88 protein-coding genes, 1 tRNA gene, 1 rRNA gene and 3 riboswitches are annotated in these 96,000 nt (G+C 40.6%); of the genes, 64 read left to right on the forward strand and 26 right to left on the reverse strand.

Features of this window, described 5'->3' with window-relative positions; genetic code table 11:
- Positions 1–248 precede the first annotated feature (248 nt).
- The 3 genes from GJU41_RS20285 (at position 249) to GJU41_RS20295 (ending at position 1,915) form a co-directional block, all read left to right on the forward strand.
- Positions 249–563 carry a hypothetical protein gene (locus tag GJU41_RS20285; protein WP_070875839.1) on the forward strand — a complete coding sequence of 105 codons (315 nt, stop codon included), beginning with the start codon at positions 249–251 and terminating at the stop codon, positions 561–563.
- A gap of 254 nt (positions 564–817) precedes the next feature.
- Complete coding sequence (locus GJU41_RS20290; protein ID WP_139149083.1) at positions 818–1,267, forward strand: DUF6376 family protein; 450 nt, start codon at positions 818–820, stop codon at positions 1,265–1,267.
- A 33-nt stretch (positions 1,268–1,300) separates the two neighbouring features.
- The gene (locus GJU41_RS20295) at positions 1,301–1,915 is read left to right on the forward strand and encodes a serine/threonine protein kinase (RefSeq protein ID WP_070875838.1); all 615 of its coding nucleotides are present in this window, start codon (positions 1,301–1,303) and stop codon (positions 1,913–1,915) included.
- 252 nt (positions 1,916–2,167) lie between these two features.
- Here GJU41_RS20295 and GJU41_RS20300 read toward each other — a convergent pair whose 3' ends face one another.
- Entirely contained in the window at positions 2,168–3,019 is an 852-nt protein-coding gene (locus GJU41_RS20300) for a TetR/AcrR family transcriptional regulator (RefSeq protein WP_070875837.1), read from the reverse strand.
- A 219-nt stretch (positions 3,020–3,238) separates the two neighbouring features.
- On the opposite strand from GJU41_RS20300, the gene GJU41_RS20305 reads away from it, so the two are divergent.
- The 4 genes from GJU41_RS20305 to GJU41_RS20320 all read left to right on the forward strand — a co-directional run bounded on the left by GJU41_RS20305 (position 3,239) and on the right by GJU41_RS20320 (position 9,100).
- Positions 3,239–6,457: an efflux RND transporter permease subunit gene (locus GJU41_RS20305; protein ID WP_070875836.1), complete on the forward strand. Its 3,219-nt coding sequence runs from the start codon at positions 3,239–3,241 to the stop codon at positions 6,455–6,457.
- 431 nt (positions 6,458–6,888) lie between these two features.
- Entirely contained in the window at positions 6,889–7,575 is a 687-nt protein-coding gene (locus tag GJU41_RS20310) for an MgtC/SapB family protein (protein ID WP_133313060.1), read from the forward strand.
- A gap of 74 nt (positions 7,576–7,649) precedes the next feature.
- Positions 7,650–8,636, forward strand: coding sequence for a Gfo/Idh/MocA family protein (locus GJU41_RS20315; protein ID WP_154319410.1), 987 nt, complete (start codon positions 7,650–7,652; stop codon positions 8,634–8,636).
- Between the two features lie 98 nt (positions 8,637–8,734).
- The gene (locus GJU41_RS20320) at positions 8,735–9,100 is read left to right on the forward strand and encodes a winged helix-turn-helix transcriptional regulator (RefSeq protein WP_070875833.1); all 366 of its coding nucleotides are present in this window, start codon (positions 8,735–8,737) and stop codon (positions 9,098–9,100) included.
- Between the two features lie 480 nt (positions 9,101–9,580).
- Here the strand turns inward: GJU41_RS20320 and GJU41_RS20325 are convergent, their stop codons facing one another.
- From GJU41_RS20325 to GJU41_RS20335, 3 genes are all read right to left on the reverse strand, one after another.
- Complete coding sequence (locus tag GJU41_RS20325) at positions 9,581–11,014, reverse strand: amino acid permease (protein WP_154319411.1); 1,434 nt, start codon at positions 11,012–11,014, stop codon at positions 9,581–9,583.
- 321 nt (positions 11,015–11,335) lie between these two features.
- Positions 11,336–12,883 (reverse strand): multicopper oxidase family protein, encoded by a 1,548-nt coding sequence (locus GJU41_RS20330; RefSeq protein ID WP_154319412.1) that lies wholly within the window; start codon positions 12,881–12,883, stop codon positions 11,336–11,338.
- A 98-nt stretch (positions 12,884–12,981) separates the two neighbouring features.
- Positions 12,982–13,887 (reverse strand): exonuclease domain-containing protein, encoded by a 906-nt coding sequence (locus tag GJU41_RS20335; protein ID WP_154319413.1) that lies wholly within the window; start codon positions 13,885–13,887, stop codon positions 12,982–12,984.
- A 117-nt stretch (positions 13,888–14,004) separates the two neighbouring features.
- On the opposite strand from GJU41_RS20335, the gene GJU41_RS20340 reads away from it, so the two are divergent.
- The 3 genes from GJU41_RS20340 to GJU41_RS20350 are packed head-to-tail and all read left to right on the forward strand — an operon-like array spanning position 14,005 to position 15,721.
- Positions 14,005–14,418: a BlaI/MecI/CopY family transcriptional regulator gene (locus tag GJU41_RS20340; RefSeq protein ID WP_070875830.1), complete on the forward strand. Its 414-nt coding sequence runs from the start codon at positions 14,005–14,007 to the stop codon at positions 14,416–14,418.
- Between the two features lies 1 nt (position 14,419).
- Entirely contained in the window at positions 14,420–15,271 is an 852-nt protein-coding gene (locus GJU41_RS20345; RefSeq protein ID WP_070875829.1) for a M56 family metallopeptidase, read from the forward strand.
- 60 nt (positions 15,272–15,331) lie between these two features.
- The gene (locus GJU41_RS20350) at positions 15,332–15,721 is read left to right on the forward strand and encodes a DoxX family protein (protein WP_070875828.1); all 390 of its coding nucleotides are present in this window, start codon (positions 15,332–15,334) and stop codon (positions 15,719–15,721) included.
- Between the two features lie 179 nt (positions 15,722–15,900).
- Here GJU41_RS20350 and GJU41_RS20355 read toward each other — a convergent pair whose 3' ends face one another.
- Positions 15,901–16,731 carry an STAS domain-containing protein gene (locus tag GJU41_RS20355; protein WP_070875827.1) on the reverse strand — a complete coding sequence of 277 codons (831 nt, stop codon included), beginning with the start codon at positions 16,729–16,731 and terminating at the stop codon, positions 15,901–15,903.
- A 138-nt stretch (positions 16,732–16,869) separates the two neighbouring features.
- On the opposite strand from GJU41_RS20355, the gene GJU41_RS20360 reads away from it, so the two are divergent.
- Both GJU41_RS20360 and GJU41_RS20365 read left to right on the forward strand, forming a co-directional pair.
- Complete coding sequence (locus GJU41_RS20360) at positions 16,870–17,361, forward strand: CBO0543 family protein (protein ID WP_070875826.1); 492 nt, start codon at positions 16,870–16,872, stop codon at positions 17,359–17,361.
- A complete protein-coding gene (locus GJU41_RS20365; RefSeq protein ID WP_083328148.1) occupies positions 17,354–17,821 on the forward strand; it encodes a CBO0543 family protein in 468 nt (155 codons plus the stop codon). Before GJU41_RS20360 ends, GJU41_RS20365 begins: the two co-directional genes overlap by 8 nt.
- 43 nt (positions 17,822–17,864) lie before the next feature.
- On the opposite strand, the gene GJU41_RS20370 is transcribed toward GJU41_RS20365, so the two are convergent.
- The 6 genes from GJU41_RS20370 to GJU41_RS20395 form a co-directional block, all read right to left on the reverse strand.
- Entirely contained in the window at positions 17,865–19,187 is a 1,323-nt protein-coding gene (locus GJU41_RS20370) for a 6-phospho-beta-glucosidase (protein WP_154319414.1), read from the reverse strand.
- Positions 19,188–19,189: 2 nt separating this feature from the next.
- Complete coding sequence (locus GJU41_RS20375) at positions 19,190–19,510, reverse strand: PTS sugar transporter subunit IIA (protein ID WP_070875824.1); 321 nt, start codon at positions 19,508–19,510, stop codon at positions 19,190–19,192.
- A gap of 12 nt (positions 19,511–19,522) precedes the next feature.
- A complete protein-coding gene (celB, locus tag GJU41_RS20380) occupies positions 19,523–20,839 on the reverse strand; it encodes a PTS cellobiose transporter subunit IIC (protein WP_070875823.1) in 1,317 nt (438 codons plus the stop codon).
- Positions 20,840–20,844: 5 nt separating this feature from the next.
- The gene (locus GJU41_RS20385) at positions 20,845–21,159 is read right to left on the reverse strand and encodes a PTS sugar transporter subunit IIB (RefSeq protein WP_070875822.1); all 315 of its coding nucleotides are present in this window, start codon (positions 21,157–21,159) and stop codon (positions 20,845–20,847) included.
- Positions 21,160–21,502: 343 nt separating this feature from the next.
- Positions 21,503–21,931 (reverse strand): hypothetical protein, encoded by a 429-nt coding sequence (locus GJU41_RS20390; protein ID WP_224771477.1) that lies wholly within the window; start codon positions 21,929–21,931, stop codon positions 21,503–21,505.
- 38 nt (positions 21,932–21,969) lie between these two features.
- Entirely contained in the window at positions 21,970–23,301 is a 1,332-nt protein-coding gene (locus tag GJU41_RS20395) for a 5'-deoxyadenosine deaminase (protein ID WP_070875821.1), read from the reverse strand.
- Between the two features lie 212 nt (positions 23,302–23,513).
- Between GJU41_RS20395 and GJU41_RS20400 the strand changes: the two genes are divergently transcribed.
- The gene (locus tag GJU41_RS20400; RefSeq protein WP_070875820.1) at positions 23,514–23,732 is read left to right on the forward strand and encodes a Rok-like winged helix domain-containing protein; all 219 of its coding nucleotides are present in this window, start codon (positions 23,514–23,516) and stop codon (positions 23,730–23,732) included.
- A gap of 178 nt (positions 23,733–23,910) precedes the next feature.
- Here GJU41_RS20400 and GJU41_RS25305 read toward each other — a convergent pair whose 3' ends face one another.
- Positions 23,911–25,341 carry a TerD family protein gene (locus GJU41_RS25305; RefSeq protein ID WP_154319417.1) on the reverse strand — a complete coding sequence of 477 codons (1,431 nt, stop codon included), beginning with the start codon at positions 25,339–25,341 and terminating at the stop codon, positions 23,911–23,913.
- A gap of 215 nt (positions 25,342–25,556) precedes the next feature.
- On the opposite strand from GJU41_RS25305, the gene fabF reads away from it, so the two are divergent.
- Positions 25,557–26,792: a beta-ketoacyl-ACP synthase II gene (fabF, locus tag GJU41_RS20410; protein WP_070875818.1), complete on the forward strand. Its 1,236-nt coding sequence runs from the start codon at positions 25,557–25,559 to the stop codon at positions 26,790–26,792.
- Positions 26,793–26,855: 63 nt separating this feature from the next.
- On the opposite strand, the gene GJU41_RS20415 is transcribed toward fabF, so the two are convergent.
- On the reverse strand, positions 26,856–27,755 hold the full coding sequence (locus GJU41_RS20415) for an NAD(P)/FAD-dependent oxidoreductase (RefSeq protein WP_070875817.1): 900 nt from the start codon (positions 27,753–27,755) through the stop codon (positions 26,856–26,858).
- A 347-nt stretch (positions 27,756–28,102) separates the two neighbouring features.
- On the opposite strand from GJU41_RS20415, the gene GJU41_RS20420 reads away from it, so the two are divergent.
- Positions 28,103–29,221 carry an acyltransferase gene (locus GJU41_RS20420; RefSeq protein WP_070875816.1) on the forward strand — a complete coding sequence of 373 codons (1,119 nt, stop codon included), beginning with the start codon at positions 28,103–28,105 and terminating at the stop codon, positions 29,219–29,221.
- Positions 29,222–29,376: 155 nt separating this feature from the next.
- Positions 29,377–29,691, forward strand: coding sequence for a TM2 domain-containing protein (locus tag GJU41_RS20425; RefSeq protein ID WP_154319418.1), 315 nt, complete (start codon positions 29,377–29,379; stop codon positions 29,689–29,691).
- Positions 29,692–29,764: 73 nt separating this feature from the next.
- Here the strand turns inward: GJU41_RS20425 and GJU41_RS20430 are convergent, their stop codons facing one another.
- On the reverse strand, positions 29,765–30,796 hold the full coding sequence (locus GJU41_RS20430) for an FUSC family protein (protein WP_070875814.1): 1,032 nt from the start codon (positions 30,794–30,796) through the stop codon (positions 29,765–29,767).
- Between the two features lie 278 nt (positions 30,797–31,074).
- Here GJU41_RS20430 and GJU41_RS20435 point away from each other — a divergent pair, with 278 nt between their 5' ends.
- From GJU41_RS20435 to GJU41_RS20470, 8 genes are all read left to right on the forward strand, one after another.
- Positions 31,075–31,956 (forward strand): sulfite exporter TauE/SafE family protein, encoded by an 882-nt coding sequence (locus GJU41_RS20435; RefSeq protein ID WP_154319419.1) that lies wholly within the window; start codon positions 31,075–31,077, stop codon positions 31,954–31,956.
- Positions 31,957–32,525: 569 nt separating this feature from the next.
- A complete protein-coding gene (locus GJU41_RS20440) occupies positions 32,526–33,320 on the forward strand; it encodes a 3D domain-containing protein (protein WP_154319421.1) in 795 nt (264 codons plus the stop codon).
- A gap of 165 nt (positions 33,321–33,485) precedes the next feature.
- Positions 33,486–34,337 carry a MurR/RpiR family transcriptional regulator gene (locus GJU41_RS20445; protein ID WP_154319423.1) on the forward strand — a complete coding sequence of 284 codons (852 nt, stop codon included), beginning with the start codon at positions 33,486–33,488 and terminating at the stop codon, positions 34,335–34,337.
- 24 nt (positions 34,338–34,361) lie between these two features.
- Positions 34,362–35,741: a YjiH family protein gene (locus GJU41_RS20450; RefSeq protein WP_154319425.1), complete on the forward strand. Its 1,380-nt coding sequence runs from the start codon at positions 34,362–34,364 to the stop codon at positions 35,739–35,741.
- A 16-nt stretch (positions 35,742–35,757) separates the two neighbouring features.
- Positions 35,758–36,876: an amidohydrolase gene (locus GJU41_RS20455; RefSeq protein ID WP_154319426.1), complete on the forward strand. Its 1,119-nt coding sequence runs from the start codon at positions 35,758–35,760 to the stop codon at positions 36,874–36,876.
- An 18-nt stretch (positions 36,877–36,894) separates the two neighbouring features.
- Positions 36,895–37,704, forward strand: a complete 810-nt coding sequence (locus tag GJU41_RS20460) for a GNAT family N-acetyltransferase (protein WP_154319427.1) — start codon at positions 36,895–36,897, stop codon at positions 37,702–37,704.
- Position 37,705: 1 nt separating this feature from the next.
- A complete protein-coding gene (gene menC, locus GJU41_RS20465) occupies positions 37,706–38,815 on the forward strand; it encodes an o-succinylbenzoate synthase (RefSeq protein WP_070875808.1) in 1,110 nt (369 codons plus the stop codon).
- A 162-nt stretch (positions 38,816–38,977) separates the two neighbouring features.
- Entirely contained in the window at positions 38,978–40,423 is a 1,446-nt protein-coding gene (locus GJU41_RS20470; RefSeq protein ID WP_070875807.1) for a DEAD/DEAH box helicase, read from the forward strand.
- Positions 40,424–40,497: 74 nt separating this feature from the next.
- Here GJU41_RS20470 and GJU41_RS20475 read toward each other — a convergent pair whose 3' ends face one another.
- Positions 40,498–40,908, reverse strand: a complete 411-nt coding sequence (locus tag GJU41_RS20475; RefSeq protein ID WP_154319428.1) for a hypothetical protein — start codon at positions 40,906–40,908, stop codon at positions 40,498–40,500.
- Positions 40,909–41,064: 156 nt separating this feature from the next.
- Positions 41,065–41,274: a hypothetical protein gene (locus GJU41_RS20480; RefSeq protein ID WP_083328146.1), complete on the reverse strand. Its 210-nt coding sequence runs from the start codon at positions 41,272–41,274 to the stop codon at positions 41,065–41,067.
- 135 nt (positions 41,275–41,409) lie between these two features.
- Here GJU41_RS20480 and GJU41_RS20485 point away from each other — a divergent pair, with 135 nt between their 5' ends.
- From GJU41_RS20485 to GJU41_RS20500, 4 genes are all read left to right on the forward strand, one after another.
- Positions 41,410–42,363 carry a TRM11 family SAM-dependent methyltransferase gene (locus tag GJU41_RS20485; protein ID WP_070875805.1) on the forward strand — a complete coding sequence of 318 codons (954 nt, stop codon included), beginning with the start codon at positions 41,410–41,412 and terminating at the stop codon, positions 42,361–42,363.
- Between the two features lie 55 nt (positions 42,364–42,418).
- Positions 42,419–43,258, forward strand: a complete 840-nt coding sequence (locus tag GJU41_RS20490) for an MBL fold metallo-hydrolase (RefSeq protein ID WP_070875804.1) — start codon at positions 42,419–42,421, stop codon at positions 43,256–43,258.
- 113 nt (positions 43,259–43,371) lie between these two features.
- Entirely contained in the window at positions 43,372–43,617 is a 246-nt protein-coding gene (locus GJU41_RS20495) for a hypothetical protein (protein WP_070875803.1), read from the forward strand.
- A gap of 245 nt (positions 43,618–43,862) precedes the next feature.
- Positions 43,863–43,966, forward strand: a riboswitch (purine riboswitch).
- 242 nt (positions 43,967–44,208) lie between these two features.
- Positions 44,209–45,087: a 5'-methylthioadenosine/S-adenosylhomocysteine nucleosidase gene (locus GJU41_RS20500; protein ID WP_070875802.1), complete on the forward strand. Its 879-nt coding sequence runs from the start codon at positions 44,209–44,211 to the stop codon at positions 45,085–45,087.
- A gap of 69 nt (positions 45,088–45,156) precedes the next feature.
- Here the strand turns inward: GJU41_RS20500 and GJU41_RS20505 are convergent, their stop codons facing one another.
- On the reverse strand, positions 45,157–45,474 hold the full coding sequence (locus GJU41_RS20505; RefSeq protein WP_070875801.1) for a hypothetical protein: 318 nt from the start codon (positions 45,472–45,474) through the stop codon (positions 45,157–45,159).
- Between the two features lie 263 nt (positions 45,475–45,737).
- Here GJU41_RS20505 and GJU41_RS20510 point away from each other — a divergent pair, with 263 nt between their 5' ends.
- The 15 genes from GJU41_RS20510 (at position 45,738) to GJU41_RS20580 (ending at position 67,383) form a co-directional block, all read left to right on the forward strand.
- Positions 45,738–48,152 carry an immune inhibitor A domain-containing protein gene (locus tag GJU41_RS20510; RefSeq protein ID WP_070875800.1) on the forward strand — a complete coding sequence of 805 codons (2,415 nt, stop codon included), beginning with the start codon at positions 45,738–45,740 and terminating at the stop codon, positions 48,150–48,152.
- 593 nt (positions 48,153–48,745) lie between these two features.
- Positions 48,746–50,554 carry a cache domain-containing sensor histidine kinase gene (locus tag GJU41_RS20515; protein ID WP_154319429.1) on the forward strand — a complete coding sequence of 603 codons (1,809 nt, stop codon included), beginning with the start codon at positions 48,746–48,748 and terminating at the stop codon, positions 50,552–50,554.
- Complete coding sequence (locus GJU41_RS20520; RefSeq protein WP_224771476.1) at positions 50,526–52,133, forward strand: response regulator transcription factor; 1,608 nt, start codon at positions 50,526–50,528, stop codon at positions 52,131–52,133. The genes GJU41_RS20515 and GJU41_RS20520 overlap by 29 nt, the downstream gene beginning before the upstream one ends.
- Positions 52,130–53,473: an ABC transporter substrate-binding protein gene (locus GJU41_RS20525; RefSeq protein WP_224771475.1), complete on the forward strand. Its 1,344-nt coding sequence runs from the start codon at positions 52,130–52,132 to the stop codon at positions 53,471–53,473. The genes GJU41_RS20520 and GJU41_RS20525 overlap by 4 nt, the downstream gene beginning before the upstream one ends.
- 254 nt (positions 53,474–53,727) lie before the next feature.
- A complete protein-coding gene (locus GJU41_RS20530) occupies positions 53,728–54,222 on the forward strand; it encodes a DUF2798 domain-containing protein (protein WP_154319432.1) in 495 nt (164 codons plus the stop codon).
- A gap of 199 nt (positions 54,223–54,421) precedes the next feature.
- Positions 54,422–54,805 carry a VOC family protein gene (locus GJU41_RS20535; RefSeq protein WP_154319433.1) on the forward strand — a complete coding sequence of 128 codons (384 nt, stop codon included), beginning with the start codon at positions 54,422–54,424 and terminating at the stop codon, positions 54,803–54,805.
- A gap of 371 nt (positions 54,806–55,176) precedes the next feature.
- Positions 55,177–55,629: a MarR family winged helix-turn-helix transcriptional regulator gene (locus tag GJU41_RS20540; protein ID WP_070875795.1), complete on the forward strand. Its 453-nt coding sequence runs from the start codon at positions 55,177–55,179 to the stop codon at positions 55,627–55,629.
- A 23-nt stretch (positions 55,630–55,652) separates the two neighbouring features.
- Positions 55,653–56,171: a spermidine/spermine N(1)-acetyltransferase gene (gene paiA / locus GJU41_RS20545; RefSeq protein WP_154319434.1), complete on the forward strand. Its 519-nt coding sequence runs from the start codon at positions 55,653–55,655 to the stop codon at positions 56,169–56,171.
- A gap of 23 nt (positions 56,172–56,194) precedes the next feature.
- On the forward strand, positions 56,195–56,812 hold the full coding sequence (locus GJU41_RS20550) for an FMN-binding negative transcriptional regulator (protein WP_154319436.1): 618 nt from the start codon (positions 56,195–56,197) through the stop codon (positions 56,810–56,812).
- Between the two features lie 570 nt (positions 56,813–57,382).
- Positions 57,383–58,354 (forward strand): ABC transporter permease, encoded by a 972-nt coding sequence (locus tag GJU41_RS20555; protein WP_070875792.1) that lies wholly within the window; start codon positions 57,383–57,385, stop codon positions 58,352–58,354.
- A gap of 18 nt (positions 58,355–58,372) precedes the next feature.
- Positions 58,373–59,251 carry a carbohydrate ABC transporter permease gene (locus tag GJU41_RS20560; RefSeq protein ID WP_070875791.1) on the forward strand — a complete coding sequence of 293 codons (879 nt, stop codon included), beginning with the start codon at positions 58,373–58,375 and terminating at the stop codon, positions 59,249–59,251.
- Between the two features lie 248 nt (positions 59,252–59,499).
- Entirely contained in the window at positions 59,500–61,104 is a 1,605-nt protein-coding gene (locus GJU41_RS20565; RefSeq protein WP_070875790.1) for an ABC transporter substrate-binding protein, read from the forward strand.
- A 65-nt stretch (positions 61,105–61,169) separates the two neighbouring features.
- The gene (locus GJU41_RS25445) at positions 61,170–62,633 is read left to right on the forward strand and encodes a glycoside hydrolase family 32 protein (RefSeq protein ID WP_170292869.1); all 1,464 of its coding nucleotides are present in this window, start codon (positions 61,170–61,172) and stop codon (positions 62,631–62,633) included.
- Between the two features lie 7 nt (positions 62,634–62,640).
- Positions 62,641–63,609: a carbohydrate kinase family protein gene (locus GJU41_RS20575; protein WP_224771474.1), complete on the forward strand. Its 969-nt coding sequence runs from the start codon at positions 62,641–62,643 to the stop codon at positions 63,607–63,609.
- A 99-nt stretch (positions 63,610–63,708) separates the two neighbouring features.
- Positions 63,709–67,383 (forward strand): GH32 C-terminal domain-containing protein, encoded by a 3,675-nt coding sequence (locus GJU41_RS20580; protein ID WP_154319438.1) that lies wholly within the window; start codon positions 63,709–63,711, stop codon positions 67,381–67,383.
- A gap of 79 nt (positions 67,384–67,462) precedes the next feature.
- Here GJU41_RS20580 and GJU41_RS20585 read toward each other — a convergent pair whose 3' ends face one another.
- Positions 67,463–68,821 (reverse strand): glycosyltransferase family 2 protein, encoded by a 1,359-nt coding sequence (locus GJU41_RS20585; RefSeq protein ID WP_154319439.1) that lies wholly within the window; start codon positions 68,819–68,821, stop codon positions 67,463–67,465.
- 1,317 nt (positions 68,822–70,138) lie between these two features.
- Between GJU41_RS20585 and GJU41_RS20590 the strand changes: the two genes are divergently transcribed.
- From GJU41_RS20590 to GJU41_RS20645, 12 genes are all read left to right on the forward strand, one after another.
- Complete coding sequence (locus GJU41_RS20590; protein ID WP_224771473.1) at positions 70,139–71,251, forward strand: ROK family protein; 1,113 nt, start codon at positions 70,139–70,141, stop codon at positions 71,249–71,251.
- Between the two features lie 45 nt (positions 71,252–71,296).
- Positions 71,297–72,139: a sugar phosphate isomerase/epimerase family protein gene (locus GJU41_RS20595; RefSeq protein ID WP_154319441.1), complete on the forward strand. Its 843-nt coding sequence runs from the start codon at positions 71,297–71,299 to the stop codon at positions 72,137–72,139.
- Between the two features lie 14 nt (positions 72,140–72,153).
- Positions 72,154–73,149 carry a Gfo/Idh/MocA family protein gene (locus GJU41_RS20600; protein ID WP_154319442.1) on the forward strand — a complete coding sequence of 332 codons (996 nt, stop codon included), beginning with the start codon at positions 72,154–72,156 and terminating at the stop codon, positions 73,147–73,149.
- Positions 73,150–73,175: 26 nt separating this feature from the next.
- The gene (locus GJU41_RS20605) at positions 73,176–74,174 is read left to right on the forward strand and encodes a Gfo/Idh/MocA family protein (protein WP_154319443.1); all 999 of its coding nucleotides are present in this window, start codon (positions 73,176–73,178) and stop codon (positions 74,172–74,174) included.
- The gene (locus GJU41_RS20610) at positions 74,171–75,154 is read left to right on the forward strand and encodes a Gfo/Idh/MocA family protein (protein ID WP_154319444.1); all 984 of its coding nucleotides are present in this window, start codon (positions 74,171–74,173) and stop codon (positions 75,152–75,154) included. Before GJU41_RS20605 ends, GJU41_RS20610 begins: the two co-directional genes overlap by 4 nt.
- Positions 75,155–75,158: 4 nt before the next feature.
- Positions 75,159–76,421, forward strand: a complete 1,263-nt coding sequence (locus GJU41_RS20615) for an ABC transporter substrate-binding protein (protein ID WP_154319445.1) — start codon at positions 75,159–75,161, stop codon at positions 76,419–76,421.
- Positions 76,422–76,486: 65 nt separating this feature from the next.
- On the forward strand, positions 76,487–77,434 hold the full coding sequence (locus GJU41_RS20620) for a carbohydrate ABC transporter permease (protein WP_249042992.1): 948 nt from the start codon (positions 76,487–76,489) through the stop codon (positions 77,432–77,434).
- 18 nt (positions 77,435–77,452) lie between these two features.
- Entirely contained in the window at positions 77,453–78,268 is an 816-nt protein-coding gene (locus GJU41_RS20625) for a carbohydrate ABC transporter permease (RefSeq protein WP_154319446.1), read from the forward strand.
- Between the two features lie 18 nt (positions 78,269–78,286).
- Positions 78,287–79,165 (forward strand): sugar phosphate isomerase/epimerase family protein, encoded by an 879-nt coding sequence (locus GJU41_RS20630; RefSeq protein ID WP_070875779.1) that lies wholly within the window; start codon positions 78,287–78,289, stop codon positions 79,163–79,165.
- Between the two features lie 4 nt (positions 79,166–79,169).
- Positions 79,170–80,249 carry a Gfo/Idh/MocA family protein gene (locus GJU41_RS20635; RefSeq protein ID WP_154319447.1) on the forward strand — a complete coding sequence of 360 codons (1,080 nt, stop codon included), beginning with the start codon at positions 79,170–79,172 and terminating at the stop codon, positions 80,247–80,249.
- Between the two features lie 512 nt (positions 80,250–80,761).
- Positions 80,762–81,913 carry a glycoside hydrolase family 76 protein gene (locus GJU41_RS20640; protein ID WP_212031466.1) on the forward strand — a complete coding sequence of 384 codons (1,152 nt, stop codon included), beginning with the start codon at positions 80,762–80,764 and terminating at the stop codon, positions 81,911–81,913.
- A gap of 11 nt (positions 81,914–81,924) precedes the next feature.
- Positions 81,925–83,469, forward strand: a complete 1,545-nt coding sequence (locus GJU41_RS20645; protein ID WP_170292871.1) for a GxGYxYP domain-containing protein — start codon at positions 81,925–81,927, stop codon at positions 83,467–83,469.
- Positions 83,470–83,558: 89 nt separating this feature from the next.
- On the opposite strand, the gene GJU41_RS20650 is transcribed toward GJU41_RS20645, so the two are convergent.
- Both GJU41_RS20650 and GJU41_RS20655 read right to left on the reverse strand, forming a co-directional pair.
- A tRNA-Ala gene (locus tag GJU41_RS20650) sits at positions 83,559–83,631 on the reverse strand.
- A 133-nt stretch (positions 83,632–83,764) separates the two neighbouring features.
- Positions 83,765–84,289 carry a hypothetical protein gene (locus tag GJU41_RS20655; protein WP_154319449.1) on the reverse strand — a complete coding sequence of 175 codons (525 nt, stop codon included), beginning with the start codon at positions 84,287–84,289 and terminating at the stop codon, positions 83,765–83,767.
- Between the two features lie 229 nt (positions 84,290–84,518).
- On the opposite strand from GJU41_RS20655, the gene GJU41_RS20660 reads away from it, so the two are divergent.
- Complete coding sequence (locus GJU41_RS20660; RefSeq protein ID WP_070875774.1) at positions 84,519–84,866, forward strand: hypothetical protein; 348 nt, start codon at positions 84,519–84,521, stop codon at positions 84,864–84,866.
- A gap of 59 nt (positions 84,867–84,925) precedes the next feature.
- On the opposite strand, the gene GJU41_RS20665 is transcribed toward GJU41_RS20660, so the two are convergent.
- The 3 genes from GJU41_RS20665 to GJU41_RS20675 form a co-directional block, all read right to left on the reverse strand.
- Entirely contained in the window at positions 84,926–85,093 is a 168-nt protein-coding gene (locus GJU41_RS20665) for a DUF4083 family protein (RefSeq protein WP_139149081.1), read from the reverse strand.
- 70 nt (positions 85,094–85,163) lie between these two features.
- Entirely contained in the window at positions 85,164–85,652 is a 489-nt protein-coding gene (locus tag GJU41_RS20670; protein ID WP_070875773.1) for a DinB family protein, read from the reverse strand.
- A gap of 54 nt (positions 85,653–85,706) precedes the next feature.
- Entirely contained in the window at positions 85,707–87,383 is a 1,677-nt protein-coding gene (locus tag GJU41_RS20675) for an AMP-binding protein (RefSeq protein ID WP_224771275.1), read from the reverse strand.
- A gap of 116 nt (positions 87,384–87,499) precedes the next feature.
- Between GJU41_RS20675 and GJU41_RS20680 the strand changes: the two genes are divergently transcribed.
- Entirely contained in the window at positions 87,500–88,402 is a 903-nt protein-coding gene (locus GJU41_RS20680) for a DMT family transporter (protein ID WP_154319450.1), read from the forward strand.
- A 148-nt stretch (positions 88,403–88,550) separates the two neighbouring features.
- Here the strand turns inward: GJU41_RS20680 and GJU41_RS20685 are convergent, their stop codons facing one another.
- Entirely contained in the window at positions 88,551–89,630 is a 1,080-nt protein-coding gene (locus GJU41_RS20685) for a gluzincin family metallopeptidase (protein WP_154319451.1), read from the reverse strand.
- A 117-nt stretch (positions 89,631–89,747) separates the two neighbouring features.
- Between GJU41_RS20685 and GJU41_RS20690 the strand changes: the two genes are divergently transcribed.
- Complete coding sequence (locus GJU41_RS20690; RefSeq protein WP_154319452.1) at positions 89,748–90,287, forward strand: GNAT family N-acetyltransferase; 540 nt, start codon at positions 89,748–89,750, stop codon at positions 90,285–90,287.
- A complete protein-coding gene (locus GJU41_RS20695; protein WP_154319453.1) occupies positions 90,284–91,171 on the forward strand; it encodes an NAD-dependent epimerase/dehydratase family protein in 888 nt (295 codons plus the stop codon). Before GJU41_RS20690 ends, GJU41_RS20695 begins: the two co-directional genes overlap by 4 nt.
- Positions 91,172–91,188: 17 nt before the next feature.
- Here GJU41_RS20695 and GJU41_RS20700 read toward each other — a convergent pair whose 3' ends face one another.
- Positions 91,189–91,386 carry a hypothetical protein gene (locus GJU41_RS20700; protein ID WP_070875768.1) on the reverse strand — a complete coding sequence of 66 codons (198 nt, stop codon included), beginning with the start codon at positions 91,384–91,386 and terminating at the stop codon, positions 91,189–91,191.
- 103 nt (positions 91,387–91,489) lie between these two features.
- Positions 91,490–92,062 carry an energy-coupled thiamine transporter ThiT gene (thiT, locus tag GJU41_RS20705; protein WP_070875861.1) on the reverse strand — a complete coding sequence of 191 codons (573 nt, stop codon included), beginning with the start codon at positions 92,060–92,062 and terminating at the stop codon, positions 91,490–91,492.
- A 107-nt stretch (positions 92,063–92,169) separates the two neighbouring features.
- Positions 92,170–92,271: riboswitch (TPP riboswitch) on the reverse strand.
- A gap of 142 nt (positions 92,272–92,413) precedes the next feature.
- Positions 92,414–92,526: riboswitch (TPP riboswitch) on the forward strand.
- 278 nt (positions 92,527–92,804) lie between these two features.
- Between thiT and GJU41_RS20710 the strand changes: the two genes are divergently transcribed.
- The 5 genes from GJU41_RS20710 to GJU41_RS20730 all read left to right on the forward strand — a co-directional run.
- Positions 92,805–93,095 carry an MTH1187 family thiamine-binding protein gene (locus GJU41_RS20710; protein ID WP_070875767.1) on the forward strand — a complete coding sequence of 97 codons (291 nt, stop codon included), beginning with the start codon at positions 92,805–92,807 and terminating at the stop codon, positions 93,093–93,095.
- Positions 93,070–93,858, forward strand: a complete 789-nt coding sequence (locus GJU41_RS20715) for an ABC transporter permease (protein WP_154319454.1) — start codon at positions 93,070–93,072, stop codon at positions 93,856–93,858. The genes GJU41_RS20710 and GJU41_RS20715 overlap by 26 nt, the downstream gene beginning before the upstream one ends.
- Positions 93,859–93,874: 16 nt before the next feature.
- Entirely contained in the window at positions 93,875–94,867 is a 993-nt protein-coding gene (locus tag GJU41_RS20720) for an ABC transporter substrate-binding protein (protein WP_070875765.1), read from the forward strand.
- Position 94,868: 1 nt separating this feature from the next.
- A complete protein-coding gene (locus GJU41_RS20725; RefSeq protein ID WP_139149080.1) occupies positions 94,869–95,615 on the forward strand; it encodes an ABC transporter ATP-binding protein in 747 nt (248 codons plus the stop codon).
- Positions 95,616–95,936: 321 nt separating this feature from the next.
- Positions 95,937–96,000, forward strand: a 16S ribosomal RNA gene (locus GJU41_RS20730); the annotation flags it as partial.

Below are 96,000 nucleotides of genomic sequence, written 5' to 3' on the forward strand. Positions count from 1 at the left end.
ACGCTTCTCTTCTTAAAGATGTCCAAAAAAAGGTCTGCGGGAGGAGCCTTGACAGTTTCGTTCATATCAGGAGGCTCACACGCTCCCCGCGGAAAGCAAGTTCCTGGAGCTGCAAGGAACGAACAACATTTAAAATCGAAACAATAATTTTTTGCAGAAAAATATTTTCTGAACAGCCCCATTTTTACATAGAGACTTGATTTTTGATACAATAAAAATTATTTGCTTAATTGCTTGGAGGGAAAAACATGACAGACAACATTTATTATGATTTTTGGTATTTAAAATCAGAAGAAATCAACCTTGACGGCTCTGATACAGGAGCTGCAGCTTATGAAGTCGGCATTAATGTGTTTGCTGATGAAGAATTTAATCAGCTATTGGATGATGTCCGGATCTCAGGATTGGATAAAGAAGAGCTGCTGAGTTTTGACGTGTTAAATGCTGATCGCTTATTTTCAAAGCTTGAGGAAGAGGGGCTGCACAGTGTCGTCCATGATATCAAAACAGCCGGTTTTTATTTTGTGATGGGCGAAAAAATTTCTGTCAGCCAAGGAAAATAGGTAGCTCTAAAATTGACCTCGCTGCTTGCCTGAGTGTATAATAAGAGTAACTTAAATATTTCTTCCTTAAAGGGGAGTAGCTTTAACAGCAAAGTCGTCATTACGGGAATGTTCCCCGGCTTTGCTGGCAGCGATGCTGTTAGCGAGACCTTTGCCGATTATTTGGTGAAGTCTCTTTCGTAAAAAGACGTTATGACCAAGTAATTGGATCTGACGTCTTTTCTTTTTTATAAAAATGTACCTAAAGGAGCTGTATGATGATGAAAATGTTTAAAGTATTGGCTGTTTTGTCATTAGTGTTTCTAAGCGGGTGTTCTTTACTTGAAGGTGTGAATTCTTCCCTTCAGTATGCAAATGATACAAAGGATTATATTAATGAGGCAAGTGCATTTGCAGAAGAGCTGCCGGCACTTGCTGAAGAGGCTGTAAATAATGAGGAAGCAAGAGCTGAGCTTGCGCAGAGTTTAAATGATATGAAAGAAGAAATAAATACATTTAAAGAAACTGAAGCGCCGGAGATTGCTCTGGATGCCCATAATCAGCTTGTCAGTTACAGCGAAACCCTTGAAAGCGGAATTGATTCTGCTTTGGAGCAAATTAAAAACGGAGATTGGAACATTCAGCTTCTTGAGGACTCTGAAATCGTCAAAACAGTATCAGAAATGAAAGGGATCTTAGATCAAATTGAACAGCTTGGATCTTAATGAGCAAGGTAAAGAGGAAAGGAGGTTCTCAGGATGAAAGGATACAAGCAATTTGCAGATAGCGTCATAATAGGAGGAAAAGGGACCCGTGCCAAGCTGCATGGCTATGACTCTTCTTTAACCTTCATCGGAGCTGGCCGGAGCGCATTTGTTTTTAAGCTTCCGAATGAGAATAAAGCGTTAAAAGTGTTCTTTCCTTCTTTTACTCATATTGCAAAGGAAGAAGCAGAAATTTACAGAACTCTTCAGGGAATTGAGTATTACCCCAATCTTTACGAAGCGGGGGAAAACTTCTTAGTCATTGATTATATTGAAGGAAGCACCCTCTTTGATTGTGTCAGCACGGGAATATTCATCACAGATCAGCATATTGCGGAAATTGATAAAGCCCTTATGCACGCTAAAGAAAGAGGGCTGAATCCCTCTGATATTCACCTTCGCAATATATTCATTAATGATCGGGGCGAGATCAAAATGATTGATGTTGCCCGGTTCCGCCAAACAAAAAATTGCAGCCAATGGGACGATTTGAAAACAGCTTTTCATAAATATTATCGAAAGACCTACTTCCCTAAAAAAATACCTGCTGCCATGATGAATTTTATTGCAGCCCTGTACAAGAAAAAGCTGATTCCATTACCATCATAAAAAACGAGAGATTTCTGGTAAAAGAGATCTCTCGTTTTTTTTGTTGTTTAGGAAATTATAAAATGTTGTGGATAATTAAATAATGTTATCTGCGGCAAGCGGAAGCGACTAGATCCTCGGTCAGAACGAATCCGAGAGAAAAGTCGGGACCCGGACTTTTCTCTCAGGTACTTATCTGCCTGCCTGCGCGGGCCTTGGCGCTTGCGCTTTTGTTCTGAAATAAGAAAGTACGGGCGCATACGCTTTTCTTGCCTATAATAGTTTAATTTGATAATAAGCAGCAATGCTCTGCTGCAGCTCTGCTAAAGCAGAGTCCTGATTTAAGTTCGCAAGCATCCCCTTTATGACAGGGATACGCGGTGAATCTTCCTTCATTTCTGCTTCAATTACCTCAAGTGTGACTTGAAGATCTCCTGATAGCTGATGTTTGATGTGTTCAATTTTCGCTAATATTTCATCATGGCTTATTCCTGAACATATAGAGAAGATGTTTTTCTCGCCTTCACCTGAAAGGATTGGTTTTTCTTGCGAGCTTTTCAGTCCTGCAGCAATATCATCCACCCTGTTTAAAAGAAAAGCAGCAAGTTCATCAAAATCCAATTCCGCTTTTTCAAAGATAATGAATTTTAAATAAGAATGAATCATCCCCTGAAGGATCATGCTTACATCCCAGATATATTCTTTAATTGCATCGCCGTAAATAGATAGAAGCGCATTTTTAACAAAAAGATTGGAATCTGCATTCATTTTTTGAATGAAAGCTGCCATTGAAGGATTATTGGGTATGGCGTTTTCTCTCATTTGCATAATAATGAAATCTTTATGTTTATTAATCTCACTCAGCTGGCAGGAAAGCTGAGCGATTAAAAGGGCCCGAGGTTCCAGATCCTTCTCTTTCACAGCCTCCATTTTTGAATGGATCAGCTCAAAATGATATTTGAATGTTTCAAGCAGCAGAGCTTCCTTCGATTTAAAATAAAGGTAAAATGACCCTTTAGAAATTTCGCATTCGTTCGCAATATCCTGTATGGATGTCGAAGTAACCCCTTTTTTAGCGAAAAGGCTCATAGCCGCTTCGATGATCCGCTTTTCTTTTTCCTTCATCGTGTAATCTCCTTATTTAACAGTAAAGATTGAGTATAAACATACATGGGTTATAACTTGGGCGTAACGTTCTTAATTGAATGTTTCTGACTGAATGTTCACATTTACAAAGAATTCATGTTCAAATGGTTATTTATAATTGACTGTAAACGACTGGTCATTTATATTATTAATTATTATGACCAGTCAGTCAATAAATATAAATTACCGGAGGACAACATGAATCAAATCATTAATTTTGTTTTGAAAAACAAATTTGCAGTTTGGCTTCTTACTATTATTGTGACCGTTGCAGGACTTTACTCAGGTTTGAATATGAAGCTTGAGACCATTCCGAACATCACAACACCAATCGTAACAGTCACAACTGTCTATCCTGGTGCTACACCGGAAGAAGTAGCAGAAAAAGTTACAGAGCCGATTGAACAGGCAGTTCAAAATTTAAATGGAGTGAACGTTGTCAGCTCAACATCCTTCCAAAATGCCTCATCCATTCAGATTGAATATGAATTCGAAAAAGATATGGATAAAGCAGTGGAAGAAGTAAAAAGCACTGTTTCAGATCTCTCATTGCCAGATGGAGTAAATGATTCAGATATTTCAAGGCTCAGCATCAATGCTTTTCCAATTCTGGCTTTAAGTATATCAGATGATGAACAATCACTAAGTGATTTGACTGCGCTTGCCGAAGATGAAATTGTACCGGCAATAAAAGGACTGGAAGGTGTTTCTTCTGTTCAGGTTTCAGGCCAGCAAGTTGAAGAAGTGCAGTTTTCTTTTAAAGAAGAGAAGCTTGAGGAATACGGCTTAGATGAAGAAACCGTTCAAAATATGATTAAAGGCTCCGATGTTCGTTTTCCTCTTGGATTATATACGTTCGGGGATAAAGAACAATCTGTTATTGTAGATGGAAACATCCTGACAATGGAAGATTTAAAGAATATGGAGATTCCAATTACGCCGGCCGGAGGTGCTTCTGGACAAGGCCAAAGCGGTATGGCGGGACAGACTGCTCCGGAATCAGAGCAGAATCCAGCAGGATCAGCCGAGACTAAAGGACAGGCACCAGGATCAGCTCAAGCGCCAGCAGCCGGACAGACACCGCCTGCTGCGCAGGACATAGAGCTTCCGACTGTAAAGCTGTCAGAGCTTGCTGATATTAAAACAGTAGGTGAAGCAGAATCGATTTCCAGAACAAACGGTGAAGAAGCAATCGGCCTACAAATCGTTAAATCAGCAGATGCAAATACAGTTGATGTTGCAAATGCTGTAAAAGAAGAGCTTGATGGTTTTGAAAAAGAGTATGATAACCTTAAGATCCTCTCTACGCTCGATCAGGCTGAACCAATTGAAGAATCCGTCAGCACGATGCTGAGCAAAGCATTATTTGGCGCTGTTTTCGCGATTATCATTATTCTCTTATTCTTAAGAGATATCAAATCAACCTTGATTTCAGTAGTTTCCATTCCATTATCTTTATTAATAGCTGTTCTTTTATTAAAGCAAATGGACATTACGCTTAATATTATGACACTCGGTGCCATGACGGTTGCCATTGGCCGTGTGGTTGATGATTCAATCGTTGTCATTGAAAATATTTACCGGAGAATGTCGCTGCAGGGCGAGAAGTTAAAAGGAATGAGCTTAGTACGGGAAGCTACAAAGGAAATGTTTGTTCCGATTATGTCTTCAACAATTGTAACAATTGCTGTCTTCCTGCCGCTGGCTCTTGTTAATGGCGTTATCGGAGAATTATTCCTTCCATTCGCATTAACAATTGTTTTTGCCTTGCTTGCTTCATTAGTTGTTGCCGTTACAATTGTGCCAATGCTCGCACATAGCCTGTTCAAAAAAGGCCTATACGGCGAAACGGCTAAAAAGCATGAAGAACACAAACCAGGGAAAATGACTGGTGCATACAGAAGCATCTTAAATTGGTCACTGAACCATAAATGGATTACATCAGGCCTTGCAGTCCTGATGCTTGTCGGCAGCTTATTCCTTGTTCCGGTTATCGGCGTCAGCTTCTTGCCGTCAGAAGAACAGAAGCTTGTCTATGCAACTTACAAGCCTGCACCTGGTGAAACGAAAGATCAAGTTGAAGAAGTGGTTACAAAAGCAGAAAAACTGTTAATGGACCGTAAAGATGTATCGTTAGTGCAGTTCTCTTTAGGAAGCGAAAACCCTATGAGCCCAGGCGACTCAAACAGTGCCGTTTTCTTTATCGAGTATGAAGATGATACAGAGAATTTTGATAAGGAAAAAGAGAAAGTGATTGAAGATCTTCAAGCTGAGACCGCTCAGGGCGAATGGGCTGCACAGGACTTCACTCAGAGCGCTGGCAGCAACGAAGTTCAATTCTTTGTTTATGGAAATCAAATAGAAGATATTGAGCCGACTGTCGGAGAAATTGAAAAAATCATGAATGACAATGGAAGCTTTAAAAACGTAAGCTCAAGCCTTGCTGAGTCCTACGATGAATATACCCTTGTTGCGAATCAGGAAGAACTGAGCAAACTCGGTTTAACCGCAGGCCAAATCGGCATGGAGCTTAGTCCGCAAAGAGAGCGTCCAGTTCTCACTCAAGTTGAAAAAGACGGAGAAGAACTAAACGTCTATCTTCAAACAGAGAAAGAAACGTATGAAAATGTAGAAGATTTAACCGAAAAAACAATCACTTCACCGCTTGGCAAAGAAGTGAAAATCGGTGATGTCGTAACAGTTGAAGAAGGAAAAACTTCAGATACCGTAACACGTCGTGACGGCCGCATTTACGTACAGGTTTCCGGAGAATTGACAACCGATGATGTTGCGAAAGCATCTGCGGAAGTTCAAAAGAAAGTGGATAGTCTAGACTTACCGTCAGGTGTTGACATTGATACAGGCGGAGTAACAGAAGACATTCAGGAATCCTTTACACAGCTTGGCCTTGCTATGCTTGCTGCTATAGCCATTGTTTACCTTGTTCTAGTGATAACATTCGGCGGCGGACTTGCACCTTTTGCGATTTTGTTCTCTCTTCCGTTTACCGTGATCGGTGCATTGGTCGGATTATTGATTGCAGGTGAAACCATCAGTATTAACGCAATGATTGGTGCATTAATGCTGATCGGTATCGTTGTAACAAACGCGATTGTCCTGATTGACCGCGTTATTCACAAAGAGCGTGAAGGCCTGTCTACTAGAGACGCACTTCTTGAAGCAGGAACAACACGTCTTCGTCCAATCCTGATGACAGCAATCGCTACTATTGGAGCGCTCATCCCGCTTGCAATCGGAATCGAAGGCGGCAGCGGCATCATTTCAAAAGGACTTGGAGTCACAGTAATCGGCGGGTTAACGAGCTCGACGCTGCTGACACTTCTGATTGTTCCAATTGTTTATGAAATGATGAGCAAATTCAGACGGAAAAAAACGAGAGCAGTTGAGGAAGAATAAGGCTCATTGAAAAAGCACCCTGAGTGGTGCTTTTTCATTTGGCTTTTCAGATAAGAAATATAGCTGATGATGATTGACTTCGGCTAAAAAATGGAAAGTCCAGTTTTTCAATAAGATAAATGGCTAAATAAACATAAAAATAGATCCCGCTAATAAAACTTTCTCTGTGGCCGTCGAAGAAAAGCAGATTATCTGAAAGGACTCCGCTGATCAAAAATCATTATAAAGCTGATTTCTGGGTCTAATCTGGGGGCCAAAATTCTATAACCAACCCCAAATTGAATAATATGCAGGCTGTTAGAATAAACTCAGTTAATTCGGAGTAAGAGCTCGACAAAATACACATATAAACAGCGGTTGCCGAATGGTATAATGATTGAAATAAAATGAGCAGACTATAGACAAAGAAAAGGGTGAGGATCTTGGAGGATATTATTGTTCATCAGCATACAATTATCAAATTGTTTTTATCCCTGCTGGTTGGAATTATTATCGGACTTGAGCGGGAAATTAAGAAAAAGCCGCTCGGATTGAAAACCACGATTATCATTGCGGTAAGCTCCTGTCTGTTAACCGTGATTTCAATTGAAGCAGCTTATACATTTTCAAATGATTATAATCGTCCGATGGATCCGCTCAGACTTGCAGCGCAAATCGTTTCAGGCGTCGGATTTTTGGGAGCGGGAGCGATTCTCCGCAGAAGCAATGATGTCATAAGCGGGCTTACAACTGCTGCGATGATTTGGGGAGCTGCGGGACTTGGAATTGCTATTGGAGCCGGATTTTATCAGGAAGCACTCATAGCCCTTATTTTCATGATAGGATCAATTGAAATCATTGCTCCGTTAGTTAAAAAGCTTGGACCTAAGACGCTCAGACTTAAAGAATTGAAGGTAAAGCTCACTGTTCCTGTTAATGTGAATATATCGGATATCCTTCATGTGCTCCGCAAAAAAGATATGAAAATAAAATGGGTAAAGATTAAAGACATTACCGATCGTGAATTAAGAACGGTAGACTTGCTCCTGCTGATAAAAAATGACCGCTATACTTCAGACGTATATGAGGACATAAAAGAAGTACAAGGCATAGAGTCGGTTGAGGTTGAACTCATATAAGCAAGCGTCAGTGAAGACGTTTGCTTATACATATGGTATTGTAATAGCAAACAAGGTATATAGGAGGAACAAAATTGATACGCTTTGGAATTATCGGAACAAACTGGATCACAGACCGCTTATTAAATGCTGCCATGCAAATCGAGGATTTTTCGCTGAAAGCCGTTTATTCAAGGACCAGCGAAAAAGCTGAAGAATTTGCTGCGAAATATGGTGTAGAGACTGTATTTACAGATTTAGAAAGCATGGCAAAAAGCGATGAAATTGATGCCGTATACATAGCTAGCCCCAACTCCCTGCACGCAGAGCAGGCCATTTTATTCATGAATCACAAAAAGCACGTGCTGTGTGAAAAGCCGCTTGCGTCAAACGTTAAAGAGATTTCTGAAATGATACAGACTGCAAAAGAAAACCGCGTTCTGCTGATGGAAGCGATGAAATCAACGTTCTTGCCTAACTTCAGAAGCATTCAGGAAAACCTGCACAAAATTGGCACCGTAAGAAGATATATTGCCAGCTACTGCCAATACTCATCTCGTTATGATGCCTATCGCTCAGGAACTGTGCTGAATGCATTCGATCCGGCATTCTCAAACGGATCACTTATGGACATCGGAATCTATGCACTTTATCCTTCGATCGTTCTGTTCGGAAAACCTGATACCATCAAAGCGAGCGGCTTGCTTTTAAGCTCGGGTGTGGATGGAGAGGGAAGCATTCTTCTTCAATATAAAGACAAAGACGCTGTGATGATGTATTCCAAGATCACAGACTCAGCTCTTCCATCTGAAATTCAAGGTGAAGATGGCACGATCGTTATTGACCGGATCAGTACGATTGAAAAAGTAGAAATTCGCTACCGTGACGGAAGAACAGAAGATATTACAAAACCTCAAAAAGAAGACACGATGTATTATGAAATGAAGGAATTCATCGATTTAATCCAAAATGATCTTTATGAATCATCAATCAATACCTATGAAAATTCAATAAAGGTAATGGAAGTTATGGATGAAGCGAGAAAACAAATCGGCGTTGTATATCCGGCTGATCAAAAATAAACCAATCCTCAGGATTGGTTTTTCTATGCTTTGAGGAAATCCTTCATAAGTGGCTATAATAAAAAGAAATACCCCGTTAACTAAGGAGGAACATGACAATGGCAGAAACAAAGCGGTATAACATTCCGGTAGAAGCAGCTCTCGAAGTGATCGGCGGAAAGTGGAAATGTGTAATTCTTTGTCACTTAATGCGGGGGAAAAAACGCACGGGAGAGCTGAAAAAGCTGATGCCGAGCATCACCCAAAAAATGCTGACACAGCAGCTGAGGGAGCTAGAAGAAGATGGAATCATCAACCGCATAACCTATAATCAAGTTCCTCCAAAAGTGGAATATGAACTAAGCGAGTATGGATGGAGTGTCACAGCAATTCTTGAGTCCTTATCTGCCTGGGGACTTCAGCATATTGAAAAAGTATATGGAGATAAATCAGCTGTGCTTGAGGATAACATTTTGAATATCTAGCGGGGAATGTGCAAGGGAATCATTTTTCTTAAGGCTATTTTCTCATAGATTGTTGTTTTGGATTAAACATGTTGTCCGTTACTTTCCGCGGTTCGGCTGCGGGTTGTGAGGGCAAAAATCCAGAATGTAGGCTGTAAAATGGAATCAAATACGCTGTATGAGGACAAAAATCCAGAATGTAGGCTGTAAAATGGAATCAACCACGCTGTATGAGGACAAAAATACAAAATGGCGGCTGTAAAATGGAATCAACCACGCTGTATGAGGACAAAAATACAAAATGGCGGCTGTAAAATGGAATCAACCATTTCCCGCTGTTTCCCGCAGGGGGCTTTAACAGAGGAATCGAATGGATGCAAAGTACAATCCCATTGCATTCAAAAGACTCGTCATTCGACGAGTCTTTTTGTATTTCCCTTTGCTAATTGTGATGCTCCTAAACGAACGTACTTTATTATTGGTCCTTTTTCTTTTTAAATGCTATATGATTTTTTCTCTATCCGTTTCCATTAAGTCCTGATCTTGGACGAAGCCCTTCTTCATCATCTTGTCCTTCGCTGAAAAACGATAATATAAAGCACATCCGATCAGAAAAGGTATTCCGCAGTAAAGGGCCATTCTTTGGTCTGGAATAAAAGCAAGACTTACCATCACCAGTACATTGGCAGATAGCGCAGCCAGAGGAACAATTGGATAAAATGGCGTTCTGAACTTAAGATCACTGATTTTTCCGCCGTTATTCAAAAATTGTTTTCTGCCTAAGTAGTTGGAAAGAGCGATGGATGCCCATACAAACACTGCTCCAAAACCGGCGATAGACAGCAGCCACAAGTATACCGTGTCTTCGGCAAAAAAACCGCATAATAGGCACAAGCATCCTACGACCATGCTTGCAATAAGAGCGTTGATTGGTACTCCGCTTTTATTCAGCTTCCCGAATCTTTCATGAATCATCCCCTGTCTGGACATCGACCAGAGCATACGGGATGTAGCGTATAATCCAGAGTTTGCTACTGATAGTACAGCAGTGATAATAACAAAGTTCATAATGTCAGCCGCATATGGAATCCCAATGTTATCAAATACAACCACAAACGGGCTTTCCACAAGTCCTGCTTCTTTCCATGGAAACAATCCAGCCAATACAAAAACAGAGAGAACAAAGAAAATAAGAATGCGCCAAGCTGTATTGTTGATGGCTTTTGGAATTGTTTTTTCAGGATTCTCACTCTCTCCAGCTGCAACTCCAACGAGTTCCGTTCCCTGAAAAGAAAAATTCACGCCAATCATCGTAATTAGAATTGCCGCTATTCCGTGCGGAAACAATCCGCCGTGATCCGTATAATTGCTTAAAAATGGTGCAGGCTCCCCGCCGCCCATTTCAAGAAATCCAAACATGGCAGCTCCGCCTAAAAGAATAAAGGCTAACACAGTAATTACCTTGATGCTTGCAAACCAAAACTCAACTTCTGCAAAGCTTTTTGTAGACAAGGCATTGATGCAAAAAAGCAAAATGGCGAATACGATGCACCAAATCCACGGAGAAACGTCCGGAAACCAGCGCTTCATCAAAATACTGACTGTAAGCAGTTCAAGCCCAATTGTGACGGACCAATTCAGCCATGACATCCAGCCTACCACATAGCCAGCTCCCGGTGATATAAACTTCGTTGCGTAAGTTTGATAGGATCCTACGTGAGGGTTTGCAACGGCCAATTCACCGAGGCAAAGCATGGTCAAATACATGACAAATCCGCCAATCAGATAGGCGAGTATGGCTCCCCCGGGCCCCGCCTCGCCAATCGTATACCCAGTGCTCAGGAATAGTCCTGTACCAATTACACCGCCAAGTGCAATCATCAAAATATGCCTTTCTTTTAATTCCTTTTTCAATTCCTGATTCTGATTTAACATGAAGCCCTCCTATAAGTAAGCGTTTACAATATTATAAAATCTCCATTATTTTATCACTATTTAGTATTATATGAAAATTAATATTTTTTATAAAAAATACTGCTTTTTTAAAACAATGAGTCTTTAAGTCTATGAAATGGGGATTATTAGAAATCTATATTGTTATGGTATTAGTGTTTTTATAGGGAGAAGGCTATTTTAGAATAATTATACAAGAAGCAGTATAAATTGCAGGTGAATTCATAGGACAACTGCCATGCTTTGTAATGAAAGACTAAAAAAAGATCAACTCATCTATAAGTTGATCTTTCACACAAATATTTAGCGTATAACGATAAATGGCCTCATCATTTCATAATCTTCGTGCTCAAGCATATGACAATGCCAAACATAGAGTCCAGTGTAGGGTCCAAACTTCATAATGATTCTGGTTACTTGATCTGGATTTGCTCTGACGGTGTCTTTCCAGCCTCTTTCTTGAGGTTCTGGGGGAATACTAATACCTGTATAAGAAATGACTTTCTCCTGTTTAAACTTCTCTGCATCAAATGGCCTTCGATCAAGAATCTGGAAGTCGACGAGGTGAATATGAATGGGATGGGTATCATCAGTTAAATTGATCAGGTGCCAGATTTCAACTGTGCCAAGTTTAGGTTTTTCGCTTATAGGATCATCCCATGTTTTATTGTCCAATAACATCAGCTCGCGGCCATATTGATCATGCTTGTCATCCAGAGTTAAGAACCGCGTCGTCGAGATAGAGTTCTCCTTAAAGGCCGGATATGGTCCAAGGTAAGATGGAATGGCACTCGTATCGATTGCGGAGAGTGGAAGCGACACTCTGAATTCCATGACCGCGGCTGCATTCTGATCAGGTATATCGCCGCTTGGAAAAGGCGCTTTTGCGTGATTTTGCAAAATGATTTTCCTTCCCTCTAAATTCGTGAAATCAACGATGATGTCTGCCCGTTCAGCCGGAGCCAGCATGATTTCCTGAACACCAATTGGATATTCCATCAATCCTCTTTCCGTTCCGATTTGATAAAAAAGCTGGCCGGAATCAAGCTTCAATAAATAAAAACGGGAGTTTGCTGCATTAAGCAATCTGAACCTGTATTTTCGAGGCTCAACATTTAAATAAGGCCATACTTTACCATTCACTAAATTGACGTCTCCAAAAAATTCAGGTGCGATTGATACCTCAAGCTCCGGAACTGGATTTTCGGGCTGCTTAGGATAATAGAGGGAACCATCTTTATTAAATGATTTATCTTGTATCATCAGCGGTATTTCATATTTTCCGGAAGGCAGATTCAATGATCGTTCATGCTGATCGCGTATAAGATAAAATCCTGCGAGACCAGCATAAATATTTAATCTTGTAATACCGAGAGCATGATCATGATACCAAAGTGTACACGGACGCATGTCATTTTCATAATCGTACACTTTTTTTCTGAAGTAGGGACCTGTTTGCTTAAACCCTTTAGTAAACCACGCCTCAGGATACCCGTCGCTTTCCCATTCAACACTGGCGCCATGCACATGAACGACTGTTCTCACTTCAGGAACATCTTTATGAGCACCGTGAACAGTATAATCGACGGGCAAAAAATGGTTAGTCGGAAGCTTGTTCATCCATTTAATATAGGTTTTTTCTCCTCTTTCGACCTCAATTGTCGGACCTGGAAAAGAGTTTTCATAGCACCAGAGAGTAGAAGTATTTAATTCGCTGTGAAGGGTTAGCCTGCATTCGGTCATTCTCACTTTATAATACGTAAAGTTTTTCTCTTTTTGATGAGGTTTCAATAGCGGAATAATAGGCAAGGCATCTGTAAACTTAGTAAGCTCAGGAGATTTATGTGTCATCGGCAAACTTCTCCTTTCCATTATCACTATACATTCATTCTATTCAGAAACTCTGCGCTCATTTGCAAACAAAAAAAGAACAGCTGCACGCTGTTCTTTTAATGGTTAAACAAAGGCTCTTTTTTCTTCGCCTGTTTTTCAATCATAATCTCTACCCTGCAGCCGTGCTCTCCTTTTTCATTCACAAGCTTTTCGATAACTTTCGCTGTGAGCTGAAAAGATTCTTTTAAATAGCCAGTCAGCTTTTTGCTTTGGGCAGCACCGATGAAGCCAAGATAGTTGCGGTCCGTTGTATACACATGAAACCGATCTGTCTGCTCTTCTTTTTTGAGCAGCAGTGTTTCGTTTGGAGTAATATGGGGCAGATAGGTTTGCGGACTCGTTCCGTCTGCCCTTTTCTGTTTTACACCCGAAAGCGAACATTTAATGGACTTTGCCTTTGGTGCAGAAGCAGGTTCTGTTAAAGCGACCTGCAAATAAGATTTGCCTTCGTAATTCGAGCTTTTCAGCAGCAGGTGCAGCTGCTTCACATCATCGAGAGCACGGTGAGTCTGGACGGCAGCCAGTTTGTGACTATGTAATAGGCTGATTAACTTGGCACTTTGATATCCGTATTTTTTCCACGGTATATTTCTGGCAGAGCAGTACCATTTCTTTGAATGCAGCTCTGGGTACATTTTGGCGGTGAAGCTTCTGTCAAAAGAAGCATTATGAGCAATAATAAAATCAGCCCTCTGAATCGCTGACGTTACCTTTGTATCATCAAATGATCTGCCCTTAACATCTTCAAAAGGAATTGAATGGATTCGAAAGGCAAATTCATAATTTTTTCTGGCTGAAAGAGACAGAGGCTCTCTTAAGTACGAATGCTCTTCAAGCGTTTCTAAAAAAACATCTGTATCTGTATCATAACGGAACAGCAGGAAACCAATTTCAATCATTTCGTCCTGAATGGGCGACAGGCCTGTTGTTTCCACATCAAGAATCATTCCGGTAAGAATCATGCTCGTTTTCCCCCTTTCTACTAATCTACCATCTATTATTAGATTGAAACAACTTTAAGAATCATTTGACTCGGGAGTATTTGCACATTACAATGTGTAGTGTGAGGTGTTGTTATTGTGAAAATCCAGCATTTTAAATTCAATGAAAAAGGGTTAAATCGATTTTTTGGTCCATTAGAAGCTAAGATTATGAATATCCTTTGGTGTTCATCTGAGCTGTCGATCAAAGATGTTCAGCAGAGGCTTGAAAAAGAGAAAAAAATGAGCTTTAACACGGTGATGACTGTCATGAACCGGCTTGTCGATAAGGATGTTCTGATGAAACGCTCTGAGGGAAGAGGATCATTATACCGCCCGGTCCTGACAAAGGAAGAGTTTCTCGAGGCACAATCCAAAGAGCTTACAAACGGACTGATTGACGAGTTTGGACAAATTGTCGTGAGTCATATGATTGACAGCATAGAGGAAGCAGATGAAAACTTGATTGCAAAGCTTGAGCAAAAAATAAAAGAAATGAAAAAGGAAAAGTAGAATGTGGGAAAAAAGATCAAAACAAGTATTTTTAGCTTGTGTGTCCGTCTCAATGGTCCTGCTTATTCAAATGACGATTTATCTTTTTCGCAAATTGCTTGGCCTTCCGATTGAGTTTAACCTGATTCAATTGTGCAGCACAGCTCTTCAATCCCTAGGGTTTACGTCGCTTGAGTATTTACTGGAAGTGATTATTTATGCGACCGTCTCCATGACAGTCTACAAGATTGTGAAACAGCTGTATCTCTCATATACCATTCATAAAAAAATGGCTGAAAAGATGAACACAGCTTTAACGGCTCAATACAATCGGCAATTTTCATTGCCAAAAGAGACCATCCAGGTGATTGACGAGGATGCTGTCCTTTCTTTGACGATGGGGTTTTTTCGTCCGAAAATCATTCTTTCTGCCGGACTTTTGAATTTGCTTGATGAAGGAGAAAGACAGGCCGTTGTTTTTCATGAAATTTATCATCAAAAAAATAGGGATCCACTGAAGCTGTTTGTATTATCCGTATGCTCATCGGTGATGTGGTATATTCCGATTCTCAGCTGGTTTTACCAAAAATACAGAACCATCCGCGAATTGCTGGCAGATCATTATGCCATCTGCAGCCTGCAGTCTTCAGCAGATTTGGGAAGTGCGCTGCTCAAAATCTTGAAAACAAATCAAAAAAAGAAGCTATTATCATTCTCGTATGCCCCATTTGCTGATACGGCAATAAATCTCAGAATCCAAAAAATTCTTGATCCATTCGCAGAGACTCCATTAGAATTTCCGCTAAAAAAGGCCGCGGTCTCTATGCTGGTTTTCTTTATGCTGCTCTCGATGTTTTTGATTGAGCTGTCTTAAAAAATTTTAAGGGTTAACACTACGTCGTGTAGTATAAAATAATAAAGGAGTGTTTTACATATGAAAAAGAATGCAGAACTTGGCGGACTAATTGTCCGCATCGCTTTAGGATTTATTTTTTTCGTGCACGGCTTAGCGAAATTTCAGGGAGGAATAGAACAAACAGCAGGATTTTTTGACAGTATAGGAATTCCTGGTTTTCTAGCTTATCCTATAGCCGTAATAGAGGCTGCGGGAGGAATCCTCTTAATACTTGGTCTGGGCACTAGAATTATTGCTGCTCTTTTCGGGCTGATTATGCTCGGAGCCATCTTTACAGCTAAACTTGGCAGTGAATTTATCGGCGGATACGAATTGGATGCGGCCCTGCTTGCAATGTCAGCCTTTCTTGTTTTGAGCGGCAGTAAATTTCTTTCGATGGAGCAGCTCATGTTTAAAAATAAAGACTAAAAAAAGACGTGCTGCACGTCTTTTTTAAGAGATAAGAAAGTATAAAATTTTGCGCTTCGATGGCAAGCTGAATCGCTCAGGCTCATCGGCCAGAACGGATCCGCAAGTATTGGCAAAAAGCGCCTTTTCTGCCGGATCCTTATCTGTCTGCCTGCGCTAAACGGGGGCTTGCGCTTTTCTTAATTCTCTTTATATAAAAACTTTAATGCGTGTTTAAGCTGCCCGAAGGTACCAAGGTTTCCGAAGTCGATCCCGAGCTGGATTGAGGTTTGGGCGATTTCTGGGCGAATGCCTGTTATCGTGACCTCGATGCCAAGTAAATTCATCATTTGAATCATTTTAAATAGCTGGCCCGCAACCATTGTATCTATCAGTAAAACGCCGGACATATCAATCACAATATGGCTTAAGTTCAGCTGCTCGGCTTTTTTAATGGCGCTCTCTGAAATAAGCATGGCCCTGTGTGTATCAATATCGCCAACGATCGGCAGTACGCCTATTTCATCTGAAATGGGAATGATGGGGGTTGTTAATTTATAGATCATGGTTTTATGAGCTTCCATTCTTGCTTCTGACACCTGGTGATAGTAGCGGGTGAAGAGTTCGATTGCATGATCAAAAGCAGAGTGGATGTTTTTGCTCCAATGAAGAATATCCGCTGAAGTAATTTCATCCTTATGAATGGAGAAATAGGTTTCAACGGTATCCCAAAAGATCACCCTAAATCGTCTGAATTGCTGAATCGAACGGTAAAGAGGCGTTTCAGACATCGCCCGCTTTGTTGCTACCTCCTGAGCCCAGCTGCTGACGCGATCTGCTGATGGATCTTCCAGAAGATTGACGATCGTATCAATGAAATGCTGATTTTGCTCCCGAATTTCTTCTCTTATATCTTCTGGAGCATCTATCGAATAGACGGACACGGGTTCGTGTGTTCTGGATTCCAGCCAGCGGGCTGTCATCTTCTCTGATTGTTCCCTTAAGAAATCATGCAGCGCCTTTGTTTTCATGAACGTCTCTCCCATATAAAAGATATGACCTATGTACAATCACTTTATCATAAAAAAATCCAACATCCTATTCCTTCTCACATAATTTTCTATATTTGAACCGATAGTAATAAAAAAATGGAAATGGGAAAAGAGATTATGATCATAGAAAGATGGATTATAGCAGGTGCGATTGTGCTCTGTATTTTATTAATCTGGAAATTTGTCCCGAAAGAGAGGGCCAGAGAAGCCTGGGTGCCTTTTCTTTCAATGAGCTCAGTGACATGGGCAGCTGGTTTATTTGTCGTCGAGAGGGGATGGATTTATTATCCTGTTCAACTATTCGGCAAGGAGAATCAGGTAAATGAATCGAGCTTTACCTTTGAGTTTTTTTTGTTCCCGGTACTGGCAATTTTGTTTAGTCTTTATTATCCTTCATCCAAAAAAATTCATAGTAAGTGGCTCTATGCAATCGTCTTCTCTGGGGTTTTTACTATTGCTGAAGTCATACTTGAAAAGTACACAGATTCTGTGGAATATGATGAATGGAAATGGTACTGGACATTCTTCTCAGTCATGCTGATCCTGATGGTGAATCATCAATATGTCATGTGGTTTAAAAAAGGACTCAAGGGAGAAAATCATGCGTGAGATCCTTGTTCTAATTTCACTTTGGGGATTGGCCATTTTATTGCTAGTGTGGAAAATCCCAAAAAATAAACGAAGAGATGCTCAAATTGTTCTTTTATTTTCACAATCGGTTGGCTGGCTGTTTGTTTATATTCAAACACTGTCGGGAAGAATGAATTTTCCTTTCAGGGAATTTCCAGATGCTACAAAAATGAGCTTCACCCTGTACTATCTTTTTTATCCGGCCATCGGAGTCTTGTTTATTCTTGGTTATCCTAAGAAGGGTTTTCGGCGCAAATTCCTTTACTTTTCTTTATCCGCATTCGGCATTCAGTTATCAGCGTGGCTGCTTGCTGAATATACAGATTTGATGGAGTATACCAGGTACAGCTGGCTGTTGACTTTTCTAGTTAATTTTATGATTTTGGTCATTATCCGGATTTTTTACGTTTGGTTTCAAAAGGGATTTACATATGATTAGGATAATAAGAGAACCGGCCAATAGGTTGTTGGCCGGTTCTCTTTCATTTGAAAAATTGGGGAAGATGTTCCTTATGAGCTTCAAGCATCTCATCAAGTATTTTTTTTCCAGTAGCATCGGATGCTACTAGAGGATTAATCGTCATTGCGAGCAAAGCTGTGCTGTAATCTCCAGTAACAGCGGCCTCTGCTGCTACACGTTCAAACGATTTGATTTGCTGGACAAGACCGCGCACAGCAACAGGCAAATCACCGATGGCAAGCGGTTTAGGACCATCCTTTGTGATAACAGAGCTGATTTCAATCGCAGAATCATGGGGAAGACTGGCAATCGCTCCATTATTCATTGTATTTACGGGCTGTATGTCCCGTCTGTCTGTATAAATGGAGTGAATCAGCCTGACAGCAGCATCACTGTAATAGGCACCGCCGCGTTTTTCCAGCTGCGGGGGCTTGATTGAAAGCTCCTCATCTTGATAGAGTTCAAACAGCTCATCCTCAAGCTTTTTTACCACTTCTGCACGGGTGCCTGTGGTTTCGGCACTTTTCATCTCTTTTTCAACCATTTCCCTCGTTTTGTAATAATACTGATGGTAAGGACACGGGAATACGTTCAGAGCTTTTAGAAATTCAGGCTCCCATCCGAGCGCCACGATATTCTGCATGGTGACGGATTGCTCGGGATCTGTAATCAGATCAATCACTTTCTGCTTAACGCTGATGCCATCTAAATAGACATCAAGTCCGTATACCATATGATTTAAGCCTGCAAAATCAATCCGTACGCGGTGATGATCAACATTTAATAGCTTTGCCACACCCATTTCCATCCCAATCGGCACGTTGCAAAGACCTACAACCTTTCGGATATTGCTGTATCTAAGCACAGCCTCCGTTACCATTCCGGCTGGATTTGTAAAATTAATCAGCCAGGCATCGGGACAATGGGACTCCATTTCCCTGCAGATCTCCAGAATAACAGGAATGGTGCGGAGACCTTTAAACAATCCACCAGGACCATTTGTTTCCTGGCCAAGTACTCCGTATTTCAGGGGAATTCGTTCGTCCTTTGCCCGTGCCTCTAATAACCCGACCCGAAATTGGGTTGTAACAAAATCTGCGCTTTCCAATGCTTCCTTCCTATTAAGAGTCAGGTGAATAGAGATTGGCACATTTGCTTTTTCGACCATACGCTTTGCGAGGCTGCCGACAATCTCTAATTTCCTTTTTCCCTCTGGAACATCCGCAAGCCAAATCTCTGAAATGGGAAGTTCATCATAGCGTTTAATGAAACCCTCAATCAGTTCAGGCGTATAAGATGAACCTCCGCCAATCGTCGCGACTTTTAATCCTTTTTTATTCGTCAAGCTTACACCTTCTTTGTGTGCTGATAAATTTCAACGATTTCAGCAGCAAGATCTTTAACGGTCATTGCAGTCATTAAGTGATCCTGCGCATGGACAAGGATGATAGGGAGATCGTACTTTTCACCGCCCGCTTCTTTTTGAATCAGCTCTGTTTGAAACCGGTGAGCTTTGACGAACTCCTTATCCGCTTCCTCAAGTTTTTCAAAAGCAAGGTCAAAGTTTCCTTTTTTGCATGCCTGTATTGCTTCCATCGCAAGGCTTCTTGCATTGCCGCTATGGGCGATCAGATGGAAGGAAAGCTCGTAAAGCTGTTCTTTATTCATAGATTCCCTCCATTATGAAGCAGCTTGATTTTCTTCGCTGAATTTCTGCTTATCCCACATGCGGAAGAAAGGATAATAGATAAAGAAGGCGATCAGCATGTTAATCAGCTGCATAATGAGCCCCGATATCTTTCCTCCAGTAGCCAAGTATCCGCCAAAGAGCGGAGGCATTGTCCATGGAACACCGATTCCCGCTGGTTTAGCAACAAGTCCAGAACTCATGCAAATGTAGGTTGCGATTGTAATCGCAATTGGTGTTAAGATAAAAGGAATAATCAGCAGCGGATTCATGACAATCGGCATACCAAACGTGACCGGTTCATTAATGTTGAACACACCCGGACCTATGGACAGCCGTCCAAGCTGCTTCATCTGCTGGCTTTTTGCAAGGAAAAGCATACAGAAGACCAGTGAAAGCGTGGCACCGGATCCGCCGATATAGACGAAAAGGTCAAAGAACTGCTGCGTGAAGATATTCGGCAGGGCTTCCCCAGCTTGAAAAGCAACCCTGTTTTCATCCATAGAAGTGAGCCAAATCGGTCCCATGACTCCGCCGACGATGCTTGCTCCGTGAAGTCCTGTGGACCAGAGAAGCTGAATCAGGATAACGGCGACAAGACTGCCGATCAAACTTCCTCCAAGGACGCCAAGCGGTTTTCCGAGCAGGATGCTGACCACATTATGAAGACTTTCAAAAGAACTATTTTCAACGAGTAAACGCAAAAGCCACACAGTAGTAAGAATGAAAAATCCGGGGATAAGCGCAATAAACGATCGGCTTACTGCCGGCGGGACACCGTCAGGCATCTTAATCACAAGGTTTTTCTGAATGACGAATCGGAAGATTTCAGTTGATAGGATGGCAAGAAGCATCGCCACAAATAGTCCTTTGCTTCCCATTAAAGCGGAAGGAATGGCACCGCCGACCATAACAGCTTCTGATGCACCTTCTGCAAGAAATGGAACTTGATAAGGAGTTGCTAAAAGGAATGCTGCTACTGACACCGCACCAGCTGTAAGCGCATCAACTCCATACTTTTCAGCGAGACGGTAGGCAATCCCAAAAGAGGCAATCAGCGCCATAATGTCAAACGTAGCACCTACAGGATAAAGAAGCTTTGTCAGCCACTCGTCCCCAAATACACTGGCCATAAACTCTGGATATCCTTTAATCGGAAGAAATCCGAGAATTAAAAACACAGAACCGATAATAATGAGCGGCATAGTAAGAATAATTCCATCCCTTAAAGCCTGAAGATGCCGCTGTCCTGCAACCTTGGCTGCAGCCACCATAAATTTTTCCTCAAAGAAGCGATTGACCTTTCCCATTCTAGTCACCCCTTAGCTGAATTAATAAGCCCATACGCGAAATTCAGTACTTCCTTTCCATTGCATGTTCCATAATGGAGCATATTGATGGAATCTACCGGAATGCCGCGTTCCTGCCCCTTTGTCTTTAATTGCGGCAGCAAATAGCGGACTTGCGGTCCAACAAGCAGAACATCCGCCTGATCCAAATGCTTGTTTACTTCACTGGCGCCAACAGCCCATATCCTGCATTCGAGCCCTTGCTCCTTCGCGCTTGCCTCCATTTTGGAAACAAGCAGGCTTGTTGACATCCCGGCAGCACAGCATAATAAAATATTCACCTTAGCAGCCCCTCCTTCTGTAAGCGGTTTCATAAGTTGTTCAAAAAAATAAACGAGCTTAATAATAGGTATGGAGAATTTTTTGAAATATGTATAAGCTGGCGGCAGGAAAATAGAAAAATAAAGGTGGACAGGCTGTTTATGGACCAGCCCAAGTAAAACTGATCAGACGGTGAGTTACACTGATAGAATGCTGAGTTACACTGATAGGATCACGATTTACATTGATAGAAAACCTATTTTCACTGATAAAGCTTAAAAATAGACTGATCCCCATTTTACAGACGCGGACTACTCCTAATAGAACGGCACAAAAAAGAAAAGAGCTCCTCAGTGAGCTCTTTTACAGATCAACCTCATCATTTTTACCCCTCTTGAAAAGTCCTCTGACTATCAAGAATGCAAGAATGAGTCCTATATAAATCAAGAACATGGCAATGAAACCCCAAAGTCCTACAATAGCATCAATAAATTCCATATTTCCTCTATTAGTCAGGGCCTGCTGAATCTCAATTCCAAATACGAGAACAAACATAAATGTCAGAGTATATAAGAATGAAAGAGCAGTAATGCCGAAGGGCAGCTTTGACAGCCATTTGGATAAAAGGTAGATGAACATAAATACGCCCATTCCGATGATGCCCATAATCCAAAAATGCAAGTCTTTATCTGTCACGTTCAGTCCAAGCGTCTGGTAGGCAGCCGCGTTGATGATGTCGTGTATATTATTAACGATTTCTGCAATAAGCTTAATAAAATCTTTCAGAATCATTCACTCATTTCTATAAGGTGATGACTCTATTATACAACCTAAGTCAATGCTGCTCTTTTCAGCAGGCGATGAATGGAGTTATTGGCTTCTCGTAATATCATTTCCTTATCCAGTGTTTTCATGATGCGGTTTTCCATCACGATTTTTCCATTGATGATCGTTGTCTCAACATCTCCGCGTCCGGCAGAGTAGACAATTCGCGAGATAGGGTCAGAATCTTGTGAAGGATATGTATGGAACTGATTGAGATTCAGAATGACCATATCTGCCTTTTTTCCAACCTCAAGGCTGCCGATTTCTTTTTCTAATCCCACGGCCTTAGCTCCGCCGATCGTCGCCATCTGAAAAACAGTTTTCGCATCCATGGCTGCAGGACCATGAATCGGCTTTTGAAGGAGGGCAGCAAGCCTCATTTCATTAAACATATCAAGATTATTGTTGCAGGGAGCACCATCCGCTCCAAGGCTTAAGCTCACATTCATATCGAGGAGTCCCTTTGTATCTGCCACACCGGAAGCAAGTTTAAGGTTTGAACCGGGGCAATGGCTGACGTGGACGCCTCGCTCTTTAATAATCCGCTTTTCATTGTCATCAAGCCAGACGCAATGGGCAAGAATCAGGCGTTCATTCGCAAGTCCGAGATGATCTAAATAGACAATGTTTCTCATGCCTGTTTCTTCAAGAACGACCTTAATTTCTTCTTGATTTTCAGAAGCGTGTGTATGAACTTTCACATCGTGTTTGAACGATAGCTCCCTTACTTCCTTTAAAAGCTGTTCTGTGCAGGAAATAACAAATCTTGGAGAAAAAGCATAACGGATTCTGCCGTTATCGTGCAAATTCCATTTCTCCAGTAAATCTACACTTTCCTGAATAGAGGACTCCGTCTTCTCTTTAAGACCTGAAGGCACATCAAATCCTCTATCCATCATGACTTTGCCTGATAACGCGCGTATTCCGCTTGCGGCAATAGCCTGAAAAGCAAAATCGGTATGGTGAACGGTTTCCATGTCAACAATAGTTGTCGTGCCGCTTTGAATCAATTCCCCAATCCCAAGCATTGCCGAATAAAAGACAGATTCTCCGTCATGGGATGCTTCTAGAGGCCAAATTCTTTTTTTCAGCCAATCCAATAATTCTAAATCGTCTCCTCTGCCGCGGAAGAGGGTCTGGCATAAGTGAATATGTGTTTGAACAAACCCGGGAATAATGGTCCTGCTGGAAGCATCAATGATTTTTTCAGCAGGATTCTGCAGATTTAGTCCAATTGCTTCAATCAGGTCATCTTTAATAAAAATATCTCCTGTGAAAATGTCATTCTGTTCATTCATTGTAATGATTTGTGCATTTTTAATAAGAAGAGAGTCCATAGAAAACCTCCGCCCGAAAAAAGTGACATGCATCATTATATGCAAATTTCTGAATGGGAATTTTCATAAAAATAGAAGTCATAAAAAGTTAATATAGGAATATAGTAAATATACGAATCAACGCTTTAACGTTTTAAAACGTTGTAGATTTAAGGGGGATTTCCAAGTAAAATAGATAAAATAGGAATTTTATCAGAAAGGGATGGAGAACTGTGAGATATACAAAAAAAGAGTCAAATGAATTGATTGCAGCTGCTTTTCACCTTTTAAGGAACAGAAAAGTAGCTACTCCTAAACAAATTGCAGATGATCTGGAAGCTCAGACAGGCAAACGGGTATCGTCTCCTTCCGCATTTATGGTAAAGGTCATTGAACGCTATCCTTCTGTCGTAAAACCAAGAAGAGGGGTTTATATGATCAGGGAAGGATAAATTTTTTTCTGAATTTCTCTTATTCTACTATAGAAAAATCGTAAGTACTTCAAGTGTGTGAGAACATGTTACAGTCTTTTTTCGTGAAAAAGAACCCCTGATTGATTCAGGGGTTCCATTTTTATGAGATAAGCAAGTATAAAATTTTGCGTTTCAATGTCTGGAGCTTCCGCTTTTCTTATGAAAGAAATTCATTTGGGTTTAATCCAAGTTCATTGCAGATATCAGCTACCACCCTTTGTTCATTGTGATCGAAATGGCCGTCAGCATAGCCGATTGCGATGCAGTAGCGGGCTACAAGTCTTGCAATTTCAGGCTTTGATCTGACTCTGCCAAGAGCTTTAAATGCTTCAGCACGGCCAATCATAGGGTCCCTTTCGATTCGCTGTACATATAAATTGAATTGCTGTATGACTTTATTTGTATCAAAGACGCGCAATTCCTCGCTCTGATTCACAAATTCCATCATTTTTTGACGCTCTGCCGGATCTAATCTTCCATCTGCCATTCCTACTAGTGCGCATGCAGAAACAACGGCTTCGAGCACATCCTGGCTTTTATACTTCTGGAACAATTCCATTGCTTTTCTTTTCTGCTGATTGGCCCAATCTGCATAGTCTGTCTGATTTGGAGACCATGAATTTCCGCAGCTGTTGCATGTGAACTTCAGCTTGTTTTTTCCAATGAAGCCGCCAAGCAAGCCGACAGGACCGAGGATTAATCCCCCGACAGCCGCTTTTCCAAGACCAAATCCTTTTTCTCCAGTTCTGACATTCGTTGAGTGACAGCGGGTACAGCTGATGTTTTCGCCGCTGTATGTCTGTGATCCCTGGGAAGGAGGCCCTGAATAGGACTCGCTTGTTTGCCCAAATGCCGGCTGCCCATAAGATGGATTTTGCTGACTATAGGACGGACTTTGCTGCCCAAATGCCTGATTCTGCTGACTGTATGATGGAGCAGGCTGAGAATATGAAGGCTGCGCCTGGGTTTGCTGAAATCCTTGGGAATGAATGCCTGCCGCAGGTGCCGGCTCATCATCAACAGTTACTCCGAAATTACGGCACAGTGCCGCAAGTCCGCCCTGAAAGCCGCTTGCAATTGCATTGAATTTCCATTCGCCGTTATGTCGGTAAAGCTCTGCTGCCACAATCGCTGTTTCAACAGTGAAGTCTCTGCCAAGATTAAAGCGAAGAAGCTCTTCATTATTAAGAGGATTAAAAATTCGGACATACGCATTTTGAACTTGTCCAAAGTTTTGCTGCTTCATTTGTGCATCATGAATCGTAATGGTAAAGGCAATACGGTGGATGGACTGAGGGACAGCCGGTAAATTAATCTGAATTTGTTCATCATCCTGGTGACCTGCACCTGTGCGATTATCACCAGTGTATAGAATCGAGCCATTTCCGCCGGAAGGATTATTGTAAAAAACGAAGTCAAGATCACTGTTTACTTTGCCGGATTGTCCAAGCAAGAATGACGAGGCATCGAGATCGTAATTAGCACCATGCTGGCTCACATCCCATCCTAATCCTACAATGACATTCTGAAGACCGGGGTTGGATTTAGTTAAATCAACTTTTTGACCTTTGCTGAGCGTAACACCCATTCAATTGTTCACTCCTTAGGTAATTTTTCCGCAGAAAAAATATTTCTATAATATGTAAAATCAGTAAATTTTCTTACTAATTAAATACTAAGTCTTTTAAACTATTTTTTCAATGATAAGCTGGCATTTCTTTAAAGAGAGAAGATTGGTGGAAAGAGCCTGATGCTTGATGATAGAATATCTTTACAGAAACTTTTTCAGGGAGGCGATTAAGGTTGAAAAAAAGAGTTGTCGTAACAGGTCTTGGAGCTGTCACGCCGGTTGGCGGTACAGCTGAAGAAAGCTTTGATCGTATTAAAAAAGGAATAAGCGGAATTGGACCCTTATCACATATCGATTCTAGTATTTATAACGTGAAAGTTGCTGCAGAAGTAAAAGATTTTAAACCCGAAGAGTACATGGATATGAAAGAAGCACGCAGAATGGGCAGGTTTACACAGCTCGCTGTAGCTGCAAGCAAAATGGCCGCGCAGGATGCAGATCTGACAATTGATGAAAAGAATGCAGCCAGAGTCGGAGTCTGGATTGGTTCAGGCATCGGCGGTTTAGGCGAGTTTGAAGAGCAGCACATTAAATTTTTGGACAAGGGAGTAAGACGGGTCAGTCCCTTTATTATTCCAATGCTGATTCCTGATCTTGCAGCAGGGAGAGTTTCCATTGAGCTTGGTGCGAAAGGAATTAATTCTTGTACTGTTACGGCCTGTGCGAGCGGCGCGAATTCAATTGGCGATGCCTTTAAAGTGATCCAGCGCGGAGATGCTGATGTTATGATTACAGGGGGAACAGAAGCAGCCATTACTCCGATGACGGTTGCCGGATTTTCTAATATGACAGCTTTGTCTGCAAATCCTGATCCGCAAACAGCCTCGAGGCCTTTTGATAAAAACAGAAACGGATTTGTCATTGGAGAGGGAGCAGGAATTTTAATCCTTGAAGAGCTCGATCACGCACTGGCCAGGGGCGCCGAAATTTACGGTGAAATTGCAGGGTATGGCGCAACGGGTGATGCTTTTCATATTACTACACCTGCACCAGAAGGCGAAGGCGGTCAGCGTTCTATGCTGATGGCGATTGAGGATGCAAAACTGAAGCCTGAAGACGTTGATTACATTAATGCCCACGGCACAAGCACTCATTATAACGATCTTTACGAGACACAGGCCATCAAAGCGGTATTCGGCAGCCATGCTTATAATCTTCCAATTTCTTCAACAAAATCCATGACGGGTCACCTGCTCGGAGCAGCCGGAGCTATCGAAGCTATTTTTTCTGTAATGGCTATCAGAGATAAGGTGATTCCGCCTACAATCAATTATGAGACAGCTGATCCTGAGCTGGATTTGGACTATGTTCCGAACGAAGCAAGAAATCAAGAGCTGAACGTTGTCTTAAGCAATTCACTTGGATTTGGCGGACATAATGCGACGCTGATTTTTAAAAAATATAAATAAATAGAAGAAAGCCGGCTGATGAGCCGGCTTTTACTCTGCCTGATGTGAATTGGTGCGATCATCTTAAAGCAAACTCTTGTGAATCCATATCGCTGCCTGACAGCCATCCCCCATGGCGATTGTGACTTGTTCAGAATGAACACCGATATCCCCCGCAGCCCAGACATGCTGCACACTCGTCTCTTTAGTTCTAGGATTCACCACTACATGCTTGTTCTGGAGTCTTTCTGCTCCAAGCATTCCTGCTAATTCAGAGTGAACGGTATTACCTCCAAATGCAGTAAATGCCCGTTCACCGTAAATCTTTCTTCCGTCTGAAAGCTTGACTCCTATAAACTCAGAAGGGTCTTTCACTAAAACAGAAGCAATAGCTTCCTCCACGCAGACAATTCCTTTTTCATCCAATTTCGTTTTTATCTCCTCAGGCACATTTTCTTTTTCATGATTGATATAAATAAGATCGCTTGTCCAATATGTAAGAGTAAGAGCGAGATTTGCTCCAGCTGTTCCTGATCCAAGAATCAATGTCTTTTTTTCCTGCACCTCATAGCCGTCGCAGTCAGGGCAGACATAGATACTAATCCCAAGACAGGGCAGAAGATTTGGCAAATCAGGCAGGCGATCCGTCAATCCGGTTGCCAATAAAATTCTCATTGCCTCATGTTTCTCACCATTTGCTGTCTCGACATGAAAGATAGAACCAGCTTTCTTGACTCCTGTTACACGGCCATTTAAAAAATGAATGCCTGACCTCTCAGCCTGCTCTTTGCCAAGCTCCCGAAGCGTTTGACCGCTAACACCCTCAGGCCACCCTAAAATATTATGGTAACTTCTGCATAGGGTAGAACGGCCTGAACCGGAATCAATCACAAGAACCCTGCGAGTATAGCGTCCGAGCTGTATAGCAGCCTGCAGTCCTGCGATGCCTGCGCCAATGATGATGCATTCGTATGGATCTTTCATTTGAGTAACACGCCTTTGTCTGAAAAGATAGTTTTAGGTTATGTTAATTTCGAAATGTGATTCGTAAGATTCAGCAGCAATGAGAACATTTCTTTCTATTTCCATAAAAAAGAAATCTTTACCAAAGGTCAATGACTATTCAACTAACTTTTTCAGCAGTTGTTTCTATAGGTATAAAAACTGGCATAGTGCTACTAGTAGTTAAAGCGCTTACAATGTGCACTGATGAATCAAATGTCCCTTAGGTCAATTCGATACGAAAGAACGCTTTTTTACAAAAAGCACCACTTGTTTCGGGATTCAATCTAAACTAAGATGGGACCTAGAATAAAGGGAGGGGAAAATGAATGTCTGCTCAGTCTGCAGGTGCTACAAGTTCAAAAAGCAGAAATTACATTTTTGAGATCCATTTTTTAAGGGCCTTTGCCTGCATAGCAGTGGTCGGGGTACATGTAACTGCGACACATTATTATGCCAATGAGCAAACATGGCATTGGTTTACGTATTTTATTAATCAGTTAGGCAGGTTTGGTACAACAGCATTCGCTGTCATCAGCGGGTTTCTCCTCTTTTATCAAGTAAAGAGGAAAGGGTTTGAAATGGGAAGCTTTCTTAGGTCACGCTTTTCTAAGATTCTGATTCCTTTTCTGATCTGGAGTTTGGTTTATCGTTTTCTGGTTTATTTTTATGATCAGCAGGCCTTCGGTGATCTTGGTTCAGAATTAACCAAGATTCTGAGGGGAGAATCATTTTATCATCTTTATTTTGTTGCCATTGTGGTTCAGTTTTATTTTATTTTTCCATTTATCCAAAAGCTTTTTCGCACAAAGGCGCTAATGATTATCTTTGCATTTATTGGTCTCATCATCAGTTATAAATTATTTGGATTTAATCCGCAAATTGAAGGGGCTTTTGGTGAGTTTTTAGCAAGTAAAACGTTTATGCCAATCTGGATATTCTATTTTGCATTTGGCGGCGTTCTTGCGTATTTCTGGGATGAAATTGTCCGTTTTGCAACGAAGAGGCCGCGGCAAATGCTTGCTGTTGCCCTGATCGTTTCTGCAGGTGCAGTCGTTGAGTACAATGTGACTGGACAAGTATCCAACCGGAGGCTGACAAACTTAATTAATCTTCCGCTTCTGTGCATTGCTACAATCGGTATTTATCCGCTGCTGTCAAAGTGGAATGTAATCAATAAGCCATTGAAGCTGATTGGGCAATATTCAATGGGCATTTATCTGATTCACCCGATGATCCTGTATCTTTTTGCAAATCATATGCCAGATCATTATTGGACCGTATCTAATGTTCCTCTGATGTTTCTAGCCGTCATGCTGATTGCAGTCGCATTTATCCGAATTCTGCAGTATATACCGCATAGCGGTTATATCATACCCGTTCCGAAAATCAAAAAAATAAAGCGCACTTCTCAGGCGGAATCTGAGAAAAGAGTACTGTCTGCATAAGCTTGTTATGAAAAGTCCGGCGAAAAGCCGGACTTTTTTTGGTATTGTCCAAATTTCACATAATTCATATTGAACAGCTAGAAGTTATCATGTATGATATGAAAGAATTTATAAGTCTTATATCCTGATTATATTTTACTAGAATGGAGAAAAAAATGAGCCTTAATTTAACTCTTAAGCAAAACCTGTCACCGCATCAGCACGCGATTTTAGCATCTGAATTTGACAAAAGAAAGAAGTCTAAAGGTATTACCTTTTTATTATGGTTCTTTCTGAGCACATTCGGCGCCCACAGATTCTACCTGGGAAATACAGGTCTGGCAATTGCTATGCTATTGCTTGGCTGGGCTACTTTATTCATCTGGCCGCTTGTTGACGGCATCTATTGTTTAGTCAAAAAAGTGGACGAAATGAATGAGGAAATTGAACGAAAAATTATTTCTGAGATTTCCACGCTTGCTGTATCATAATGAAAAGCCCTGGATCAGGGCTTTTTTTTGATGGATTATTTTTAAATGGCCCAGTTTAGACCGGGTCAGCTTCTTAATGACTGACAGTTTTTTTCACAAATCTGTCCACAAGCTGATCAAGACGCTGCAGTTGGAAAGCATATTCATAAATAGCTGAAGCAACAACAGTTAAGCGCTGATTTTCAAGCTTTTCAGAATCAGATTCCATCATTTGAATAAGGAAAATCCTGCTTTCCCTGATTAACGTGTCATCTTCAAACTGATCATTTGCCTTGATTTTGCCCTCATATTTAAAGAGGAGATATTCATGCCATTTAATTAATTGTTCAATCTGGGAATCGAATAATTGATCATCAACCGTCGTACTGCGGCTTTGAAAGTAATGTTCTTCAATGACTTTTAAGACATCAGCTGCCTGCTGAATCGTTTTCAGCATTTGTTTAAAAACGACAAGCTCTCTGACGTTCACTGGATTTACCTTAGCCATTTTTTCCCGTTCTTCGTCAAAAATTTCGTATAAATCCTCAAGCTTCTGAAGCTCGCTTCTAAATTCCTTTTGCTTTTCCTGAAAATATTTCTCGGTTAATTCATCTGAGATGGCTGTCCTCATCAATAAGGACATGGTATCAAAAACCGATTGAACTTTTGTAAAGTAATTTTCTTTATACTTTGGCGGCAAAATCAGCAGATTAACAAAAAATGCAGAGGCTATGCCTATTAATATGATTAAGAATCGATTCCAGACAAATAAAAAGTCTTCATTGCCGGGAGCACTCATAATCGCCAGGACTGTTACTAAAGTCAGTGATATGGTCGCTTCCATTTTGAGCTTTAAGCTGATTAAAATGACTGAAATTACAACAACCCCAGTCACAATCGGATTACTGCCGAAAAAGAAAATAGCAAATAGAGCAAGCAAGGCTCCAAGTGTGTTCGCCTGGAGCTGATCAAGCACTTGCTTCCATGTCCGGTAAATGGATGGCTGAATAGTAAATATAGCTGCAACACCTGCAAAAACCGAAGGCTCAAGCTGAAAGACAGAGCAGATAAATAAGGCAAGTGTAACGGATAAACCGGTCTTTAAAACTCTGGGTCCTAGTATCAAAAGGGGGAGACACTCCGTTTCTTAAGAGATAAATCTTGTGTTTCATTTAGTTTATCAGATTTTTTAAATCGAAGAAAAAGATGGTGCTTTTTAATTTGGTGAATTAGATCAGCAAAATATCAATTCAAAAAACAGAAAATTAATCCTTGTAAACACATAGGAATTATGTATAATAAAATTACATTTGAATATTTCTAATAATCAGACTGATTGGATAACCAAAGGTCCTTAACATTTTGTTAGGGGCCTTTTTCGTTTCCAAAGGGGGAGGAATTGTTTTGAGAAAGTTAATTATTTTTGCTTTCATCGGTTTTTTGGCTCAGCTTATTGATGGCTCTTTGGGAATGGCATACGGAGTGACATCAACAACGATGCTGCTGACATTCGGCATTGCCCCGGCAGTCGCTTCTGCTTCTGTTCATTTGGCAGAAGTCGTTACGACTGCGGCATCAGGAGCATCTCATATTAAATTTGGGAATGTCGATAAGCAGGCAGTGTACAAATTAATTATTCCGGGATCGATTGGAGCATTTGCAGGGGCTTGTTTTCTCAGCAACTTGCCTGGTGATCTGGCTAAGCCATTTATAGCTATATTTCTTTTAGTATTAGGTCTGTATGTTCTGCTTCGTTTTTTGTTTCATCATGAAGCACAGCAGCAAAGTGAATCCATCCCTCTAACCCGGAAAAAATCCATCCCGCTTGGATTAATTGCAGGCTTTGCAGATGCAACTGGCGGAGGAGGCTGGGGACCGATTGCAACTCCGGTGCTTCTGTCTCAGAAAGGAACATCTGCACGAAAGGTTGTGGGCACTGTTGATACGAGTGAGTTTGCGATTGCTGTATCTGCGACACTTGGATTTTTCATTTCACTCGGATGGGAACAGGTAAACTGGTATTGGGTTGCGGCACTCATGATAGGAGGAATTGTGGCAGCTCCGATTGCAGCATGGCTCGTCAAAAAACTCCCGGCCTATCTGCTTGGTGTCCTTGTTGGAGGATTTATTGTTCTGACAAATTCAAGAACTCTGCTTACGACTTGGGCTGTTGACACTTCTGCAGTGCCATTTATATATGGCTTCATTTTAATTGGATGGGCACTTGCGGTTGGGTATGCTGTGAGGAGGAACCGGGTAAAGGCGGAGGAAGCGATCAGTGTTTAGAAAAATGAGAAACCCCTTGATCAAAAGTCAAGGGGTTTCTCATTTTATAGTCAACAAAAAACGCCTCCCCGCTTAAGGAAAACGTCTAAGAAAGGAATTGTACAAATGAAGCGACCAGCAAAGAGCCAGCAATTCCAAAAATAAGGTCTTGTTTCGTCATATCCATCTTCTTTAATAATTTACCCATGATTGATTACCCCTTTATGCCTTTTATACATAAGACGATTTTCATTTTTGAATTGTTTCAATGTAAATAATATAAATGAGGTGCGTTTCTTCTTCTATAAACTATAGAAAGACAGAAACGATACTTTTATATTCCCGCAGAAATAGAAAACCAAACTGGGCTAATCTATCGAAACCATTATAGTAGGAAGGTGAAAAATTAACTAGAATATAAGAAATTTTTAAAGGAAAACAAGGAATAAAGTGGGAATTTTCAGTTTTTTAGTAAGGTTATTGTTATAGCACTGTTACAATTGTAATAGATTTATTATCTCGCTGTTTTTTACAAGCCTTCTTTTTGTGATAACATGGGAACCATCGTAATTGCTGAAGGAGGAAAAAATATGAAAAAAACTATCTTTTCATTAGCGGCTGTAGCCGCACTAACAACTACAGCAGGATTTAGCGCACAGGCAGAAGAGGTCGTAGTAGATAAAGGAGACACTCTTTGGAGCCTATCTCAAGAACACAAGGTTTCAGTAGATGATATTAAAAACTGGAACAACTTAACATCAGACATAATTATTGCAGACAATACATTAAAAATATCAGATGAAGAAGTATATACAGTTGTTTCAGGCGATACGCTTTGGAGCATTGCAGAGAAATTTGACGCAAGTGTAGGGCATATTTCTGAGAAAAATGGGTTATCAGGAGATATTATTCATCCTGGTCAAGAGCTTGTGATCTACAGTGACGCTGACAATGCACCAGAACCAGCGCCTGCTCCGGCACCAGAACCAAAGCCGGAAGCTAAATCTGAGCCAAAACCAGAACCGAAGGATCAAAACCCTTCTGTGGATGAAGCTTCTGCAAGTGCAGTCTCAGAAAATGACGTAGAAGGTGTTGCGAAAGAAGTAACAGTTACTGCTACAGCTTACACTGCTTTTTGTGAAGGCTGCTCAGGAACAACTGCTACAGGTGTTGATTTAAGAGCAAACCCTGATAAGAAAGTAATCGCTGTAGATCCTAACGTGATTCCGCTTGGATCTAAGGTATATGTTGAAGGCTACGGCTATGCAACAGCAGAAGATACTGGCGGTGCTATTAAAGGAAACCGCATCGATGTCTTCATTCCAACACAAGATGCAGCAATAGCATTCGGTAAGAGAGAATTAAATGTGAAGGTTTTAAATTAATAGATTAGCAGATTAATAAAGTGCGGCAGATCTTCCAAAGGGAAATCTGCCGTATTTTTTATGGATTAATTTCAGAATAATAAAATAATGATTGAATATGAAGGATAAGATTTACTATAATAGAAAAAAGAAGTTTTTCCTTCATGCGAACAAAAAGGAGACAACATGAAATCAAAATCAATCTCACAAATCATTAAAGAAAACTATTCTTCTTTGTCGCAAGGACAGAAAAAAGCAGCTGAATTTCTTACTCTTCATAAGGATGAAGGGGCATTGCTTACTGCTTTTCAATTAGGGAAAAAAGCGGGTGTGAGTGAGACGACTGTCATTCGTCTGGCCTATGCATTAGGTTTTAAAGGCTATTCAAACATGCAGGAGGCCGTGCGCAGGGACTGGCTGGAAAAAAAACAGCCGGCAGAAGAAATTCCTTCACTATCACAAGAACAGCAGGAAAAGAACTTATTCAGCGGGATTATTGATAAAGAAGCATCTGTTTTAAAGCAATTATTAATGCAAATCGATGAGAATGAAATTTGGAAGGCGGTGGATCAATTAATCCAGTCAGACCGTATTTACATTGGCGGGTTTGGAAGTTCCTACGGAGCTGCCTGCTGGCTGCATTACACACTCAAGCAATATAGGGGAAATGTTGCGATTTCAAGTCCGGCAGGATTCTCCCTTGAAGAAATTCACGATCTGAATCAGCATTCTGCGGTGATCATTTTCTCTTTTCCAAGGTACCGAAAAGAAGCCCTTGAGCTTGCGAAATGCTCTCAAGCACAAGGGTCAAAGGTGATAGCCATTACAAATAGGCAGCTATCTCCTGTTGGCCAGCTTGCCGAAATCACGCTGACAACTGAGGAAAAGGCAGATTCGGGTCATCATTCCATAGCATCTGTCGTCAGTTTATTGGAAGTGATTATGGAAGGTGTTAAACATCGGGACCGCGACAGAATCAGCATTCGACAGCAAAAATTAGAACAGCTTTATACGGATCAGGGGTTATTTTTAGAGTGAAAACATACATTGGGGTGGGTCTAGATGAATGGAGTGCCGAAATTAAATGAAAAAGCAGAGTTCAAAACGTTTCCTGCAGGAGACATTTTAACATTCTTAATTCCTTCACTGATTGGAATCTTCTTATTTATATTGCCAATTATGACGGAAGACGGGATGACCATTCCGGTTGCTTTTTTAGCCGGACAGATTAACTCGTACATAGGTGATTTTATTCCAGCTATAACTGTTTTAATTATGGTTCTTTCCACAGCAGGATCACTTGCTGCTGCAGTTATGAAGCCGAAATTTATAACAGAAAGTTCTTATTTAAATACGCTGCTGAACGTCAGCCCATTTTGGCTGATGGCGAGAGTTCTCGGAACTGTTTTTGCGGTAATCACCTTCTATAAGATAGGATCTGAAATAATCTTTTCAGAGAATACAGGAGGTCTTTTAATCTATGATTTGATTCCGATTCTCTTTTCTACATTTTTATTAGCAGGACTGCTGCTGCCGCTTCTATTAAACTTTGGATTGCTGGAGTTTTTTGGAGCTCTGTTTTTAAAAATCATGAGACCTGTGTTTACGCTCCCTGGCCGAGCTTCACTTGACTGCCTGGCTTCATGGGTAGGGGATGCGACAATTGGGGTTTTATTAACAACAAAGCAATATGAGGAAGGGTATTATACGAAGCGTGAAGCCGTAGTTATTGCGACAACTTTTTCTGTTGTTTCCATCACGTTTACAATCGTTGTTATTAACTATTTGAAATTAGAACAGTATTTTCTGCATTATTATGGAACGATTGTTGTTGCGGGACTTGCTGCCGCTCTCATCATGCCGCGCATACCGCCGCTTTCAAGAAAAGCAGATACTGGCTATGAAAAAACGGATCTTAAAGAAGAAACTGAAATGCTTCCTGACATTTCCATCTTCAAATGGGGATTTCAGCAAGCTGTATCTAAAGCAAAAAAGAATGAAGGACCTCGTGCTGTATTAAAAGAGGGGGTTCAGAATGTCGCGGATATGTGGTTTGGGGTTTTGCCGATCGTCATGGCTATTGGTACGGTGGCGCTGGTTATTGCAGAATTCACTCCATTTTTTACTTATTTGGGAAAACCTTTTGAGCCGATTCTTACTTTAATGCAAGTGCCAGAAGCGGATAAAGCAGCTCAAACCATGGTGGTCGGATTTGCGGATATGTTTTTGCCGGCAGTAATCGGCAGCGGGATTGAAAGCGAAATGACACGATTTATTATTGCCTGTGTATCTGTTACACAGCTTATTTACATGTCTGAAGTAGGCGGTTTACTGCTTGGTTCAAAGCTTCCGGTCACTATTTTTGATCTGATTTTGATTTTCTTAATCCGAACGTTAATTACACTGCCTATTATAGTAGTATTCGCTCATATGATTTTTTGATAGGAGGCAAGACACGATGAACTTTGCAGACGAACATAAGGAAGAAATTCTAAAAACTTACAAGGAGCTGCATCAGCTTGCCGAGCCCAGCTGGGAGGAAGAAAAAACCTCCCAGTATATAAAAGAAAAACTAGTGAATGCAGGCTTAAATGTCCAAACCTATGAAGGGCATTTCGGTTTTACCGCAGATCTTGAGGGTGAGAAGTCGGATATTATCGCTCTCAGGGCAGATATGGATGCCCTGGTTCAGGAAGTGGACGGCGAGATTAAGCCTAACCACTCATGCGGCCACGATGCACACAGCACAATGGTTCTGTTTACTGCACTGGCTCTTTCAAAACATAAGCCGAAGCATACGGTCCGCTTTATCTTTCAGCCGGCAGAAGAAAAGGCGGCGGGCGCACTTAAAATGATAGAGGACAACGTACTTCAGAATGTAAAATTTCTTGGCGGCATCCATGTGCGCCCAGTGATGGAAATTCCGTATGGAAAAGCCGCACCCGTTATTCTGCATAATTCAACTGCAAGTATAAAAGGAGTTATAAAAGGGGTGCCTGCTCACGCCGCAAGACCAGAACTAGGAAATAATCCGCTTGAAGCCGCAGCCCTGTTAATCGGGGCGATACGCCAAATTCGCTTGAATGCAGCTGATCATTATTCGATTAAAATAACGGAACTGCATGGGGGAGAAGCCTCCAATTCCATCCCTGAGAACGCTCGCTTTACCCTTGATTTGAGAGCAGAATCGAATGACACCATGGAAATGCTTCTAAAGAAAGCGGAGCATACGATTTCAACGACCGGAGAGTTAACCGAAACAGAAATCACTTCAAAGGCAGAGGAATATTCACCGGCAGCGGTAAAGAATTCTTCTGCGATTGAGATTGCACGAAAAGCGATCACCTCCATTCTTGGCGAAGAGAATGCTGTAGAGGCATGTGTATCTCCCGGGGCAGAGGATTTTCATTTTTACACCGCAGTAAATCCGGGAATTGCAGCGACAATGATCGGACTCGGCTGCGGATTAAAGCCAGGTTTGCATCACCCAAAGATGCAGTTTAATCAAGAAGCTTTAATTTATGGCACAAAGATTTTAACACAAATGGTGCTGGAGGCAGATCAGCAGCCATGGTAAACATGGAGGAGAAGTTTTTTGAAAAAAGAAGTGCAGGAATCAATGATTATCCGCAATCTTCAATCGATTAATGAATTGGAAGAAGTCAAGCGCCTTGAAGCAATGATCTGGAGTATGGAGGATGCTGTGCCTGTGAATCAAAGTGTAGCTGCAGTGAAAAACGGCGGCTTTATTCTGGGGGCATTTTTTAAAACGGAGCTCATTGGCTTTCAATACAGCTTTCCGGGGTATGACGGGAAAAAAGTGTATCTCGTTTCCCACAGCTTAGGCATCCATCCGGATTACCGCAAATTTGGAATCGGAGAAAAACTGAAAATCGCTCAAAAAGAAACAGCACTGGAGATGGGATATGACCTGATCACCTGGACTTATGATCCGCTGGAAACCATCAACGGAAATCTAAACTTACATAAGCTTGGAGCTATTGCCACGGAATATATTCCTAATGTTTACGGGGAAATGGCAGATAATTTGAATGCCGGGATATCGACAGATCGTTTTTTGGTTGAATGGCATTTGAATGAGCCAACTAGTGAATACGCGAAACAAGCAAATATTCCATATGCTCTTTATACATGTGAGAAAAACGATTTTCCTTTTCCGGAGAAAACAGACCTGACACTGAATAGTCCGCATATTTTCGTCCCAGTGCCTGGACAATTTCAGGAAATCAAAAAGGCAGATTTCAAGATTGCTAAACAATGGAGAGAGAAAACAAGCGAAGTGTTTTCCCATTATTTGAGTCAGGGCTTTGCAGTCTCCGATTTAGTGAGAGACAATCAGCACATTGGGCAGTACCTATACCTCTTAGTGAAAGGGGAAAGATGAAATGGAGATTAAAAGCATTATCCTCAGACAAATTAAAATGGATCTGCTGCATCCCTTTACAACAAGTGTCGGAACTGAAGAAGATAAGGATATTATTTTAGTGGAAGTGAAATCGAAATCTGGCTTATCAGGCTTTGGAGAATCTGTTTCGATTACACAGCCAATTTATAATGAAGAAACAGTCAAAACAAACTGGCATATGATGAGCGATCATTTGATTCCCCTTCTTTATCAGGAGCCAGTCAGTCATCCTGATGAGGTGTCAGAGCGATATAAGAAAATTCGAGGAAACTATAACGCCAAAGCGGCGATTGAAATGGCTGTATGGGATCTCTATGCAAAAGAGAAAAACATGCCTTTAGCAAAGGTGCTCGGCGGTGTAAAAGATAAAATTGAGGTTGGAGTAAGTGTTGGTATTCAGCAATCTCAGGGGAAAATGCTAAAACAAATTGAAGGTTACTTAAAAGACGGCTATAAGCGGATTAAAGTGAAAATTATGCCGGGCTGGGATGTAGAAATCATCAAATTAATCCGTCAGGAATTTCCGCATATTCAGCTGATGGCCGATGCAAACTGCGCTTATACGCTGAACGATATAGACCATCTCAAAGCACTCGACGAATTCGGGTTAACGATGATCGAACAGCCGCTTGATCATAATGACATCGTTGACCATGCGAGACTTCAGGCCGAGCTCAAAACGCCTATTTGTCTGGATGAAAGCATACATAGTGCAGAAGATGCCAGAAAAGCGATTGAGCTTGGAAGCTGCAGGATTATCAATCTTAAAATAGGACGTGTCGGCGGACTCACAGAATCCCTGAAAATTCATGACTTATGTGAGAGTCACAACATTCCGATGTGGTGCGGCGGAATGCTGGAAGCGGGAATCGGAAGGGCTCATAATATTGCCATAACGTCCCTGAGCAATTTTATTCTGCCTGGAGATACAGCCCCTTCCTCACATTATTGGAAGAAGGATATTATCACACCGGAAGTGGAAATGAAAGATGGGTACATTTATGTTCCTGATAGTCCGGGTATCGGGTATGAACCGGACATGGAAAAAATCGAGAACATTACTTCATACAGCCGTTTTTATCATTATTAATTAAGGCATCACAAGATAAGCAAGAGAGGGAAGCCTTTCTTGTTTTTTATGTTTCTCAAAATCAAAAACCAATATTTATCCCGCTCATCTCTTCTTTTCAAGTATAATGATGATTCATGCGTTAAATACTTGAAAAAACATAAGAAAAAATGAGGTTGCTAAATGAGTCATAAAAGCTTTAATAACTATAAATTAAGTTCGGAAATTGTGAGCGCGCTGGATAGCTTGAATTATACGGAGCCTACAGAAGTTCAGGATAAAGTGATTCCTGTGGCTTTAGAAAAGAAGGATCTTGTCGTAAAATCACAAACAGGAAGCGGAAAGACGGCCTCGTTTGGCATCCCGCTCTGTGAGATGGCCGAGTGGGAGGAAAATAAGCCTCAAGCGTTAATTCTGACACCAACAAGGGAACTCGCTGCACAGGTAAAAGAGGATATCACGAACATCGGCAGGTTCAAACGGATAAAAGCGGCCGCCGTGTACGGTAAACAGCCATTTGACAGACAAAAACTAGAACTGAAGCAGAAAACTCATGTGGTTGTCGGAACACCTGGAAGAGTACTTGATCATATCGAAAAAGGAACCCTAGCTTTAGAAAAGCTGCAATATCTGATTATTGATGAAGCGGATGAAATGCTGAATATGGGGTTCATCGACCAGGTAGAAGCGATTATAGAAGAGCTGCCGACGGACAGAGTCACGATGCTCTTTTCAGCTACTCTGCCAAAGGATGTAGAAAATCTCTGTCATAAATATATGAAAAAACCAGTGGAAATTGAGATAAAAGCAGCTGGGCTGACGACTGCATCAATTGAGCATTCATTAGTTGTGGTAAGAGAAGAGGAGAAGTTTTCGCTTCTTAAAGCTGTTACAGTAGTAGAAAACCCTGACAGCTGCATCATCTTCTGCAGAACACAAGAGCAGGTTGATACTGTATTTAAGCAATTAGACCGCGCAAATTATCCTTGTGACAAAATTCATGGCGGTCTTTATCAGGAAGATCGTTTTGCTGTCATGAATGATTTCAAAAAAGGGAAATTCCGTTATTTAGTTGCGACCGATGTAGCTGCCAGAGGAATCGACATTGATAATATTACACATGTCATTAACTATGACCTGCCGCTTGAGAAAGAAAGCTATGTTCACAGGACTGGCAGAACAGGGCGGGCAGGAAAGACAGGAAAAGCGATAACTTTTGTTACACCTTACGAAGAAAAATTCCTGTCTGAAATAGAAGAATATATCGGTTTTGAAATTCCTAGAACACTGGCGCCAACAAGAGAGGATATTACTGAAGCAAAAGGTGCATTCGAAGCAAAAATAACTTCTCGTCCTGAAATTAAAAAAGATAAAAGTGCCCAGCTGAACAAAGGCATTATGAAGCTCTACTTCAACGGAGGCAAGAAAAAGAAAATACGCGCAGTCGATTTTGTCGGAACAATCGCCAAGATTCCCGGAATGACAGCAGGTGATATTGGAATCATCACCATACAGGATAACGTTTCATATGTAGAGATTTTGAATGGAAAAGGTCCAATCGTTTTGAAGGCAATGAGAAATACAACGATTAAAGGCAAGCTTCTGAAAGTTCACGAAGCGAATAAATAATAGCATAATAATAGCGAAAGTCCTGTTTTTAGAGGTCTTTCGCTTTTTTATATAGCTCATTAAATAAAAAAGCACTAATCTTTTTTATCGGCTATTTCACCTTCAAGAGAGGCTAATTCTTTCATCTTTGCTTCAATCTTTTTAGTTAATTCTGCAAGGTGCTCGTTCATTTCTGCCAATTTTTCCTTTGCAGTCATATATTGATTTTCAAACTTCTCTTTTTCGCTTATGATACCCATCAATTCATCATACTCTTTTTGCTTATCGCTGATTTTCTTTTGGATATCATCTAGTTCTGACTGGTTTTCAGCAATGACTATTTTTAGTTTGTCATAATTAAGTATTTCACCTGATAAATCAGCAGTTGCTGAATTTTTGCCGAATGAGAAAGAAAGAAATAATAACATAATGACAATACACGGAAAGAATAGCTTAACTGCGAATTTTTTCATCTTGTGAGTTGTTTTTGTGCCCGGAGATGACAATCGTTTCCCCTCCTATGAATAAAAATTGAATGAAATCTGTTTTTATAGAGGCGGTTATTTTGAAGTGCAGGATAAATTATCATATGCTGCTGTGGAAAAAACGCTTCAATAAAAACGGGTTTAAATGAGGTGATCATTTAAACCCGTGCTTATAATTTATTCATCATCACGAACCGTATCATCCACAATCGCAAACAGCTGGCGGTCAAACAAATCATCACTGCATAACAAATGGTCATCAGGAGTTTCTGTGATTTCTTTTAATTCTCCTTCATCACCTTTTGCATTAATGATCTCAAAAATCTGGTTCAGACCCTCTGAAGTTCGCTCGTCTTCTTGGTTTTCGATTCGTTCTCGCTTTTTCAAGACAATCAGCCTCCTTTTAAATGTATCATTCGCTCAAAAAGAAGAAATTACCCATCTGGACAATTGCATTTCTCTTTGAATACAGATATGGTTTGATAGGAAGAATATTTTAAAGCGCTAAAGGATGGGAATAGATTGGATAAACTTAGCCGAAAACCGGCATTTATATATACATTTGCATGTACAGAAGAGGAGCTGTCCCTTTGTCACTTGGAAATGCGTTCTTTTTTTGGCTTTCAGCCCGATGGATTCAGTCTGAAAAGTGAAGTTGGCATAGATCCAAGCAGAAGTCCTTTCATGAAAGAGAGACTCGAAGTCATCTATGAGGGAGACGAGCTTTCTGAGATTGTAAAGCAGGTTGAGCAGATTGATATCGGAACGGATACGTTTAAGATTATTTTTCTGAAAATCAATGATCTTGAAGATCACAAGCAAATCAGCTATCAGGAGCGCAGAAACATGGAGAGGCAGGTTGGCTGGCCATTCAAAGCAGAAGCAGATGTTAGGAATCCGGACCAGACGTTTGGCCTGACAACTCATGGCGGGCGCTGGTATTTCGGAAAGTACCGCAAAAGCGAACCGGTCTGGCTGCATCATTTAAAAAAACCGCGTGAATATTCCACTGCACTTAGCACTAGGGTTGCAAGAGCAGTTGCCAATATTGCTGTGCCAAATCCTGCTGGCATAAAAGCGATCGATCCGTGCTGCGGAATAGGAACCGTTTTAGTAGAAGCTTTATCCATGGGCATTAATATTGTGGGACGCGATATTAATCCTCTTGTGACAGACGGCTCCAGAGAAAATATCGCTCATTTTGGCTATGAATGTGACGTCAAAACAGCACCGATATCAGAAATCACAGGCAAGTATGATGTCGCCATTATTGATATGCCCTATAACCTATATACTCACGCTACACCTGATGAGCAGCTGTCTATCTTAATACATGCCCGCCGCATTGCGGATAAAACGGTGGTTGTGACAAGTGAAACGATGGATCACATGGTTGAAGAGGCAGGGTTTCGCATTGCAGACCGCTGTACAGTGAGAAAACAGATGTTCAGCAGACAGATTCTGGTTTGTGAATAAAGATATACAAATTGAGGATACTAACTCTTTGAACCATACATAGGAGGTATCAGCAATGAGTGACCAAATGGAGAGCTCCTTTGAGAACAAATGGATGCCGATGACATCTGTTGCAAGCGGACTGGAATTTGATGTCCTGCCGGGTGTCTACTGCTATACGAATCAAATCGTAAATGTTGTTTTCCTGAGAAGCGGAGACGACTGGTATTTAATTGATGCAGGAATGCCGCACTCGGCAGACACGATTAAATCAGCTTTTGAAGTGCATGCGGGGGTAGAAATGGCGCCTAAAGCAATCTTGCTGACACATGGGCACTTTGATCACGTCGGCGGCATCATTGAACTCGTTGAACAGTGGCAGGTGCCTGTCTACGCTCATGCACTGGAACTGCCGTATCTGACCGGTCAAAAAGATTATCCGGAACCGGATGGAAGTGTTGAAGGCGGATTGATTGCCAAGATGTCACGGCTTTTTCCGAATGATGCCATCAATTTAACTGATCATGTTCAAGCATTAGGAGAAAATGGACAGATTCCAGGACTGCCAGAATGGAAATGGATCCATACGCCTGGACACACGCCTGGCCATGTTTCTTTTTATCGTGAAGAAGACCGTACATTGATCGCAGGAGATGCCTTCGTCACAGTCAGACAGGATTCACTCTATAAAGTGTTCACTCAGAAGCAGGAACTTTCAGGTCCCCCAAGGTATTACACAACCGACTGGCATGCTGCCTGGAACTCAGTGAAAACATTGGAAGCTTTGAAGCCATCCACTGCCATTACTGGTCACGGACTGCCAATGTCAGGCGAAGAGCTGAGACACGGCCTTGCCGAATTAAGCAGGGATTTTGAAAAGCTTGCCATGCCTGATCATGGAAAATATCTTCAATAGGCAACAGCCGGCACACTATGCGCCGGCTGCTTTTTTATTTTTTAAAAGCAGGGTTATTTTACCTGAATATGGAATAGATACATAGTCTTACTTTGGATTAGGGAGAGAAGGATATGAAGAAAATAGTCATTGGCGGCTTGGGTGTCATATCAAGTGCTGTGCTGTTTGGATTAACACTTGTCGCAGCAGCAGTTTATTCACTCTATTTATCGGCTCCTGACATCGGAGGAGGATTTGACTCTCGTTTCGGTTTGTATAGTACAGCTCTAATAGAGATAGGCACAATCCCATTAATTATGAGCGCTTTGCTTTTTCTAGGGGCGGTATATTATGTAATTATTGGAATGCAGGAGCAGTGATTAATGAAAGGAAGGCGTTTCTTTTAAAAGAGGAAGCGCCTTTTCAAATCCATATTTTTGTTGAATTCATATAACAGGAAACGTTTTTTTAAATGATAAAATTCGGGATTAGTTATATTTAATCATCTTTAATTTTAACTAATGTCTATTATACCGTTGATAAAGCGAATGATATGAAATTTTTATTATTTAATATTCGTATTTTTATTGATTATCTATCATTATTTTGTTATGTTATCAAAGTAATTAATTTATATATTATTACTCGTATATCCTCAGTAATATGGTCTGAGTGTCTCTACCTGGTTCCCATTGAAAGAACTGGACTACGAGTTAAAGTATTAGGCTGTTCAGCTTTTTTAGCTTTGGCAAGAAGTGTCTATTTTGCTGGATTTTCCATACTTTAACTTAGAGGTCTAGAAGGTAGAAATCATTCTGCTTTTTCCAGACCTCTTTTTTTTGTCAGAACCACGAGCATTCAGATCATATTGAGACGGAAGCAGAAAAAGCGAGTTGGACTAAATAAGGAGGATTACATATTTAATTCTGCAGAAATACAATCAGATGAGCCACACTAAGGAGAGAGAATGAATGAAAATCAAACAGCTGAAAAAATATGCTTTAGCGATTATCACCATATATGTATTAACAGTTTTAGCTGGCTGCAGTTCTGCGTCCCAGTCTGAAGCTGCTAAAAAAGATGATCAAAGACCTATTCTTGTTCAAGGGCCAATGCCAATCGAAGCTGAAAATTTCGCAAAAAAGTTAGAAGATGTTAAAGAAGAAAAATCAGGGACATTTATATTTTACATAGGAAAACTGGACAAATATCCAGTTATCGTTGCAAAAACAGGCAAGGGTATGGAAAATACAGCAGCTGCTACGGCGGTGGCTATCGAAAGATACAATCCAATTGCAATAATTAATCAAGGGACTTCAGGCGGACATGATCCGAATTTAAACGTTTTTGATATTGTGCTTGGGAAAAGAACGGTAAACTTGGGCGCCTTAAAAACAGCAGATAAGGATGAAAATCAAGGAATTGATCCGACGATTTGGAAACCTATGGACTTAATGGCTTCTGAAGGAAGTGCAGGAGAAGATCCTAATGCTGAAAAGCCGCGTTTCTATGAGGGAGATAAAGATTTACTTACAGCTGCTAATGCTGTCAAAGATACATATACAAAAGGTAAAATTGTTGAAGGTACGATAGGCTCTGCAGACGTATGGAATAATGAAGTTGACCGCATAAAATGGTTTCATACTAAGTATGGTTCGTCTGTAGAAGAAATGGAAGGCGCATCTGCCGCACAAATTGCCAAAGCTTATGATGTAGCCTTCCTTGGTATCCGTGTACTATCTAATAATAAAGTAAACGGCGGTAAATATAACCCTGATACTGCTGCAGCAAATCAAGAGTATGTTTATGAAGTTGTTAAAAAGTATATATCTGATATCAAGAGTAAGTAAATTAGTTCAGACTTAAGTGAATATAGATCAAGAAAAGGACCATTCACTGGTCCTTTTCTTTGTAAATCGTTAATTCTCTTCAGACTCGCTGACCTTCTCAATCTTCTCTACAAACATCTGATAAACCCTGCGCTTTTCCTCCAGCTCTTTTATATAAAGCTTCAGCTCATTGAATTTTTCTTCGAATGGCTTTTGATAGGTTGTTTTGATATTGTTTATGATTTCATCATTTATAGTAGATTGAATCACTTGCTTTGTAATTCCGAATTTATAGGAATATAGCTGAAGCTCGCTTTTGACCTTGTCATATTCTGCGTCGATTTCATTCTTTTGTTTCAGCATGTCCTCTTTCCATTCATGCAGAGAATCTTTCACATATGATTCCATATTTCCCCTCCTCAGCAGCTTGATTGCCTATGTATCTCAATACACTATTTATCACCTATGACTATTTTGTGGGGGTAATTCGGGGATTATCGTCCTTCTTCCCTGCTTTTGCACCAGGCTTATAGGCTGAATAGAACAGGTTAGTCATATTCCTATTGATCTATTATTCCAGTAAAATTTTTCCGATTATAGGAGAAAAGGTCAATTCTATCTAATCCAGATTATGCTATCTTTAAATATGTAGAAAAAACAGAAAATTCTACATGTTCTTACAAATAGGAGGGGTAGTATTGGCAAAGTGGAGCAAGAAATTCGGAACATCACTTCTAGCAACGAGTCTGGTCGCAAGCTTATTCGCGCCAGCTGCATTTGCGAAAGAACCTGTACCAACAGACATTCAAACAGCGTTGTCAGCACCAATAGATCTAAACATTATCAATGAGGACCGCCTGGCAAATGCCTTGAAAAAACAAGGACTCATTCCACAAAAAGCAAGTGACAAGGAAGTCGCTTTCGCCGTGCAAAAATATATCGAGAAAAAGCAAGGCGAAAAACCGACAGTTGATCTCCATGAAGATAATCACGATGCAAAACTGGAAATCGACAAGAAATCAAAGGATTTCTTAACAAAGCAGAAAGAAAAGCTGACAAAGCAATTAAATAAAGGCCATGAAAAGCTTGCGAAAAGCAAAAAAGACGGCTTTGTGAATGTAAAACCAGCGCAGAAGGCTAAATACAATGGTGCTGTAAGAGAAGACAAGGTGCTTATTTTACTTGTTGAATTCGAAGACTTCAAACATAACAATATCGTTAAAGAAGAAGGCTACATGTATTCAAAAGATTTCAGCAAAGAGCATTATGAAAAAATGCTGTTCGGGGACAAGCCGTTTCAGCTGTTAGACGGGAAAAAAGTACCGACATTCAAGCAATATTATGAAGAGCAATCAGGCGGAAGCTATACAGTAGACGGCACTGTTTCGGAGTGGCTGACTGTTCCGGGCAAAGCAGCTGATTATGGAGACGACAATCCAGCAGGAGGCCATGACAACCTGGCGCCGCTTGGACCTCGTGATCTTGTAAAAGAAACGCTTAAAGCTGCAGCTGCATCTGGAATGGACTTAGCTGAATATGACGAGTTCGATTTATATGATTTAGATGGAGACGGCAATCAAAACGAGCCTGACGGACTTGTTGACCATCTTATGATTGTACATGCAGGAACTGGACAAGAAGCTGGCGGCGGCAAATTGGGCAATAATGCAATCTGGTCTCACCGCTGGACATTGGACGGGGTATATAAAGTTGAAGGTACAAAAGCAGAAGTACCTTACTGGGGCGGAGCAATGGCTGCTTATGACTATACAATCCAGCCTGAAGATGGTGCAGTCGGCGTATTCGCACATGAATTCGGACATGATTTAGGTCTTCCTGATGAATATGACACGCAGTACAGCGGAAACGGCGAGCCTGTTGCTTCATGGTCAATCATGAGCGGAGGCAGCTGGAATGGCCAAACAGCGGGAACAGAACCGACAAGCTTCTCCCCGCAAAACAAAGAATTTTTCCAAACAATTATGGGCGGAAACTGGGCCAACATCCAGGAAATTGATTATAAAGATGTGTCAGCTGAAGGAACAGCGACATTCCTCGATCAAAGTGTCACTAAATCAAACAATCCGGGAATCGTGAAAGTAAACCTTCCTGAAAAACAAGTGAAAAGTACAATTCAGCCTGAATTTGGCGAAAAATACTATCACAGTACAAAAGGCGATGACCTTCACACTGTGATGGAAACACCTGAATTTGATTTAACAGGAAAAACAAGTGCAGCATTCACTTACAAAGCAAACTATGACATTGAGTACGGCTGTGCATGTGACTACTTGACTGTAAGTGCAGAAACAGCGGAAGGCACTAAAGTTCTTGAAGTCTTAGGCGGCGATGTTTCTGACGGCGACGCAACTAAAGGAAAAACTAATGGAGCATGGATCGACAAATCCTATGACCTCAGCGAATTTGCCGGCAAAAAAGTAAAACTGGTATTTGAATACTCAACAGACGGCGGCCTTGCACCTGAAGGTTTTGCTTTAGACAATGCAGTTCTTACTGCTGATGGCGAACAAGTATTCAGCGACGATGCAGAAGGCACACCTAAATTTACATTAGACGGCTTCAAAGCATTTAACGGAACATTTTTTGCTAAACACCATTACTACCTGGAGTGGAGAAACTATGCTGGATCTGACAAAGCTTTAGCTTTCTCCCGCGGACCTAAATACAATACAGGCATGCTCGTCTGGTATGCAGATGACAGCTACTCAGACAACTGGGTTGGCGTGCATCCTGGTGAAGGGTTCCTTGGAGTCGTTGACTCTCATCCTCAGCCATTATACGGATTGCTTGACGGCAAACAGACTACAATACAATCAACACGCTATCAAATCGCGGATGCAGCATTCTCATATGACAAATCTGCCTCATGGTACGTAGACAGCCCGACACGCGGCGAATACAGCTACAACGGCTTAAAAGGAGTCACATTCTTCGATGACTCAAGATCATACATGAACGAAGTTATTCCAGACGCTGGACGCAATGTTCCTAACTACGGTCTGAAATTCCAGGTTGTAGGCGAAGCGAAGGATAACTCTGCAGGAGCCGTTTGGATCCGCAAATAAGAATAATGAGTGAAAGGCAGCGTTTTTCGAACGCTGCCTTTTTCATATATGCATAGATTTCTTTTTAATAGGAAAAAAGAAGGGAATGAATTGTCATATTAAGGTGTAATTTGTATTGAATATTCAGAAATTTAAACCTATACCTGCACGGCTGCTGGCGCAAACATGATTTTAATTGGAGCAGCGGGAGTGCTGATCCACCGCAGTAAAGCGGGTGCAAATTAACTTATCATTTATAGTATGTAGACTCTATTCATAAATTTTGTTGTTTTAAGACTACATGTTAAAAATCTTGAGTGGATTGCAGCGGAAGGAACTTGATTCCTGCGGGAATTAGAGGGAAGTTGGAGACCCCGCAGGCATGCCGAGGAGGCTCCAACCCTCCCCGCGGAAAGCAAGTTCCTGGAGCGGAAAGGAACGGACAACATTTATTGCGTAAACAGACTTTCTGGACAGCCTCATTTCTTATTTTTTTATTCTGACGTTTACCAAATTTATTATTAATAAAAAGACAAACCAGTAAACTCAAGTTTGTATTATACTGTAAGAAAATAGAACTAACAGAAACTTTTGAAAAGTTACCGGGAGGCTTCATGTTTTATTCTCTTAGAAATCGGCTGTTCATCATTTTTACGATTCTCCTGACCGTTCCATTCCTTGTTTTATCACTTCTCATACCGGCTTGGTTTACATCCGTAATTGAAGAGCAGACGAAGGATTCAACAGTCGAAATGATGGAGCAATACTCCATCTATATTAACTCGGTCACCTCGCAGGCAGAGGATTTAGGGAAGCAGGTCCTGGTCAATCAGGCAACTCAGGAATGGCTGCATGCAGAAAGTGATCCGGCTGTCCAATCTGCTGAACGGCTGCTGATTAAAAATCATCTGAAGATGCAGCTTTCTTCCATGATGATCAATAATTCAAATGGCATGGACATTTCTGTTTTTCTAAACGATGGTACAGGAACCTGGGGAGATAATCCGCTCCTTGCTGAAACGGATTGGTTCAAGAAATTTTCAAGGGGAGAAAAACGCTGGGTAAGCCATCACCGAGACCCGTATCAGCTGCATCAGCTGATGAGGGAAACAGAGGTTAACAGTTATTTAATCCCTCTCTTTGATATGCAGATGCTTGATTTATCCGGAATCATCAAAGTCAGTTTTCCTTCATCGCTGCTTGAAACGGCATTGGGCAAAATTAAACTCGGTGAAAACGGACGGGTATATTTGCTGGATGAATACGGAGAGAACGTTTTATTTGGCAGGATTGAGACCCCGGCTCCCGTTTTAAATAACAGTCTCGGAAAAATTCAGCGAATGAAGCAGTTTAATGGATTAATAGAAACAGCGTACAACGATGAAGACTATCTTGTTTTTTTTCAAAAGCTGAAGATAGGCAATTGGACGCTGGTGAGCGAAATTACGAAGTCTGAGCTGTTTGCGAAAATTGACAGGCTGCAGCAAAAATTATTGATTTTCAGCGGAGTGATCTTTCTGCTGACGATCCTTGCCTCTTATGTCCTTTCTTCAAATATTGTCCGGCCGCTTGGAAAGCTCACAAATGCGATGAAATTTGTTGAAAAAGGAGACCTTGAAGGAGCAAGGACATTTATGCCGACGATTAAATCCTATAATCATGAGGTCGGGTATGCGATCAAGGTTTTTGATCATACGATCAGAAAGCTGAATGAATTGATTAAAACAGAATATAAGGCGAATCTCCGAAGAAAAGATGCTGAATATAAAGCACTGCTTCTGCAGATCAATCCTCACTTTTTGAACAATACTCTTGAGGTGATCGGCAGTCTTGCGCTGCAGAATAAACAGAAGGAAGTTTTGGATGTAAGCATCTATCTTGGAAGAATGATGAGATACTCATTAAACACCAAAACAGACATTGTCAGGTTACGGGAAGAGCTTGCCTATATCCGGGATTTTATTGAAATAGTGAAGCTGAGGTACGATGGTGCTATTACGTTTAGAATTGAGGAGGAACCAGCATCTGCTTCCTTTCCTATCTGCAAATTTATTATCCAGCCGCTTGTTGAAAATGCGGTGAAATATAGTTTGGCGGAAAAAACATCTGCAGAGATTCTGATTCGGACAGAATGGAGAGAAAACAAGTTAACCATATTGATACAAGACGATGGCATAGGCATGTCCCAGAAGTTGATTTCACAGCTTTTGGCCGAAGAAAAAGAATATGAAACGATGGGTGTATTGGACAGCAGCGGAAGCAGTATTGGCCTAAGAAATGTGATTGGCAGGCTGAAGCTCTTTTACGGCAGCCGTTTTTCAATCGAAATCTATTCAGAAGAGGGAGCCGGGACAAGCATTGCATTATGTATAAAGGGAAATGAGGGGGATATACATGATGAAGGTCATTATAGCGGACGATGAAATTCAAGTCCGCAGAGGGCTGAAAATGAAAGCAGATTGGGAAGAAGAGGGATTCCAAATTGCAGGAGAAGCATCAAACGGAAAGGAAGCGCTCCAATTAGTGGAGGAAACAAGGGCAGACCTGGTGATAACGGACGTACGGATGCCTGTCATGGACGGGATTGAATTTGCGGGGAGGTGCCACAGGGAATATCCTCATGTAAAAGTCATTGTGTTATCGGGATACTCAGATTTTGACTATGTACGATCTTCTCTTATTGAAGGTGTGAAAGATTACTTGCTTAAGCCTGTTGCTCCAAATGAGCTGGCAGAGGCTTTGAGAAGAGTGAAGGATGAAATTATCCTTGAAAAAAAGAAGCAGGTGGAATCAGAAAAAGTGTCCAGGCTTGTTCACACACAGCTGGAAGAAATGAAAGAGCAATATGTGCTGCAGCTGGTAAAGGAAGAATGGTCTGAACCATTTGCGGCAGAAAGACTCCAGCACCTCAATCTGGGCTTTCTTGCGGAGGAAGAAAAACATGTTCAATTCTTCACTGTTGAACTTAGGGCGTCAGCTCAATATTCAGTAAAAGAGCTCTGGCTGCCGTTTAGGATGCTCTGCAAAGAAATGGCCGATCAGTATGAAGGAACTTGTACCTTTTATGATGCGGGCTATGCAAACATGCTTCATTTTCTTCACTGTAAAGATAAAAAGGAGCCTTTAGAAACGTCGAGTATGGTGAAAAAGGTGCAAACTTATGTTAGAAAGTATCTTCAAGCTGAGACAGTGATTGGAATGGGCAAACCGTTAAGTGTGACGGAGTTAAAAACAGGCTATATTTCTTCCTTGCTCGCGTGGAGTCAGAGTGATCCTTGCGCAAAATCACAAATAATTGATGGAACGCTTCATAAGGAGGTTTTCGAACTCTCGCCTGATCAGGAGAAAAAAGCAGCAAACATGATTGAAAACGGCAATTTACAGGAATGCAGCAAGCTGATATTCGATTTTTTGAATGAAGCAAAAATCAAGTCTATGCTGTCTTTCTCGTTTGCAGCCAATCGGCTTCTCTTGCTGCTTGAATCGCTTGCTGCGAAATATGATATGGACAGAACGGAAATTAATCAAACGATGTGGACATGCCAGCAGAGTATCGGGGAATTGACTGCCCATGAAAAAGTCATTGAACAAGTAACGGCATTTGCTCACAGAATCATCCTTCTTGTAAGCAAGTCTCGTTCTTCGCCCAATGGTTTAGCCATTGTTGAAAATGTCCGCCGCTACTTGGACCTGAATTTTGCAAATGAAGTGACGCTGACCTCTTTGGCTGAGCAATTTCATATTAACAGTGCCTACTTATCTGAACTTTTTAAGCTCCATATCGGTCAGAACTTCAGTGATTATTTAGTGGAAGTACGGATGAAGCATGCATGCGAATTGTTAAAAGACAGACAGCTGAAAGTGATTGATATTGCATACTTAACAGGCTTTTCCAATTCCGGCTACTTCAGCACCGTCTTTAAAAAACAGGTTGGACAAACACCAGCAGAATACCGGAAGTCTGCTTTGAACTTGGATGAAATGGCAGGCAGGGAAAGATGATGAAAAAAAGAGTAATCATTTTTATACTAATCCTTTTGCTGTTCCTTGCAGCAGGATATTATGCCTTTTCATCATTAAGCTTGTTTTCAGGTGAGGAAAAAAACAATCAGCTGCCCGCTGAGAAATCAGAGAACATTGAACTTACTTTCTGGAGAAATTATGGCACCAAGCTTGAAAATGAAGCTTATAAAGAACTGATTTCGGCCTTTGAATCCTCCCATCCAGGCATCAGCATTAACATGAATGCCATCCCTTATGGGGATTATGAATTAAGACTGAGAACGGAAATAGCGGCAGGAAGCCCGCCTGATATTATGTCCATCGACAGTCCTAACCTGGCACTCTATGCCAATTCCGGTGCGCTATTGTCAATTGACAAGGAAATGAAAGAAGAAGGGCAAATCGAGGATATTCCTTTTTCAACACTTGAAGGCATGAAATTTAAAGATGAAATCTATCTGTCTCCCATTGCAGAATCCGGTGTGGCCTTATTTTATAACATTGATCTGTTTAAAAAAGCGGGACTGCCGCTTCCGTCCCAGGACCCGGCTGATCCGATGACATGGGGCGAAGTGGTGGAACTTGCAAAGAAAATCAATGATCCCGGGAATGAAATCTACGGAATTGATCCTGGTCAGGGATTCAGCGACGGGGAATCTCCAGCATACTTTAAAACGCCATTATTATGGCAATTCGGTGCTGATGTTCTCAGTCCTGATGGAGCCACTGCCACGGGTTATCTTAATTCAAAACATGCGGTAGAAGCCCTGCAATTTTATCAGGATCTCTATCACCGCTACAAAGTGGCGACTGTAGAGATGCCTCCAGATCCATTTGTAACAGGACACCTGGGCATGTCTGTCCTGGGATCATGGATGCTTGAGGAAATCGAACGGAACTATCCAGATTTCAAACTTGGTGAGGACTTTGGAATAGCTCCTTTGCCGAAAGGAGACCATCAAGTTACTCCAAATGGCGGCTGGGCACTCGGCATCTCAGCAAAATCAAAGCATCCGGAAGAGGCGTGGGCGTTTATCAAGTATATGACGAGCTTTGAAGGTTCAAAAAAATATGTCGACATAACCGGCGACATGCCAGCGAGATTTTCCGTCTCAAAAGCATTTCCTGAGCTGACCGCCTATCCGAAAAATATCTTTGTGCAGCAGGCATTAAAGTACTCAAAAAACAGGCCCGTTTCACCGGCATACCCGGTCATAAGCGATGCTCTTAAGGAATTATTTGAAGACATCGGCATAGGGGGAAAAGATGTAAAAGCATCTGCTGATAAGGCTGTGGCTAAAATTAATGGCGGTTTAGAAGATATTGATGTAAAGGAATGAAGGGTGTTGCTGCACAAAACATTCTATTTTACACGGATGATGCATTTTTGAAGGAATTTAAAATGAATAACACATGGAATAACCAGCCTGCCAAATAAATGGGACTGGTTATTCGCCTATTGGATTCGTTATTCGTTAAGAGGATTTGTTTTTTCTTCTTAAGTTTAAGAGAATTATTCACAAAATTGTCACTTATGAAAGGATATCCCTTTTCGCTATAATGGCGAAGTACTTAAAAGAAGGGATGAAGTAATTTGCCAACAACGAAGAGAGAAAGTTTTTATTTTGGACTGATCATGTGCGCGGGGATGGTCATAGTCATGACGTTTTATAATTTAATGATTAATGGTTTGATAGGAATGGTACCCATTCAAGGTATCCTTCTTCAACTTATGCTGGGTTTTATTATTGCTTTCGTATTGGAGCTATTTATTGTCGGTCCAGCGGCTCAGAAACTTGCTTTTTCTTTGCCATATGACAAATCTAAAAAAATCTTATTCATTCTATCTATTTCATTTTTTATGATAGTTGGCATGGTTTCTTTTATGTCTCTTTATGGATTAGGGACTGCCTATTTTTACAGCAGCCTGGGTGAAAAATCATTAGTTGAAAGCTACTTATCCATCGTGTTTAAAAATTTCGTATTTGCTTTCCCACTGCAGCTCATCATCATGGGACCTTTAGTTCGTTATCTATTTGCTAAGTTTTATAAAGATCAAAGAATGGTGGAATCCAGAAGTATAAGTTAGGGCTCTGCAGCCAATAAGTGCATTTCTTCAAGAAGGAGAAATGCACTTTCTTTTTGAATTGGGGATTATAAATTACATTCTGTTTAGGAAAAACTGGTGTTATTTAAGGAAGGAAAAAGTCTATAGTTGTTGAATAAAAAATATTGAAGAAGATAAGCGGCCCATAATTCTGTTATAAAAATAAAAGGAGTGGATAGGGATGATTAAGAAACTTGGACAGGTCATGGTGTATGTAAAGAACCAGGATGAGGCAGTAAAATTTTGGACAGAAAATGCAGGATTCACAGTTATTTCTGAAGAGGAAAACGGTCAAGGAATGAGATGGATTGAAATAGCCCCTTCAAGTGAGGCTGAAACAAGTATTATTCTTCATGATAAAGAACTCATCTCTAAAATGCAGCCAGATCTAAATCTCGGGACACCTTCCTTAATGTTTTTCACAGACAATCTCGATCAATTACACAGCCGCCTGTTAAATAAAGAAGTCACCGTCGGAGAAATTGTAGAAATGCCTTCTGGGAGAGTTTTTAACTTTGCCGATAGTGAAAAGAACTATTTTGCAGTCATGGAGAAAAGTGAGTAAAAAACAACTCAATACGTTTGGTCGATTCCAATTGGGATCGGCTTTTTAATTTACCGTAGGGTTTTACTCACCAGGAATCTACCCTCTTCAACTAAAGTGTTAACACTAAGTTAAAGCTCTTCTTGCAGATAGAGATTGTGAAGTAATGAAAATAAAGTAACGGGCAGATTTGTTGAACAAGAAAAATATAAAGTATTCTATATTGAATACCAAGGGTTAATATTAAAATTCCTAATACATAAAAAACATATTTCACTTTATTCGACCTCTTTATCAATATTTTTTATTGCAAATGCAACAAATTTAGGTTAAATTTAATGTATGTCATTTTTATTGCATTTGCAACAAAAATATATACTAAGGAGTTAATTATGAAGGGAATTCTTCGTGAAATTGGAATGATCGCAAGGGCATTAGATTCTATAAGTAATATAGAATTTAAAGAATATGACCTTACTAAAGGACAGTATTTGTACCTTGTGCGAATATGTGAAAACGCAGGAATCATTCAAGAAAAGTTAGCTGAGATGATAAAAGTAGACCGAACAACAGCTGCTCGTGCTATAAAAAAACTTGAAATAAATGGATTTATTGAAAAGAAAGACGATCAACATAACAAAAAAATAAAAAAGCTCTTTCCAACAGAGAAAGGGAAAAATGTTTATCCTTTTATAAAAAGAGAAAATGATTATTCCAATATCGTTGCATTAGAGGGATTTTCCGAAAGAGAAGTAGAAACCATTTACAATCTTCTTCAAAGAGTAAGAAAAAATATAGAAAAAGACTGGGAATTTGTAAAAAAGGGAAACAAGAGAAATTATTGATAATATATAAAGGAGCAACATAAATGACTATAAATATAAAAAAGTGTACCCTTGAAGATTCACGCGAACTTCAAGAAATTAGTTATGAAACATTTAATGAGACATTTAAACATCAGAATTCCCCCGAAAATATGAATGCCTACTTGGAAAGGGCATTTAACTTAAAACAATTAGAAAAAGAATTATCCAATATTTCTTCGCAATTCTTTTTTATTTATTTTAATAATGAAATCGCTGGATATTTAAAAGTCAATACCAATGATGCTCAGTCTGAGGAAATGTGTGATGAATCACTTGAAATCGAGAGGATTTATATAAAGAACAAATTTCAAAAACATGGGCTTGGTAAATATCTGCTAAATAAAGCTGTGGAGATTGCGATGGAACGTAATAAAAGGAATATCTGGCTAGGCGTATGGGAAAAAAATGAAAATGCTAATGCTTTTTATAAGAAAATGGGGTTTGTTCAAACTGGAGCCCACGCTTTTTATATGGGTGATGAAGAACAAATGGACTTTATTATGACCAAAACACTCATATAACTTTTTTAAAAAGGTGGATTATTATGTATATACCTAAACATTTTAAAATTGATGATGAAGAAGTAATTTATGATTTTATTGAAAAATATGGTTTTGCAACCTTATTTTCTCAGCATAAAGGAGAACCCTATGCTTCTCATCTTCCACTGATGTTAAATAAATCTGAAAATGCTTTACATGGTCATTTTGCACGTCCGAACGAACAATGGAAGGATGCTGAAAACCAACAAGTCCTTGCAGTATTCCAAGGTCCCCACTGTTATATTTCACCTACTTGGTACGAAACAACTAAAGCAGTACCCACTTGGAATTATGTGTCTATCCATTTATATGGAAAGATGGAGATAGTCGAAGATAGAAAAGTAAAATTCGATTCTTTAAATGACTCGGTAAATAAATATGAAAGCCCTGATAGTCCATACAATTTAAATGATGTTGAACCTAGTTTTATTGAAGGAATGAGTAAAGGAATTGTAGCGTTCAGAATAAAAATCACAAAAATTGAAGCAAAAGCTAAATTAAGTCAAAATCATCCTGTGGAACGACAAGAATTAATTATTAAACATCTAGAAAACACTTCTCAACAAGATAATATACAAGTAGCATCTCTTATGAAGAAAAATCTAGAAAAATGCAAATAAAAGTCATTCATTATTGAACGAACGGGGGCATTAACTAAATAAGAACCAAGTGATTTTATGAGTGAGGTTAGATTTAGTTATTCCATTAAAGGGTGCAATTCACAAATAGTCGATCGTGTCCTTCCACAATCGGGGTCTATTGTTGAGTAACCATCTTTATTATTATTGGCTCGGAGTACAAACTCTCAGCCTTTTTTGTTTTCCAAGGGTGTGCATAAAGTTATTCCACCTCTACAAAACACCTTACATTTTGCACTGCTAAATATGTAGCAAAACACCTTTAAAGTCAGTTATAACAACAAAAAAACGGGTACAAATTGCTGTGCAATTGAATACCCATTCTCGACTGCATTTTGTTGGTTGCTCACTCAAAACGGAACCCGTTAGTCTCAGAACTCGGGTTTTTTCCATTTATAAAGAACCAAAAATATTAAACTCTTTCTTCCAAAGAAATCAAACTTTTTCAAAATGCCTGTCTGATAAAGTGGAATTACAGAGAACACAGATAGAATCTCTGAACGTAAATTATGAAAGCGCTTATAAGTGTTTTCTATCAAAGGGGGGAGTTGCATGCAGGAGGTAGTGAAGGCAAAAGATGAGAACGCTGTCATAATCAGGGCGGAAAAGAAGGCCAAAGCAAAGTACAAATGGGACTATATCAAAAAGAATTACTTTTTGTACCTGCTGATCGCACCTGCTGTTATTCTGACAATCGTTTTTAAATATGTTCCGATGTACGGAGCGATCATTGCCTTTAAGGATTTCAGCACAATCAAGGGGATATGGGGCAGCGAATGGGTCGGTCTCAAACATTTTGAAGAGTTTCTGACCTCGCCTAATTTCGAAACAATCTTCATGAGCACACTTAAGCTCAGTTTATACGGGCTTTTGCTTGGGTTTCCAATTCCAATCATTCTTGCTCTGATGCTGAACCAGGTCAGAAGAGCAGCCATTAAGAAAAATATCCAGCTGTTTTTATATGCGCCAAACTTCATTTCTGTCGTTGTCATTGTCGGGATGCTGTTTATCTTTTTAGCTCCGACTGGTCCAATTAATCATTTTCTTACATTTATAACCGGTAAACCGGTGATGTTTATGTCTGACCCCGAATACTTCAGATCCATTTATATTATCTCTGGCATCTGGCAGGCTGCAGGATGGGCGTCTATTGTCTATGTAGCCGCTTTGGCAAACGTGGATCCTGAATTGCACCAGGCAGCGACGATTGATGGAGCAAACATTCTGCAGCGGATGATTCATATCGATCTGCCGGCTTTAAAGCCGCTTATGGCCATTATCTTTATTTTAGGTGCGGGCGGCATCATGGCGATCGGCTTTGAAAAAGCGTTCCTGATGCAGACAGCCATGAACTTGCCGACATCGGAGATTCTTCCGACCTACGTATATAAAATTGGTTTGCAGGCAGGAGATTACGCTTATTCAACCGCTGTCGGCCTGTTCAATTCAGTTATCAATGTCATTTTGCTGATTGTCGTGAACTTTGTGGTCAAAAAGCTGAATGAAGGAGAGGGACTCTATTAATCTGAGAGGAGGATTTTCATGATTAAACATACAAAAGTAGACCGGATTATCCTGTCTCTGAATGCTGTATTTCTTTGTCTGGCGGTACTTGCCGTGCTTGTCCCGCTCGTTTATGTCGTCATTGCTTCATTCATGGATCCGACGGTTCTGCTGAATCAGGGGCTGTCGTTTAACATGAACGATTGGAGCCTGGAGGGATATAAACGGATTCTATCCGATGATTCAATGATTAGAGGATTTATTAATGCCATGCTTTACTCTGCAGGCTTTGCCATTATAACGGTAGTTGTCTCCATCTTTGCTGCTTTTCCTCTGGCAACTCAAGGGTTTGTAGGTAAAAACGCTTTTATGACATTCTTTCTTTTTACGATGTTTTTCAGCGGCGGACTCATTCCGACGTATCTGGTTGTCAAAGATCTCGGCATGTTAAATACGGTCTGGGCGATTTTGCTTCCAGGAGCAGTCAACGTGTGGAATATCATCCTTGCCAGAACTTACTTTAAGGGAATCCCGCATGAACTTCATGAAGCAGCAAAAGTGGATGGGGCTTCAGACTTGCTTATTTTCTTCAAAATTGTGATACCGCTTTCAAAGCCGATTATCTTTGTTCTCGCACTCTATGCGTTTGTCGGCCAATGGAATTCTTATTTTGATGCGATGATCTACCTTGAAGATCCAAAAATGCATCCATTACAGCTTGTTTTAAGATCCATTTTAATTCAGAACCAGGCTGAACCCGGCATGATCAGCGATCAATTGGCAATGGCTGAACTGGCCAAGGTTTCAGAGATGATTAAATATTCGGCGATCGTGATTTCAAGCCTTCCGCTGATCATTATGTATCCGTTCTTCCAGAAGTACTTTGAAAAAGGGGTTATGGTTGGTTCGTTGAAATAAAAGCTTTTTAGTAAGTCTTGTTGCTTTTAGACTAAATGTTTAAAACCATAGTGGATTGTAGCGGAAGGCACTTGACTCCTGCGGGAAAAAAGAGGGAAATGGGAGACCCCACAGGCAAAAAGCCGAGGAGGCTCCCACCCTCCCCGCGGAAAGCAAGTGACTGGAGCGGAAAGGAACGGACAACATTTATCATCAAAAACAACAATCTATGCGAAAACAGCAAAAATAAATCATAGGGGGAAATGTACATGAAACACGTTAAAAGAGCTGTAGGAACTGCTGCAATTGCTGCAGTGTTATTATCCGGTTGCACAAGCAAAAATGTCGCATCCTCAGAAGACTATGAACTAAAGGATGTATCGTTTCCGCTGAAGGAAGAAGTAACGCTGAAATTTATCACGCAAAGCTCTCCGCTTGCGCCTAAGGATCCAAATGAAAAACTGATTTATAAGAGACTTGAAGAAAAAACGGGTGTGCAAATCAAGTGGAAAAACTATACGAATGATGTGTTTGCAGAAAAAAGAAACCTTGCCATGGCAAGCGGTGATTTGCCGGATGCCATCATGGATGCCGGATACGGCGACTATGATTTGCTGAAGCTTGCTAAAGACGGAGCCATCGTTCCTGTTGAGGAGTTAATTGAAAAACACATGCCGAATCTGAAAAAAGTGCTCGATTCTTCGCCAGAATATAAATCGATGATGACAGCTCCAGACGGTCACATTTACGCATTCCCGTGGATTGAAGAGCTTGGTACAGGAAAAGAAAATATTCATTCTGTTGATGATTTCCCGTGGATCAATGTTGAATGGCTGAACAAACTTGGCTTAAAAAAGCCTACTACAACCGAAGAGCTGAAGAAGGTATTAGTTGCATTTAAAACACAGGATCCAAACGGAAACGGAAAAGCGGACGAAATCCCGATGTCCTTTATCATTAATCACGGCGGTGAAGATCCTGCCTTCTTATTCGGAGCATTCGGCCTTGGCGATAACTGGGATCATACCGTTGTAAACAATGAAGGCAAAGTCATCCTGACAGCAGCTGAGGAAGGATATAAAGATGCGATTATGTACTTCAGTGATCTTTATAAGGAAGGCTTAATTGATGTAGAAGCGTTTGAACACGACTGGAACACGTATCTTGCAAAAGGCAAGGATGAACGGTACGGCATGTACTTTACATGGGACAAAGCAAACATTACCGGCATGAATGACAAATATGACCTTATGAATCCAGTAGCTGGACCGGACGGAAATGTAAACGTTGCCAGAACAAACGGTATGGGCTTTGACAGAGGAAGAATGGTTATTACAAGTTCAAATAAAAACCTTGAGCTTACTGCGAAATGGATCGACCAGCTGTATGATCCGCTGCAGTCTGTTCAGAACAACTGGGGAACATACGGGGATAATAAGCAGCAGAACATCTTTGAATATGACGAAGCTGCAAATATGCTGAAGCATCTGCCGCTTGAAGGAGCTGCACCAGTAGAAGTGCGCCAGAAAACAAGTGTGAATGGGCCGCTTGCGATTTTAGATGAATACTATGGCACGGTTACAACGAAGCCGGATGATGCAGCTTGGAGACTGGACTTAATGAAAGAGGTCATGGTTCCTCATATGAAAGCTGAAAACACGTATCCAAAAGTGTTCTTCTCGCTAGAAGAGCTTGATAAGCTCTCATCCATTGAAGCCGATCTGTTTGCTTACATTAACAGAAAGCGGGCAGAATGGATGACAAATGGAAAAGCGGAAGCAGAATGGAAGGAATACTTAGCAGAACTTGACCGTTTAGGACTTCAGGAATGGCTTGAAATTAAACAGACAGGCTATGACCGCAATCAGCAATAAACGTTAAACTAAAGAGGCTGTTGTTCCTTCTGCAGCCTCTTAATCTATGAAAAAGGAGTTTTTTTGTGAAACCGATCCTAACAGAAAAATATCGTCCTCAGTTTCATTTTTCGCCACTCGAAAAATGGATGAATGATCCTAACGGGATGGTGTACTTTCAAGGCGAGTATCATTTGTTCTATCAATTTCACCCTTATAGTACAATTTGGGGCCCGATGCATTGGGGCCATGCGGTCAGCAAGGATTTGATCCATTGGGAGCAGCTTCCTGCCGCATTGCATCCGGATGAGCATGGCGCCATTTTTTCAGGCAGCGCTGTTGTCGATTGGGAAAATACAACCGGTTTCTTCGATGATCAGCCAGGCCTTGTCGCCATCTATACGAGTCACGATACATACCCTGGTTCGGACAGGCCGCGTCAGCGCCAATGCCTTGCTTACAGCAGTGATAACGGAAGAACATGGACAAAGTACAGCGGCAATCCGGTCCTTGCTGACGAAACGAAAACAGATTACCGTGATCCGAAAGTGTTCTGGCACTCCGAAACAAAGCACTGGATTCAGGTGCTTGCTACAGGGCAAAGCGCAACCATTTACAAATCTCCGAATTTAATTGACTGGCAGTTTGCGAGTGAATTTGCTGAAGGATCGCACGCCGGGTTCTGGGAGTGCCCCGATCTGTTTCCGCTTCCTCTCGATTCCGGGAAGGAAAAATGGGTGATGCTTGTCAGCCTTGGAGATACCGGCGAACATGCAGAAGGTTCCCGGACTCAGTATTTTATCGGGGATTTCGATGGAGAAACCTTTGTAAATGACCATGAGAAAGAGACTGTTTTATGGCTGGATTACGGAAGAGATAATTATGCAGGAGTGAGTTGGTCGGACCTTCCTGCCAGACGTATTTACATCGGATGGATGAGCAACTGGCGCTATGCCAATCAAGTGCCGACAAAAGAGTGGCGGGGTGTTATGACAATACCGAGGGAGTTATCCTTAATCTCAAATGCAGATGGAATCCGCCTCATCCAAAAACCTGTTTCAGAAGCACAGGTGCTGAGAATAGGATGCGAATCTTTTAAAGATAAGCTTGTCACAACGGAGCAGCCTGTATCGATTCCTCTTAAGAGTGCGCTGCTTGAACTGAATCTGGAAGTGGAGTTTGAGGGTCCTGCGCTTGCAGAAATTACGATCCAGCATTCTGAAGCAGAAAAAACGATCATTCGCTATGACTCAGAAACAGAAACCCTGTCAGCAGACCGAACGGCCTCAGGAGAAGCTGACTTTTCAGCATCATTCCCTGCCGTGCAGGAGGCACCACTGAAGATGAAGGATAACAGCATTCGTCTGCAGCTGTTTCTTGATGCGTCATCTATTGAACTTTTCGGCAATGACGGTGAATGCGCCATTACGAGCCTGGTGTTTCCAGAGTCAAAAGAGAGTGTTTTACACCTTGCCTCGCATGGAGGAGCCATAAAGATAAGATCAATGGAGCTGCATGAGCTGTCTTCCATATGGAACAAGGAAGGGTGAAAGCAAGGTGGGAACTTCGGTTATTTGCATCGGGGAATTGCTGATTGATTTTTTCTGCACCGAAACAGATATTGATTTAATAGAAGGTAAAAAATTTGAAAAGCAAGCGGGAGGAGCACCTGCCAATGTTTGTGCGGCTATCGGTAAATTAGGCGGCAAGGCTTCCTTCTGCGGTAAAGCCGGAAAGGACCCGTTTGGGGAGTTTCTGAAGATAACGCTCGAAGAAGCAGGCGCTGATACGAGCATGCTTGTGCTTGATCCTGACCATAAAACATCGCTTGCTTTCGTATCGCTTCAGGCGGACGGCGAGAGAGACTTCCTTTTTAACAGAGGGGCTGATGCTTTTTTAAAAGAACAGGATATTGATGAGGAAAAAATAAAGCAAGCGGGCATTCTTCATTTTGGTTCAGCAACAGCACTGCTGGAAAACCCGTTTAGAGCGGTTTATGTTGCCATGATGAAAAATGCAAAGAACGAAGGGAAATTCATTTCATTTGATCCGAACTTCAGACATGATCTATGGAAAACTAACACAGGAAAGTTTATCAGTCTGGCTAAAAAGGCAATGATGCTTGCTGACTTTATTAAAATGAGTGCGGACGAACTGGAACTGATTTCAGGAGTAAAGGGTGTCAGTGCAGGACTCGAAGTTCTTCATAAAACCTGCAATGGGCTGATTGCCGTCACGTTAGGAAGTGCCGGCACAATTGTTTCAAACGGCAAAGAGAGGATGGCTGTTCCAAGCATCAAAGTTCAGTCGATTGATTCTACTGGTGCCGGGGATGCCTTTGTTGGCGCCTTTCTCTATCAGATTGCAAACGAAGAGAATCCGAAAATCGCAGCAGCTGATATGGAATTGGTTAAAAAGATGATTTTCTTCAGCAATCGGGTCGGAGCGATCGTCTGCACTAAAATAGGTGCGATATCTGCCATGCCTTCTTTGAAAATCGTCAATCAAGAAGCTGTCAGCAGCTGACAAACTATTTTTAAAGGGATTGTTGAAAGTGACTCTTCAATCCCGTTTTTTTTAGAACTAAATGAAAGCGCTTTATTAAATCTGGAAGGGGATAGATACATGAAAAAAATGACCTTGCTGAAACTGGCGGCCGCTGCTGCCCTGCTTTTTTCGCTCTTCTCTTTGGAAGGATTCAGAGGAGCAGCTATTGAACGAAAAACGGCCATTTTCGGCTACTCCGCTTTGTCAGGAAATTGGACAAAGGAATCTGATGGTTCTTTAAAAGGAAGTGCGGCTAAAAATCAGCCTGCTCTTATTCTATCAGACTCAGAAACAGGGAGCTTTTTTGTTTATGAAGCTACAGTGAAACTGGCAAAGAACACCACCGGATCACTCGTGTTCAGGGCAAATCAGAGAGGCACAGAGGGCTACAAATTCAGTCTGGATGCCAAAAAAGACAGAGTCTCCCTCTCATCTTTGAATGGGGATCGTATGCTGAAAACTGTTCCGCTTAAAGTAAAGAATCATTCAAAAGTGAAAATAATTTCCGATGGTCCCTCCATTAATGTGTCTGTAGATGGAAAAAATGTAATGGATCTTCAGGATTTCAGCCATTCTAAAGGGTTTACAGGCTTCCACGCGGAAGGCGGCAAACTTGTCTTCAGCCAGGTTCAGCTAAAGGAATTGCGGACAAATCTGAGAGGCTTAAAAACAATCACCGGCAAATGGGAGGCTGCCTCTGAAGGGTTAGAGGCAGCACCTGATCAAGGAGAGAATCTCTATTCCATTTCCTCTACTTTGTCTGCTGATTTCATATTGGAATCGGATCTTCTCTTAAAAGATAAAGCTGCAGCAGGCTCCTTGCTGTTCCGATCAGATAAAACAGGACTGAAGGCATACCAAGTGAAGGCTGATGCAAAGAATGACATTTTGCAGCTGATGGATACCCGCCAGAAAAAAGTCCTGGCAGAAGCAAAGATGCCGATCGAACCGGGAATGCTTTACCGCGTGAAGGTCAAAGCAGAAGGTTCTTCCCTGCAGGTTTTCTGGCAGAATGGAGGAACTTCAGTATTGAAAGCAGAAGATGATTCTTACACAAAAGGATTTCTTGGGCTGCATGCCAGCGGAGATGCCGTCTTTCAAAACATTCAAGTGAGTGATCTGCAATCCAATTTAGAAGGCTGGCAATCAGTGAATGGAGAGTGGACACCGCATCTTGACGGAACGGCCGGAACGAGCCAGGCAGAAGAAAATACCTACCGAATGGCTCAAACAGCGGGAGCTGATTTTGTCCTGGAAGGTGATCTGAAGATAGATGCTGAAGCTCCATACGGTACGGCAGGACTTGTATTCAGGGGTAAGGCAGATGGCAGGGAAGGATATATGCTCACCCTGGATCCAAACCTGAACAGAATCCGTCTCCTGGATTTAAAAGGAGATCGTACCCTTGGAATCGCTGAGCGGGAATTAGAAACAGGAAAAATCTATCATGTTGAGATTCATGCTGCCGGAGATGATCTGAAGGTTTATTTTGATGGATATGCAGATCCGGCCATTTCCGTAAAAGACTCAGCCTATTCAAGCGGAAAATATGGATTAAATGTCTATAATGGTACAGCCTATTTTCAGCATGTTTACGCAACACCACATGACGATTATTATTCAGAGCTTTACCGGCCTCAGTATCATTTTACGCAGGCAAGAGGATATGCGAGCGACCCGAACGGCTTAGTTTATTATGAAGGGGAATATCATCTTTTCCATCAGGACGGCGGAAAATGGGCTCATGCGGTAAGCACGGATCTTGTCCATTGGAAGAGGCTGCCGATCGCCATTCCGTGGAATGAAATGGGACATGCATGGTCTGGTTCCGCAGTGGTCGATAAGACCAATGCTTCCGGTTTATTTGATGAAGAAGGATCGGGTCTGATTGCTTTCTACACCTCATTCAATCCTGAAAAACACAATGGCGATCAGAAAATTGGCGTTGCTTACAGCAAAGATAAAGGGCGCACGTGGGAATTTTATGACGGTAATCCAATCATACCGAATATCGGAGAATTTTACGGGGGAGAAGGCTGGGACTTCAGGGATCCGAAAGTCGTTTGGGATGAGGATCATAAGCAATGGGTGATGGTTGTATCCGGAGGAGACCACATTCGGTTCTTTACCTCTCAAAATCTCCTGGACTGGGAAATGATTGAATCGTTCGGATACGGAGATTATGTGAGAGGCGGAGTGTGGGAATGCCCTGACTTTTTCCAGCTGCCAGTAGACGGAGATCCATCCAAGAAAAAATGGGTTTTGTCCATCAGTACAGGTGCCAATCCTAAAACAGACGGATCGGATTCAGAATACTTTGTGGGGACATTTGACGGAAATCGTTTCGTCAGCGATCAACCAGCAGGCACTGTACTGAAAAATGAGTTTGGCAAAGAAATGTATGCGGCGATGTCATTCGCGGATATTCCAGCCGAAGACGGCCGCAGAATTTCACTGGGGTGGATGAGCAACTGGGATTACCCGTTCAGTTTTCCTACCTCACAATGGAAAGGGCAAATGTCTATACCGCGTGAGCTGACATTGAAGACAGTTCCAGGGGAAGGAATCAGACTGTTCCAGCAGCCGATTGAAGAGCTGGAGCAGCTCAGAGGGCAAGCTTCCTCATGGAGCAGCAAAACAGTAAAGCCTGGAGGTTCGAATCTGCTTGCAAACGTAAAAGGAACATCCTATGAACTAGTAGCAGAAATCGAATTGCCTGTAAACAGCAAAGCAGAATTCGGATTCGGGCTAAGGGAATCTGACTCTCAGAAAACCGTTGTTGGCTATAAGGCTGGAGAGTCCAGTATGTTCTTTGACCGGTCTGAATCTGGAGACATCAGCTTTTCTGACAAGTTTTCCACCTATCATGAAACGAACGTTACTCCTAAGAACAAACGAGTAAAGTTTAGTATTTTCGTAGACGAATCTTCCATTGAGGTATTCGGAAACGACGGTCAGGCCGTTTTCTCAAATGTCGTGTTTCCGGACGGAGCAAGTGATGGCATGAGCTTTTACACCAAGGGCGGAAGTGTGAAAATTGTTTCCCTTGATATATATCCATTAAAAGGAGTCTGGAAGGAAGAAAGCACGGATCCTGCTGCAATCGTCATGGATCATGAAACATTGTCTCTTCCCCTTGGAGGTGTGCACAAACTTTCTGCATCTGTCTCAGGCAAGCATCAAAAAATAAAATGGCATTCAAGCAATCCAGAAGCAGCAGAAATCAAGAAAGTGGATGAACGCAGTGCAGAAGTCAGATTGACAGGGCACGGAAGAAGCATCATCACTGCAGCTTCCAAAAATGGAAAGGTGCTCGGCAGAACAATTGTCGAGAGCAAGGCGACCTTTAAGATTGCTGAGAAGACAACCGGAAAAATCCTTACACCTGAAGGAAATTCAAATGGATCTAAAGCAAAACTTCAGCCAAGTGGAGAGCATTCATGGAAGATGGAAGGAGTTTCCCCTGGAGCTTATAAAGTTCACGCAGGTGACAGCAAGTTCGTACTGGATGCTTCGGGGGTCTCTGCGGGAGACGATGTGCAAATATGGGAGTACTTTGGCTACGGCAATCAGCAATGGAGAATCACCGACCTGTGGGATGGAACCTACCGTTTCAGCGCCGTCAACAGCGGCAAAGTACTGGGCGTTAAGAATAACAGGCCAGAGAATGGAACGATTGCGGAGATACAGAATGCAGGGGGAGGGGAATTTCAGGAGTGGAAGCTGATTGATGCTTCAGATACTCAAAAATAGACGTTTTTCAGACCCGTCATAAAAGACTGCGGAGTTTAAGTTAAAAAGAAGGTGCCGGTTCCGGCACCTTCTTTTATTATTAAGCCGCTGTTTCTGAATCCGTCTGATAATCCCTCCCTGTTCTCTCAACCTTATTCCAATTCTGATTGAAGAAATAGGCAATGCTGCCATACATAATGAAAATCATTGTGGCGAGGCGGTAGATCAGGATGTCAAAAAGAATCGCCAGCAGCAATTTTGGAATTTCTCTCTTTTTAAAAGAAATACCATAATGTCTGCTCATTCGAACAGCAGCCAGATCATATATCATTCCGAATATCAGTATGTAAATTGAAAGAAACAAAAAGTAATCCAAATAGGAAGATGGAGGATGAATGATTCCGTTAACAACAATTAAACCTGTCATGACATAAGCGGCAATGGTTCCCGCGAGGAAGGATTCAATCAAATAAAAGAAAGAAACAGGTTTCGTAAACAGGGTTCTTCCAAGGAATGCTCTGAAATGGATGACGCAATCGATAAAGGCTTTTTGCCAGCGGATCCGCTGCTTAAATAAATCCTTCCAATTTTCCGGAAGCTCTGTATAGCAGACTGCCTCAGGTATAAAAACGATTTTCTTTTTTTTATGAGTGGAAATATGTCTATGAATCCGCAGGGTAATATCAATATCTTCCCCAATTGTAGTTCGGAATCCCCCGACTTCAAGCAGCACTTGCTTTCTGAAAATGCCAAAAGCACCTGAAATGATCGCTAATGCATGGAATCTGGCAAGCGACATTTTAGTAATATAAAAGGCTTTAAGAAAGTCGAGCGCCTGCACGCTGACTAGAAGATTTGCCCGAAGCAGAGACAAAGATTTCAGAGGTTCAGCTGTTTTCGTCTGCAGCACATGAACCATTCCGCCAGCAGCTACAACGTTCTCATCCTCAAAAGCATCATTTACAACAGGAAGCGCCTTGTCTGTCAAAATGGTGTCTGCATCAAGAGTAATCACCAGCTCTTTTTGTGCATACTCAATTCCGGCGTTTAAAGAATCTGCCTTTCCGCCGTTCTCCTTATCAATGACATAAATATTAGGGTATAGCTTTGATTGAAAGAATCCCAGAATCTTTTTGTGGCCTATCTTTCTAAGCGGCTGCTTAGAGCTTGGCTGCAGCTGCAGGAATTGGTTCAGCAGAAGCATAGTGTCATCAGTTGACCCATCATTAATATAAATGACGTCATACGCTGAGTAGGACAGAGATTTCATACTATTAATAGAAGTATCAATAATTCCCTGTTCATTGTAGCAGGGAACTAAAATGCTGATGCCCTTATCTCCCTTTGCAGCAGACTTTAACCTCTCAGCCTGCCTTTTGAACCAAGGCAAACTATGAATCAGATGAATTACTGGAAATACGATACATAAAGAAAAGAGCAATAAACTGTAAATATCCAAAAAAACACTCCTTTGGTTTTAAAAAAAGATATCATATATTTTCTTGGAGAATGTTTTTTTGTGTGGGTAAGTATAAGAAGGTTAATAGATTTTGAGTAGCGATGGGGAAATTCAGTATAGAACTAATCAGATAGCTGTGATTAATGCCTTCTTGTAAGAGACAGCCCTCTAAAGCATATAGCTGTTCAGTTGTATAGATTGATTTAACTTTGAACTTAAACTATGTATTCAACATAATGAAATTCTCTAACAAAAGAAAGGTACCGAGACGGCACCTTTCTTCTAGTAAGTATTTTATTTATTTATTACTCTTGTAAAATTGACAGCTTTAATAGATAAGTAACCTTTAGTCAATTTGGATATACATTATTAGAATAATAACAGTATGTTTCATTTGAGATATCTCGTTTAGGATTCCAATGAGATTGTAATTATGTGTACAATTCTGAATCGATTTAAATAATTTTTAATAAATATTCTAAATTCTTTAATAATTATAAAGTGCTAGAAAATATCTATTTCGTTTTTCATTTTAGAAAATAGGTATTTAGACATTTATGTAATTTCATTTAATTCAGGAATAATGCGTTTGCAATTCTAATTGTTGTTTCGCTCGATAATTTATGTTAATTATTCATCAGAGTTACTAAAATAAGAAAAAAAGTGAGAGAGAAAACCGCAAACTAATGAATAGTTATTTATTTACAGATGTTGCACTTATAGAGGTAAAATATAATATTGAGCTTTTGTGAAATCAATTCCATATGTAACTAGAATATAGAGGTATCCATAAATTTATAAATTCCTACTTAAGGTTGAAAGGGGGATGAGAATTAGAGAAAGAATAAGAAGGAGATACATGGCTGATGAACTATAATTTTATATTTTTAGAAAATTAAGAAAATAGTTATATTTATCCATTTATAAGTAGATTTAATCTTGTATATAATTGAGGAGAAATTCCACTTAATAAATTCATTGGAAAAAGAAAGTGCTTTATATTCCATCTAGATTTACCACTATTGATTAATAATCCTTTCCGCATCATGATCATCCCTAAGTTTTTAATGAAAAAACATCACCCCAAGAATAAACTACACTCAAAACCAGAAAGATTTACTCCAAACATCATGAATGATAAATCCTGCTCACTCTATCTTAATAAAGCCAATGGAAAAAGTATGTATTGAAAAATGAATATGTTAGGGGTGTATACCTTAATGCGAAGAACTGGGGACTTAAAACTAATACAAGAAATAAACCGCTCTATTATCTTAGATATGATTCGAAAACAAGCCCCTATTTCTAGAAGCGAAATTGAAACGAATTAATATTAGTCCTACTACCGTTACTTCAGCTGTTAATGAACTGATGAATGAAGGTTTCGTCCGTGAAGATGGGATTGGCGTATCAAATGGGGGCAGGAAACCTGTTTTGCTTCGCTTTGATCCAAATAGTCATTTTATAATCGGGGTCTCCATTACTAATTCGTTTATAAAGATTTCGGAAATGAATTTAGAGGCTGAAATACGCCGAAAGGAAATCTATTCAACAAATCTACTTTTCGGACAATCAGTCATTAATCACGTTTTAGAGCTGATCCGTCAGTTTCTTGAAAAAACAGAATATAAGAATAGATGTGTCGGGATTTCTATTATTACTCCAGGAATTGTCGACGCTCAGAAAGGAATTATTTCTTATAATACAAAATTGGATCTGCGTGATGTGCCCTTAAAAAAATTAGTTGAACAGCAATTTGGTTTACCAACTTATTTGGATAATGACACGAATGCTTTTGTTTTAGCAGAGAAACATTTTGGTCCTTTTAGTCAATTTAAAGATTTGCTTTATATAACAGTTGGTGACGGAGTAGGCTCAGGACTTATGATTAACGGCTCGATTTACCGGGGGCATAAAGGCAGTTCTGGAGAATTTGGCCATACAACTGTTGACCGGGGGAGCGGTGTGAGATGTGAGTGTGGAAATGTAGGCTGCCTCGAGAGCTATGTACGCTGGCCATCTATTTATTCGAAGATAATATCTGCGATTATGACAAGGGGACAGAAAACGAAAATACAAGAACTTCTGCCGGAAGATATTAGTCAAATTACTCCAGAGATTTTTGTCAAAGCTATAAATTTGGGTGATGAGATTTCTCTGAAAATTTTAGATGAGGTCGTTTCCTATTTAGCTGCAGGAATTGTTAATTATATCCATTTATTCAATCCGGAAATCATCATTCTTGGCGGTGAGATTGTTCAAGATAATCCGATCTTTTTGGAAGCGATCAATCAGCATGTTTCAAAGCATGTCATTCCGGTTTTAAGAGATGACATCACTATTCGTACAACGTCTTTAGGTACAGAATTTGAAATGTTGGGTGCCGCTGCTGTTCTTTTACAAGAAAAATTTCAATCACCTGTAATCTAATACACCCTTAAACGGCTGAACATTTTAATAAAAGGTGGGGTTTTAATGCTCAAAGGAATTAATCAATGGTGTTATCCGGAGGGAACGCCGTTAGAGAAGGTTTTCGAATATAGTTCAAATGCTGGTTTTGATGCGGTGGAGCTAAATGTTTATGAAGAAGATGGGCTTGGGTTGACGTTAGATACAACCATTCAGGAAGCAGAATTGATTGCAAAGCAGGCGGAACAGCATGGTCTAAAACTTCTTAGCTTATCAACAGCGCTCTTATGGAAAGCACCGCTTTCATCATTGGATGTAACGGTTCGGGAGCACGGAAGGAAAATTGTGAAGAAGCAATTAGAACTTGCCAGTGTAATGGGAATAGATACTATTTTAGTCGTTCCAGGACTCGTGAATGCAGAAACATCCTATGAAGTTTGTTATGAACTCAGTCAAAATGAGATTCGGAAGCTGTCAGCTGATGCAGAAATAAAAGAGGTCAATATTGGTATTGAAAATGTTTGGAACCATTTTTTATTGTCACCACTTGAGATGGCACGTTATATCGATGAGATAAATTCAGATTATGTAGGTGCCTATTTCGATGTAGGGAATGTACTTCAATTCGGATATCCTGAACAATGGATTCGGATTCTTAAAGACCGTATACGTAAAGTCCACGTCAAAGATTTTTCAAAGAAAGTGGGGAATATTACAGGATTTGTACCGCTTTTATCTGGAGATGTGAATTGGACCTCGGTAATGGAAGCGCTTCATGAGATAGACTATCATGACGTGATCACAGCTGAACTAACTCCTTATCAAATTTCTGCAAATGAATTAGCGAACGATACGGCACGTCATATGGATATTATTTTTGCGAAAGGAACAGCGACACAAAAAGTGTAGGAGGAGAAAATAAGATGACAAACGTAAAAGTCGGGTTTATTGGAGTTGGTGGAATTGCTTCAGTCCACTTGAAAAATATCAGCAACATTGAACATGCAACAATTGCTGCGGTGTGTGATATTTCTGCCGAAAGGGTTAAGCAAGTAGGAGAGCAATATAAAGCAAATGGCTATACCGACATAGATGAGATGCTTGAAAACGAATCACTGGATGCTCTTTTTGTTTGTGTACCGCCTTTTGCACATGGAGATATTGAAGAAAAAGCTGCTGCACTGGGTATTCACATGATGGTCGAAAAACCTCTGGGACTTAATTTAGAAAATGTAACAGCAAAAGCCAAAATAATTGAGAAATCTGGGGTTATTTGTGCAACAGGTTATTGCTTACGCTATCTGGATACAGTTTCAAAAGCAAAAGAGTATTTACAGGGGAAAGATATTGCAATGGTTAGAGGTCATTATATTACATCATTTGTTCAAACACCTTGGTACCGTTCGATGGCTAAGTCGGGAGGTCAATTAGTGGAACAGTCTACACATACACTTGATTTAATTCGCTATTTAGCAGGTGATGTGAACACTGTATACGCAAATATGGCATTGCGGTTGATGGGAGATATTCCTGATATCGATATACCGGATGTGACATCTGTAAGCATAACCTTAGAATCAGGTGCAATAGGACATCTTACCAGTTCCTTTACCCAAGCAGATCATTATACAGGCATAGAACTATTAGGACGTAACTTTAGAGTTATGTTGGATAATACAACATTGCACATCATTGAAAAAGACAAAACAATTTCATATAAATCAAACCTTGATTTTTATGCAGCGCAGGATCGTGCTTTTATCGATGCAGTTCGCTTAAACGATAAAGAATTAGTGTTGGCTCCATACGGGGAAGCACTAAAAACGTTAGCTGTTACTTTGGCTGCGAATGCATCCAATAAAACAGGCGAGGCCATTCATTTATCAGAATTTATGTCTGCTTTGCCATGTGTTAACTAATAATAACGAGAAATGAGGTGTAAAAGATGAGGAGAGTGGCAGTTGTTGGTACGGGAACCATGGGGACTTTGCATTTGGAAGCTTGGAAAAAGGTTAGTAGGTGTGAAGTTGTTGCCGTTATTGGACGGACTGAACAAAATATAATTCAAATGACTGAGCATTTTGATGTCAAAGGTTTCAAAGAGTTACAAAGAGCGCTTGAGCAGATTCCTATAGATATCGTAGACGTTTGTGTTCCAACGCACCTTCATGAGAAAGTAATTGAGATTGCAGCGCAAGCTGGAAAAGCGATCATATGTGAAAAGCCATTAGCTGCTGATACAAAAACCGCAAAAAGAATTGTAGATTTATGTGTTAAATACGATGCACCTTTATACGTTGGACATGTCCTGCGATTCTCTCCTGAATACAAAGCAGCAAGACAACAAGTCTTAAATGGTGCAATTGGAAAGCACGGTGTAATGAGATTATCAAGAGTCGGCCCATATCCAAATGGCCGGGATGATTGGTATCGGGATGAATCAAAGAGCGGCGGTGTTTTATTAGATTTAGGTATTCATGATTTTGATTGGCTCCATTGGACATTCGGTGATGTGAAACGTGTAATGGCGAAAAGAATCAAACGAGAAAACCTAGAATATGCATTTGTCACTTTACGTTTTGTCTCAGGAGCAATTGCCCATCTGACATTATCCTGGGGTATTACTAAATTTTCTACTTCCTTTGAGCTGGCTGGAAGCGAAGGAATGATTACGTATAAAAGTTCTGAACATGAACCTGTTGAAGTAGAACTATTTAACGAGATTGATAGAAAGCAAGAAAGAGTTGCAGTTCCAAGCTATCTTGTTGAACGTACTCCTCTGGAAAATCAGCTTCAGCATTTCGCAGATTGTCTTGAAAATAAGAAAAGTGCCGTTGTAACTGCAGCAGATGCCGTAAAAGCGATTGAATTGGTTGAAGCTGTATTAGAATCAGTGAAAATTGGCCAGCCAATCGTGCTTAAGAAAGGGGGAGTTTTGAAATGAAAGTAGGTATCATCAGTTTTGCCCATATGCATGCCGTGAGTTATGCCGAACATTTAACTAAACATGCAGATGTCGAACTGACAGCCATTTGGGATGAAGATATTGAAAGGGGAAGCATGATGGCTGAACGTTTTAACTGCGAGTACTATTCCAATCTCACTAGCTTCCTCCAAACAGATCTTGCAGCAGTTGTCATTTGTTCAGAAAACGCTAACCATAAAAAACATGTAATTGAAGCAGCGAAGGCTAAAAAACATATTTTGTGTGAAAAACCAATTTCAACGAATGTTATGGATGCACAAGAAATGATTGACATTTGCAAAGATCATGGCGTGATCCTTCAAGTGGCCTTTCCCGTTCGGTTTGTTCCTGCTGTCCAAAAGGTAAGAGAAGTGATTCGCAGTGGAGTACTGGGAGAAATTGTAGCGGTTGATGCAACAAATCATGGCCAAATGCCAGGTGGATGGTTTGTTCAAAAGGATCTATCAGGTGGAGGAGCAGCTGTCGACCATATTGTTCATGTGATGGATCTTATCAGGTGGATGTTAGATGAAGAAGTGAAGAATGTATATGCCGAACTTGATACCCGTTTTTATGATATCGATGTTGAGGATTGCGGAATTGTTACATTAGAACTAGAGTCCGGTACGATTGTGACGATAGATCCAAGCTGGTCACGTCCAAAAACATTCCCGACATGGGGAGATGTGACGATGGAAATTGTCGGAGTGAAAGGGAAAATCTCACTCGATGCCTTTAAACAGCATCTTGTGTTATTTAATGACCAACAGAAAAAGGTACAGCATATTGGATGGGGAGACGACATGGATTTAGGACTTGTAAATGATTTCATTGATTGTATACAAGGGATGCGTATTCCATCGGTTACGGGAGAAGACGGTCTTCGTACAGTAGAGGTGGTACAGGCCGCTTACCAATCTGCAAAGGGAAAATCAACAATCACATTAATAAGAGAATAGGGGGATGTACGTGAAAAAGTCTTATGCGTTCTTATTGAGTATTTTATTGATATTTGGAGTAGTTTTAGCAGGCTGCAGCAGCAATGAAAAATCTTCAGGTGATGAAAAAGTAACCTTAAATATTGCTCTCTGGGACGAAAATGTGAGTGAAGTAGTGGATAAATCAGTAGCATTATTTGAGAAAGAACATCCAAATGTAAAAGTGAACATTACCTATACACCTTTTGCTGATTATTGGGCAAAGTTAAAAACGAGTGCAGCGGGCGGCAGCGGACCAGATATCTTTTGGATGAATGGACCAAATTTTCATCAATATGCTTCAAACGGTTTGATTAAAGATCTTCAGCCTCTTATTGAAAAAGACAAGATTGAAACAAGTGTCTATACACCGGCATTAGTAGACTTATATACGTATGAAGATCATTTATATGGAATGCCTTACTTTTTAGACTCAGTAGCTCTTTATTATAACAAAAAGTTGTTTGATGATGCAGGTCTTCCGTATCCGGATGAAACATGGACCTGGGAGACAATTGAAGAAGTAGGAGAGAAATTAACGGACAAAGATAAGAAAATCTATGGTTATATTGCTTCAAATCTTAGTCAGCAAGGTTACTACAACTTAATTCACCAGGCTGGCGGTTATGTGATTAACGAGGATAAAACAAAATCTGGATATAATCTTCCAGAAACAAAAGAAGCATTTGAATTCACGAAAAGGTTAATGGATAAAGGGATTTCACCTTCAGCAAAAACGCAGGTTGAAACAAAAGGTGATCAGATTTTTGGTTCAGGTAAAGCAGCCATGGCACCTGCTATTTCTGTTATCGCTCCAACCTATTATGAGATGCTGGGAGAAAATCTTGGTATAGCGCCTCTGCCTAAAGGCAAACAAAAAGCAACAATTGTTCATGGCCTAAGTTGGTCTATGAATGACAAGACCAAACATGAAGACTTAGCTTGGGAACTACTAAAAAAGCTTTCTGGTAAAGAAGCAGGTCAATACATGGGTGAATCTGGTTTTTCCATTCCAGCTTATCAGGAGGCAGAATCCCTATGGGTAGAATCGATCCCTTCAATCAACCTTAAGGTATTTACAGATTCCTTAGAATTTGGAGTTCCTTATCCAATTTCTAAGGATACAGAAAAATGGCAAAATGTTGAGGTTAAAGAATTTAAGGAAGCCTTTTTAGGAAAAAAATCAATTGATGAAGCAGCAGAAACTGTACAAAAAGAAATGGATGAAATTCTTAAAAACGAAAAGTAAAACATAGAAACGAAAGGTAATAGAATGGTGTATTCTATTACCTTTCCTTGAAAGGAGAGTTCAGCTTGAATAACTATCCTAAAGCATTAAAGATTGAAAGAAAAGAAGCAGTTGTTATCAAAGTGGAAAAAAAGAAGTTAAATAAGGAAGCGATTGGCGCATATCTGTTTATCGCTCCAGTTGTCCTTGGTCTTTTTATTTTTTATATGGTGCCAGCAGCTGCTTCATTTTATTTATCCTTTACAGAATGGGATGGGTTAACAGCACCAGTTTTCAATGGCTTTGAGAATATAATTAATTTAATGAAGGACGAAACGTTTATTCGTTCCATGAAAAACACGGTGATCTTTACCTTTCTTTCTGTTCCGCTCTCTATCATCTTAGCGATTCTTGTAGCTGTGCTGCTGAACCAAAAAATAAAAGGCATGGTTATTTACAGGACACTCTATTTCTTACCTGTTGTCACTATGCCTGTTGCCGTGGGTATGGTTTGGAAATGGCTGTATAACTCAGAATTCGGGTTAATAAATTATGTGCTGGGAATCTTTCATCTCCCGCAGCCTGAATGGCTGTTTGATGAAAAAATTGCATTAATCTCAATTATTTTAGTAAGTGTATGGATGAGCATCGGGAACAATATCGTGCTTTTACTTGCAGGGCTTCAAGGGATAGGCACCTCTTATTACGAAGCAGCCAAGCTGGATGGTGCATCAAGAATAAGTCAATTCTTTCATATAACGGTTCCTTTATTGACGCCAAGCATTTTTTTCGTCTTCGTCATGTCCATGATCAGCGCCCTGCAGATGTTTGATTTGATCTTCATTATGGTCGGGACTGAGACCTCTTTGCTTGACCCAATGAGAACAGTTGTTTATGGCGTGTGGGAATCAGGATTTAAATACTTTGAAATGGGATATGCATCAGCCAAAGCATTCATTTTGTTCATCATCATCTTAATTATTACAGTCATACAGATGCGTTTGCAAAATAAATGGGTACACTATGATTCCTAGTGGAAGGAGGGAAAAGAAATGAAAATACAAAAGTGGTATATTCATATTTTGTTAATTTTCGGAGCTTTTGTAATGGTGATCCCATTCTTGTGGATGTTATCAACATCACTAAAAACATTTACTGAATCGATGCAAGTACCGCCAACTATTTTCCCGAAAGAGTGGAAGTTCGAAAATTATCTGGAAGTTTTTATAGCAGTTGATTATTTGAAATATTACTCAAATACAATCATTGTTACAGTCGGCAGAACGGCTGCTCAATTATTATTATGTTCATTAGCCGCATTTGCCTTTGCACGTTTAAAGTTTCCTTTTAAAAATGTTATTTTTATTCTCCTTTTATCCGTTCTAATGGTACCTGCTCAAGTAGTCATGATTCCAAGCTTTGTGATCATGAGCAAGCTAGGATGGATTAACACATTTTATGCATTAATTGTTCCTGGAATGTTTAGTGCATTCGGTGTCTTTTTACTGCGGCAATTCTTTATGTCAATTCCAAAAGAACTGGATGAGGCAGCGAAAATTGACGGCTGCACACTATGGGGCATTTATTGGAGAATTATCCTGCCATTATCAAAACCGGCTCTTGTAGCGCTAGCTATCTTCACCATTCTTGCATCTTGGAATGATTTCCTGTGGCCATTAACGATGACGAACTCAGAGGATATGAGAGTTCTTTCAGTTGGAATTGCAACCTTCCAGGGACAGCATGCAACAGATTATCCGCTGCTTATGGCAGGAGCATTAATGGCAACTGTACCGATGATTCTTTTGTTTCTTTTCCTGCAAAAATATCTAATTGAGGGAATTACGCTAAGCGGTGTAAGAAAGTAATGAATAGGCGGTGAGAAAATGAAATTTGGACTGAGTTCCTATAGTTTACAAGCGGCGCTTCGATCAGGGGAAATGACCATTTTAGATGTGATACGCTGGGCTGCTGATCATGGAAGTGAACACATTGAAATTGTCCCTTTAGACTTTTCCTTAAATGGAAATGAGGCGCTCATCAAGCAAATTTGCAGGACATGTGACGAAACTGGAATCGAAATTTCTAACTATGCAATTGGGGCTAACTTTGTGAAAGAGTCGGAAGAGTCATATGAAGCTGAGATTGATAGAGTATTGAAGGAAGTAGATATAGCTAATCAGCTCGGTGTCAAACTCATGCGACACGATGTAGCATCACGCCCATTAAATGAAACATCGATTCAACATTTTGAACACGATTTGCCTGCACTTACTGCTGCTTGTCAAAGGATTGCAGATCATGCAAAAAAATATGGGATTACAACTAGTGTTGAAAATCATGGTTATTATATCCAAGCGAGTGACCGTGTGCTGAGGCTGGTGGATGAAGTAAACAGAGCTAACTTTAAAACGACACTTGACGTGGGGAATTTCCTTTGTGTTGAAGAAGATCCTGTGTCTGCTGTAAAGAAGACGATTCAATACGCCTCCATGATTCATATTAAAGATTTTTATTATCGTCCTGCTGTTCATAACCCCGGGGAAGGCTGGTTTAAAACTGCTTCAGCGAATTATTTGCGGGGTGCAATTGCTGGAAACGGAGACGTTGATATTCGTGAAATCATAAAGATTATCAAGAATTCTGCCTATGATGGCTTTATATCAGTAGAGTTTGAAGGAATGGAAGAATGCAAAAAAGGAGCAAGAATATCCTTGGAAAATGTGAAACGAATCTTTTCAGACGCAAAAGCGAAGGGAGCATAATAAGATGAGAAAAATAAAGATAGGAATAATCGGAACAGGATCTATTTCTGATGCACATTTACAATCTTATGAACAAAATGATCGGGCAGATCTTACCGCCGTCTGTGATTTAAATGAAGAACGGGCAAGATTAAAAGCAAAAAAGTATGGCGCTGCAAAAGTATATTCGGATTACAGAGAGCTTCTAAATGACGATGAAATTGATGCAGTCAGTATTTGCACATGGAATAACACACATGCAGAAATTGCGATAGCAGCACTTGAAAATGGGAAGCATGTATTAGTTGAAAAACCATTAAGTAAAACGCTGGATGAAGCGTTAAAGGTAAAAAAAGCTGTAGAAAACAGCGGTAAAGTATTGCAGGTAGGATTCGTTCGCCGCTATGACAATAACATTCATATCTTAAAGAAGTTCATCGACAATGGTGATTTAGGTGCCATTTATTATGCGAAGGCCTCTTCACTTCGCCGGCTAGGAAATCCAGGCGGCTGGTTCTCTGACAAGGACATATCTGGAGGAGGTCCGCTCCTTGACATAGGAGTCCATATCATTGATTTATGCTGGTATTTAATGGGGAGGCCAAAAGTAAAATCGATTAGCGGAAACACGTATTCTCAGCTAGGAAATCGTTCAAACATTCAAAATCTATCTTTTTATAAAGCCGCTGATTATAATCCAACCAAAAACACAATTGAAGATTTAGCGAATGCAATCATCCGTTTTGACAATGGTGCCTCTCTAGTTGTGGATGTAAGCTACACGCTCCATGCTCAAAAAGATGAAAGCATAATTAAACTGTATGGGGATAGGGGAGGAGCAGAAATCGATCCTGAGTTCAAAATAATAACGGAAAAATACAATACAATTTTGAACATCACCCCACAGGTCGACAGCGCAGGTTTCGATTTCACTTCAGGATTTCAAAATGAAATTGATGGTTTCATCTCGAGCTGCTTAGGTGAAGCGGAGCCATTAAGTTCAGTGGATGATGGTGTTGAAATGATGAAGATATTAACTGCAATTTATGAATCTAGTAAAAAAGGGTCTGAAATTCAGTTTGATATAGAGAAGGTTCAAATCTAAAAGACGGTCAGCCGGGTTTATTAATGAAAAAGAATAAAAACAAAAATTGGTCTTACGCATGTCATCAAGTAGACATGATAAAAAAACAAGCGCGTGGCCGATACATAATTGGTGGTGCGCTCTGTTTTAAAATCACTGGTAATTATATAAATTTAGTCTTGAGATGTGCCCAAGTATAGGGCATAAGTAGCCGATTTCCTCATAATCATACCCAGCTGTATTTATCACTTGAAATAAATAGGATAAATGTATTAGCTTTAATTAAAAACTGGATCTTTTATCCATGTTTTAAATTAGAGCTATTTCCCTTTTGACGAAATATTCAGATTATATATAATTAACATATAGATATATATTAATATGTTTTTAAACACATTTTATATAACAACATAACAATCGAGAAAGAAAACAGCAGAATGAAAATATTCTGCTGTTTTTTCTTCATAGAGAAACAACATTCAAATGAAAGGAGGCTTCAAGAAGCTAGGTTAATTATTTAAAAAAGGAGGATTATGATGAAATCAATTATTACCTTGCTAATTACAATGAGTGTTATTTTATCAATCTTTACTCCAATTAGGGCCCAGGGAATGCAGAATCAGAATTTAAATACTGAAAGAGCTGTTCAATCTTATGAAGCATTACAGCATTACTTTTATGAAGAAGACTCAAAATTATATTTAGAGGAATATCCATATCAAAGCGGAAATCCATATTCCTATGTTTGGCCTTTCTCTCAAGCGATGGCAGGAACCATTGATCTATCAGGTGTACCAAAGATTGGTTCAAATTATGAAGATGATGTTCAAGATCGTTTAAAAGCGCTTGAATTGTATAGGAACGAAGAAAAGCAGCCAAAAGGCTACGACTCCTATGTTTTGGCTCCATATGGTTACGGAGGAGATTTTTTTTATGATGACAATGAATGGATTGGACTTGAGTTTATTCAGCTTTATAAAATGACACATCAAAAGAAGTATTTAGAAAAGGCAAAAGAGATATTTGATCTTGTAGTCTATGGATGGGATGGTGATCCATCGCATCCAGCCGCTGGAGGAGTCTTTTGGACACAAGCTAATTGGAGCAGCGACAGGAATACAATTTCTAATGCCCCAGGTGCTGAGCTTGGATTCCATTTATATGAACTTACAGGAAAGGGTTATTATTTTCACTGGGCAAAGAAAATGTATGATTGGACAAATGAAAACATGCTCGCACCTAACGGACTATTTTGGGACCATATTGATTTAGCAGGCACAATTGAAAAAACTCAATGGAGCTATAATCAGGGCGTCATGATTGGTGCGAATGTTCTACTATACCGAATTACACATAAAAAAGAATATTTGAAGAGAGCAGAAGAGATAGCTGATGCTTCAATAGCCTACTATCAAGAAGGCGAGCGTTTATATAAACAGCCAGCTAGATTCAATGCGATTTTCTTTAAAAACCTTTTATTATTAGAAGCCGAAACGAAAAACAAGGAATATTACAGCCACATGCAAGCATATGCCGACAGAGTCTGGAAGGATTATCGAGATCCTGAAACAGGACTCTTTAGATTTGAAGGGGAACAGCCGATAACCCTTCTTGAACAATCAGCAATGGTACAAATCTATGCTTCACTTGCCTGGAAGAAAAAAGACTACCGCAAAAAAGCATAATGGAGGTTATTATGAAAAAGTGTAGAAGAGTTATTATGTTTATGGCATTACTACTTCTATTTATGATTGGCCATCCAATAAATACATTAGCCAAAGCACAGCTGCCCGAACATCTATATGTAATTAAAACGTCGGAAATGTCGGATGAAGAAGCCACAATGATTGCAACTCTTCAAGGCTTGTTGGCTCAGAAAAACTCAAAGCTTCAGCTCTATCTTGACCGGGAATATGGAGGATATCAAACATGGTTGAGGAACTTAAAAGCCAACTTTGGAATATCATACTCTTATTCTGAAGATCCATGGGAACTGGTAAAAAAATCAAAAATAAAAAGCTATATTTTATTCGAAAAAGGTGATGATTCAATCAATGCAGCAACAAGCTTATCTGGAGTGACTGGAGCTATAGCTATTGAAGAAAGTCTAGTAAAGAAAGCAGAGTTTTATGGGTTAAAAGAGCAAATGGATGTGAGAGGAAAAAATGAAAAATGGGTAAAGGATCATTTTTGGCCTCACTTTATGAAGGATAAAATAGTTGAACAGAAAGAAGATTTTGCCTTTCAATTAAGAGATTTTGCTGTGAAAGAAAAATCGATGATTTTTTATGACGGAAACTCATCATTAAGATCTGAATTAATGAAAGGGCTTAAAAAAGATTCTGCAGCATTTGGATGGGGCGACGCGTCATCAGGCGAGGATCAATTTATTTCCCCATCATCAAAAGCAGGTGTATTCACGATTCCATCTGACCATGCTTCTAATCTTTCTGTCCTATCAACTATCAAGACAGGACCTCTAAAACAAAAAACGGAAGATGCTAAGCCTAAGGCAAAAGAAAATACTCACTATGTTACATTTTTGATGACAGATGGAGATAATGTCCAGTGGCTGCTGGGGGATTTTCAATCGGACAACAGATGGTATTCAAGTCCTGATAGAGGTACTTTTAATATGGGATGGGGGATATCCCCGTTGCTTTCTGAACTTGCTCCTTCTGTAATGAACTGGTATTATGAAAGCGCTTCACGAGGAGAAAATTCTGATCAATTTGTAGTTGGGCCATCTGGTATAGGCTATATGTATCCAAGTCAATATCCAGAGAATGAATTAGATCAACATGTAAAAAAACTAAATCAATATATGGATCAATCAGACCTTCATATTGCTCAAATTATTGATTTCAACTCATTAAAAAATACTTCTCTATGGAATAAATATACCTCTCAGAAGAATATTGACGCCTTATTTTACCTTGAATATTCAAGGTACGATACGCATAAAGGCAAAATTGTCTGGTCAAATAATAAACCGATTATTTCTGCAAGAGAAATGCTTTGGGACGGTCTTGATGGAGCTGACGAACAAAGTGTTATAGATAAAATCAATTCCTCACAGCGAAATCCCAAAAGTGAACAAGGCTACACACTCGTTTTAGTTCATGCTTGGAGTAAGTCGCTTTCGGATGTAAAGACTGTAGTGGAACAGCTTGATTCAGATGTAGAGGTCGTTACACCAGAGAACTTTGTATCCCTTATTCAAGAGAATGTAATCCGCTAACAAAAGTTACCTTTAATCTGAAAAAGTAAGAGAAAACAAAAAAATGGGAAACTCCTTATAAATTAAGGAGTTTCCCATTTTATTTTCGATGGAGCATAACGGGATCGAACCGATGACCTCTACGCTGCCAGCGTAGCGCTCTCCCAGCTGAGCTAATGCCCCGTATAAAAGGAATCTGCAAAATATCATTTGCGATATTATAAATTATACTTCCTCAAAACCATACTTGCAATAGAAATTAACAGTCAAAACGAAAAAAATTTGACTGTTAATTAAAGAATAAACTGTTAAAGCCTCACTCACTCTCAACCACCCCAAAAAAGTCTTCATGCACATACCCATTAATCACCATATCCAAATCATGAAAATAGCGGTGCAGAGTTTGGACGTTCTCACTGTTTCCGTATATGACACTTTCAGAATGCCGGATAATAGATTCGAGGTCGGTTTTTAAAGCTTCATCTTCAACCAGCGGGACGAAGTGGGCAGCATATGCTTTTGCTGCAGTGGCACGGGCGGTTTGATCGGCCATGTTTAAGCTGTCGATTCGGTCCCAGCCTGTGGTTTCGTTGTAGAATGCGTGGAAATCGGCTATGAATTCTCCGGCGTCCTGGTATTCTGGGTTTTCTGTGTTGCCGTAATCCTGTACAGGCTGCTCGGCAGGTTCATCAGATGTTGCAGCGGAAATTGGTTCGTTTTCTTCTTGGTTTCTCTCTTTTGTATAATCTTGATTCAAGAAGAACATTGTAGCGAATCCGATTGTTGTTATTGCAGCTAATGCTGCAAATGTGATGCTGAAGATTTTTAGCCCTTGTATCATCTTCAAACTCCTTATGTATCTTTGTTTTTGTTTGACCCCATTTTTCAACATTACAATTGAACTATAAAATTATAACATTATTGGTTGAAATATCCTACCAGTATTAGGGTGATTTCTAGTGAAAAAGGATCATACCGCTAAAAGGAAAATACTCCTAAATTCGTTCTCTATAGGGAACTAAAATGCTATAATAAGAACGTTGGTAGTACTTAATAAAGGAGGTGAATCTTTGAAAAAACTGAAAAGTGTTGTCATGATCTGTCTGCTTATTGCTTCACTTTCATTACCGACTTCAGCACTTGCTGCATCAGGATATAATTACTCACAGCAAAATTCGTTTGATTCGTTTTTGGATTCTGTCTTTTCATTTTTCTTTGGCAGTAAGGATGCAAAATATGATTACGGAAACAGTCATCAGAATTCATACCAGACCAATACGTATAAATACGATGGAAAGTATTATTGGTGCTGGACGGGATGGGGCTGGAAAAAGTACACCAAAAGAGAGTGGGAAGACTGCTTTAAGAATATTCCAAAAGAATCAAAGGATATCTGGAAAGAATGGTACTGCTGGTAAAATACATATCAGTCAGCACAAAAATGAGAAAGCAAAGGGCATACGTCCCGCTGCTTTCTCTACCTGTCATCCCGATCTTCTAAAATCCGGTCCATTTTTTCTTCTATCCGCTTTGATCGTTTAATCTGGCTTGTCATAGTTTTAACAAGATAGATAGCTCCAGAAATGACTGCGAACAGAAATAAAAAGATCATGATTTGAAAGATTAAATCTCCGGTATTCAGCATATCTATATTCCCCCAAAAAAGTTTTTTTTATTTGAAAAAGAAAAAAGCAAGAGGAAAATCCTCTCACTCTTTAATAAGCCGCACTTTTTACTTCTGTTAGTTGCAGCAAGTGTCTTTTTTCATGATAGCCAATAAACTCAACCCATTGTTTTAAGGAAAGATCGCCAAGGTGAGGGTGCTTCATGGCTTTTTCGTTCAGGTCTTGTTCGGGAGCCGTTTCCGCGAAATTAATCAGCTCGCGGCGGGAATTTTCAAGCTTTGATAAGAGTTCATCTTTTACGTAAGGTCCTTCGGCTGGTTTCAGGTTTTCGGGTGCCGGGACTTTCCGGGAACGGTCGATGACCAGTTCCAGCGGTTTTTCGCTAACATTTTTCTTTTCGCCTGACATAAGAACCTGTTTCATGCCGCCTGTGATGACACGCTCCATTAAGTAGAGGTGCTCAAGGATTTGGCCTGGGCTCCATACGTCCGGTGAAGGTTTTCGGTTGAGCTGTTCATCTGTCATGTTTTTGACTTCGTTCAGTAATTCTGCGCGTATTGTCTGTGAATGTTCTAGCATGGTAATCTCTCCCTTCACCTTCATTCTATCAAAGTGATTTGCAAAGTTCTCTTTTCAGCTTCTTCCTGACAGTTCCTGTGTTAAATGGTTTTTTACTTGCTCTCTGAGCTTGTATTTTTGGATTTTTCCTGAAGCGGTCATCGGGTAGTCTTTGACGAAATAGTAGTATTCAGGAATTTTATAATGGGAAAGCTGTCCTTTGCAGAATGCTTTTATGTCTTCTGCCGTCAGGGTGACGCCTTCTTTTGGAACGATACATGCAGCGACTTTTTCTCCGTATTTTTCATCAGGAACACCAATGACCTGCACATCCATGATATCTTCGTAACGATATAGGAATTCTTCAATTTCACGCGGGTAGACGTTTTCGCCGCCGCGGATGATCATGTCCTTCAGGCGGCCGGTAATGACGACATAGCCGTGCTCATCCATTGTGGCCAGATCTCCTGTATGGAGCCAGCCTTCTTTATCAATCGCCTCTTCTGTTGCTTCAGGCATTTTGTAGTAGCCTTTCATGACAAGGTACCCTCTTGTGCAGAGCTCTCCCTGTTCGCCAGGTGCTGTTTCTTCGCCAGTAAGCGGGTCAATAATTTTTACTTCCACATGAGGATGAGCTTTGCCGACTGTTTCAACCTTGCGTTCAATGGAGTCTGTCACAGTTGTCTGTGTAATGACAGGTGAGGATTCTGTCTGGCCGTAGGCAATGGTTACTTCCGACATGCCCATTTCATTGATGACTTTTTTCATGACTTCGATCGGACAGGTTGATCCGGCCATAATCCCTGTTCTCAAGGTTGAGAGATCATAGGTTTTAAAATTAGGAGAGTTCAGTTCAGCGATAAACATTGTTGGAACTCCGTGCAGTCCTGTGCATTTTTCTTTTTCAACGGTCTTAAGGACAAGGTCTGGATCAAATTCCACAATTGGCACCATGGCTGCTCCGACAGATACACATGCCAGAACGCCAAGAACGCAGCCGAAGCAGTGGAAGAATGGAACCGGGATGCATAAACGGTCCTGATTCGTTAAATTCATAGAGCTTGCAACAAGAAAGCCGTTGTTCACGATGTTGTGATGAGTGAGCATGACACCTTTAGGGAAGCCGGTTGTTCCTGAGGTGTATTGCATATTGATGACGCCCTCAGGAGTTAATTGACTCTCACGGTCGGCAAGCTCATCATCTGAAATTTTTGATCCGTGATCGAGAAGCTCATTCCAGCTGTACATTTCTTCAGGTTCTTTTTGATTTCCTATGTAAATGAGGTTTTTTAAGTGCGGCAATGCTTCAATCTGCTTGTATTTCTCTGCAGAAGCTGAATTCGTGATGGAGCGGACAATATCGACATAAGATGTTCCTTTAAATCCGTCAATTAAGAAAAGAGTGGTGGAGTCAGACTGCTTCAGCAGGTATTCGAGCTCGCTGCTCTGGTAGCTTGTGTTGACGGTAACAAGGACGGCGCCAATGCGTGCAGATGCGAACTGCAGCAGGAGCCATTCAGGGACATTGGTTGCCCAGATGGCAATGTTTTCACCCTTTTTCACGCCAAGACCCATTAAGGCTTTTGCGAGCTTCGTTGTTTCATTGTAAAACTCATCATACGTATAGCGGATGTTTTCCTTTGAATAGACAACGGCATCCTGACTCCCGTATTTAGACACAGTTTCCTTCAATAATTGGCCGATGGTTTTATTTTTTAGTGATTGCATGGGACCTCCCTGGACAAAAAGAATGATTACGCTTTCATTATAAACTATTTTTAGAAAGTTTTGAAAACTATTATTCTCTAAAATATACAGAAGCAGTTGCAGTATAATAGAAGAGACGTACTTTCAAAAGGGGAACAATCATGAATAAATCAACATTATATCCTTATCTGGCACTCGCAATTGGAGTTGCAGCGGTGTCAACTTCTGCGATTTTCGTAAAGCTGACTTCTGCACCTGCTCCGGTAATCGCGTTTTATCGCCTGTTTTTCTCAACGCTTATCGTTCTGCCGCTGTTTTTGGCAAAATCGCTGCCTCATATTAAAACGTTAACGAAAAAAGACTGGAGCTATTCGATCTTAGCGGGTGTGCTGCTTGCGTTTCATTTTATTCTCTGGTTTGAATCATTGAACTACACCTCTGTGGCAAGTTCGGTTGTGCTGGTTACGCTTCAGCCTCTGTTTGCGTTTATCGGTACCTATTTCTTTTTTAAAGAGAGAGTGTCAGCGAGGGCGATTCTCAGTGCCGCGCTTGCCATTGCAGGCAGTGTTGTTATCAGCTGGGGAGATTTCCGGATCAGCGGGCTTGCACTATTCGGAGACTTTCTTGCGCTTGCGGCCTGCGGAATGGTCACAGCTTATCTGCTGTTTGGCCAAGGTGTGAGGAAGCGTCATACGCTGACCCTTTATACTTTTATCGTTTATGCGGTAAGCTCTGTGACATTATTCCTTTACTGTGTGTTATTAAGCTATCCGCTATCAGGTTTTCCTAAGCAGGATTGGCTTTACTTTTTGCTGCTTGCAATTGTGCCGACATTGCTTGGCCACTCACTGTTCAACTGGTCGCTGAAATGGATTTCGACCAATGTCATTTCTGTAGCGATTCTGTTTGAACCGGTTGGTTCGATTATTCTTGCGTATTACTTCCTGGAAGAAACGGTTCTTCTTACGCAATTAATTGGCGGAGCCATCATTATCATCGGGGTCATGCTGTTTCTTTTTGAAAAGAAGGAAGTGGCCGAGATTTCAAGTGAACAAACGCTTTAAAGATCAAAAGCACAAGCGCCAAGGACCGCTCCGACAGGCGGATTCGTTCTGACCGAGGATCTAGGCGCTTTCGCTTACCGTAGATAACATTATATACTTATCCACAACCTATTACATTTTGTAATTTCCTAAACAACGTGAAAAGGACTCAATTTCGAGTCCTTTTTTGTTTTTCTGCGATTTTCTTTTCCAAATCTTTATACGTATACTTCGTCTTCTTTTTTAAAGCTTCTTCAAAGCTTGCTTCTCCGGTTTCAAGCAGTAGTTCCATAATAATGTCTTCTCCAAATTCATCTGTCAGAATTTTAACGGCGCAGAAGCTTTGAGTATAAACTTCCGCTTCCGGGCTGTCTTCCAGGGCCGTTGCCCAGCTTCCTGGATTTCTAAGTTCATTGAAAGGAATAACCCTATCAATATGAATTTTTGCATCCTCTCCGTTATAGCCTGCATATTCTGCTACGCCTTCATTAAACCAGATCGGAATTTTCAGCGAGTCGATTTCCATTTTCTCTAATGCTTTCTCCATATAGTAATGGGCATATTCATGGTAAAAAGTTTCCACGACAAGCGGGGATGCGGCATCGAAATCATCAGGAATGACAATCGCCATAGTTTCTTTCAGATGATCGTAAAATCCCATATAATCCAGATACTCAAGCTCCTTCAGCGGGTCCGGCGATTCATCAAGCAGAATCAAGTCAATCGGCTGATCTTCAATATCGCCGAACAAGCGTTTACTAATTTTACGTGCATTTATGAATTCATCCTCAACAAGCAGGATATCTCTTTTATTCAGAGAGGAATAATAAACAGTCAGATGAGAAATTTTCTTCGTTTCAGCACCCTCTTTATATTTTTCGTAAGGGTCAATCGGCAAAAAAGCGTTTACCTGAAACTCAAACTTCTCCCGCGGACTAATATTTTGATAGTTAAAATGAGTCGTCATTACATTCATGAGGACAACAAAAAATAAGGTGATAATTAAACTGATGGCTGTGATGGAAAGAAAGATGGATCCTGACAGTCCTTTGAAAAAGAGCAGATTCCTTTCTTTGCGGTGGATCATCTCGTATATAGAATAGATAAACAAGCCGATCAGCAATAGCGCCATAATGCTTCCTGCGATCACACTGGCAGGGATATTCAAAAAGAGAAACAGAACGTAAAACACTCCGGTGAAATAAACGATATACAGAAACGATAAGAAACTATGCAGAAGTATTTTCACATGCAGCCTCCGATTGTCTTAGTCTATGAACATATTCTGTTTGATGAAAAGAAACTCCTTTTAGAGGTAGGGATTTAATTTTGACTTGTCGAATTTTATCAGCAAGGAGTGTTGAACATGAATTATAAGATAAGAAAAGCTGTCAATGAAGACGCGAAGCAAATTGCCGTTGTACATGTGGACAGCTGGAGAACAACCTATACAGGTATTGTAGCAGATGCCTATCTGGAAAGTCTTACATATGAAAGTAAAGAAAAAATGTGGAGATCCATTGATCCTGACACTGTTTTTGTGGCAGAAAATGAAGATGGGGAGATTGTCGGGTTTGCAGGATTTGGACAAGAACGAACCAGGGAATATGGTTTTGACGGAGAATTATATGCGATCTATCTATTGAAAGAAGTGCAGGGAGCGGGCATTGGACGGAGACTCGTAGAAGCGGTTGCTGATGAGCTCATGCAGAAAAACTATCAATCTATGCTGCTGTGGGTAATGAATGCGAATCCTTCTAAAGGCTTCTATGAACGCTTTTCACCTGAAAAGATTGCGGAGGACGTCTACACGATTGAGGGAACAGGTCATCAGGAAACGGCATTGGGATGGCGTGACTTGCAGAAACTGTCAGCTGCATTGAAAAGGAAAGAGGGATCACTGTGAAGCGTGCATTAATACTGGGCGGAACTCAATTTTTCGGAAAAAGACTTGTTTATAAGCTGCTGGAAAATGGGACAGAAGTGACGATTGCTACAAGGGGAAGAACGCCTGATGACTTTGGAGATAGAGTTGACCGTCTGATAATTGATCGTGAAAACAAAGAATCAATAATTAAGGCCTTCGATAATAAAAAATGGGACGTTGTCTATGATCAATCGTGCTTTTCACCGCTTGAAGCAAAATCTTCTTATGAAGCGCTGCAGGGCAAAATCAAGCATTATGTTTTCACGTCTACTATGGCAGTCTATGAATTTGGGAGAGAACGAAAAGAAGAGGACTTTGATCCGTTATTGTATAAGCCTTCCTATAAAGAGCGCAAAGACTATAAAGGGATGAGCGGCTATCAAGAAGCAAAGCGCAGTGCGGAAGCCTATCTTTTTCAGACTGCAGATGTGCCGGTTGCCGCTGTTAGACCAGCACTTGTTATTGGATTAGACGATTATACGGAACGCTTTTTATTTCATGTGAAAAAGGTGAAGAACGAGAAGCCGATTGGCCTCGCGGATCCTGGTCATTTTTATAGCTATACATCATCTGAGGACGCTGCGGGATTCTTGTATATGGCTGGAGAAAAAAACTTAACGGGTGCATTCAATATTGCTTTTGAAAAAAGTCTCTCGCTGAATGATCTGCTGCATCAAATCGAGCGTGCTGTGGGGAAGAAGGCGATTGTGACAAGTGATATTACGAAAGAGAATGCCTCGCCTTATGGATTAGCAGGTGAATGGACACTGGATGTGTCGAAGGCTGAAAGAGCTGGGTACTCATTAGAGAAATTAAATCCATACATAGAATGTTTAATAGAGGAAATGAAAAAAGAAACGTGACGTTGTCGCGTTTCTTTTTAGTGAGGTGAAATCTGCTGATGAAACACCGCAGCAAAATATGCGAATACAAATGCAAGCGGAATTGAGAAAATGACAGACCAGCCGCTGACTAAATCTTCTTCGTTGCTGATTCTTATTGCTTCAAAGTAACCATATAGAAAATGAATAATCGACAATAAAAAGGTCATCAGCATTAATGGGTAAGATAGATTCATCGTTTGCCCTCCATAAGAAATCTATTACTACTAGTACATGCAGAGAAATGAGAGATTATGACAAGAAAAGCACCGAGAAAAAGATCGGTGCTTTTGCCAGAATCTATTTTCTTTTTAAAACAAGTGATTTAGAAGTTGTCAGCATCAATACTAAGATAATGGAGCAAATGACAAATGTCGGCACCATGTATGATGCATTATAGCCGGCTGAATACAGCAGAACGGGCTGATCTCCTGCAAATTCTGCGAAGAATACAGCTCCTGCAAGTGTATGTGCTGCAAATCTCAAAAAGCTTCCGAGAAAAGCTGCCGCCACTACATAAGTAATTAACCGTCTTTTATTTAGCGGGTTCAAAGAGCTTTGGACTTGCTTATAAAATACTCCTCCGGCACCCACGACGGTAAATGCGACAAAATAGTCAAGAAAACCCTGTACTGGATGGACGATTGTAGTGTAGCCCAAAATCGTCTGCAAAACGCCAAGTAAAAACCCTGTAAGCAGTCCGCCTTTTAAACCGTGGCGAAATCCCATAATCAAGACAGGAATCATCGCAAGCGAGATCGACCCGCCCTGTGGCATTTTGCCAATGAAGCTTGTTGCTAAATCAAGCAGAAATGCAATCGCTCCAAGGATTGCTGCCTCTACTAAAAAAACTAGACGTGTATTTGTCTGCATAGCTTTTCCCCTTTTCGGCATTCGACCGGGGCTGTTTTTTTCCATAATAAAAAGCAATGCGGGGAATGTCGGATGGTTTCCACGCACTGCTTTGGTTGGGTTATCACTTGAATCCATCGCCACATCCCTACGTAAGCTTTAACTATACAGGTTCAACGGGTCTGAACATAAAGTTCACTCTCAGCCGAATGGCTCCCCAAGTGGTCAAATGCAATATATGATTTAGACACTACTATACAGGAAGTTGCAAAATTCGACAAGGACATATTGAGATTTTTTTCAGAAAAGTTTGGAAAGCCCTTTCTTTTATCTTTACAATTTTCCGGAATCTTGCTATAGTTTCCATGAATTCAATATATGCAGGGGAGCTGAGTGAACTTGGCTGAGAGGATACTGATTCTTGTATCGACCCTTTAACCTGATCTGGGTAATGCCAGCGGAGGGAATGCGGAAGATGCGTTATTTTTCCATAACTTTGCGAATGCGTTAAGGCTGCCCCAGTGGCAGCCTTTTTTGTGGTTTAGGAAATTATAAAATGCAATAGATTGTGGATAATGAAATAAAGTTATCTACGTCCAGCTCCAGCGCCTAGATCCTCGGTCAGAACAAATCCGACAAAAAAGTCAAACCCGGACTTTTCTGTCGGATTCTTATCTGCCTGTCGGATCTGACCAAGGCGCTTCCGCTTTTGTTCTCGTTCGGTCAGATATTCATATATGAAAAAAATTAAGGAGGAAAAAGAATGTCCAGTGTAAATCTAGCATTTCAGGTGCTGCCTAAATCATCAGAGGGGAATACATATGAAATTGTCGACAAAGCCATTGAGGTTGTCCACCAATCAGGAGTCAAATATGAGGTTGGTGCAATGGAGACGGTAATGGAGGGAGAGCTTGATGAACTGATTGAAATTGTCAAGCAAGCGCAGGATGCCTGCATTTCAGCCGGTGCGACTGAGGTAATGACTCACATGAAAATTCATTACCGTCCAAAAGAAGGGGTCACAATGGATGAAAAACTTAAGAAATACCGTTAACACCCTTTCAGGGATTGCGCTTCCTGGTATCGTGCTGCTGTCGTTCCTCTTTTTATGGGAATTGGCTGTCATCGTCACTAAGGTGGAAAAATGGATTCTGCCGCGCCCGACTGATATTTTCATCACGCTTGCAGAGATGAGAGGGACGATAGGCATCCATATCCTGCAGACCCTGGCAGAAGCAGTGCTTGGATTATTGATCGCAATAGCCGCGGGAGTATTGATTGCTATTTTGATAGACATGTCAGAGTGGGTTCGAAAATCTGTTGAACCGCTGCTTGTTCTTTCGCAGACCATCCCCATTATCGCCCTTGCACCACTGCTTATCATCTGGTTTGGATTCGGTATTTTTCCTAAAGTCATCGTGGTGGCGCTCGTCTGTTTCTTTCCGATTGCCATCAACCTGTCTGATGGATTCCGTTTAGTCGACAGGGACATGATGAAACTCATGCGAACGATAGGAGCAAGCCGCAGGCAGATGTTTATAAAACTGAAACTTCCTGCTGCAGCGCCTTTCTTTTTTTCAGGATTAAAAATAGCAGGAACATACAGTGTGATGGGAGCCGTTATCGGAGAGTGGCTGGGTGCAAGCAAAGGACTCGGCATTCTATTAACTCGATCATCACAGTCGTTTCTAACAGAAAAAGTATTTGCAGCCATCATCTTAATAGTAGGTTTAAGCTTAATTATTTTTGCACTCATTGAAATCCTGGCAAGAATCATGATGCCCTGGAAATACAAGCAGCAAAAGCATTCTAATTAGCACGGGGGAGAAAAAAATGAAGAAATTCTTATTTGTTCTATTTAGTTTAGTGTTCATCTTATCTGGATGCGGATCAGCCGAAAAAGCCTCTAATGAGGAATTGAAAAAAGTAAAGATTATGCTGGATTGGTTTCCAAACACAAATCATACAGGCATTTATGCAGCGAAAGAAAAGGGCTTCTATAAAGAAGAAGGTCTTGATGTAGAAATCGTAGAACCGGGCGAAGGAGTCAGTGCTGATCAGATTGTTGCTTCGGGGGAAGTTGATTTTGCCGTCAGCCATCAGGAGAATATTACACATGCAAGATCAACTGGCGTTCCGATTGTTTCAATAGGAGCAATCATTCAGGAGAATACTTCTGCATTTGCTTCATTAAAAGAAGAAAACATCACTTCTCCAAAGGATTTTGAAGGGAAACGATATGGGGGATGGGGTTCTCCGACAGAAGAAGCTGTTATCAAAGCTGTCATGGATAAATCGAATGCAGACTTTGAAAAAGTGGATTATGTCACGCTTGGAGCAACTGACTTTTTCAAATCAATCGGACGCGATACCGATTTTCAATGGATTTTCCAAGGGTGGGACGGAGTTGAGGCTGACCGCCAGGGAATTGAATTGAATTATATCTATCTAAAAGACCTTGATCCAGCTTTAAACTATTACACTCCACTTATCGCAACAAGCGAATCCAAAATGGCAAAAGACAAAGAAATGGTCCAATCCTTCATGAAAGCTACATCAAAAGGCTATCAATTTGCTATTGAGGAACCGGAAGAAGCAGCGGATATCCTGATTAAAAATGTACCTGAGATTAATGCTGAGCTAGTTAAGGACAGTCAAGTGTGGTTAAGTGAACAGTATCAGGGAGATGCAAAGCAATGGGGCATACAAGAAGAAAAGGTCTGGAAAAGATATGCGGATTGGATGTATGAACGAAAGCTGATTGAAGAGAACATCGACCCAAGCGAAGCTTTTACAAATGAGTTCCTGCCTGAAGGAAAGGAATAACATGCTGAGTCTTTCTCGAATCAGCAAATCCTATACTGAAGACCAGCATGTCCTGCTGCCGACAGACTTGAATGTGAAAAAAGGCGAATTTGTAAGCATCATTGGACCAAGCGGCTGCGGGAAAAGTACATTGCTTGATATTATAGCCGGCATCAATAAGCCGACTAATGGCACTGTCCATTACAATGGAGAAGAGATAACGAATAGAACCGGGCTTGTCGGTTATATGCCCCAAAGTGATGTACTGTTTCCATGGAGGACGGTTTTGGATAATGTCATTCTTCCTTTAGAGATACAAGGCAGCGGGAAAGAAGAAGCGCGCAATCAAGCGCGCGGTCTTTTCCCAAAATTCGGGCTGGAAGGATATGAAGATCATTATCCTTTTATGCTTTCGGGCGGAATGCGTCAGCGCGCCAATTTCCTAAGAGCCTATTTAAATAATAAAGAACTCCTTCTATTAGATGAACCTTTTGGCAAGCTTGATGCGATGACAAGACTTGAGCTGCAGAAGTGGTTTATCCAAATATGCGAGGAAACGGGACAGACAGTTATATTCATTACTCATGATATGGATGAAGCCATCTTTCTGTCAGACAGAATCTTTATTCTTTCGCCCAGACCGGGACGAATAATAGAAGAAGTTAGTGTGGAATTTACCCGGCCAAGGACAGATGATCTCTTTACAAATATGAAGTTTGCTTCACTTAAACGGAGGTTGCTTGATGTTCTTTATTTAAAAAAGACCTGATTCAACTAGAAAATGACGCACTGAATTTCAGACAAATTCAGTGCGTTTTCGATCTTTAAAATCTTTTTTTATAAAATGATAAAAAAGCTATTGCAAAGGGAATTTCGGCGTGGTATATTATTATTCGTTGCCGCGAAAAACGCGAAAAAGCAACACAGCCTGAAAAAAGAAAAGTGAAATTAACGCTTGACTTTAAAACGGCAAAATGTTATATTAATAAAGCTTCGCTTGAAGCAAATGATCTTTGAAAACTAAACAAAACCAAAAGCGTACCAAACGTTTTAAATTTTTGAAGTCAGCAACAAATTGAGTCACAAATTTTCTTCGGAGAGTTTGATCCTGGCTCAGGACGAACGCTGGCGGCGTGCCTAATACATGCAAGTCG

The organism is Metabacillus idriensis, assembly GCF_009674765.1.
In the GTDB taxonomy this organism is placed as follows: Bacteria; Bacillota; Bacilli; order Bacillales; family Bacillaceae; genus Bacillus_P; species Bacillus_P idriensis.

Coding starts and splice junctions, on each gene's coding strand:
- GJU41_RS20285 (WP_070875839.1), top strand. CDS start 249: ATGACAGACAACATTTATTATGATTTTTGGTATTTAAAATCAGAAGAA.
- GJU41_RS20290 (WP_139149083.1), top strand. CDS start 818: ATGATGATGAAAATGTTTAAAGTATTGGCTGTTTTGTCATTAGTGTTT.
- GJU41_RS20295 (WP_070875838.1), top strand. CDS start 1,301: ATGAAAGGATACAAGCAATTTGCAGATAGCGTCATAATAGGAGGAAAA.
- GJU41_RS20300 (WP_070875837.1), bottom strand. CDS start 3,019: ATGAAGGAAAAAGAAAAGCGGATCATCGAAGCGGCTATGAGCCTTTTC.
- GJU41_RS20305 (WP_070875836.1), top strand. CDS start 3,239: ATGAATCAAATCATTAATTTTGTTTTGAAAAACAAATTTGCAGTTTGG.
- GJU41_RS20320 (WP_070875833.1), top strand. CDS start 8,735: ATGGCAGAAACAAAGCGGTATAACATTCCGGTAGAAGCAGCTCTCGAA.
- GJU41_RS20325 (WP_154319411.1), bottom strand. CDS start 11,014: ATGTTAAATCAGAATCAGGAATTGAAAAAGGAATTAAAAGAAAGGCAT.
- GJU41_RS20330 (WP_154319412.1), bottom strand. CDS start 12,883: ATGACACATAAATCTCCTGAGCTTACTAAGTTTACAGATGCCTTGCCT.
- GJU41_RS20335 (WP_154319413.1), bottom strand. CDS start 13,887: ATGATTCTTACCGGAATGATTCTTGATGTGGAAACAACAGGCCTGTCG.
- GJU41_RS20345 (WP_070875829.1), top strand. CDS start 14,420: ATGTGGGAAAAAAGATCAAAACAAGTATTTTTAGCTTGTGTGTCCGTC.
- GJU41_RS20350 (WP_070875828.1), top strand. CDS start 15,332: ATGAAAAAGAATGCAGAACTTGGCGGACTAATTGTCCGCATCGCTTTA.
- GJU41_RS20355 (WP_070875827.1), bottom strand. CDS start 16,731: ATGAAAACAAAGGCGCTGCATGATTTCTTAAGGGAACAATCAGAGAAG.
- GJU41_RS20360 (WP_070875826.1), top strand. CDS start 16,870: ATGATCATAGAAAGATGGATTATAGCAGGTGCGATTGTGCTCTGTATT.
- GJU41_RS20365 (WP_083328148.1), top strand. CDS start 17,354: ATGCGTGAGATCCTTGTTCTAATTTCACTTTGGGGATTGGCCATTTTA.
- GJU41_RS20375 (WP_070875824.1), bottom strand. CDS start 19,510: ATGAATAAAGAACAGCTTTACGAGCTTTCCTTCCATCTGATCGCCCAT.
- celB (WP_070875823.1), bottom strand. CDS start 20,839: ATGGGAAAGGTCAATCGCTTCTTTGAGGAAAAATTTATGGTGGCTGCA.
- GJU41_RS20390 (WP_224771477.1), bottom strand. CDS start 21,931: ATGATTCTGAAAGATTTTATTAAGCTTATTGCAGAAATCGTTAATAAT.
- GJU41_RS20395 (WP_070875821.1), bottom strand. CDS start 23,301: ATGGACTCTCTTCTTATTAAAAATGCACAAATCATTACAATGAATGAA.
- GJU41_RS25305 (WP_154319417.1), bottom strand. CDS start 25,341: ATGGGTGTTACGCTCAGCAAAGGTCAAAAAGTTGATTTAACTAAATCC.
- GJU41_RS20415 (WP_070875817.1), bottom strand. CDS start 27,755: ATGAAAGATCCATACGAATGCATCATCATTGGCGCAGGCATCGCAGGA.
- GJU41_RS20420 (WP_070875816.1), top strand. CDS start 28,103: ATGTCTGCTCAGTCTGCAGGTGCTACAAGTTCAAAAAGCAGAAATTAC.
- GJU41_RS20425 (WP_154319418.1), top strand. CDS start 29,377: ATGAGCCTTAATTTAACTCTTAAGCAAAACCTGTCACCGCATCAGCAC.
- GJU41_RS20440 (WP_154319421.1), top strand. CDS start 32,526: ATGAAAAAAACTATCTTTTCATTAGCGGCTGTAGCCGCACTAACAACT.
- GJU41_RS20445 (WP_154319423.1), top strand. CDS start 33,486: ATGAAATCAAAATCAATCTCACAAATCATTAAAGAAAACTATTCTTCT.
- GJU41_RS20450 (WP_154319425.1), top strand. CDS start 34,362: ATGAATGGAGTGCCGAAATTAAATGAAAAAGCAGAGTTCAAAACGTTT.
- GJU41_RS20455 (WP_154319426.1), top strand. CDS start 35,758: ATGAACTTTGCAGACGAACATAAGGAAGAAATTCTAAAAACTTACAAG.
- menC (WP_070875808.1), top strand. CDS start 37,706: ATGGAGATTAAAAGCATTATCCTCAGACAAATTAAAATGGATCTGCTG.
- GJU41_RS20470 (WP_070875807.1), top strand. CDS start 38,978: ATGAGTCATAAAAGCTTTAATAACTATAAATTAAGTTCGGAAATTGTG.
- GJU41_RS20490 (WP_070875804.1), top strand. CDS start 42,419: ATGAGTGACCAAATGGAGAGCTCCTTTGAGAACAAATGGATGCCGATG.
- GJU41_RS20495 (WP_070875803.1), top strand. CDS start 43,372: ATGAAGAAAATAGTCATTGGCGGCTTGGGTGTCATATCAAGTGCTGTG.
- GJU41_RS20500 (WP_070875802.1), top strand. CDS start 44,209: ATGAAAATCAAACAGCTGAAAAAATATGCTTTAGCGATTATCACCATA.
- GJU41_RS20505 (WP_070875801.1), bottom strand. CDS start 45,474: ATGGAATCATATGTGAAAGATTCTCTGCATGAATGGAAAGAGGACATG.
- GJU41_RS20510 (WP_070875800.1), top strand. CDS start 45,738: ATGTTCTTACAAATAGGAGGGGTAGTATTGGCAAAGTGGAGCAAGAAA.
- GJU41_RS20515 (WP_154319429.1), top strand. CDS start 48,746: ATGTTTTATTCTCTTAGAAATCGGCTGTTCATCATTTTTACGATTCTC.
- GJU41_RS20520 (WP_224771476.1), top strand. CDS start 50,526: ATGATGAAGGTCATTATAGCGGACGATGAAATTCAAGTCCGCAGAGGG.
- GJU41_RS20525 (WP_224771475.1), top strand. CDS start 52,130: ATGATGAAAAAAAGAGTAATCATTTTTATACTAATCCTTTTGCTGTTC.
- GJU41_RS20535 (WP_154319433.1), top strand. CDS start 54,422: ATGATTAAGAAACTTGGACAGGTCATGGTGTATGTAAAGAACCAGGAT.
- GJU41_RS20540 (WP_070875795.1), top strand. CDS start 55,177: ATGAAGGGAATTCTTCGTGAAATTGGAATGATCGCAAGGGCATTAGAT.
- paiA (WP_154319434.1), top strand. CDS start 55,653: ATGACTATAAATATAAAAAAGTGTACCCTTGAAGATTCACGCGAACTT.
- GJU41_RS20550 (WP_154319436.1), top strand. CDS start 56,195: ATGTATATACCTAAACATTTTAAAATTGATGATGAAGAAGTAATTTAT.
- GJU41_RS20555 (WP_070875792.1), top strand. CDS start 57,383: ATGCAGGAGGTAGTGAAGGCAAAAGATGAGAACGCTGTCATAATCAGG.
- GJU41_RS20560 (WP_070875791.1), top strand. CDS start 58,373: ATGATTAAACATACAAAAGTAGACCGGATTATCCTGTCTCTGAATGCT.
- GJU41_RS20565 (WP_070875790.1), top strand. CDS start 59,500: ATGAAACACGTTAAAAGAGCTGTAGGAACTGCTGCAATTGCTGCAGTG.
- GJU41_RS20580 (WP_154319438.1), top strand. CDS start 63,709: ATGAAAAAAATGACCTTGCTGAAACTGGCGGCCGCTGCTGCCCTGCTT.
- GJU41_RS20595 (WP_154319441.1), top strand. CDS start 71,297: ATGCTCAAAGGAATTAATCAATGGTGTTATCCGGAGGGAACGCCGTTA.
- GJU41_RS20600 (WP_154319442.1), top strand. CDS start 72,154: ATGACAAACGTAAAAGTCGGGTTTATTGGAGTTGGTGGAATTGCTTCA.
- GJU41_RS20605 (WP_154319443.1), top strand. CDS start 73,176: ATGAGGAGAGTGGCAGTTGTTGGTACGGGAACCATGGGGACTTTGCAT.
- GJU41_RS20610 (WP_154319444.1), top strand. CDS start 74,171: ATGAAAGTAGGTATCATCAGTTTTGCCCATATGCATGCCGTGAGTTAT.
- GJU41_RS20615 (WP_154319445.1), top strand. CDS start 75,159: ATGTACGTGAAAAAGTCTTATGCGTTCTTATTGAGTATTTTATTGATA.
- GJU41_RS20625 (WP_154319446.1), top strand. CDS start 77,453: ATGAAAATACAAAAGTGGTATATTCATATTTTGTTAATTTTCGGAGCT.
- GJU41_RS20630 (WP_070875779.1), top strand. CDS start 78,287: ATGAAATTTGGACTGAGTTCCTATAGTTTACAAGCGGCGCTTCGATCA.
- GJU41_RS20635 (WP_154319447.1), top strand. CDS start 79,170: ATGAGAAAAATAAAGATAGGAATAATCGGAACAGGATCTATTTCTGAT.
- GJU41_RS20640 (WP_212031466.1), top strand. CDS start 80,762: ATGATGAAATCAATTATTACCTTGCTAATTACAATGAGTGTTATTTTA.
- GJU41_RS20645 (WP_170292871.1), top strand. CDS start 81,925: ATGAAAAAGTGTAGAAGAGTTATTATGTTTATGGCATTACTACTTCTA.
- GJU41_RS20655 (WP_154319449.1), bottom strand. CDS start 84,289: ATGATACAAGGGCTAAAAATCTTCAGCATCACATTTGCAGCATTAGCT.
- GJU41_RS20665 (WP_139149081.1), bottom strand. CDS start 85,093: ATGCTGAATACCGGAGATTTAATCTTTCAAATCATGATCTTTTTATTT.
- GJU41_RS20670 (WP_070875773.1), bottom strand. CDS start 85,652: ATGCTAGAACATTCACAGACAATACGCGCAGAATTACTGAACGAAGTC.
- GJU41_RS20680 (WP_154319450.1), top strand. CDS start 87,500: ATGAATAAATCAACATTATATCCTTATCTGGCACTCGCAATTGGAGTT.
- GJU41_RS20690 (WP_154319452.1), top strand. CDS start 89,748: ATGAATTATAAGATAAGAAAAGCTGTCAATGAAGACGCGAAGCAAATT.
- GJU41_RS20700 (WP_070875768.1), bottom strand. CDS start 91,386: ATGAATCTATCTTACCCATTAATGCTGATGACCTTTTTATTGTCGATT.
- thiT (WP_070875861.1), bottom strand. CDS start 92,062: ATGCAGACAAATACACGTCTAGTTTTTTTAGTAGAGGCAGCAATCCTT.
- GJU41_RS20710 (WP_070875767.1), top strand. CDS start 92,805: ATGTCCAGTGTAAATCTAGCATTTCAGGTGCTGCCTAAATCATCAGAG.
- GJU41_RS20715 (WP_154319454.1), top strand. CDS start 93,070: ATGAAAAACTTAAGAAATACCGTTAACACCCTTTCAGGGATTGCGCTT.
- GJU41_RS20720 (WP_070875765.1), top strand. CDS start 93,875: ATGAAGAAATTCTTATTTGTTCTATTTAGTTTAGTGTTCATCTTATCT.
- GJU41_RS20725 (WP_139149080.1), top strand. CDS start 94,869: ATGCTGAGTCTTTCTCGAATCAGCAAATCCTATACTGAAGACCAGCAT.